Origin of the sequence: Microbacterium sp. SZ1, from assembly GCF_002362255.1 — a bacterium.
Taxonomy (GTDB): domain Bacteria; phylum Actinomycetota; class Actinomycetes; order Actinomycetales; family Microbacteriaceae; genus Microbacterium.
Map to the genome: position 1 here is coordinate 1 of NZ_LPVV01000023.1, position 109,052 is coordinate 109,052.

The window sequence follows — 109,052 nt, forward strand, 5'->3', positions numbered from 1 at the left end:
CACGCGCAGAAGCGTCATGATGCGTTCGCGGCGGCGGTGGGAATCGCGGCCCGGCATGCGGAGATGCCGTCCCTGGGTGGGGCGGCGCCCACCCTGGTCGTGACCGTGGATGCGAAAGACCTGGCCGCGAACACCGGCAGGGCGCGCCTGCCCGGTTCGGACGCGACGATCCCGACCGCCGCGGCGGTGCATACGGCGTGTTCGGGGGTGATCCAGCGGGTGGTGGTCGATGAGGGGCGGATCGTGGGGATCACGGTCGCCGATCGGGTGTTCACGGTGCATCAGCGGAGGGCGATCATCGCCCGCGACACCGAGTGCCTCATCCCCGGCTGTCACGTGCCGGCGGCATGGTGTGAGATCCACCACGTCACCGCACACGCCCAGGGTGGGCCGACCTCCACCGACAACGGGGTGCCGTTGTGCTGGTGGCACCACCGCTCCCTCGACTCCTCCGGGTGGGAGATCCGCATGAACAACGGCACGCCCCAAGTCCGCGGACCCGCCTGGTGGGACCCCACCCACCACTGGCACACACCCACCCACACCACGAAACCCCTCCACAGATCACCGACGAAGCCACCGCACCACAAACCACACGAGCAACCGCAGCTGCTGCCGGTCCGCAAGGACCCGGGCAGAGCGGCCGTCGACGAGGTGCTGTCACGCACCGGGTGAGCGCCGCCCGATTGGTGACCGCGATCAGCTTCCGGAGAGCGAGTCGTTCAGCGCAACGATTCCGGCCTTGAACCCGGGCGGAGTCGCCTCAGCGGAACTCGACGAGACCGGCCTGGGCCGCCGTCACCAGAATCTGCACCCGGTCGCGCACATGCCACTTCGACATGATGCGGCCCAGATGCGCCTTCACGGTGCCCTCCGACACGATCAGCGAGCGGGCGATCTCGGCATTCGACATGCCCTGGGCGAGCCGGTCCAGCACCTCGCGCTCGCGCTCCGTCAGCTCCTCCAGCGTTCCGTCCCCTGCCACCGGTTCCGTGTCGCGCACGTGCTTGATGAGCAGCGACGCGATCCGCGGCGACAGTGAGCTCTGACCGCTGTACACCTCGCGCACGGCCGCGACGATGCTCGCCGCACTCGAATCCTTGAGCATGTAGCCCGACGCCCCTGCGCTCAGCATCGGCAGAACGGTGTCGCTGCCGTCGAGTGTCGTCACCGCGAGGACGCGGATCTCCGGCCAGCGCTCAGCGATCACGGCCGTGGCTTCGATGCCGTTCATCTCCGGCATCTGCACGTCCATCATCACGACGTCGGGGCGCTCGCGCTCTACCGTGTCGATTCCCTCGAGACCTGTCTCGGCTTCGGCGATCACGGTGATCTCGGGGTCGCGAGACACGAAGTGAGAGAGGGCAGAGCGCACGAGTGGATCATCGTCGACGATCACGACACGGATTTCCGGCATGGAGGAAGCCTACCTGTGGCGAGCCGAACCACGAAGGACTAGACGTTCGTCTAGCGAGGTCTAGCCGAAAAGCAGATGTGCCGACTCTGTCTTCACCGAGATGATGAATACATCACTAATCAAAAGTACAACTTAGGAGGTGAATTCAATGGGCTTTTGGAACGCAGTCGGAAAGATGTTTGGCTTCTTTTGATAACTTACCTGGAAAATAGAAGATACTGAAGCATGGCCTTCCGTCTTTCTCGCAACGCTTCTTCCAGCGCTGCTCGCCTCGACAGGGGCGAGAGAGCTACCGTCATCGAACGGATAGCCGTCCTCGGGATCGTCGGGACGATCGTCGTCATCAACGCCGTCGTGGCATTCACATCTCCGGATGTGGAACCGCTCGCGGCTGTGATCGGCGTCGTATCCACGGCAGTGCTCGCACTTTTTCTCTGGTCCCCTCTCATCGCGGTGTGCGGCCTCGTGGCCGTCTTCGCACTCTCCTTCCTCGTGGGAATCGAGTCAGAGAGCCTGATCCTCCTCGCCGTCGCCGCGGGGTTGGTGGTTCGTCTCGGCTGGACGTCCCTCGTCATGGTCTACGCGGGTGTCTTCCTGCTCGCGACCGCTCTCGTAGCGGTGGGTGTGAACGCGGATCCGATCAACGTCGGCGTCTATCTGATCGCCGCCGTGGTCTCCAGCATCATCGGATACGCATTGCGGCTCGCCTTCGCCCGAGGGCGCCGACTCGAGGTGGAACTGGCCGAGAAGGCAGAACAGGAACGACAGGCGGTTCTCGCCGAGCGACGATGGATCGCCGGCGAGTTGCACGACAGCATCGCCCACCACCTCACGGTGGTGTCACTGCACGTGCAGATGCTGGACGACGCGGATGCGAGTCCGGCATCGCAGGAGGCGATCCGCATCGCAGCGCGCAAAGCGATGACGGACCTCCGTTTCGTGATCGATCTCGCCGACGACGGACCCCGAGCGGCGGGGATGCCGGCGGGAGACCTCGCCGCATCGATCGATGAGGCGTCTGAGGAATTCGAGTCCGCAGGGCATACCGTCCTGCTCGAGGGCGACCCCGCGGACGAGCGGATCCCGCGCGCGGCGGAGATCATCTTCGCGCGCATCGTGCGCGAAGCCGCGACCAACGCCCTCAAGTACGCCGGAGCAGGCAGGATCGACATCCGCCTCGACGTGACCGACGACGCCGCGAGCCTCTCCATCAGCAGCCCGCTCGCCGCCACCCCGCGGCGCGAGCTCTCTTCCAGCCGCACCGGCATCGGTCGGATGGCCGAGCGCGTCCTCGGTGCGAGCGGGGAATTCAGCGCGGGCGAGTCCGACGGACGCTGGGTCGTCGCAGCCCGCCTGCCTATCGCACGTCAGGCGCGCGCCGAAGACGAGGCGCTCGCACCAGGCGCAGTCCTCGACTCCGCGAAGCCGATAGAGTCCTCGGAGAGCACTCGTCCCGAGCCCCGGATCCTCCGGAGAACTAGACGAAAGTCCACGTAAGATCTCGACGTTCGACGGTGTTCCATGGTGCATCTGGCCGCCTACCTTGGTAGTACCCCAGAAATAGCGCATCCCCAGCGCTGTGATCGCGAGCGCGATCCTTGGAATCTGATCCCCATCGCGCTCGCGATCAGCTTCTCAGCGAGAAGCCCCGCTTCGACAAGAAGGTCTGCGTCCGCCGAGAAGTGCGACGTCTCGGCCTTCCCGTGTCAGCCTCCCACTGCCCGCATGTAGTGGCCATCCGTCGAAATGCCGGACGCTGCGACGGTGAAGCGCACGACCTCGCTCAGGTACCTGTCCTCCGACGCCTCGAAGATCCGTCCCTCGGCATCGCGTGAGATGCGGCTGAGTCGCAGGATCGGCGACCCCTGTGCCACGCGCAGAAGTGCGGCATCCTGATCGTCGGCCGCCACCGCATCGATCTGATGCTCCAAGCCGACGATGGGATGACCGATCGACGCCAGATATTCCGTGATCGAGATCTCGTCGGTGTTGACCTGGAAGAGGCGTCGGCCCGGGACTTCCGTATAGAAGAGTCGCTCGAGCATGGTCGGACGTCCATTCAGCAGCCGCAGCCGTACGACGCTGACGATGGTGTCGTCGGGTGCGACGCCCAGCAGCTCGGCGCGTTCACCGGCTCGTCGCAGGCTGAGCTCCTGAGTCTCGGCGCCGGGCGTGACGCCGAGATCACGCGCCCAGCGGGTGAAAGGCACCGAGACGTCCACGGCCTGATTCGCTTTGACCGCCACCACACGCGCCGGGCGTCCGCGGCCGGTCTCGATCAGTCCTTCTGCGCGGAGCCGAGCCAGGGCGTTGCGGATCGGCCCACGAGACGTCCGCCACCGCTCGGCCAGTTCCGCCTCGGTCGGAACGTCGTCTCCGGGGCGCAGGGCCCCCGAGGTGATCTGCTCGCGCAGCTCGTCGGCGATCTGGGTGTACACAGCTTCTGCCACATAGGCATACTACTTGGCGACTCCCGTCGACGAGGGCTTGTTCGGCGCGAGTTCATTCGGGCAAACCGCGGGTGAACGACCACTGAACTCTTCCAAGTTAGGTACATACCTCAGGCCCTCCGGTGTCAGAGTTGCTCTTGGATCACTCCCCCTCACACCTCCGAAAGGTCCTCATGAAGCTTCGCGCTCTCTCCGTCCTCGCCGGCGCCGCCGTTCTCGCGCTCGGCCTCGCTGCCTGTTCCGGCAGCGCCGAGGCGACCGGCTCCGACACCGCCGCGTCATCCGGCAGCGGATTCGCAGTCGACGAGAACACGCTCGTCTTCGGCGTCGTTCCCGACTCGGTCGACACCGAGACCAACTATCAGCCGCTCATGGACTACATCTCAGAGATCACCGGCAAGACCGTCGAGTACCACGAGTCGACCGACTACGCCGCGCTCATCGAGGCCGCCGTCGCAGGCAAGGTCGACGTCGCCTCGTTCTCGGGTTTCACCTACGTCACCGCCACGAACAACGGTGCCAAGCTGACCCCGATCTCCTCCATCGTCACCGAGGAGGGTCAGGAGCCCGGCTACTACTCGCAGGCCATCGTGCCGGCGGACAGCGACATCTCCAGCATCGAGGACTTCAAGGGCAAGAAGGTCTGCTTCGTCGACCCGTCGTCGACCTCGGGGTACCTCTTCCCGTCCTACAACCTCATCGAGGCGGGCATCGACCCGAAGACCGACATCACCCCCGTCTTCGCGGGCAAGCACGATGTCAGCGTGCAGAAGGTCGGCGAGGGCGTCGAATGCGAGGTGGGCTTCGCCGAGGACTCCGAGGTCGAGAAGTCCGATGCCGTCAAGGTCATCGACGAGACGATGGTGCCCGGCGCGCCGCTCGTCTACTCGTCGACTCTCCCCGAGGACGTCGCGCAGGAGCTGATCGACGGCCTGGGCGAGATCACGATCGACGACATCATCGCCGCCGGCATCGACGGCGCCGACACCGACTCGTTCCGCAGCGTCTTCTACGGCACGAAGCCTGTCGACGACGCGTACTACGACCTCATCCGCGACATCTGCGAAGAGACCGAAGCCGAGCAGTGCCAGGCCTGATGCCCCTTTCCGCTCGTTGAGCGAGCGCGGCGAGACGAAACGCGTCTGCAGGCACGTTTCGTCTCGTCGCTTCGCTCCTCGCTCGACGACCGGGTTCGATGACCACAGGAGAAACCCATGAACACGGCATCCGATGCCCTGATCCGCCTTGACGGCGTGACCAAGACCTTCGGCTCGACCACCGCTTTACGTGGAGCATCGCTGCAGGTCGCGCGCGGCGAGATCGTCGTCCTCCTCGGCCTCTCCGGCTCCGGCAAGTCGACCCTGCTGCGGCACCTCGACGGCCTCGAGCTCCCCACCTCCGGGACGGTGGAGGTGCTGGGGTCCCAGGTTCCGACGCTGAAGGGCAAGGCACTGCGCGCGCTGCGCCGTCGGGTCGGGTTCATCTTCCAGCAGTTCGAACTCGTGCCCTCGCTCACGGTGCTCGAGAACGTGCTGACCGGGTCGCTCTCCACGGTGCGCGGCCCGCGCCTCGGCCTCTGGGGGTACTCGAAGGCGGCCAAGCTGCGTGCCCTCGAACACCTCGACCGGGTCGGCCTGCTCGACCGCGCCTATCAGCGCAGCGACACCCTGTCTGGCGGACAGCAGCAGCGCGTCGCGATCGCCCGCGCTCTCATGCAGAAGCCCGACATCCTGCTCGCCGATGAGCCCGTCGCCTCGCTGGACCCCGAGTCCAGCGAGCAGGTCATGGCGCTGATCCGCCAGATCGCCGCGGACGAGGGGCTCACGGTCGTCTGCAGCCTGCACCAGGTCGACCTCGCGATCTCCTGGGCCGACCGGATCGTGGGCCTGCGCCACGGCGAGATCGTGCGCGACACCCCCACCACCGCTCTCACGAAGACCGAGGTCATGGAGATCTACGGGCGAGTCGCCACGACCACCGCCGAGCTTCGAGCCGTGCAGGACGAACTGGCGGACGCGGCGCTCGCGGATGCGGCAACGCCGGATGCCGTGAAGGTGACCACGCCGTGACCATGACCGCCCCCGCGACGGCCTCGAGCTCCGCGACCTCCGTCGCCGACCGCGCGCCGCGCCGCCCCGCGTCACCCGAGCGCATCGCCGCGGGGCTCACCCTGCTCGCCCTCCTCGTGCTCGGCATCCTCGCCGTCGACGAGGTCGGCATCTCCATCCCGGCGATGGCGCAGAGCTGGGGCAACGCCGAGAACTTCATGGCTCGCGTGGGCGGGCTGTCCTTCCCCGAGGCCGGTGATCTCGTCTGGCTCATCGCGCTCACGGTCGGGCTCGTGCTCGTCGGCACCCTGCTGGCCGCCGCGCTCTCGGTTCCGATCGCTTATCTCGCCGCGGCGAACACGACGCCCGGGAACGGCTGGCGCGCCGCCGCCCGCTTCCTCGGGGTCCTCACCCGCGCGCTGCCCGACGTCGTGCTCGCCATGGCGTTCGTGCTCATGTTCTCGCTCGGCACCCTGCCCGGCATCCTGGCGATCGGCATCCACTCCATCGGCATGATCTCGAAGATGTTCGCCGACGCGATCGAGCAGATCGACGAGGGTCCGCGGCTCGCGATCCGCGCCGCAGGCGGTTCGCGGATGCAGGAGTTCACGGCGGGCATCCTGCCCCAGGTGCTGCCCAGCTGGGTCGCGACGGTGTTGCACCGCAACGACATCAACCTGCGCGGCAGCGTCGTGCTCGGATACGTCGGCGTGGCCGGTCTCGGCCTCGAGATGTCGTACGCGTTCAAGGCCCTGAACTACGGCAAGGGACTCGGCATCGCCCTCGTCATCTTCGTCCTCTGCATCGTCATGGAGATCGTCTCGAGCATGGTGCGCGGCGCGATGCTCGGGCAGCAGAAGCACACGCGCTCGTGGATCGACCGCATCATCCACCCGCGACTGCGCGACGCGGACGCTGGCGCCGCACCCGCCGGTCGCCCCGCCTGGGCCGCCACGCCGCAGACCGCGGTCCGCCGTCCCTGGACCGCCGAGCGCGTGCGCAACACGATGGGCGTGGCCATCGCCGTGCTCGTCGTCGTCGGCAGCGTCGTCGTCAGCCAGATCAACTGGATGGACTTCTTCACCTTCTGGGCCAAGCTCCCCGAGGTCGCCGCCAGGTTCTGGCCGCCGTCGTTCGGCAACTACGACGCCTCGGCCATGTTCCTCGCGATGCGCGACACCGTGGCGATCGCGCTCGCCGCGACCGTGCTCACCCTCCTCCCGTCGCTGGTGCTCGGCTCCCTCGCCGCGACGAACGTGGCGCCGAACTCCGGCATCCGCGGCGCCGCTCGCCTGCTGCTGGTCGGCATCCGCGGCATCCCGGAGCTCATCCTCGCGATCGTGCTCGTCGTGATCACGGGTCTCGGGGCGCAGGCCGGGGTGATCGCCCTCGCGATCGGCGGGATCGGCCTGCTGGGCAAGCTCATCGCCGACTCGTTCGAGGAGGTCGACCGCGGCCCCGAGCGCGCACTGCGCGCCGTCGGCGCCACGCGTCTGCAGACCTACACGTCGGCCACCGTGCCGCAGGGTGTTCAGGCGCTGATCGGACACAGCTTCTACATGCTCGACACGAACATCCGGGCGGCGACGATCCTCGGCATCGTCGGCGGCGGGGGAGTGGGCTACTACCTGCTCAACGCCAGCCAGGGGTCCCGCTACGAGACGGTGACTGCGATCGTGCTCATGATCCTCGTGACGGTGCTCGTCGTCGAGGGCCTCGCGATGTGGATGCGGAAGGTGTTCCGATGACCCTCTCTCACGACTCCGCCGATCTGGTCGTCATCGGTTCCGGCATCGTCGGCCTCGGCGCCGCGTACGCCGCGGTCCGGCGCGGACTCCGCGTGATCGTCGTCGATCGCACGGACGCTCCGGTCGGCGCGACCATCCGCAACTTCGGGCACCTGTGCATCGGCGCCCAGTCCGGCGAGGCCCGCCGCTACGCGGATGCGTCGCGCGAGCTCTGGCTGCGTCTCGCCCGTGACGCCGGCTTCTGGCTGCGGGAGTCCGGCACGCTCGTCGCCGCGCGGCACCGCGACGAGATCGCCGTGCTGGAGCACGCGGCGCAGGACGGCGGCATCAGGATGCTGGAGACCGACGAGCTGCGGCGACTCGCGCCGCTCCGCGCCGAAGGTCTCGTCGGCGGCGCACACATCGAGCCCGACCTGCAGACCGACCCGCGTGCGGCCGCCCCCGCGATCGTGCGACACCTCGTCGCGCTCGGAGTCGAGTTCCGATTCCGCACGGCGGCGACCGGGGTGGCAGCCGGGCGCGTGCTGACGAGCCGCGGTGCCATCGAGGCGGGGGCGATCGTCGTCGCCGCCAACCACGACATCGACCAGCTGCTGCCGGACGTCGCCGAGAGCCGCGGTGTCGAGCGCTGCGCACTCGACATGATGCGCGCGGCCGTCGATTTCGCGCGTCCGCTCGCCGCACCCCTCCTGACGGGCTGGTCGCTCGTCCGGTACGGGCGCTTCGCCGAGGGACCGGCGGCGACCTCGCTGCGCGAGCGCCTGCACGCCGAGCGGCCGGAGCTCGCCGCACTCGACCTCAATCAGATGTACACGCAGCTGCCGGACGGCACCCTGATCCTCGGAGACTCGCACGCCACGGCGACCGCGCCGGTGCCCTTTCAGCCCGAGGCCGCGTTCACCGCGTTCCTCGCCGAGGCGGAGGTGCTGTTCGACATCCCGGCTCCACGGGTGCTCGAGCGCTGGCAGGGCGTCTACGCGAAGGCGCCGGGCGACTTCCTCGTCGACACCGGCGTCGACGGCGTGCTCGTGCTCGCCGCGACGACGGGGATCGGAATGACGACGGGGCTGGGGCTCGCCGAAGAGAATCTCACCGCCGCCTTCGGGTGGGCACCAGCGATGGAAGGAACACCATGACCACTCCGCTCGAATCCCCGAGGCGCGACGCCGTGCCCGTCGAACTCGTCGTGCTCGACATGGCAGGCACCACGGTTCTCGACGACGGCGTCGTCGAGAACGCGTTCCAGCGCGCCGCCGAGCGCACCGGCGTCGCCGAGCGGATGCCGTGGGGCGTCGCCCTCGCGTACGTCCGCGACACCATGGGCCAGTCGAAGATCGACGTCTTCACGCATCTCGCCGGTGGCGACCGGGCGGCCGCCGAGCGTGCGACCGCGGCCTTCGAGGACGCCTACGCCGAGATCGTCTCCGAGCAGGGCGTCACCCCGATCGCCGGCGCCGCCGACGCCATCCAGGGCCTCAAGGACGCGGGGCTCGCGGTCGTGCTGACGACCGGCTTCGCGCCGGCGACCCGCGACGCGCTGATCGACGGTCTCGGATGGCGCGGCCTGATCGACCTCGCCCTCTCGCCGGTCGACGCAGGCCGAGGGCGGCCGGCGCCGGACCTCGTGCTCACGGCACTGCTGCGCACCGGGGCGTCCTCAGTCTCGGCGGTCGCGGTGGCCGGAGACACCGTCAGCGACGTGGAGTCGGGACGCCGTGCCGGCGCCGGGTTCGTGGCGGGCGTGCTCACGGGAGCCCACGATCGAGAAGCGCTCACCGCCGCCGGCGCGGATGCCGTGCTCCCCGACGTCACGACTCTGCGCGCGTCGCTCGCGGAGCACGACCTGCTGCGCCTCGTCGCCGCCACTCCGTGAGGCGGACGACATGGGCACGCTGCTGATCCGTCCTCCCGGCCACCGCCGCGACGTCGCGCTCCGACCGGCCGCCACGGCCATGGTGTGGATCGGCGAAGGACACCCGCACGAGACCATCGCGGTGCCGGGCGTGGCCCTCGGCGACCACGACGTGCTCGTCGCCGTCGAGCTCTCGACCATCTGCGGCTCCGACGTGCACACCGTGCAGGGGCGCCGATCGGCACCCGTGCCGCTCGTGCTCGGTCACGAGAGCGTGGGCCGGGTGATCGCGACCGGCGACTCCGGCGCGACCACCGTCGACGGTGCACCGCTGCGCATCGGCGACCGCATCGTGTGGTCGGTCACGGTGTCGTGCGGATCGTGCGATCGCTGCGTGCGCGGGCTGACGCAGAAGTGCCGCACCCTCTCGAAGTACGGACACGACCGGGTCGGCGTGCACGGCGACCTCACCGGTGCGTTCGCGAGCCACGTGCAGGTGCGCGGCGGCACGGCGATCGTCCGCGTGCCCGAGTCGCTGCCTGCCTCGGTGCTGGCTCCCGCGTCGTGCGCCACCGCCACCGCCTGGGCGGCCGTCGCGCGAGCCGCCCGCGACCACGACCTCGACGGTGCGGCCGTGCGCATCCACGGTGCGGGTCTCGTCGGCCTGACCGCAGCGGCCATCGCGGTCGAGCACGGAGCTGCCGTCGAGGTGCGCGATCCGAACCCGTCACGCCGAGCGCTCGCCGCGCGTTTCGGCGCGACGTCTCTGGACCGAGAACCGGAGGTCGTCATCGAGGCGTCAGGACATGCCGTCGCGGATGCTCTCGCCGGAGTCGCCACGGGCGGGTCCGTCGTGCTGGTCGGCAGCGTGTTCCCCGCCGACCCCGTCCCTCTTGACGCCGAGAGCATCGTGCGCCGCCTCGTCACCGTCACCGGGGTACACAACTACACCGGCGCCGACCTGGTCGAGGCCGTCGGGTTCCTCGCCGGTCGCGGGCGTGCGTATCCGTTCGCGGATGCCGTGGGCGAGATGCGTCCGCTCACCGCGGTCGACGAGGCGCTCGTCGCGGCGTCCGCATCCGAGGCCCCGCTGCGCATCGGGCTCGTTCCCGGTCGCTGAGAGCGCATGGTCGCTGAGACCGCTCACGAGGCGAGGTCGCTCGCCGGCGGTCGTCGCTCACTCCGCCGCGGCAGCACCGCGACGCGGCCCGGCCGCGCGAAGGCCCTCGGCGTGGAACGCGAGCAGACGCACGGCGGTCTCGACCGTCTCGTCGAGGATCTCCTTCGGTTCGCCGGTGAGCGCCAGCATCCGATGTCCGATGCCCTCGGGCGTCGCCCATCCGAGGTAGACCGTGCCCGCCGGGTGTCCGCCGTCCGGTCCCGGACCGCCGACGCCCGTCGTGGAGACGCTGAGGTCGGCGTCGAACAGCTGCCTGACTCCCTCGGCGAGCTGTTCCGCGCAGGTCGCCGACACGGGGTCGGTACCCGGCGTCATGCCCAGCACCCGCTCCTTGATGTCGGTCAGGTAGGCGACGACTCCACCGGCGAACCACTCGCCTGCGCCCTCCGCGGCACCCACCGTGCCGGCGAGGCGGCCGGAGGTGAGGGATTCGACCACGGCGACGCGGAGCCCTCGTTCGGCGGCGAGCTCGCCCAGTCGCTGCAGCGCCTCGTCGACCGCGCTCACCGGACGCGGTCCTCGGAACGCCGGGTCTCGAGCGTCGGAATGCATCGCGCGGTGGTCATGGTTCTGCTCCTTCTCAGTCGATCGCGCCGCGGGCGCTGAGGCGCCCGGAGCGTGCTCCCGACGTTAGGGGTGCCGTGCGGCGGGGAAGAGGGGGATTGACAACTCGGCCGCCGCTCGTCAAGCCCCTCCACAGGCTCGGCGCGCGATCGAATGGTGGTGACAGGACGAATGGAGGCGATCATGAGCCCTGACGATATGGATCCGCAGCCGGGGGGAACCGCCGGCATGCGCGTGATGTTCTGGACGTGGGCCGGTCTCATCGGTGCGGGACTGGCCGTGATGATCCTTACCCCGCTGGGAGGTCGATGACCATGCGCAGAGCGATCCGCGACAACGGTCTCAGCCTGTTCTTCCTCGCACTCTTCGTGCTCGCTCTGCTCGGTCAGTCGGTGGCCGGCTACCTGCGCAACGACGCGGAGCTGACGGATCACGGGATGCCGCGCATCGGCTTCGGAGAGTTCGTCACCTCGTCCGACTTCCTCGTGGACGTCGCCGAGAACTGGCAGTCGGAGTTCCTCCAGTTCTTCCTCTTCATCGCCGCGACCATCTGGCTCGTGCAGCGGGGGTCACCGGAGTCGAAGCGGCCGGGGGACGAGGGACCGGGCAGCGACGCCGACCAGCTCGTCGGCGATCAGGCCCGCCCGGACTCTCCGACGTGGGCGCGCGCGGGTGGGCTGAGGGCGATGTTCTACGGCAACTCCCTGCTCATCGTCATGGGAGCGGTCTTCGTGCTCTCCTGGCTCGCGCAGTCGCTGACCGGCACTGTGGTCATGAACTCCGAGAACGCCATGCACGGCGCAGCGCCGATCACCTGGTTGGACTACATCGTGTCGTCGGACTTCTGGGATCGCACGCTGCAGAACTGGCAGTCGGAGTTCCTCGCAGTCGGCACGATGGTGGCCTTCTCGATCTACCTGCGGCAGCGCGGGTCGGCCGAGTCGAAGCCGGTCGGCGTCCCGGATCAGGTCTCGTCGACCGAGTCCGAGTGAGTGGGAGCCTCGGACTCGATGGTCGCCTCGTCGGAGTAGTCGGGACGCGGCGGCTGCAGGGGCTGGTCGGAGTACTCCCCGCCGAGGCGCCCGCCGTAGGGGCGTCCGTGGTCGGCGAACTCGTCGCGCGCGTAGACGAGGGTCCACGGGCCGACCGTGAAGCGCGCGCCGGTGCGCAGGGTCTGCTTGTTCTCGCCGGGGTGGGTGGCATCGGCATCCGGGTTCGAGTTCATCTCGCCCGCACCGTGCAGTTCGAGCACGTACTCGTCGCGGTCGTCGTGGGTGATCGTGGCGTGCACGGGATCGGCGTCGGCGAGACGAAGGTCGGCATCGGCGGCCGAGCCGATGCGCACGACGTCGGCCTCCAGCGCGAACTCCGAGCGCTCGTCGTCACGGGTGACGCGGAGGCGGGGGTTCCCGGCGCCGAAGTCGGCGTGCGTGGTGGTGGGCGCGTAGCCCTCGTCGGAGCGGTCGTCGATGTGGCGTGCGTTCATGATCTTGGCCTCCTCGGGTCGAGAATTCGACCCTACGCGGTGCGCCCGTCGCTGTCAGGGGGTTGACTTCCGTCGGCGCCGTCACCCGTCGCTCCTCCCGCGGTCGCGAGCTCCGAGGCGGGCACGAGATCTTCGCTGACGAGCGTGATGCCGCCGCTGCTGTTCGCCGAGTTCGCCATCGCCGTTATCCAGTCCGCGCGCAGTTCGACCCCTTCCGGATCGTCGAACACGAACCGCAGCGGGATCGACGGATGGAGCCAGATGGTGGTGCGCCCTGGGGGCTGCCCCTCGGGGTGAGTCCAGCTGAGCGTGAAGCTCTCGTTGCGGCGCAGCTTCGTGGCGACCACGACCTTGAGATGAGCCAGGGCGCGGTCCTCGATGTGGATCGGGTTGTCCGCTCCGTCGTAGTAGATCAGTCCCATATCCGCACGGTACGCCGAAAGGCTCCTGGACGACAGGCGTATCGTGGAGAGAAGCCGTACCATGCGGACAGGAGAGGGCGGGATGGGAAAGTTCATCTACGAAGGCAGCGTCAAGACGGAGATCGAGGACAGGGCGCTCACGCACCTGCAGCTCGTGATCACTGCGAAGCTGCGTCGCGCGGAGCCGTTCCCGTTCAGCTGGCGTGAGGACGCGAGCGTCGGGGGCGGACGCACGACCGTCTGGATGCAGCCGGGGAGCTCTCTCGTCTTCAAGTACTTCGGCAGCCGCCAGCCCTCTGTCAACCGCGCCTGGATCGAGGCGCTCGCGTTCACCGCGAACTCGCCCGGGGGTCTGTACCTCGTCCCCGAACCGCAGGACGGTGGCGGGTCCGCCGGCTCGACGGGAGAAGTCGCCGCCGCGCCTCCGGTCTGATCGCGGGAAGGCGGGGAATGTTGTCAACCCCCTGCCTCCCGCTCGCGTCGGCCGAGAGTCTCGATGGACACCTATCGAGAGGAGCGACCGCGTCATGGCCGAGAACACCACCGATCCCCGCAGTGAGCACCGCGAGGAAGGATTCCCCGGGCAGCAGCAGGACCAGCCGGGGCTCACCGAGCACACCCGCCCCGATCCCGATCACGGTGAGGACACGTACATCGGACACGGTCGCCTCGCCGGGCGGCGCGCGCTCATCACCGGCGGCGACTCGGGCATCGGCCGCGCCGTCGCGATCGCCTACGCTCGCGAGGGCGCCGATGTGGCGATCGTGCACATGCCAGAGGAGCAGGAGGATGCCGACGACACCCTCGAGCTCGTGCGAGCGGAGGGTCGCCAGGGCCTGAGCCTCGCCGGCGACGTGCGCGACGAGGCGTTCGCCACGGAGATCGTCGGCCGGACCAGGAGTGCCCTGGGCGGTCTCGACATCCTCGTCCTCAACGCGGCGTACCAGCACGACATCGAGAGCTTCGACAGTCTCAGCACCGATCGCTTGCGGCGGGTGTTCGACACGAACCTCCTCGGGATGCTGTTCACCGCCCGCGCCGCCTACCCCGACCTCGCACCGGGGTCGAGCATCATCGTGACGGCATCCGTGCAGGCATACGAGCCGTCGCCCGGACTCATCGACTACGCCATGACGAAGGCTGCCCAGGTCGCGTTCGTGAAGGCGCTCGCGGAAGAGGCGGGTGAGCGCGGCATCCGCGTCAACGCCGTCGCGCCGGGTCCGATCTGGACGCCGCTCATCCCCGCGACCGGATGGGACGAGGAGCGTCTCAACACGTTCGGAGACGACACTCCGCTCGGCCGCGCCGGCCAGCCGGCCGAGCTCGCCGGCGCCTACGTGTACCTCGCGTCGGGCGATGCCTCGTACACCTCGGGAGCAGTGCTCGCCGTGACCGGCGGCAAGCACCTCTGATCCAGACCCCCGGGCCACGGCGGACGGCGCCGTGGCCCGGGTCTCTCTCCGGCACCCGGGCAGCGAGGGGGCAGCCGCGCCCTAGGCTTGTGTGGTGCAGCAGTCAGCGTCGTCGTCCCGCCCGCTGGTCGGCGTCGCCCTCGTCATCGGATCGTGCCTGTCGCTGCCCTTCGGCGCCGCCGTCGCCGCGCAGCTCTTCCCCGTGCTCGGCCCGTGGGGCGTCACCTCGATGCGCGTCGCGATCGCCGCGCTGCTGCTCGTCGTCATCGTGCGACCGCGACCGCGCCGCTGGACGCGGAGCCAGTGGACGGCCGCCGTCCTGTTCGGCTTCTCGCTCGCCGCCATGAACGCGTTCTTCTACGCCGCGATCGACCGGATCCCGCTCGGGCCAGCCGTGGCCATCGAGTTCCTCGGCCCGCTCGTGCTGGCCGCGATCCTCACCCGACGGCTCGCCGATGCCGCCTGGGTCGGGGTCGCCCTGGTCGGCATGGCGCTGCTCGCCGTCGACGGTCTGATCGGCGCCGAACCGCTCGATCCGCTCGGCGTCCTGTTCGTCCTCGTCGCGGCCGGGTTCTGGATCATGTACATCCGCATGAGCGCCAGGGTGGGGGCCGTGATCCCCGGCAGCGGCGGACTCGCCATGGGTCTCGTCGTCGCGGCCATCCTGCTCATCCCTGTCGGCGTGCCGGCGGCCGTCACGGTCGCGGGCGACATGCAGCTGTTGCTGCTGGCCGCGCTCACGGCCGTGCTGTCGTCGGTGATCCCGTACAGCTTCGAGCTCGCGGCGCTGCGCCGGCTGCCGCAGCGGGTGTTCGGTGTGCTGCTGAGCCTGGAGCCCGCGTTCGCGACGCTCGCCGGCTGGCTCGTCCTGGGGCAGTCGGCGACGCCGTTGCGGATGCTCGCCGTCGCCCTGGTGGTGCTCGCCAGCGTCGGCACCACCCTGGGCGTGCGACGTCAGCGGCGGCGGGACGAGGGCGGCCCGTTCACCGCACCCATCCCGCTGCCGGACTGACCGGCGCTCGGGGCGGGCAGCGGATAGCGGCGACGGAGCAGCATCCGCTGCACGAGCGTCCACGCCACCGTGACCGTGAGGTAGAGCGCCGCGGCGAGGGGGACGAACGCCGCGAAGACCGCCGTGAGGTAGTGCAGCGCACCCGCCACGCGCATCATGGCCGGGGAGTTCAGCGGAGACTCCTCCGCGCCCTCGACCGGCGCCGGGCGGAAGACGCGTCGTGAAACCTCGGCGACCGCGACGATGATCGCGAGCAGCACGCCGAACACGAGGAACGTCTCGGGCGTCGCCGTACCTCTGAAGACCGCCGACACGAGGCTCGTGCCCAGCGGGGCGCCGAAGAGTTCGTGGCTGAGGAGGTCGTTCGGATGCCCGGCGATCTCGGGCCGAAGGAACAGCGTGTAGATCAGGCCGACGACGGGCGCCTGCGCGAGCACCGGCAGCATGCCCGCGAACGGCGAGGTGTTCTCGGAGCGGTAGAGCTCCATCATCTCCTTCTGCAGCCGTTCGGGGTTCTTCTTGTGGCGCTTCTGCAGGTCGCGCAGACGAGGGGCCAGCCGCGCCCTGATCTGCTCGGCCTTGGCCTGCGACACTCCGACCGGGATGAGCAGGGCGCGGACGAGCAGGGTGACGAGCACCACCGCGAGCGCGGCGGCCGATGCTCCGGCGAAGGGTTCGACGAGGGCGGCGAGGCCGGCCAGAGCGCCGTAGGCGGCGTCGAGCAGGGCGGCGAGGGGCGGGAAGGCGAAGATGTCCATGGAAGTCCGTTCGTGTGTCGGGAGGGGTCGGCGGAAGCCGCGAAGTCCCGTACAGGAGACGGACTACGCGGCGGCGGCGACTCCCGGCGCACGCGGACGCGGATGCCCCGCGGCATCCGGATCGCTCTGCCCGAGCAGGGTCGACACGTCGATGGCCCGCAGCGGGTGCGGGGCGGTGCGCGGCGTCGGCGGGGCGACGCTCAGCGCGACGGCGATCGTGAGGGTGGTGAGCGCGATCACGGCGATCGCGAGACCGAGCGCAGCGGCGTCGGGCACGGCGATCAGGCCGAGCGCGGACGCGACGAACGACAGCATCTCGCTGAACCACTCGCTCATGCGCGCCTCCCTCAGGGTGAGCGTAGCATCGGCGATCGGACGGATGCCGGGCGTCGGCCGCCCGTCCGCTGCGGGCGTAGCCTCGGAGCATGAGTGATCTGCGCGCCCTGTTCGGGATCCAGCATCCGATCGTCCTCGGTCCGTTCGGCGGACTCTCCTCGGTGGCGCTGACCGCCGCGGTGAGCGAGGCCGGCGGTCTCGGCGGGTTCGGGCTCTACGGCTACGACGGCGACCGGATCCGTGAGACGGTGGCGCAGCTGCGCGCGGCGACGGCACGCCCGTTCGCGGTGAACATCTGGCTGCCTACGGGAGACGAGGCCCTGCCGAACCCGCAGCACACGGTCTTCGCGCAGGCGCTGCAGCCGTTCTTCGAGGCCGTGGGACTCGACGTTCCCGGCCGACCTGACCGCTACCTGCCCCCGCTCGACGAGCAGCTCGAAGCGATCTGGGAGACGGCGCCGCCCGTGCTCAGCGTCGTGTTCGGGGTGCCGTCTGGCGAGATGATCGACGAGGCGCGACGCCGCGGCATCCGCGTCGTCGGCACCGCGACGACGGTCGCCGAGGCGCTCGCGCTCGCGGACGCGGGGGTGGATGCCGTCGTCGCCACGGGCCTCGAGGCCGGAGGCCACCGGGTGTCGTTCCTGAAGCCCGCCGAGGAGTCGCTGGTCGGCACGTTCGCGCTCGTGCCGCAGGTCGTCGACGCGGTGGACGTGCCCGTGATCGCGGCGGGCGGCATCGCCGACCGTCGAGGCGTCGCCGCGGCTTTCGCCCTCGGCGCCGCGGGCGTCCAGGTCGGCACGGCGTTCCTCGCCACGGCGGAATCCGCCACGACCGAGATGCACCGCGACGCGATCCGCCGCGCCGCAGCCGACGGGACCGTGCTCACGCGGGCGATGAGCGGCCGCCTCGCGCGCGGGGCACGCAACCGGGCTGTGCGAGCGATCGAGGCGAGTGGCACGATCGCGCCGTTCCCCATGCAGAACTGGCTGACGGGGAAGTTCCGCGCGGCGGCCGTCGAACAGGGGCTGGGAGAACTCCAGTCCCTGTGGATGGGGCAGGCCGCGTCGCTCGCCCGTGCGCGCACCGCGTCAGAGGCCTTCGCGGAGCTTCTCGCCGGGGTCGCGGAGCAGACCTGAGGTGATGCTGGCTAGGTATCTGGCTAGAATGGGCATATGTCGACCCACAACGTTCTGGACGCCAGGAACAACCTGTCGCGGCTGATCGCGGAATCGGAGAGCGGGGAAGACGTCGTCATCACCCGACGGGGGACTCCCGTGGCCCGCATCGTGCCGGTCGGTCCTGTCGACGTCGTTCAGAGCGGACGACTGCTCGTGGAGTGGATCGACTCCGCGCCCCTCCCGCCCCGGCTCTCGCGCCTCTCCCGAGACATCGACTCGCAGATCGCCGAAAGCCGGGACGCCTGGGAATGATCTACCTCGACTCCTGCATCCTGATCTACGCGCTCGAGGACGCGGGGCCCCGCGGCGACGGCGTCCGTCGCCTGCTCGGAGACACCGAGGAGATCGTGGCGTCGAGTCCGCTCGCGCTGCAGGAGTGCCTCGTCCTGCCCATTCGAGAGCGGAACCTCGAGGTGCGCGACCGGTACCTGGCACTCTTCGACCATCTCCAGAGCATCCCGCTCGACGAGGCGGTCTTCGTTCGTGCGGCGGAGCTCCGGGCGGACTTCGGCATCAAGACCCCGGACGCCCTGCATCTCGCCGCGGCGCAGGTGGCGGGATGCACCGAGCTCTGGACCAACGACCGGAGACTGCTCGCGGCGTCGCGTGGCCTCGCGATCGATGTGGTCGACCGTGCCGCCGAGTCTCCGTGACAGCGCCTGACCGCTAGAGGATGACGGTGGAGCGGCCGTGCACGATCACGCGGTCCTCCGCGTGCCACTGCACGGCCCTGGCGAGCACCAGGCGCTCGACGTCGGCGCCGCGACGCTGCAGCTCGGCCGCGGACTCGGAGTGCGTGACGCGCGTGACGTCCTGCTCGATGATCGGCCCCTCGTCGAGGTCGGCCGTGGCGTAGTGCGCGGTGGCGCCGATGAGCTTGACGCCGCGCTCCTTGGCTCGCGCGTACGGGTTGGCGCCGATGAAGGCGGGCAGGAAGGAGTGGTGGATGTTGATCACCGGCGCCTCGAGCCGCTCGATGAAGTCGTCGGTGAGGATCTGCATGTAGCGGGCGAGGACCACGAGGTCGACGTTGCCGCGCAGCAGCTCCAGCTGACGCTCCTCCATGACCTGCTTGTCGCCGGACGGGATGTGCACGAACGGCACCCCGAACGAGCGCACGGCCTCGGCGAGATCGGGGTGGTTCGACACGACCATGGTGATGTCGATGTCGAGCTGGCCGCGTTGCGTGCGCCACAGCAGCTCCATGAGGCAGTGATCGTACTTCGAGACGAAGATCGCGACGCGCTTGCGACGGGCGGTGTCGTGCAGCGACCACTCCATGCCGAAGCGCTCGGCGACCTCGGCGAGATCTGCTTCGAGGGCTGTGCGCGCAGCGGAGAGGCCCGGCAGGTGGATCACGGTGCGCTGGAAGAAGCGTCCGCCCTCGGAGTCGGTGGAGTGCTGGTCGAGCGAGATGATGTTCGCGCCGTGCCGGGAGAGCACACCGGCGACGGCGGCGACGATGCCGGGCTGGTCGTCGCAGGCGATGAGCAGGCGGGCGGTGTCGGGCTGGGGCATGGGGACTCCTCGGGGTGTGCATCGATTCTGCCGTGCCTGCGGGCCCCCGAGCGAATCGCGGCCCTACCCTGGAGGGATGGACGAGGTCGCGTCGCCCGCATCGCAGCTGCTCGCCGAGGCGCGAGCCGCGCTCGCCGGCGCGCCGCGCGAGGGCCTGGGCGAGGAGCGCGTCTCGCGGTGGCGCGGTCGGCGCATCGTGCGCATCGGCGACGCCTGGCACCTGGGCGTGCTGCTGCTCACCGACACGCACGCGCTCGCGACAGCGGAGGTGCTGCGCGCCGCCGACCCCGGACGCCGCGGCTACACGGCAGAGTCGGCTCGCGAGCGCGCCGAGCGACGCGCCGAGGCGCTCCGCGGCGGATTCGCCGAGGGCGAGGTCGCCCATGTGGGATGGACGGTGATCGACGTGGACGCCGTGGATGCCGGCGGGACGTCAGGTCCGCTCGCCCTGGTCGACGGAGTGCCGTCGGTGCACTGGAGCACGGCCGGTGGCTGGATGCCGCTGGCGGCGTATCTGCGCGAGCGCATCGAGCTCCTGAACCCGGGTCGTTGAGCGAGGAGCACAGCGACGCGACGAAACGCGTTCAGTTCGCGAAGGTCTCCGCGAAGCGGCGGAGCAGGGCCGCGCCCTCGGTGACCGACGCCGAAAGCACCTGTCCCTGCACGAGGTCGAACTCCTCGGGGTCGAAGTACCCGGTCGTGCGGTAGAACGTCATCCGGTCGGCGAAGTCGCGTGGAGTGGGCTCGGGGTGGAACTGCGCCGTGTACAGGTGCGTCCCCACCCGGTAGGCCTGCACCGGGCACGCGTCGTTCGTGGCCAGCAGCACGGCGCCGGAGGGCAGCGCGACCGCGCTCTCCTTGTGCGCCGTGAACACCGTGAGCGCCGGAGCGCTGGGGCCGAACACCGGATCGGAGTCGCCCGCGACGGTCGTGCGGATCACGGTCGCGCTCGCCGCTTCGGGCGTGGAGGTCGTGACCTCGCCGCCGAGCATCCGGGTCACGACGCCGATGCTGAAGCACGTGAAGAACGCGGCGACACTTCCGTCGATCGCCTGTCGCGCGAGGGTTTCGAGGTCGGCCTCGACCCGCCGCTGCTCGGGCGACTTGCTCTCGTCGGTCACGTTGAAGGGGGAACCGCCGACGACGACGCCGCGATACCGGCTCAGATCGACGGTGTCGAGGCGATCCGTGAGGAGGTCGAGGCGGTCGACCACGTCGACGCCGAGCGCCCGCCGGAACGAGGCGTGCTCGGCATCCGCTGCCCCCAGCTCGGGGCGCACGCAGACGTAGAGAAGCGAGACCACCACGAGAGTCTAACGAGCGGTGAGGGCGCGGCCCGACGCGGCCGTCACCGCGAGGAGTTCGCGGTACGACCCCGCACGATGCCGACGAACGCGTCGACGTCGTCGGTGGTGCGGTCGCGCAGCCACGAGAGCGCGACGGTCGAGGTCGGGCCGTCGACGAGCGGTCGATGGTCGACGTCCTTGCGATGGTGCAGGCGCGCGAGCGACATCGGCACGATCGCGATGCCCGTTCCCGTCGCGACGGTGGTGATCGCGTCGCCGGTCGTCATCGCCGAGAAGCGCGGCGCGACGGCGCCCGGCACGTCGAGCGGCCCGAGGACGTCGTCGGAGAGCGGGATGACGACCTCGCCCGCCAGGTCGGCGAGCGTCAGCTCGTCGGCGGCCTGCAGGTGCGAGTCGACCGCCGCGACCACCACGGGCGTCTCCTCGTAGAGGGGGATGACGTGCAGGGCGTCATCGGCGAGAGGCAGTCGCACGATCGCGGCATCCAGGGTCTCGAGGGCCGCACGCTGAGCGGCGACCTCGATCGGCACGAGCTCGAGCGGCACGTGCGGCATCCGCTGCTTCCAGGCGTCGATCCACTTGCCGGGGGTGGCCCCGGGCACCGCGCCGAGACGGAAGAACCGCGGCTCCTCCGGTGCGGCGGGCGGCGCGTCGAACACGACGCTCTCGGTCTTGCGCCGCGGCTTCGGCGGCGGGAAGCGCTGTGCGGGGGCGGCCTTGTTCCGCCGCGCGGGCACGCCCTTGCCGGAGCCGCGCGAGGGTCGTCGTCCCTGGTTCGCCATGCGTTCCAGAGTACTCGCGCCGCGCTCGGCGACGCGGCGGCGAGTTCTGCGGTACGCAGCGACCTCTGCGGCCACGCGCGAGCGGTGAGGCCGCGAGAGTTCGCCAACGCCGCAGAAGTTGACCGCTCAGGCGGCGAGCCAGAGCCCCTTCGGGTTCGTGGCGATGGTCAGCCCTGCGGCCACCGTCTCGTCGTCGCCGATGCGAGCACCGCGGACGATGCGCGCTCCGGCTCCGATCTCGGTGCGGACGCCGATGTGCGCGTGGTCGCCCACGGCCGCGCCCTCTCCGATGTGCGCGTGCGCCTCGATGTGCGCACCCTCGCCGATCACGGCATCCGGTTCGATCCATGCGCCGCGGGCGATGGTCGCCCCCGCGCCCACTCGGGCACCGGGTTCGATGTAGGCGCCCGCTTCGATGTGCGCCTTCGGATGGACCTTCGCGCCGTGCGCGACGAGACCCCGACCGTTCGCGTGCTTGCGGTACCGCAGCGTCGCGCCCTGGTCGTTCTCGATGTCGACGTAGTTCTTGCCCACTGTTCCTCCCGTGTTCCGGAGACCTCCGGATATATCAACAACCACAAGAGGTTCGGATTCATTCCCCGGAATGGATGGGGGGTTGACATCATCTCTGACAGACGGGGCACCAGAAGGTGATGCGCTCGCGGGTGGGATCGGCGCCCAGTTCGCCGCGCCGGATCAGGGTGCCGCACCGTCGGCACGGGCGCCCTGCACGGCCATACACCCAGGTGCCCTGCCCCGGCCGGTCGACGCCCGTGAACGTGCGGTGCCGGCGGTCGCGGTTCGCTCGGATCGTGCGCACACCCAGGGCGATCAACGAGGGCACGTCGACCTCGGCGGCAGGAGTCGTGGGCAGCACTCCTCGGAGGAACAGCAGTTCAGCGGCGTATTCGTTGCCGAAGCCCGCGACGTTGCGCTGGTCGAGCAGGGCCACATGGATGCTGCGGTCGTCGGCGCTCACGCGGCGCGCGGCCTCGACGGCATCCCAGTCCGGACCGAGCGGATCCGGTCCGAGGTAGCCGACGAGCTCCTCCTCGTCCCGCGTCGGGACGACCTCGATCTCCGCGAGGTCGATGCCGACCGCATCGCGCTCGGCGGTGCCGACGATCGCGCGCACCTTGAACGCCGGATGCCGCCACCTCTCGCCGTGGCGATAGACCAGCCAGGCTCCGTCCATGCGCAGATGCGAATGCAGGGTGGTGTCGCCGATGCGCAGCAGCAGATGCTTGCCGCGGGCGACCGATGCCACGACGGGCTGGCCGGTGAGGTCGACGGTCGCGAAACGCGGGACCCGCAGGTCGAAGCGCGTCACCTCGGCGCCGACGATGGCCTCCTCGAGGCGGCGCGCCGTGCGGAAGACGGTATCGCCCTCGGGCATCAGGCGCCCTCGAGCGACGGCGGGGTGGCCGACGGGTGGGAGGCGGGCGGATGGGCGGCCGGTGCGACCGGGGTGCGCTCGAGCATGCTGCGCGCGAGAACCGTCGCCCCGGCCACGGCCGCGGGCATCACCGCGACCGCGCCGCCGGGCACGAGGAAGCACAGCTGCGTCGCCGCGCCGAATCCGAGGACCCTGGCGCGACTGCCCCGGAACAGCGTCGCGCGGTCAGCGGGCGAGAGGTCGCGCGCATCGAACGCACGGCCGGTGAGCTCGCGAGCCAGCACCCGCCCCGAGAGCAGTACGCCGACGACAGGTCCGAGGATGCCGCCCACGAGCGGGATGAGACCGAGCAGCAGCACCACGATCGCGACGAGAACGCCGAGCAGGACCAGGCGGATGCCCTCGCCGAGCGCCGACCAGAAGCCGCCGCCGTCGGAGGCCGGCGCGTCGCCGAGGTCGGACTCGACCGCCCGCCAGATGCGCTGGTAGAACGGATCCCCGATCGCGAGCGCCAGCGCGCTGAACACCGCGCCGGCGAGGGCGAGGGCGGCTGCGAACAGCACGATGCCGACGACGCCGCGGAAGAGGTCGCGCCACGGCTCGGCCCAGCCGTCGGCGAAGGGCGTGGCCCAGTCGGCGATCGTCCAGAGCGAGAACGCGAGGGGGATCAGTGCGGCGAGGAGCAGCAGCCCCGCGATGACCGCCGGCACGAGACCGAGCGCCATCAGTCCTGGTCGCCGCCGCCACGTGCCGAAGCCGCGGAAGAGCATGCGGACGCCTTCGCCGAACTCGCGGATCATGCGTCAAGCCTAGGAGACGGGCGCCCCGACGATCGCGAGCAGGGTCGAGAGGTCGACCTCGCCGAGGGAGACCGCGCGGTGCACGCCGGGCGGAACGGCTCGGCCGGGATCCCCGACGACGAGCGTCGGGCAGCCGGCGGCGACGGCGGCTGAGGCGCCGACCAGGGCGTCCTCGAGCACGAGGCAGCGGTGCGGCGGCATCCCCAGCGCGGCCGCCCCGAGCAGATACGGATCGGGTGCGGGCTTCGTGAGCGGGGTGTCGTCGGCGGTGATCGAGGCGCGGAACGGCGAGAGGTCGACGTGCTGTCCGAAGTGGTCGACCCAGTGCCGCGGCGAGGAGGTCACGAGCGCCAGCGGGACGCCCGCCGCGGCGAGCTCGGCAAGCAGGCGGCGGGCGCCGGGTTGCCAGGAGATCTCGTCGCCGTAGCGTGCCAGCGCGCGGCGGTCGAGCTCTTCTGCGACGGCGTCGACGTCGCGCGGCAGGTCGAGCCGATCGCGCAGGAGCGCTGCGGTGCGGGCGAGGTCGAGCCCTTCGGATGCCGCGACGAGACCCTCGGCATCCGTCCTGCCGCGTCCCGACGGCAGGTGATCGTGCACGAACCGCTCGACCACCCGGAGCCAGGTGGCCTCGGTGTCGAGCAGCGTCCCGTCCATATCGCTCAGCACGGCCCATCCGGGTGACTGCTCGCCCGACATCGTCCTCCTCCGGTCACGTCGATCACGACCAGATCGCCGTGTCCATCCGCTCGCGCAGAGGAGGCCGCGTCGCGGCGCTCCGAGGAACAGCGGGTGAACGGCAGGGGGACGGACGGTGAAACCCCGCGGACACGTGCGTGCACGTGTGCAGGCAACGGCCCCGAGTCACGCGGTGGAGGGCGGATGCAGGGTTACGCTGACGCCTGATGTGCCGGACCCCGAATCCGGCGATGCGAGAGGGGAGCGAGTCATGCACCGATATCGGGAGATCGCGCGCGACCTGACGATCCGGATCGCGGACGGCGACTTCGACGCGACCGGCATGCTCCCCGCAGAGGCGCAGCTCGCCGAGTCCTTCGAGGTCTCGCGAGGCACGGTGCGCAACGCGCTCGTGCTCATGGCGCGACAGGGCGCGATCGCGCCGCGCCGCGGATCGGGGTGGCTGGTGCGCACGACCGCCCTGAGCCAGCGATTCTCGGAGGTGCGGTCGTTCGCGCAGTGGGCGCGCAGCCGGGGGATGGAGCCGGGCGGACAGGTCGTCGCGCAGCAGCGCCGCAGCGCGACGCCGACCGAGCTGCGCACGCTGCGTGGACACGGCGGCGGCGGGACCGGCCCGACGCAGGTGCTGGAGGTCGTGCGGCGGCGGACCCTGAACGGGCGGACGGTCATGCTGGAGCGCACGGCGTATCCACCGTGGATCGCTCCGCTGATCGAGGCGCTGCCCCCGGATGAGCCGTCGGTCGTCGGCGCCCTGGAAGCGCAGCACGGGGTGCGCATGGTGCACGGCGAGCATTCGATCGACGCGATCGCCGCACCCAGCGAGGACGCCCGGCTGCTGGACGTGCGCCGGTCGAGCCCGCTGCTGCGGGTGCGACGGGTGAGCTATGCGGCCGACGGTCGGGCGATTGAAACGGGGGACGACCGGTACCTCCCCGACGTGATGTCTTTCCAGGTGCAGGCATCGCTGCAGGGCACGTCGCTCACGCGGCGCACGGGATGAGGCGGGCTGTCGGGCTGCTGCCGACTGTCGGGCTGTTGGCCCGTCGGGCGGCTGTCGACGCGTGGGCGACTCAGATCGCCTTGCGCAGCGAGTAGCCGCGCGGGGTCGCCACGAAGCCCGCCTCCTGCAGTGCAGTCGCGAGCACGGTGCCGTACACGCCGTCTCCATCGACCTTCTCGACCGTGAGCGTGTCGAGTCGGCGCGCCCGGGAGGTCGCGGCGAGGTCAGCGGCGGCCGCGCGCAGCACGTCGGGATCGTCGCTGAAGGACAGGACCGTCTTGCCGCCGCGTTCGAGGTACAGCACGAGGGAGCCGTCGACGAGGACCACGAGCCCGCCGGCCTTGCGACCCGGACGGTGCGACACGTCGGCTCGTTTCGGCCAGCCGAGCGCGGCACCGTACGGGTTGGCCGGGTCGGTCGCTGCGAGGGTCACGGCGGCGAGCGGAGGCGGGTCGGCGAGACCGGCGAACGTGCGGAGGCGGTCGACGGTGGCGGATGCCGCGAACTGGGCGGCGCCGAGCTTCTCGATCACATAGCCGCGGCGGCAGTGCCCTGCCTCCTCGAATCCTGCGAGCACCCGGTAGGTCTGTGCGAAACCACCGGGCACGCCCTCGCTCTGCACCGCGCCGCGCGTCACGACGCCGTAGCGGTCGAGCAGGAGCCCGGCGGTGACGGTCGCGCGGCGCGCGGCATCCGTCTCGATGGTGGGCAGGAGCGACCATCGCCCGCCGACCGAGGTCGGACGCGGGGTGGAGCGGGCGAGCGACATGCCACGGTAGGCGCGCGTGCGCGGGGCGCGGCGCGTCACCCGGTGGGCCTGCGATCCGCCGGCGAGCAGCGAGCGGATGGGGGCGAATGTGTCGTTGGTGACACGCCCCGACCAGGTGAGCGACCAGAGGGCTTCGAGCACGGACTGCTCGTTCTCGGCGCCCGCCATGTCTCGGAGCTGCGAGGCGAAGTACGCACCGCCTGCCTGCAGGGCGTCGAGCACCCGCGCTTCGAGCGAATCGGCGGCGATCTCGTCGTCGGGCTCGGGGAGCGTGAACGGCGCGAGGTCGGCGGGGTGCAACGACACCCACCCGTCGCGACCCGGGAGAGTGCCGTGGCCCGACCAGATGACCTCGCCCGCCGCGGTGAGTTCGTCGAGCAGAGCGGGGGAGTAGTCGCGCACCCGGGAGGGCAGGACCAGCGACTCCCAGGCGCTCGCCGGCACAGGCACGCCGGCGAACTGCTCGATCACCGTGAGCACGCCGTCGATCCCTTCCAGCGGCCGGTTCAGGTGCTGCCAGTCGGGGAGGAAGCGGGCGTACGCCTCGGGGGAGACCGGTTCGACGCTGCCGCGGATCGCCGCGAGCGAGCGCATGCGCAGCCGTCGCAGCACCTCGGTGTCGCACCACTCGGTCTCGGTGCCGCTGCCGGATGCCTCGGGCAGGAAATATCCGCTCGTCAGACGTCCCGCGTGTTCCAGTCGTTGCAGGGTGTGCCGGGCGACGGCCGCGCCGATGCCGAGGCGGGTGGCGAGAGCATCCGTCGTGAAGGGGCCGTGGGTACGGGCATACCGGGCGACGAGGTCGCCGAGCGGATCGGCGAGAGGTTCGAGGAAGGCGACGGGGATGCCGGTGGGCAGGGCTGCGCCGAGGGCGTCGCGCAGGCGCCCCGCGTCTTCGATCGCGGCGATGCGGGTCGTGCCGGCGATGGTCACGGGGATCGCCCGCCGGGCGGCGACGAGGGCGTCGAGGTGCACTGCGGCTTCGTCCCGGGTCGCGGGCGCGGCGGGTGCGGTCTCTGCGGTGGCGGTCGCTGTCTCGGACCCCGCTTCGAGGCGGAGCGCCACCTCATCGGCATCCATCGGCCCGAGCATGCGCAGCAGGTCGGCGACGCCCTCGAGCCCGCGCACGCGACGCTCGGGGTCGAGGCGCTGGGCCTCGCGCTCGAACTGAGCGATGACCGCGGGGTCGAGGAGCTCACGCAGCTCGACCGTGCCCAGCAGCTCGCCGAGGAGCGCCGGGTCGACCGACAGCGCGGCGGCGCGGCGTTCGGCGAGCGGTGAGTCGCCCTCATACATGAACGCGCCGACGTAGCCGAAGAGCAGGTCGCGGGCGTAGGGCGACGGCTGGCCGGGCTGGGTCTCGACGAGGCGGATGCTGCGGTCGGCGATCGAGGTGGCGAGCCGGCGCAGCGAGGGGAGGTCGTAGACGTCCTGCAATACCTCGCGCAGCGTCTCGAGGATGACGGGGAAGGTCGGATGCCGACGGGCCACCTCGAGCAGCTGGGCCGATCGCTGCCGCTGCTGCCAGAGAGGCGTACGACGATTGGGGTTCGTGCGCGGCATCAGCAGCGCGCGGGCGGCGCACTCGCGGAAGCGCGAGGCGAACAGGGCCGAGCCGCCGACCTCCTGCGTGACGAGCTGCTCGAGCTCGTCGGGGTCGAACACGAACAGCTCAGCGCCCGGCGGCTCGGACTCGGCGTCGGGCAGCCGCACGATGATGCCGTCGTCGCTCGCGACCGCCGACCCTTCGACGCCCAGCCGCTCGCGGACGCGGGCGTTGATCGCGAGCGCCCACGGCGCATGCACCTTCATGCCGTACGGGGAATGGAGGATCACCCGCCAGTCGCCGACCTCGTCATGACCACGTTCGACCGTGAGCGTGCGGTCGGTGGGCAGTGTGCCGGTCGCTTCGCGCTGCTCGGTGAGATGCGCCATGAGGTTGGCGCGCGCCTGCTCGTCGAGTCCGGCGTCGATGAGCCGCTGGGTCGCCTTGTCGGGGCTTGCCGATGACACCTCGCGCGAGAACTTCCCGAGCGCCTCACCGAGTTCGAACGGGCGGCCGATGCCGTCGCCGTGCCAGAAGGGCACCTTGCCCGGCTGCCCGTATGCAGGGATCACATTGACGCGGTCGTGCGTGATCTCGGCGATCCGCCAGCTGGTGGTGCCGAGGGTGAACACATCGCCGACCCGGGATTCGTAGACCATCTCCTCGTCGAGTTCGCCGACCCGCGCGCCGGTGCTCTCGCCTGCGACGAAGACGCCGAAGAGACCGCGGTCGGGAATCGTGCCGCCGCTCGTGACGGCGATGCGCTGCGCGCCGGGGCGACCGGTGAGTGTGCCGGCATCGCGATCCCACACGAGGCGCGGTCGCAGCTCGGCGAACTCGTCGGATGGGAACCGGCCGGCGAGCAGGTCGAGGGTCGCCTCGTACGCCGAGCGGGGCAGCGACTGGAACGGCGCGGAGCGCCTCACGGTCTCGAACCACTCCTCGACGCTGATGGCCCCGAGCGCGCTCGCCGCGACGGTCTGCTGCGCGAGGATGTCGAGCGGGTTGCGCGGCACCTGGATGGCCTCGATCTTGCCCGCCAGCATCCGCTCGGTGACGATCGCGGTGTGCAGCACGTCGCCGCGGTGCTTCGGGAACAGGGCCGCGCGGCTGATCTCGCCGACCTGGTGACCGGCCCGGCCGACGCGCTGCAGGCCGGACGCTGCGGACGGCGGAGCCTCGACCTGGATCACGAGGTCGACCGCGCCCATGTCGATGCCGAGTTCGAGGCTGCTCGTCGCGACGACGCAGCGCAGGACACCGGACTTCAGCTCCTCCTCGACCTGGGCGCGCTGCTCCTTCGACACCGAGCCGTGGTGGGCCTTCGCGAGCACGGGGTCGGCGCCGGCGGTCGCGCCGGCCTGCGCCATCATCCCCGCCGGCACTGTGGCCTCGGGGAGCGGGACGCCGATGCGCTCGGAGTAGATCTCGTTCAGTCTGCCCGTCAGACGCTCGGCGAGGCGCCGCGAGTTCGCGAACACGATCGTGGAGCTGTTCTGCAGGATGCGGTCGACGATCGCCTCTTCGACGTGCGGCCAGATCGACCCCGTGACCTCGGTGTACTCGGCGGAGCCGTCGTCGGCGGCCGCGCCGGCGGCACCGGGCGGCGGAGGCGGGTTGGTCATGTCGTCCATCGGCACGACGACGCCGAGCTCGAAGGTCTTCGATGCCGGCGGAGCGACGATCTCGACGGGTGCTGCGCCGCCGAGGAAGCGCGCGACCTCGTCGATCGGCCGCACCGTCGCCGAGAGTCCGATGCGCTGGGCGGGTTCGTCGTGGCCGTTGGTCTGGCGCAGCGCGTCGAGTCGCTCGAGGCTCACGGCGAGGTGGGCGCCGCGCTTCGTGGCGGCGACCGCGTGCACCTCGTCGATGATCACGGTGTGCACGTCGCGCAGCGTCTCGCCCGCGCGGCTCGTGAGCATGAGGTACAGCGACTCGGGGGTGGTGATGAGGATGTCGGGCGGGTCGGCGACGAGTTTGCGGCGGTCGCTCGACGTGGTGTCGCCGGAGCGAACGCCGACCGTCACTGCGGGCGCCGGCATGTTCAGCCGTCGGGCGGACTGGCCGATGCCGATGAGCGGCGACCGCAGGTTGCGCTCGACGTCGACGCCGAGCGCCTTGAGCGGTGAGATGTAGAGGATGCGGGTGCGCGACGCATCGGCATCCTTCTTGGCCTTCCTCTCCTGCCCCTTCTTCGCGGTGGCAGCCGCCTCGACCGCACCCGCCGCGATGCGCTCGCGGAACACGCTGTCGATCGCCCAGAGGAACGCCGACAGCGTCTTGCCCGAACCGGTCGGAGCGACGACCAGAGCGTGCTTTCCGGCCGAGATGGCCTCCCACGCCCCCGCCTGCGCGGGGGTGGGCGCAGTGAACGCCCTGCGGAACCAGTCCTGGGTCGCGGGGGTGAAACGCTCGAGCACGTCGCTCATCCCTCCATCATCACCCGGACCACCGACATGGGGTTTCGGATTGTCCGACCCCCGGAGCATGCTGTAGGCATGGCGACGCACACCACCGACTACCGCGCCACGTTCATCGAGGTCGCCGAGGACTGCCCGGTCGACCACGCGCAGGAGCCGCCCGCCGGCGAGAGGCCCACGATCGCGGCGCTGCACTACCGACTGATCACCGAGAAGCCGTACGGACGCACGTCGGACGACGTGATCTTCGAGACCCATGCGCTGCGTCAGGGCATCGACCCCGATGACGCCGCGGCCCGCGAGGCGTTCTTCGCGAAGGGCCAGCCGTGCCTGCGCTCCTCGCCGCTCGGCAAGCGCTACGGCTGGGGCATCGACCATGACGCCGAGGGCAGGGTGGCTCTCGTTCCGCGCGAATCCGAGGAGTACGCGGTGCGGGCCTCCGACCCCGCGATCGCCCACACGAAGGCGATGCGGAGCCGGCGGGCGTGACCCAGAGCGCCGCGGACCTCAGTCGACCTGCTGCAGCATCCCGTCGCCGTCGATCTCGAGGGTGAGGTCGAGGTCCAGCCGCGCGAGGAACGCGTCGTCGTGGCTCACGACGAGCACCGCGCCCTGATACGCCTTCAGGGCTTCGACGAGCTGGTCGACGGTGTCGATGTCGAGGTTGTTCGTCGGCTCGTCGAGCAGCACGAGATGCGGCGGGGGATCGGAGAGCAGCAGCTTCGCGAGCGCGACGCGGAACCGCTCCCCGCCCGACAGCGCGGCGACAGCCCGGTCGGCCGTCGCCCCGCGGATCAGGAAGCGCGCCAGTCGGTTGCGCAGCTCCTTCTCCGGAACGTGCGGCGCGGCAGCTGCGATGTTCTCGAAGACCGACCTGGTCTCGTCCAGCCCGTCGACCCGCTGCGGCAGGTACCCGACGCGATCCGTCAGGGGGAGCGCCGTGAGCGGACCGCGGACACGGTGGTGCACCAGGTCCTCGAGCAGAGTCGTCTTGCCGGCGCCGTTGCGCCCGATGAGCGCGACCCGCTCCGGACCCTGCACGACCCACGAGCGCTCGCCGTCGCCGATCTCGGCGATCCGGCGCGTGCGTGAGACCTGCGGATCCGGCAGCTCGATCTTCATCGACGCGTCGGAGCGGATGCGGCGCCCTGCTTCGTCGAGCGATGCCCGCGCGGCATCCTCCTTGGCGCCGACCTCGGTGCGCAGCCGACCGGCCGACACCTCGGCGGCCATCCGACGTCCGTGCGCGATGATCTTCGGCACGCGCTTCTCGATCTCGGCCTTCTTGGCGGTGCGCGCACGGTGCGCGAGCTTGACCTCCGCCTCGATGCGCTGGCGCTTCTCCTTGCGGAACTCCTGCTTCGCCGTCGCCTCGGCCTGCCGGGCGGCATCCTGCTCCGCGTCGAGCCAGGCCCGCCACTCGGAGTACGGGCCGCCGAAGACGCTGAGCGTCTGGGCGTAGAGCTCGGCGGTGTCGTCCATGAGCTCGAGCAGCGAGAGGTCGTGGCTGACGACGATGAGCGTGCCCTTCCAGGCGCGCACCATCGCGGCGAGCTTCGCTCTCGCATCGCGGTCGAGGTTGTTGGTCGGCTCGTCGAGCAGCGTGATCGGCGCGCGTCGCAGGCGGATGCCGGCGATCGCGACGAGTACGGCCTCGCCGCCCGACAGCTCCCCGACGCGCCGGTCGAGGAACTCGGGGGCGAGTCCGGCATCGGCGAGGGCCACCTCGGCGCGCGCCTCGATGTCCCAGTCGTCGCCGACCGCGTCGAAGTGGGCGGGATCGACGTCGCCCCCGCTGATGGCACGCACGGCATCGAGCGCGGCGGCGACGCCGAGCAGGTCGGCCACACGGCGATCCACGTCGAGGGTCAGCTGCTGCGGCAGGTACGCGACCTCGCCCGTCGTCGAGATGGACCCGGACGTGGGGTCGAGCTCCCCGGCCATCAGCCGCAGCAGCGTGGACTTGCCCGCGCCGTTGCGGCCGACGAGGCCGGTGCGGCCGGTGCCGAACGAGCCGGATACGGAGTCGAGTGCCGTCGAGCCGTCGGGCCAGGTGAACGTCACGCGGTCGAGCGTGACGGATGCGTGAAGGGTGGGGGTGGTCATGGGGTCTCCTGTCGAGTGCGGGGTGCACTGACACCGGTCGCCCTGCTCGGGAGTGGACACCCCGGGAGCGGAGCCGCGAGGAGCGGCATCCATCAGAAGGACGGAGGGCGGTGGTCGGCCGTGGAGTCGGCGATCGTCGGGTCAGCGCGCGGATGAGGGAGCGCGAAGGCGACGATTCAGATCAAGGGACTTCCAGACACCGCGGACAGGACTCCACGACGATACCCGGGCGTGTCGCGGATGCGCAACCCCGGGCGTGTCGCGCTCGCCGCGAGCGCGTTCCGAGGCAGGTATGCCGATCGGGGGATGCCGGATCGGCGCGCCGTCCGTACGGTGGAGTCATGGCAGATCGCGAACCCAGCCCCCAGGAGATGCGCACCCGGCTCGGTCTCGGCGCCGGGATCGCGATCGGCATGGGCGTCGGGGTCGCGCTCGGCGTCAGTTTCGACAACTGGATCCTCGGGATCAGCATCGGCATCGTGATCGGCCTGTCGCTCTCGGTCGCGATCGGGCAAGCACCGTGGCGGCGTCGCGACTCCGCGGACCATCGGACGGACGACACCGACGAGCAGACGGACCCGGAGGGACCCGTACCGCGCTGACTATCCGTGGGTCTTCGCGACCCGTTCGACCCATCTGTCGAGGAACGTCCGCACGTCGCCGAGCTCGTCCTCCGAGATGCTGTGCGTGAGGCCGGTGTGTACGCGGCCCGACAGCTCGGAGTGCGCGGGCAGCCACTCCGCCGTGTGCGCCACGAGGGTGGAGGGGATGACGTCGTCGTTCGTCCCCCGTCCCCAGAACACGTGCGGTCGGAGCTCGGCGAGTTCGCTGTCGCGGGGCAGCTCGCCCGGTGCGGCGTAGCCGCTCAACGCCACCACGGCGTCGACGCTCTCGGGCGCGAGGCGCAGTGCCTGCAGGGCGACCGCCGCACCCTGCGAGAATCCGAGGAGGGCGACGGACGCCGCATCCCCGCGCTCCGAGTCGAGCCAGCTCAGGAAGGCGCGCGCGGCCGTGGTGACGGCGATCGAGCTGCGCCCGTCGAGGCCCTCGATGGGGTACCAGGAGCGGCCGGGCATCGGCCACGGCGGCGCCAGCGGCGCGGCGACGGATGCCACGGCGATGCCCTCGGGCAGGTAGGGCACCAGACCGAAGAGATCGTGCTCGTCGGCGCCGTAGCCGTGCAGCAGCACGAGCAACGGCATCCCCGTCCGTTCGGCCGTCGACCAGCGCGTGAGCGCGCCGTCGAGCATCAGTTCCTCGCTCACGCCTCCATCCTGCCAGCCGCGTCCGACATCGGGCACGGGCCGGCATACCGGTCGTCGCTGTCCGGCCGGGGAGGCGGCTGGTAGAAAGGACACATGGCCGTCCGCACACCTGATCCCGAACCAGAACCCGACGACGGCATCGGCGCGTTCGGCGACGCGCAGCCGCCCGCTCCCGACGCGAATCCGGGGTGGCTGAGCGAGTTCGAGCTGGAGGAGGCGCGTCGCCGCCTGCCCATGCTCTACGTCGAGGCGATCCCGGTGCGCACCGACGGCTCTGGTCAGGTCACCGAGATCGGCATCCTGCTGCGCTCGACCCCGCTCGGCGAGATCACGCGCACGATCGTCTCCGGTCGCGTGCGGTTCGGCGAGACCATCCGCGACGCGCTGTTCCGGCACGTCGAGAACGACCTGGGCCCGATGGCGTTCCCGCTGCTGCCACCGCAGCCGCTGCCCTTCACGGTCGCCGAGTACTTCCCGATCCCGGGCGTCAGCGCGTATCACGACGACCGCCAGCACGCGGTGTCGCTGGCTTTCGTGGTGCCCGTCACGGGCACGTGCGAGCCTCGTCAGGACGCTCTCGAGGTCACCTGGTTCTCGCCCGAGGCGGCGGCGTCCGACGCCGTCGCCGCCGAGATGGAGGGCGGACGCGGCACGCTCATCCGCCTGGCGCTCGCGAACCTCGGCCTGCTCCGCTGAGCCCCGACGGAACCCTCGCGCTCAGGCGCGGGTGAGACGCCCGAGCTCGGCGACGAAGGCGTCGACGTCGGACTCCTCGGTGTCGAAGCCGCACATCCACCGGACCTCGCGTCGCGCGGCATCCCAGTCGTAGAACCGGAAGCTCTCGCGCAGGCTGTCGGCGATGCCGTCGGGAAGGGCGGCGAAGACGCCGTTCGACTGGGTCGGCTGCGTGAACGTGACACCCGAGATCGAGCCGTCGGAGATGCCCGCCTCGATCGATCCGCGCAGCCGCTGCGCCATCGCGTTCGCATGCTTCGCGTTGCGCAGCCACAGGTCGCCCTCCAGCAGCGCGATGAGCTGCGCCGACACGAAGCGCATCTTCGACGAGAGCTGCATGTTGAACTTGCGCGAGTAGGTGAGTCCGGTGGACGCCTCGGGGTCGAGCACCACGATCGCCTCGCCGAGCATGGCCCCGTTCTTGGTGCCGCCGAAGCTCAGCACGTCGACGCCGGCATCGCGGGTGAACGCGCGCAGCGGCAGGTCGAGGGCAGCGGCCGCGTTCGAGATGCGCGCTCCGTCGAGATGCAGCCGCATGCCGCGTTCGTGGGCGTGATCGGCCAGCGCGCGGATCTCGTCGACCGTGTACAGCGTGCCGAGCTCGGTCGACTGGGTGATCGAGACGACGAGGGGCTGCGCGCGGTGCTCGTCGCCCCAGCCCCAGGCCTCGCGGTCCACGAGCTCGGGGGTCAGCTTCCCGTCGGCGGTCGGCACGGCGAGGATCTTGAACCCGCCGATGCGCTCGGGGGCGCCGCCCTCGTCGACGTTGATGTGAGCGGAGGATGCCGCGATCACGGCGCCCCACCGGGGGAGCATCGACTGCAGCGCGGTGACGTTGGCCCCGGTGCCGTTGAAGACCGGGTATGCCTCGACTCCCTCGCCGAAGTGGGAGCGGAAGACCTCCTGCAGGCGCTCGGTGTAGGCGTCCTCGCCGTAGGCGATCTGGTGCCCGCCGTTCGCCTCCGCGATGGCCGCGAGGACCTCGGGGTGGACGCCGGAGTAGTTGTCGCTGGCGAAGCCGCGGATCGCGGGGTCATGCTGAATGCTCACCGGACAAGCCTAATCGCCACCGCAGATGGCCCTACCCAATGTCGGAAGGGAGCCCTACCCTCGGAGCCATGGAACGCACAGCCGCGCAGCGGGCCTTCGCGAACGTTCTCGTCAACACGCTGATCGCCAACGTGACGACGAGCTTCCTGTGGTTCGCCCTCACGTTCTGGGTCTACATCGAGACCCAGTCGGTGCTGGCCACGGGCATCATCGGCGGCGCGTACATGCTGTTCATCGCGTTCTTCGCGATGATCTTCGGCACCATCGTCGATCGGCACCGCAAGCACACCGTCATGCTGCTGTCCAGCGTGATCTCGGCCGCGGCGTTCCTCGTCGCCGGCATGCTCTACGTGTGGCAGCCCGAGTCCGCCCTGCTCGACCTCGGTGGGCCGTGGTTCTGGATCTTCTCGCTCGTGATCCTCTTCGGCGGCGTGATCGAGCAGTTGCGCAACATCGCGCTCTCCACGACGGTGACCCTTCTCATCCCGGAGGAGCGGCGGGCGAACGCGAACGGCCTCGTCGGCACCGTGCAGGGGCTGGCGTTCCTCGTGACGAGCGTGTTCTCCGGGCTCTCGATCGGCTTCCTCGGGATGGGGTGGACGCTCGGGATCGCGATCGTGGCCATGGTGCTGACCTTCGTTCACCTGCTCTTCATCCGCATCCCCGAGGGCACGCCGACGCCCGATCCCGATGCGCCCAGCGCGCTCGACTTCCGGGGCAGCGTCGCGGCCATCAGACTCGCCCCCGGCCTGTTCGCGCTGATCGTCTTCTCGACCTTCAACAACCTCATCGGCGGCGTGTACATGGCGCTCATGGACCCGTACGGGCTCACTCTCTTCGACGCGCAGATGTGGGGCTTCGCCCTCGCCTTCTCCTCGACGGGCTTCATCATCGGAGGGGCGCTGGTGGCGAAGTTCGGTCTCGGCGCGAAACCCATGCGCACGCTGCTGCTCGTGGTCATCGCGATGGGACTGCTGGGCTCGATCTTCATGCTTCGCGAGTGGTGGCCGCTGTACGTGCTGGGCATGTGGGTCTACATGGCTCTCGTCCCGCCCGCCGAGGCGGCGGAGCAGACCGTCATCCAGAAGGTCGTCCGCTACGACCGTCAGGGCCGCGTGTTCGGCGTTGCGGCGGCCATGGAGGCGGCAGCGGCTCCCATCACGGCGTTCCTCATCGCTCCGATCGCGGAGTTCCTGATCATCCCGTACATGGACTCCTCGGCAGGCCAGCGGCAGTGGGGCTGGCTGCTCGGCGAGGGCGACGCCCGCGGCATCGCCCTCATCTGCCTGTTCGCCGGGCTCATCATGGTGGTCGTCGGCGGCCTGGCGTTCTTCACGAAGTCGTACCGCAAGCTCACCGATCTGTACGCGAATGCCCCGGAGCAGAATCCGCAGGCGGATGCCGGCGAGGGAGCCGCGGATGCCGGAGCGACAGGAGATGCCGGAGTGACAGGAGATGCCGGAGCGGCTGCGGATGCCGAAAGGGCGGCGCCGGTCGGAGAGGCGCCGGGAGCCGGAACGGCCGGGTCGGCTGGAGAGGCGCTGGTCGACCCGGTGTCGGCGCGCGGCGGCCGAGCGTCGGCGGAGGAGGCGACTTCGGCGGAGCGCGATCGTGCCGCGGAATGAACCGGACGCGGACGAGATGCCTCAACGCCCGACGCACACCATCCCCGACCTCCGGGTCGTGCCCGCGAACGAGGCGCGGTGGGACGACCTGCAGGCGATCCTGACCGGGACCGCAGGGCGATGCCAGTGCGAGCGGCAGCGCCTGGGCGACGGGGACTGGTGGTACATGCCCGTCGAGGAGCGCCGCGACCTGCTGCGAAGCGAGGCGCACTGCGACGACCCCCGGTCGCGGGAGACGATCGGCCTCGTCGCCTACCTCGACGAGGACCCGGTCGCCTGGTGCGCGGTCGACCGGCGCAGCGTCTACGGGCGGCTGCGGGGGTCGTCGGTGCCGTGGAAGGGAAGGCACGAGAAGAAGGACGACGATCGGGTCTGGGCGGTGGCCTGCCTGATCGTCCGGCCGGGATTCCGCGGTCGCGGCCTCACCCATCCCCTCGTCGCCGCGGCCGTCGACCATGCGCGATCGCGGGGTGCGGTCGCGATCGAGGGGTATCCGATGCTCACGGGCGGATCGACCGTGTCGTGGGGCGAGATGAACGTCGGATCGGTCGGGGCGTTCACCGCAGCGGGCTTCGTCGAGGTCAGCCACCCGACGACCCGCCGGGTCGTCATGCGGCGCGAGCTCTGACGGCGCCGACGTCCCGGCGAACCCCGGCTCAGATGTCGAGGATGCGGTCGTTCAGTGCGTCGGCAGAAAGATCCCACAACTCGAGCACTGCCGAGGCGAGCGAGTCCGCGTCGAGCGCTTTCGCCCGGAAGATCACGGAGGCGGCGCGCAGAGGCCCCCCGGCATCGCGCGCCGCCTTCGCGAACCCCTGCGCCGTCGCGCGTCCCCAGGCTTCGCTCGCGGCCTTGACCGCGGCATAGTTCGCTCCTCCGGCGAGCGGCCGAGCCACCGCCGTCGATGACACGAGCGCGAAGCGCCCGGCATCCGACTCCCGCAGCAGCGGGTCGAAGGCCCGGCTCGTCGCCCGCACCGCCTCGAAGGCCGGCAGGAGAGCGTGCAGATCCTCGTCGGACTGCCCGGCGAGCCCGCCACCACCGCGCCATCCGCCGACGAGCGGGATCACGCCGTCCACCGCACTTAGGCCCGACGCGAGTGCGCTCATCTCCGCGAGCGATGTCGCATCGGCCACGGCTGTCTCGGCACCCAGCTCGCGCAGCGGCGTGAGCCCGGCATCCGATCGGCCGGTCGCGATCACCCGGGCACCCGCGGCCACGAGGGCCTGTGCCACACCGAGTCCCGCTGCGCTCGTCGCCCCGGCCAGGACGATGGTGCGTCCGTCGACGCTCATCCGGTCACCTTTCGCGCTGGGTCAGTTCTGCGGTGATGGGCACGTTCTGCGGCCACTGCGGCGCGAGATGGCCGCAGAACCTGCGTCCGGCCGCAGAACGTGCACCGAACTCGGGAGAGTCCGATCAGTCGTCGGAGCCGCGGATGCCGACGGTCGACTCGATGACCGGCTTCATCTTCTTGTCGAGGGTCTCGAAGAACATCGACAGCGGGAACTCGTCGTCCATCACCGCATCCGTGTAGCCCTTGGGCGCGCCGGCGAGGATCTCGTCCGACAGCCCTCGCGCCCACTGCGAGGCGGGGTGCGGGGTGAGGGTTCCGCGCACGAGCTCGTAGGCGGCGAGCCAGTGCGCGACCTTCGGGCGGTCGATCGAGTGCCAGTAGAGGTCGTCGATCGCGTCGCCGAGGGCCACCACGGCGTCGGGCACGTTGTCCCAGTCGAACGCCAGAGCCGTGTCGGTCCAGTGCAGCACGCCGCGCTGGTGCAGCCACGCGAACAGCAGCTGTCCGCCGACCGCGTCGTAGTTGCGGGTGCGCGTGCCCGTGATCGCGAAGCGGAAGATCCGGTCGAAGATCACGGCGTACTGCACGAGTCCTGCGTGATCGAGCATCTCCTGCTCGTCGGCCGTGAGCTGCTCGCCCGCCTCCTGGCGAGCGGTCAGGGCGCGCTCGATCTTCACCGATTCGCGGAACGCCGTCATGTCGCAGCGCATCTCCTCGAGCGAGTACAGGAAGAACGGCATCCGCTGCTTGATCATGAACGGGTCGAACGGCAGGTCGCCGCGCATGTGCGTGCGGTCGTGGATGATGTCCCACATCACGAATGCGCGCTCGGTCTGCGCCTGGTCGTCGAGCATCGCCGCAGCGCGCTCGGGCAGCTCGAGGTTGGTGATCTCGGCGGCAGCGCGCACGACGCGGCGGTATCGTGCGGCTTCGCGGTCCTGGAAGATCGCCCCCCACGTGAACGAGGGGATCTCGCGCATCGCGACCGTCTCGGGGAAGAGCACCGCGGAGTTCGTGTCGTAGCCCGGCGTGAAGTCGACGAGGCGCAGCGAGACGAACAGCTTGTTGCCGTAGTCGCCGGCCTCGAGGGCGGCGATGAACTCCGGCCAGATCGTCTCGACGATGAGCGCCTCGACGAGGCGGTCGCTCGAGCCGTTCTGCGTGTACATCGGGAAGACGACGAGGTGACGGATGCCGTCGACGCGGTGCTGCTGCGGCTGGAAGGCCATGAGCGAGTCGAGGAAGTCGGGGACGCCGAAGTCCGAGGCGGACCAGCGCTCGAAGTCGACGACGGATGCCGCGAGGTACTCGGCGTCGTGCGGGAACGCGGGGGCGAGAGCGCGGATGCCGGCCGTGATCGCGGCGACGAGCTCGCGCGCGGCGGCGTGGTGTCCGGCGTCCGGGATCGACCCGTCCTTGACCTGCATCTCCCGGATGGCGATGGCCGCGTCCTTGAGCTGCGCCCACGCCGCCGACTGCTCGGCGGTCGCCGCGTCCTCCACGACCTCGGGTTCGCCGACGATGGCCTGAGTGCTCAGGGTAGGAGTGGACATGGAACCTCCGATCGGGGCTACAGACGGAAATTTTCCGGTGATTTGGGAATCCTGACGATAATCTTACATCCATGGACGATTCTGTCGATCGCGCGATCCTGGCCGAGATATCCCGCGACGGGCGTGCAACGCTCGCGCACCTGTCGGAGTCGGTCGGCCTCTCCGTGTCGGCGGTGCAGTCCCGACTGCGCCGCCTCGAGACGCGCGGCGTGATCACCGGCTACCGCGCGATCCTCGATCCCGAGCAGGTCGGCGCTCCTCTGTCGGCCTTCATCGAGATCACGCCGCTCGACCCCGCCCAGCCCGACGACGCCCCGGAGCTGCTCGAACACCTGACGGCGATCGAGGCGTGCCACTCGATCGCGGGAGATGCGAGCTACATGCTGTTCGTCCGTGTCGCGACGCCGCGCCACCTCGAGGAGCTCGTCCGCGACATCCGCCTCGCTGCGAACGTCAACACCCGGACGACGGTCGTGCTGCAGACGTACTACGAGCACCGGCCGCTCGTCACGGTCGCCGAGGGATAGCGCGCGCCGAGCGGAGCGCGGTACGGTGACCACAACCGACGCACAGGAGCACCGATGTCCTTCCAGGCATACCTCGACAAGGTCGAGACCCAGACCGGACTCACCCCGCGGCAGTTCATCGAACTCGCGAAAGAGAACGGCTTCGACGAGACGACGAAGTCCACCGTCGTCCTCAACTGGCTCAAGGAGGAGTACTCCCTCGGCCACGGGCACGCTCAGGCCATGGTGCACGTGATTCTCAAGGGGCCGAAGATCGGCGACAAGCACGTCGGCACGGGCGGCGCGCACGGCGACAAGAGCGACACGCTGTGGCTGGACGGCAAGGACTCGAACCCGAACCCCTGACCGGCCGGAAAAGGCGCGGCCAGTAGGATTCCCTCCGTGGCAGCATCGACCCAGCGCAAGAAGAAGAGCCGGCCCTCGTCGCGGAAGCCCGTGCGGGCGAGCGGCAACCCCGCGAAGAAGCCGATCGTCGAAGCGGGCCCCATCACGGCTCGGGACTGGATCGGCGCTGCGCGCCTGCGGACCCTTCCGCTCGCGATCGCCCCGGTGGTCATCGGCACGGGCGCTGCCCGCAGCACCGGACCCGAGTTCCACTGGGTCATCGCCCTCGCCTGTCTCGCCGTCGCCGTGCTGCTGCAGATCGGCGTGAACTTCACGAACGACTACAGTGACGGCATCCGCGGCACGGATGCCGTGCGAGTCGGCCCGGCGCGACTCACCGCCTCCGGGCGTGTGAAGCCGCGCACCGTGCTGGTCATCGGACTGGTCTTCTTCGCTCTCGCTGCGGCCGTCGGCGTCGCGATCGTCGTCCGCACGGAGCAGTGGTGGATGCTGGCGGTCGGCGCCGCGTGTATCGTCGCGGCCTGGTTCTACACCGGCGGCAAGCGCCCCTACGGCTACTTCGGGCTGGGCGAGGTCTTCGTCTTCGTGTTCTTCGGGCTCGTCGCGACGCTCGGAACCACGTGGGTGCAGGTCTTCCAGCTCCCGCAGCAGGCGTGGCTCGGCGCGATCGCGGCCGGACTCTTCGCCTGCGCGGTGCTGCTCGCCAACAACCTTCGTGACATCGATCAGGACCGCCTCGTCGGCAAGCGCACGCTCACGGTGCTGATCGGCCGTCGCCCCACGCAGGTGCTCTTCACGCTCTTCGTGCTGGCGCCCTTCGGCATCCTGGTCTTCCTCGCGCTGCTGTACCCGATCGCGTGGATCGGCGTGCTCGCACTGCTCGCGGGGCTGCCGGCGATCCTCATCGTGTGGACGTATCGCCAGCCGAAGGAGCTCGTGATCGCCCTCGCGCTGACGTCGCTCACGGCGCTGCTCTACGCGGGCGCGCTGTTCTGGGCCTTCGCGGGCTGACGCCGAGACGCGTCAGGGGTGGTCTGACCCGTCGACCGCGGCGTCCTCGACATCCGCGTCGGCCTGACCGGCCACCGGGCGCCCCTCTCGGCGCTCGTGGATGCGCGCCGAGGCGTCGGACAGCGGAGTCCGCAGGAAGATCATCGAGATGCTGGCCCCGATGAGCGCGGCGAAGATCGCGGCGAGCCACCAGAACTCGCGGAAGATCGGGAAGAAGAACCACATCACGGCGAGCGGGACGAGGAACGCCAGCAGCCGCAGCACGGTGTAGACGAGGAGAGGGGCGGGCTTCTTCACCAGGACAGTCTACGTTCGGGTGTCCAGCAGCAGGCTGGGAGTGGGGCCGTCAGAGATCGAGGGACGCGAGGGGGATGCCGCGCACGACGCGCTTCCACGGGTGTTCGCCGAGGGTCCACAGGTAGCCGGCGTCGAGGTCGAGGGCGAGGTCCTCGCACCCGACGGGCAGCGGGACGGCGCTCCGCTTCAGACCGTCGAGGGGTCCGGTCCAGAGCGCGCCGGGGCGGAGCAGATCGGACTGCGAGACGAAGGAGCGCTCGCCCCAGCGCACCGCACCCTGCATACGCGGGATGCCGGGAGCTGCGCGCTCGATCTCGGTGAAGCCGCCGCCGTCTCCTTCGGGCAGCGAGAACTCGCCGATCCTGCCGCTGTCGTCCCTCCGGTACTCGCCGATCAGCACGCGCGGCAGCGGCGACCCGTCGGTGTCGAACACCCGGCCGATGTACGAGCAGCGCAGCGCGACCGGGTGCACGCGGGTGCGCACCGCGACCAGCGCCGTGACGCGCGGACCGCACCGCGTCGACCCGGCCAGCCGCCGAGCGAGGGCTCCGCGTATCCGGCGCACCCGCGCGAGGTCGAACTCCCAGATGCCGTCGCGGGTGGCGGCGACGAACAGTCGGTCGCCGAACCACGCAAGGCCGCCGGCGTGGATCGGCGCGGGCTGCAGTTCGCCGCCCTCCTCGACGGCGAGCAGCACGTCGAGGTGGCGCGAGCGGTCGAGGTCGACGAGTGCGACGCGCGAAGCGAGATGGTGCCCGTCGAGGCGCTGCCGGAACCAGCTGACGGCGAGGGTGCGCCGACCGTGCCACACCCCGAGGTCGACGCCCTGCGGATACCACCGCCTGGTCCACGAGCGGGCGGTCAGCCACCGCAGGTCGATCGCGTCGCGACGCTTCTGCCGCACGGGGCGCCACGTGGTTCCGAACGGCCAGAGCATCTCCCCATCGTCGCCGATCCAGCACTCGGGCGCGAATGCGAGAGGGCGCGTCGCGCCGGGTCACCGCCCGTTCACCTGGGCGTCGCCGTCCGGCAACGAGAGCCTGCGACCATTCCGGGACCGTCCACCCCGGGAGTTCCGTGCGCACACCGCTCGTCACCGTCATCCTTCCTGCGAAGGACGCAGGCGCGTACATCGGCACGACGCTGGAGACGCTGACCCGACAGTTCGACGACCCGGCGGCGCTGCAGCTCGTCGCGATCGATGACGGCTCCCGCGACGACACCGGGGCGATCATGCGCACCTACGCCGAACGGATGCCGCGCGCCACCGTCATCTTCAACCCGCGCCCCCGCGGCCTGGCGAGCGCGCGAAATCAGGGGCTCGCCGAGGTCGAGGGAGACGCGTTCTGCTTCCTCGACGGCGACGACTGGATGCAGCCGCGGCGCCTCGAGGTGCTGGCGCGCCGGCTGCGCGAGCTCGACTGCGATGTCGTGCGCACCGACCACGTGACCGTGCGCGACGGGGTGCGCGCGCTGGTCAGGGCGCCGCACCCGTGGCGGGAGCAGGTCCAGTCGCCGCGCGATGCGATCCTGCCCGAAGACGAGCCGACGATGGTCGACTACCCCTTCGCCTGGGCGGGGATGCTGCACCGCCGCGTGCTCGACGAGGGCCTCGCCGGTTTCACCCCCGGGCTCTTCACGGCAGAGGACCGCCCATGGATCTGGCGTCTCCACCTGCAGGCGAGGTCGTTCGCGGTGGTCGACGCACCTGCGCTGCTCTATCGCCGCGGGGTGTCGACGTCGCTCACCCAGGTGCGCGATCGGCGCCAGCTCGACTTCGTGAGGGCGATGGACGAGGTGCTCGACATCGTGAGCGCGGATGCCGAGGCCGAGCGCTTCCTGCCGAAGGCGGTGTGGACGCTGCTCGCTCTCAGCTCGCGCCACCTCGTCCGCGCACGGCGGATGACGCCGGGGCTGCGCGCGGAGATGCGCTCCGGCATCCGCGGACTGCTCGCGCGACTGCCCTCGGTCGAATCGGATGCCGTGCTCGGCCGCCTCGACGGTCCGCGGCGCCGGGTGCTCGCATCGCTCCTGCGCTCGGTCGAGTCGGCGGCATGACGCAGCTGTTCGCGCTGCACAGCGCCTACGCCCTCTCGACGGCGGTCGCCGCGCTCGACGCGGGTCTGCTCGGCGACGATGACGACCGGGTGCTCGTTCCCTTCGTCTCCGCGCGGGTGCCGGAGACCACCGTCGGCATCCTCGACGACCCGGCGCTCGCGACACTGCGCGCACGGTTCGACCGCATCGAGGATCTCGACGCGCTGCTGGGGCCGCTGCATCCGAGCGCCTGGAAGCCGGAGAAGGCCGAGCTGACGGTGCTCGAACGGCTGCTCACCCGGGCCTGGGGGCTCGACGGCGACGACCTCGAGATCCTCGTGCAGAGCCCCCAGGTCGCGCCCGCGCTGACGCTGATGCGGCTCTTCCCCCGGGCGCGCATCACGATCGTGGGGGACGGGCTGATGACGTACTCGCCGCTGCGAGTGAGGCTGCCCCACACGATCACCGCGCGTATCGGCCGGGTCGTGTACGCCGACGTCGTCCCCGGTGTCACGCCGTTGGCGGCCTCGCCACGTGCGACCGTCGTGCCCGTCTCGGCCGAGGCCTTCCGTCGTGTGCTGCTCGAGGCGGCTCCGGCGGACGCGGGGGCCGATCGAGGCGACGGCGAGACGGTGCTCGTGCTCGGTCAGTACCTCGCCGCCCTGGGGCTCCTCTCCGACGCCGAGGAGGTCGCCCAGCAGCGGCAGATGATCGATCTCGCGGCACGGCGGCGACCGAGCCGGATCGTGTTCAAACCGCATCCCTCCGCTCCGCCCCGGGTGACCGATGCGCTGCGCGAGCACGCGCGGTCGTCGTCCGTGGAGTTCGTCGAGTACCGCGGCGGACTGTCGGCGGAGGTGCTCGCGGAACGGCTCGACGCACGCACCGTGATCGCCGGTTTCTCGACCGCGCTGCCGACCGTGCAGAGCGCCTTCGGTCGCGAGATCGACGCGGTCGGCACCGACGCCCTGCTGCGCCGTCTCACCCCGTTCGAGAACAGCAACCGCGTCCCCGCGACGATCGTCGACGTGCTCACCCGCACGGACTCGGCGTATCGGGAGCCGGCGCAGCTGCAGCTGCTCGTCGACGCGGTGGGCTACGCCATGCAGCCGCTCGTCGCTGCGCACCTGCGCCCGCGGGCGGAAGCGCTGCTGCGCGGCATCCGCCCCGTCGATCGCGATCGCTACTTCTCGCCGCAGCGTCTGGCCGAACTGCGCCTCCCCGGAGCGCCGCCGCCGACCCTGGCGGATCGCGCGCTGCGGCCGGCGGGCGGCGTCGGACGGGTGGAGGAGCTTCGGCTCACCGCACTGGGCGCTCGGCGCCGCATCGGACGCGCCTGGCGCGTCCTGAGAGGACGATGACGATGCCGAATCCTGCGACGACGACCGGGCGCGCGGTCGCGATCATCCCGGCCCGGGGCGGATCCAAGGGCGTGCCACGCAAGAACGTGCAGCGCGTGGGCGGAGTGCCGCTCATCGAGCGCGCGGTGCGCAGCGCGCTCGCCGCCGAGGGCATCGACCTCGTGGTCGTGTCGACCGACGACGCCGAGATCGCGGCGGTCGCGTCGGCCGCGGGAGCGGTCGTCGTGCGGCGACCGGACGAGCTCTCGGGCGACACCGCGTCGTCGGAGAGCGCGATCCTCCACGCTCTCGACGAGATCGAAGCGGCCGGGGAGCGGGTCGAGGTCGTGGCGTTCCTGCAGGCCACGTCGCCGTTCATCTCCTCCCAGGCGCTCGCCGGCGCCGTGCGCGAGGTGCGGGACGACCGCGCCGACAGCGTGTTCTCGGCGTTCGAGACGTACGGGTTCCTCTGGGCACGCACGGGCGACGACGCGGCGGTGGCGATCAACCATGAGGCGGGGCATCGCCCGCGGCGCCAGGACCGCGAGCCGCACTACCTCGAGACCGGGGCGTTCTACGTCTTCCGGGCGGATGGGTTCCGCGAGGCGCGGCACCGGTTCTTCGGTCGCATCCGCATCGCCGAGGTGCCCGAGTGGTCGGCCATCGAGATCGACGACGCGCAGCAGCTCGAGATCGCCCGCGCGCTCGCCGCCCTGCACGAGACGCCGGAGCGGATTCCGGTGCGCGCCGTGGTGACCGACTTCGACGGAGTGCACACCGATGACACCGCGAGCGTGGATGCCGACGGCGTCGAGCGGGTCAGGGTGAGCCGAGAGGACGGCATGGGGGTGTCGCTGCTGCGCAGGGCCGGCATCCCGATGCTCATCCTCTCCACCGAGGTGAACGCGGTGGTGCGGGCCAGGGCCGAGAAGCTCCGGGTCCCGGTGCTGCACGGCATCGAAGACAAGGAGTCGGCGCTGCGCGGGTGGGCCGAGGAGAACGGCATCGCGCTCGACGAGATCGCCTACCTCGGCAACGACGTGAACGATCTCCCCGCGATGCGGATCGTCGGCTGGCCGGTCGCGGTCGCGAACGCGCATCCGCGGGCGCTCGCCGAGGCGCGGGTCGTGCTGACGCGGCGAGGCGGTCGCGGTGCGGTGCGCGAGCTCGTCGAACGGGTGTTGCCCGCCTGACGGGTGCCGGTAACCGTCCTGTCGCGCGGTGTTCACTCTCGGCGCGTACCCAGGAGGGAAGGCCATTCGACGACCGGAGGAACCATGACTGTCAGCATCGGATCGCGCGTCATCGGAGGCGGTCGTCCCGCCTACGTCATCGCCGAGATCGGCCTGAACCACAACGGCGACGTCGACATCGCCAAGCGCCTCATCGACGTCGCGGCGAAGGCCGGCGCGGATGCCGTGAAGTTCCAGAAGCGCACGCCGGAGATCTCGACGCCCGAGCACATGCGCGACGTGATGCGCGAGACGCCGTGGGGCACGATGACCTACTTCGAGTACCGCCATCGCATCGAGTTCGGCCGAGACGAGTACGTCGAGATCGGCGACCATGCCACGATGCTCGGCCTCGACTGGTTCGCCTCGCCGTGGGACGTGCCGAGCGTGGAGTTCCTCGAAGACCTGAACGTCGTCGCGCACAAGGTCGCGTCGGCGAGCCTCACCGACACCGAGCTGCTCGTCGCGCTGCGCGAGACCGGCAAGCCGATCATCCTGTCGACCGGGATGTCGACCATGGAGCAGATCGATCGTGCGCTCGACACCCTGGGCACCGACCGGGTCGTTCTCATGCACGCCACGTCGACCTACCCGCTGGAGCCCGAGGAGGCGAACCTGCGGATGATCGCCACGCTGCGCGACCGGTACGCAGGCGTCCCCGTGGGGTACTCGGGTCACGAGCGCGGTCTGCAGATCTCGCTCGCCGCCGTCGCGCTCGGTGCCGTCGCGGTCGAGCGCCACATCACTCTCGACCGCACGATGTGGGGATCCGACCACGCCGCGTCCCTCGAGCCGACCGGTCTCGAGCACCTCGTGCGCGACATCCGCGTGATCGAGAAGGCGCTCGGCGACGGCGTCAAGCGCGTGTTCGACAGCGAGCGCGCCCCGATGGCCAAGCTGCGCCGCGTCCCGGCATGAGCGGAGCCGCGGGCGTGAGCGTGCGCGGGGCGCTGCGGGTCGTCGCGATCGCCGACGCCGATTCGTTCGTGAAGTGGTCGGCATCTCTGCTGGGCGGCGTGGACGGAATCCATCGCCATCTGCTCGTCGTGCGGACGCCGCTCACCGCCAGCGCCCAGCAGCAGCGCGCAGCACTGGCAGGTACCGGGATGCAGGAGCACGAGGTGACGCGCCTCGGCTTCGCTGCCGTGCAGGCGTGGCTCGATGGGCAGCGGCCGGACGTCGTGCTGCTCGCCGGGCGGGGCCCGTTCGTCCGGCTCCTCGGACGCGTGATCGATCGGCTCTCCCGCCGACCGGTGGTCGTGGCGGGCCTTCCTGGAATGGCCATCCCGGCGCAGCGCGGCGCGCTCGACTACCGCCGTCATGCCGACCTGTTGGTCGTGCACTCCCACCGCGAGGAGCGCGCATTCGCCGAGCTCGGGCGACGCATCGGGGTCGAGATGCCGACGGCGCTCGCGACGCTGCCGTTCGCACGGCCTCGATCACGGATGCTGGCGCACGACCGCGCACGCGTGCTCGCCGCCGGAACGGCCCGGCCCGGGAGCACCCTGCTCGCCGACCGGCCGTCCGGGGTCGAGCCCCGTGCGAAGCGCGAGCCGGCCACCGACATCGTCTTCGCCGCGCAGGCCCTCGTGCCGACCGCACGGGAGGAGCGGGCCGAGATCGTCGCCACCCTCGTTCGGGCCGCAGAGGCCGACCCCGAGCGTCGCGTCGTGGTCAAGCTGCGCTCGCGGCCGGGAGAGTCCGAGACCCACCTCGAGCGCGACCCGTACCTCGACCTGCTGCCTGATCGGCGTCCGGCCAACCTGGTCGTGTCATACGACTCGATGGCGCAGGCGCTGTCGACGGCGGCGGGTCTCGTCACCGTCAGCTCGACCGCCGCCGTCGAGGCGGTGGCCCTCGGCATCCCCGTCATCGCCCTCGACTCCTTCGGGGTCAGCAAGAGCCTGTTGAACACGGTCTTCGTCGGCAGCGGACTGCTGGGCGGACGCAGCGAGGTCGTGGCAGGGCGATTCCGGCATCCGCACCCCGACTGGCTGCGCGACAACTACTTCCACCCGGCGTCGGAGTCCACGTGGTGGAGCCGCGTCGAGGAGCTCGTGGCGCAGCGCCGCGCTGATCGGCTGCCGGCCCGCACGGTGCCTGCACCCCGCGGAGGAGCGCTGCACGAGGCCTGGCATCGCGCGAGCGTGCTCGGCCGGGAGGACCGCTCGGTGAGCGGCACGGCGGCGCTCGCGCTCGGCGTGCCGGCGACCGCCGCGCTCGCCCGCCTACGACGAGGACGCACGCCGTCGGCAGGCGGCACCTGGGCAGACGCCTCGACCGACTTCACGCTCGAACCCAACCCGTTCCACGACTCGATCCGCCGCTGAGTCGGGTTCGGGTGCCCTGAGGCGGAAAACCAAGACAGGCACGGCGCGCCGCCCGGCGTCAGCGACCCGACGCCAGGATCGACGGCGGGTTCGCATCGTTCCACCGCTGAAAGGTCTGCATGAGCCAGAACCACGCGAACAGCAGCAGCGCGACGATCTCGCCGATCAGCACGGCGGGCGTCTCGCCGAACACCTGGCGGAACAGCACCGCCGCCGCGAGGAACAGCAGGTCGACGATGAGCAGACCCGCGATCCAGCGGTAGATCGAGCGCTGGCGGGGCGTGGGCGGGGTCTCGCCGGGTTCGAGCGGCCCTCCCGCGTAGAGGATCGGCACGGCCGAGAACACGCCGAAGAACGCGAGCGTGACCACGAAGTGGATGCTGTGCACGGGCCAGAAGTTGAAGGGGAAGCTCTGGTTCAGGGAGGGGAGGAACGCGAGTGCCGTCACGACGGATGCCGTCGCGAGCGCGATGACCGACACGAGCACCGCCGAGCGGTTCGGCGTGCGCGTGCGGACCCGGATGACCGCCGTCACGATCACCGTCGCGACGACGACGATCGCGTACGCGGCGACACCGGCCTTCGCCGACTCCAGGGCTCCGGCCGGAACGCACTCCGTCGCGGAGGGGCACGGAAGGTGGTCCTGTGCCCGGGTGTCGGCGATCCCCGTCGGGACGATGGCGATCAGCGGTGCGAAGACGGCGCAGATGTCGAGCAGCGTCGTCGCGCGGTTGCGGCCGGACAGTGCGAGGAGCGCGACGGATGCCGCGATGAGCGCGCCCGTGAAGACGTCGCGCACGGGCGTGTGATACGCGTGACTGATCGACGGCAGCGGGTGCCACCCGAACTGGAGCGGCTGCCAGATCACGACGACGCTCTGCAGCGAGACGGCGACCAGCAGGGCGAAGACGACGAGAACGAGGGCGAGGCGCAGGTACCGGTGGGTTCTCTGGCCGGTCGTGGTGGAGACGTCGTCGGCGGCCATGCCCGTGACGCTACACCGAACCCGCCGACGCCGACCGCACCGGTCCGAATGTCTGCGGATGACGGATGCCGTCACGCGGCGACACGCGGAGTAAATCCCGGCAACGATGCTGGTGCCGCCTGCCGCCGCCGGGTAACGTCGACCCCATCGCGGCGATCCGGGCGGTCCCGGGCCTCAGCTCATACCTGACGGCGTTGCGGGTTCGACTCCCGCCGTCGCGTCCACATCTTCAGGATCGGCGAGAAAGCCGCTTCTCGATCGGATCCCACCCGCCCTCGAGCACGGCGAATCCGGCGTCCAGTGTCGCGAGCTGGTCGTCGCTGTCGGTCACGAGCAGCTGCATCTGCAGCACGAAGCGCGCGAACACGCGGATCTCGGCCGTCGGTGCATCGAGGCCCAGCTCATCGGCGATGGCGTCGGCGAGAGCATCCTCGTGGCGCAGCCACATCTTGGCGGCGTAGTCGCGCAGTGCGGGAGTCTCGTTGAGGAAGCGCATGAAGGTGCGCGCCACGTCCTCGCCGTGCTCGTCCAGATTCAGGCCGATCTCGCCGCGGTAGAAATCGTGGATCGCCCGGCTGATCGTCACGCCCTCCGCCCGGTCGCGGACGGCGGCGACGAGGCGGTCGCGCTGCTCGTCGTCCTCGTCGAAGACGAGAGCCTCCTTCTGCGGGAAGTGGGCGAACACGGTCGTGGGGGAGACGTCGGCGGCGTCGGCAACCTCCCGGATGCTGACGTTGTCGAATCCGCGCTCCAGGAACATCATCGTCGCCACGTCGGAGATGGTCTTGCGGGTCGCGGCCTTCTTGCGTTCGCGGCGGCCCACCGGCTCGGCAGTCGTCATGTCATGAGCTTATCGCGAACCCAGTACAAAAGTGGCTTGACACCAAAACTGGTATGGATACAGTTACGGAGTGACTTCACCCAACACGTCTGCGCGCGGCGGAACGCGCGCCTGGATCATGCTCGTCGTCCTGACGATGCTCACCGTAATCGGCATGACCGTCGTCCTCCCCGTGCTGCCCTTCGTCGTGCTGCAGTACGTCACCCACGAGCACGATCTCGCTCTCTGGGTCGGCGTGCTGGAGGCCGTCAACGGGCTCTGCGCGTTCCTCGTCGCCCCGTTCCTCGGTCGCCTCTCCGATCGATTCGGCCGTCGCCCGATCATCATCGCCGCCGCGTTCGGCACCGCCTTCTCGATGGCGCTGTTCGGCATCGGCGGCGCGATCTGGGTGCTCGTGCTCGCCCGCGTCGTCCAGGGCCTCACGGCCGGCGACCTGCCGGCGCTCTTCGCCTACCTCGCCGACATCACGCCGCCGGAGAAGAGGGCTCAGCGCTTCGGGCTGCTCGGAGCGCTGTCCGGCATCGGCACGATGCTCGGCCCGGCGATCGGCGGTCTCCTCGCGGCGGTGAGCCTGCAGCTGCCCGTGTTCCTCACGGCGGCCGTGTCACTCGTGATCGCGATCCTCAGCCTGTTCCTCCTGCCCGAGAGCCTGAAGCCCGAGAACCGCATCTCCACGATCCGCGCGCGGGACGTGCAGCCCTTCGCCGTCTTCAGGAACGCGTTCGCCAGGAAGGAGCTGCGCGCTCTTATGATCGGCTTCGGTCTGCTGGCCCTGCCGTTCGGGTTCTTCGTGAACAACTTCAGCGTGCTCGCGCTCGACTCGATCCAGTGGGGACCGACGCAGATCGGTCTCCTCACCGCCGGCGTCGGCATCATCGACATCCTGATCCAGGGCGTGCTGCTCGGCATCCTGCTCCCGCGCATCGGCGAGAGGGGCGTGATCGTGAGCGGAATCGTCGCGCAGATGGTCGGGCTCGCCGGCCTCGCGATCGTGGCGTCCGTCCTCTATCAGCCCTGGGTGTTCATCGTCGGTGCGCTGCTGCTGGCGGCCGGTCAGGGTGCCTCGCAGGCCGCGATGGACGGCGCGATGTCGAACGCGGTCGGCGACGACGAGCAGGGCTGGCTCGGCGGGGCGACGCAGTCGCTCAACGCCGCCATGAGCACCGTCGCCCCGCTCATCGCCGCCGCGCTCTACACGACCGTCAGCCACGCGGCGCCGTACTGGCTCGGCGTCGGGCTCATGGTCGTCGCGGGGGTCGTCGTCAGCCGCGCGCACATCGCGAACACCGCGAAGAGGGACGCAGGTCCTGTCAATGGCGCCGAGCGCGCCGCCGCGACGGAACCCGCGCCCGCGCAGGTCCGCTGAGGCGCGGGGCGGCGCCTATGCGGTCCGCCAGCTGTGGTCCGTGATCGCCGCCCCCGCCTGCGGGCCCATCTGCAGCATCCCTCCGTCGATCGCGATCGAGGCCCCGGAGATGTACGCCGCCTCCGGTGACGCGAGGAAGGCGATGAGCGCGGCGACCTCGCGGGCGTCGCCCGGACGCCCGAGCGGGATGCCGGGACGATCGACCGTGTGCGGGTCGACGTCCTCGTTGCCGGTCATCGGCGTCGCGATCTCGCCCGGCGCGACGCTCACGGCGCTGATGCCATGTGCGCCGAGCTCGAGGGCGAGATTCTTCATGAGGCCGCCGAGGCCGTGCTTGGCGGCGTCGTAGGCGCTGGCCCCGACCATCGGCTGGTGCTCGTGCACGCTCGTCACCGAGATCAGGCGCCCGCCGTGGCCGGCGGCGACCATCGCCCTCGCCGCACGCTGCAGGCACACGAACGCGCCGGTGAGGTCGGTGTCGAGGACGCGGTTCCAGTCGTCGAGCGACAGGTCGAGGAAGCCGGTGCTCGCGCCGGTGCCCGCGTTGTTCACGAACACGTCGACGCCTCCGAGCTCGGCGATCAGTCCGTCGATCACGTCGCCGCACGCCGGGATGTCGGAGACGTCGAGCTGCGTCACCACCGCCCGTGCCCCATGCGCGCGCACTTCGGCCGCCGTCTCCTCTGCCCCCGCCTGGTCGGAGTGCCAGGTGATGCCGACGTCGATCCCCGCGGCGGCGAGGGCGACCGCTGCCGCCCGTCCGATCCCGGAATCCGCCGCCGTCACGATCGCTCGTCGTGCCTCTGCCTCGATGCCCGTGCTCATGGTCCTGCTCCTTCGCTCGTCGGTGGTTGCGGTCGACGGTACGAGCACCCCGCGCTGTCGCCGAACGGGTTGACCGCCGACGGATGCGGCGCTAGCGGGCGGCGAGCGGGAAGATGGATGCCATGGCCGCACCGCTCCGCCCCGGCCTCCGCGTCACGTCGGGGCTCACGATCCCCGACGCCGAGCTGGCGTGGCGGTTCTCGCGGTCGTCGGGCCCGGGAGGTCAAGGAGTGAACACGGCGGACTCCCGCGTCGAGCTCAGCTGGGACGTCGCGTGCAGCGCGGTGCTCACGCCTGAGCAGCGCGCGCGGCTGCTCGATCGGCTCGCCTCGCGGCTCGTCGGCGGAGTCGTCACGATCGCGGCATCCGAGCACCGTGCACAGCTGCGCAACAGGGATGCCGCGCGTGAGCGTCTCGCGGCCCTCGTCGCCGCCGCGCTCCGTCCTCCGGCTCCGCCGCGGCGCGACACGAAGCCGACCCGCGGCTCGAAGGAGCGCCGTCTGGCGGCGAAGCGCCGGCGCACCGACGTGAAGCAGCTGCGGCAGAGACCCCGCGACGTCTGACTCGCGTCGCAGTCGTGCGCCCGCGTCGCAGGATCAGGCCGAGGACCTGCGACGCACGAGTACATCGGCGACGAGAGGGCCGCGCCGTCAGTCCTTCCGGCCTCCTCGGACGAGTTCGAGACCCGCACCGGCGAACTGCCGCAGCGTGGCGTCGGGGAGGAACGCGCGGGTGAGAGCCGGTCCGATCGCGGCGAGGTCGCTCTCGTCGCGGAACAGCAGGTACATGGTCTCGTAGCGGGGGTGGAACTTCTGCTTGAACCGGTGCAGCGATCCGAAGCCGTACACGGGTTCGAGTGCCTCCGCGAGGCGGTCGCTGAGCGTCGCGATCATCCCGGCGTCCGGTGGGTAGTCATGAGCGAGCGGAGCGCCGGAGAGCGACATGAGCTGCGCCCCCTCGTCGGAGAACTGCCTGGCCGACGATCCGATGAGGAACTCCATGACCGGTCCGAACCCGCCGTCGCGGCGACGCATGAGGTCGAGCGTCCAGCCGCGCACGACTCCACCCTCGCCGTACACCGGCAGCCACGACAGGAATCCGTCGACGTCGCCGTTCGGGGCGAGCGCCAGGGCGAGCCGCACTTCGGGGTCCTCGGCCTCCTCCAGCGTGCCGAGCGTGAAGCGCATCTCCGGCAGGTCCTTGTCGCCGACCCAGGCCTCGGAGATCGCCCGCACCTGCTGCTGCACGCCCCATGGCTCGGCTTTGAGGTGCGTCATCCGGAAGGTCATCTCCTCGCGGCCGGCCCTGTTCAGCGAGCTGCGCACCGAGTTCCAGCGCTTGCCCGTGAACTCCAGGCCCGGCAGGTCGACGATCGTGTCGTCGGCGACCACGAGATCCCGCCATCCGGCCGGCACGGCCGCGCGCGTCGCGTCGTCGGCGCTGAAGAAGCACGGCACGAGTCCGGCCTGCTCGGCGCTGCGGATGAAGTCCGCGACCGCCTCGGGCCGGCTCTCGGCCGGGCCGATCGGATCCGCGAGGGCGAGCGCGACCCCGGCGCGCCGCTGATAGGCGACGATGCCGCCGCCGGCGACCCGGGCGTAGCTGTTGCCCTCCCAGGTCGTCATCCACGAGAGCGTGCCTCCGCCGTGCGCACGCAGTGCGGTCTTCACGTCGTCGACGGTCGGCGCGGGCTGGATGCCGAGCAGCGAGCGGCGCCGCGAGCGGAAGGCCCGCCGCACGCCGATCAGGTACGCCAGCATGATGACCCAGAGGAACCCGTTCGCGAGGGCGAGCTCGGTCTCGCCGTCCCACCGGAAGTCGACCTGAGCCTGACTGAACACCGTGATGAGGGTCAGCACGAGCGCGGCGACGAGCACGTTGAACAGGCCGAGCAGGATCGCGAGCACCCAGGCGAACCGGCGCCCGCGTCGCAGACCGTTCACGAGCACGAGGATCACGACGAGGTCGATCGCGAGGTCGATGAACCCGCCAGAGATGGGTTCAGTCGGCCCGAACGGGCCATCGGTCGCGATCAGCGTCGTGATGATCTCCACCGCGCCCAGCACGAGGATCGCCACGACCGCGATGAGACGCTGCTCGCGCACGGTCGTGCGGGCCACGCGCAGGGAGCGATCGACCACGAGGATCAGGAGCACGGCGAGCAGGTGCTCGAGATCGGCGACCTTGCCCCAGAACAGCATCGCGATGAAGACGAAGCCGAGCAGGATGAGCCAGCCGCGCACTCGCCACGGCGGGCGGAACAGTCCGACGGCCGCCGCGATGCACGCCATCGTGCCACCAGAGGCGCCGACATCGAGAGCCTGAGCCTGGGTGCTCGCCCATGCCCACGGGAACTGCGACAGCACGAACAGCAGCAGCGCGGTGGCGAGGACCGCGAAGAGCTGGCCGATCCAGTAGTAGGCGAGCGCGACCCGGCTGCCTCGGCGGAACTCCAGGTACGCCATGCCCCAGAAGCCGGCGATCGTGAACACGTACACCCACGGCTCATTGACGAAGAACGTGCCCGTCAACGGCGTCCACCACTTGCCCTCGGCGAGGTTCGGCAGACCGTAGGCGACGGTTCCGAACAGGGCGGAGTCCTCGAACGGACGCCACAGCCCCTGCGACACGACTCCTACCGCGAGGATCAGCCCCACCATCGTCAGCGTGGCGGGAATGCGGCGCACGACGGACAGAACGGGATGCAGAGTGCGGCGCGCCTCGGTCATGCGCTCAGCGTAGCGACGGAGGGGCGGCCGGGGGAGGGTGTTCCCGGTCCCTTGTCTGCGAGGACTCCGCCGCGTTGGATGGAGGCATGACCTCCCGCGACCGCGAGCCTCGCCCCACACGACGTCGCGCGCTCGCCGTGGCGGTGACGGCATCCGTGCTTCTGCTGGCCGCCTGCGCAGCCGACCCTCGTCCGGCGTCGACCGCTGCCGCCGACACGGTCGCCGAGGGACTCGACGCCCCCTGGTCCGTCGCGTTCCACGAGGGCATCGCGCTGGTGAGCGAACGCGACAGCGCGCGCATCCTGGAGCTCGGCGACGACGGACCTCGCGAGGTCGGCACGGTCGACGGCGTGGTCGCGGGCGGTGAGGGAGGGCTCCTCGGGCTGGCCGTGCAAGACGGCGACCTTTTCACGTACTTCACGGCCGACGACGGTAACCGGGTCGAGCGGCGCGAGATCCGCGGCAACCCAGGTGCCTTCGAACTCGGTCCCGCCACGACGGTGATCGACGGCATCCCGGCAGCGCGCACCCACAACGGCGGACGCATCGCCGTCGGACCGGACGGGATGCTGTACGTCGCCGTCGGCGACGCCGGCGACCGCGACAGCGCCCAGGGTCCGGATGCCCTGTCGGGGAAGATCCTGCGGCTCACGCCAGAAGGCGACGTGCCGGACGGCAACCCGTTCGACGACTCGCCGGTGTGGAGCCTCGGCCATCGGAACCCGCAGGGCATCGCATGGGATGCCGACGGCACGATGTACGCGAGCGAGTTCGGTCAGGACACGTGGGACGAGCTGAACGTCATCGAACCGGGCGGCAACTACGGGTGGCCCGAGGTCGAGGGCATCACCGAGGACGGCGACTTCATCGACCCGTTGCAGCAGTGGCAGCCGGATACCGCGAGTCCGAGCGGCATCGCGGTGGTCGGCACCGACCTCGTCATCGCGAACCTGCGCGGGGAACGGCTGCGGATCGTGCCGCTCGACGACCTCTCGACGAGCACCGAGCTGCTGCAGGGAGAGCTCGGCCGACTGCGAGACGTCGTACCGGCGCCGGGCGGCGAAGCCTGGGTCGTCACCAACAACACCGACGGGCGCGGGAGCCCCGGCGACGGCGACGACCGGATCGTGCGGATCGATCTCGACTGACTCCCGCAGCGCGCCCCGGTGTCCCCGGCGCGCGCCAAGATGGAAGAGCCCCCTCCGCCCTCTGACAAGGAGCCCGCATGAGCCTCGCCGCATCCTTCGACGCCATCGACGTCGATCACCTCCGACGGATCGGCGGCCTCAAGTGGTCGACGTTCCCCGACGCGGTGGGCGCGTTCGTCGCGGAGATGGACTTCGGGGTCGCCCCGGGCATCTCCCGGGCCGTGCATGCGGCGGTCGACCAGGGCCTGTTCGGGTACCTGCCGTCGTCCGTGTCCGACGAGATGTCGCAGGCGGCCGCCGAGTGGATGCGCGACGTCTACGGGTGGGTCGTCCCGGCATCCGACATCCACCCGATCGCCGACGTGATCCAGGGACTGAAGCTGGCGATGGAGCACTTCTCCCGTCCCGGCGCTCCCGTGATCGTGCCGACGCCCGCATACATGCCCTTCCTCACGGTGCCTCTCGCCGCGGGACGCGAGGTGATCCAGGTCCCGATGATCGTGACGGAGGGGCGGTACACGCTCGACCTCGACGGCATCGACGCAGCCTTCCGCGCCGGCGCCGACCTGCTGGTGCTCTGCAACCCGTACAACCCCGTGGGCCGCGTGTTCGACCGCGACGAGCTCTTGGCGGTCAGCGAGGTCGTCGAGCGCCACGGCGGACGGGTGTTCTCCGATGAGATCCACGCGCCGCTCGTCTACGCGCCGGAGGTGCACACGCCTTACGCCTCTGTTTCCCCGGTCACGGCAGGCCACACCGTGACCGCGACCTCCGCGTCGAAGGCCTGGAACCTCCCCGGCCTGAAGACTGCGCAGCTCATTCTCACCAACGACGCGGACCGCGCGACCTGGGAGCCGATCGGCCCCATGGAGTCCCACGGCGCGAGCAATCTCGGCGTGATCGCGAACACCGCCGCCTACCGCGACGACCGCGCCTGGCTCGCCGACGTCGTGCAGTACCTCGACGGCAACCGCCGCTTCCTCGGCGAGGCGCTCGCCGCACGCATCCCCGAGATCGCATACCGTGCTCCCGAGGGCACGTACATCGGCTGGCTCGACGCCAGGGCCCTGGACCTGGGGCCGAACCCGGCCGACTTCTTCCGCGAGCAGGCCGGCGTCGCGCTCACCGACGGATCGGCGACCGGCACAGCCGGTGTGGGTTTCATGCGGTTCGTGTTCGCGACATCCCGTCCGATCATCGAGCACGCCGTCGACCGCATGGCCGAGGCTCTTGCGAAGCGCTGACCGCCGGGGTCGCTAACGATCCGGCCTCGTTGTGCCCCGGTGCGACCGCGCCAGAGCCTCCGCCTTCTCGCGCGCCTAGACTGGATACGTGGCGAGACTGTTGATCGTAGGCGGCTTCCTGGCCGCCGTGTTCTGGGTGTTCAGCATCGTCGACTGCGCCGTGCAGCCGTCGACGCGGCACCGGGGCGTGCCCAAGGCCGCCTGGATCGCGATCGTCGTGCTCATCCCCGTCATCGGCGGCATCCTCTGGTTCACGATCGGCCGCCGCCGGGCGAACGACGCGGGCAGCATCCGCACGGTCGCGCCCGACGACGACCCGCAGTTCCTGCGCAGCATCAGCAAGAGCGAGCAGGACGCGCGCATCCGCCGTCTCGAGGAGGAGCTCGCGCGCCTCGAGGACGAGACCGACGACGGCGCCGCACCGGATCCGCGTCCGTGACCTCATCGCCGGCGATGGATGCCGCGGCATCCCTCATCGCGGAACTCGTCGGCCTCGGCGTCCGCGACGTCGTGCTCTCGCCCGGCTCCCGATCGCAGGCGCTGGCGCTCGCCGCGATACGCGCCGCCGACGACGGCGCGCTCCGTGTGCACGTGCGGATCGACGAACGCGTCGCAGGCTTCACCGCGCTGGGACTCGCGAGAGAGAGCGGCGTGCCAGCCGCGGTGATCTGCACCTCGGGTACCGCGGTCGCGAACCTGCTTCCGGCGACGCTCGAGGCGTTCCACGCGGGAGTGCCGCTGCTGCTGCTGACCGCCGATCGTCCGCCCGAGCTGCGCGGAGTCGGTGCCAATCAGGCGACGACCCAGCCCGGCATGTTCTCGCCGTGGGTGCGCGACGAGATCGACGCTCCGGTACCCGGAGACGGCGACTGGGCGGGACTCGGTGCCCGCGCGATCGCGATCGCGATGGGTGGGGATACCCCGCGCGCTCTGCCCGGCGTCGCCGGCCCCGTGCACCTGAACCTCCCGTCGCGCGATCCGCTGTCGGGCGAGCCGCCCGCGCTGCCACTGGTCCGGGGCGATGCGCCGCGGCCCACCGTCGGCGAGGTTCTCGTCGTCGAGCGCGGGCCGCGCACGGTCGTGATCGCCGGCGCAGACGCCGGGCCGGACGCCGAGGAGATCGCCCACGCGGGATCCTGGCCCCTCATCGCCGAGATCGTCAGCGGAGCGCGCTTCGGTCGACACCTCGTGCACGGGTACCGCGCGCTGCTCGACGAGCCGGAGCTCGGCGGCAGGATCGAGCGCGCGATCGTGCTCGGGCACCCGACGCTCAGCCGTGAGGTCGCGCGGCTGCTGTCCCGCTCCGACGTCGAGGTCGTGGCCGTGCGACGCGGCGGTGAGGAGCTCGACCTGAACGGTCGCACGATCCCGGTCGCGGCGGTGTCGGTGGCCGCGGGGGAGGCCGACCGCGACTGGCTCGGCGCGTGGCTGACGGCATCCGCGTCGCAGGTGGTCGACCTCAGCGAGAGAGCGCCCGACCAGACCGGTCTGTCCTCGGTCGATCCGTCGGCGCGTCGGGAGGCGATGCAGGCGGAGCTGGCGGCCGTCCGCCGCCCCCTCGACCGGGAGCTGCTCGTCGACGCGGTGTGGCGTGCGACGTGGCCGCACGATCGACTCGTCTTCGGATCTTCGCGTCTGGTGCGCGTCGCCGACTCGGTGCTCGGCGGCAAGAAGGTGCCGGTGCATGCGAACCGCGGACTCGCCGGGATCGACGGGACGATCGCGACCGCGACCGGCGTCGCTCTCGCGAGCCAGGCGGGCGGCGCGCCCGGCGTCACCCGGGTGCTGCTCGGCGACCTCGCCTTCCTGCACGACGTCGGCTCGCTTCTGCTGCCGCCTGACGAGCCCGAGCCGCGGCTGCAGGTGATCGTCGGCAACGACGGCGGCGGCACGATCTTCGACGGTCTCGAGGTCGCCGACACGGCGGGACGCGCTGCGCTCGACCGGGCCTTCTACACGCCGCACACCGTGCGGCTCGAACACCTCGCGCGTGCCTACGGCTGGGAGTACCAGCGCGTCACCACCCGTGCGGTGCTCGATCAGGCGCTCACGACCCCCGCCGGAGGGCGACAGCTGATCGAGGTGCCGCTGAGCCGGTGAGTCGCGACCTGCACAGCGTCCGCGGGCGGTGGCAGGATGAGCCACATGAACGCGCACTCCTGGTCCCGCACCCTGCAGGTGGGCGACGGCTTCCGCCTCGCCGACGTCGACCCCTCCAGCACTCCGGGGTATCACGGTGACAAGGCAGACGGGAGACGCGACCTCGCGGTGGGGCTCGACGAGCTGAACGACCTGCAGGAGCGTCTGTTCGCCGAGAGTCGGGTCGGCGTCGCGACCGACTCGGTGCTCCTGATCCTTCAGGCGATGGACTCGGCGGGCAAGGGCGGCATCGTGCGGCACGTCGTCGGCGGAGTCGACCCGCAGGGCGTCGCGCTCACGGCTTTCAAGGCGCCGACGCCCGACGAGCTCGAGCATGACTTCCTGTGGCGGGTCGAGCGCCGGCTGCCCGAGCCCGGCTTCATCGGGGTGTTCGACCGCTCGCACTACGAAGACGTGCTGATCGGTCGCGTGCGACAGCTCGCGCCGGCCGAGGAGATCGAACGCCGGTACGGCGCCATCAACGAGTTCGAAGCCCGCGTCGCGGCATCCGGAACCCGCATCGTGAAGGTCATGCTGCACATCTCGCCGGAGGAGCAGAAGTCGCGCCTCATGGAGCGGCTCGAGCGGCCAGACAAGCACTGGAAGTACAACCCGGGCGACGTCGACGAGCGGATGCTGTGGCCGCACTACATGGAGGCGTACCAGACCGTCTTCGACCGCACCTCCACGGAGGCCGCGCCCTGGCACGTGATCCCCGCCGACCACAAGTGGTACGCGCGCCTGGCCGTGCAGGAGCTGCTGCTCGACGCGCTGCAGCAGATCGACCCGCAGTGGCCTGCCGCCGACTTCGACGTCGAGGCCGAGAAGAAGCGCCTCGCCGCCAGCTGAGCGGCGATCTCAGGCCAGGGCGTCGACCAGCGGGCGGAACTTCACCCGCGTCTCCAGCAGCTCCGATTCCGGATCCGATCCCGCGACGATCCCCGCCCCGGCATACGCGGTGACGGCGATGCCCTCGTCGTCGGTCGTGAACTGCGCGCAGCGCAGAGCGATGGCCCACTCGCCGTTGCCGTGAGCGTCGACCCAGCCGACCGGACCGGCGTAGCGACCGCGATCGAAGGGCTCGAGCTCGCGGATCGCCGCGATCGCCGCGGGTGTCGGAGTGCCGGCGACCGCAGCCGTCGGGTGCAGAGCGCCGACGAGATCGAGCGACGATCCGCCCTCCGCCAGCTCGCCCTCCACGTCGGTCGCGAGGTGGAACAGGTTCGGCAGCTTCAGCAGGAACGGCTGCTCGCTCGCCGCCAGCGCCCGCATGTGCGGTCGCAGCGACGCGAGCACGCTCTGCACGGCGTACTGGTGCTCGTCGAGATCCTTCGTGCTGGACGCGAGATGAGCGGATGCCGCGGTGTCGGCGTCGGCATCCGCCCCACGTCCGATCGTTCCGGCCAGCACGCGGGCCGTGACGGTGCGCTGCTGCACGGTCACCAGCGTCTCGGGGCTCGCGCCGATCAGGCCGTCGACCGCGAACGCCCAGGTGTCGGGGTAGCCGGTCGAGAGAGCGCGCACCAGACGTCGCAGATCGGAGCCGGCCGGGATGCTGCCGGTGAGGTCGCGGGCGAGCACGACCTTGCTCAGCTCGCCGTCCGCGATGCGCGCGAGCGCGCCCCGCACGGAGTCCTGGTACCCCTGCGGGCTCTGCGCACCGGGCCCGACGGTGCCCGCCCAGTGCGGTCCGTACGGACGCGTGACGGCGTCCGCGGAGCGATCGTCCTCGGACGAGCGGATGCTGGTGAGCCACGTGCGGCCGCGGTGGCGCCCGATCACGAGCGCGGGAACGACGAGCACGCTGTCGGCGGCGGAGTCCTCGTCGAAGGCGAGAGCCCCGAAAGCGACGAGACCCGAACCGGGGAGGGAGAGCGGGTCGTCGACGTCGGCGACTGCGCTGACCTCGCGCCAGGCGTCGGCGATCGCGGCCGAGCGAGCACGACCCGTCCCCCCGGGAACGGTGATGGTCTGCACGACGTCGTCTCCGACCGCGACGATGCCGTCGCCGCGGCGCAGCCAGGCGAGCGGACGGGCGGGGTCGGCGTAGGCGAGGAGGTCTTCGATCGGGTCGATCTCTCGGGTCCGCACGACCAGCCTGCTGCTCACCCTCTCAGCCTAGTTCGGTCCATGGGCCCAGGGTCGCGCCCCTCGGCCTACGCTGAGCACATGAGTGATGCCCGTCCCGACCCCGGTGCCGAGATGATCTTCCAGTGGCGCAAGTGGGATGGGTCGCCGCACTGGCGTCACGACTGCGTGTACCTGGGCGCGGACGAGTGGGGCGACTGGATCGGCCAGCCCACCGGCTGGCCGAGCGTTCGGCCCGGCGCGTCGTTCATCGCGGAGACGCCCAACGTCACCCTTGTCCCGCGGCGCACCGATTTCGCGCTCACGGTGAATCGCGCGCACCCGAGGGGCATGCGCATCTACATCGACCTCGGGTGGGACGTGCGGTGGTCCGACGACCCCCTCCTCGCGACGGGCATCGACATGGACCTCGACGTCGTGCGCGTCGTGGGGGAACGGGGCACGTGGGTCGACGACCGTGACGAGTGGGCCGAGCACAGCGCGCAGTTCGGATATCCCGACGCTGTGCGGGAGCAGCTGGAAGCCCTCGCCCTCGACCTCGAGCAGCGGGTGCGGGCGCAGGTCGCTCCGTTCGACGACGCGACCGCGGATGCCTGGCTCGATCGGCTGGAGGCTCTGGGGCTCGCGCCCAGGCCTCGCGCCTAGACTGGACGCGTGACCCCGAACGATGACAACCGCGCCGACCTCGGCAAGGACCCCTCCCGCGTGAGCGGCATGTTCGATCAGGTCGCAGCGGGCTACGACCGGACGAACACCGCGATGACGATGGGCAACGACGCGCTGTGGCGCGCGGCGACGACGCGGGCCGTCGCGCCCAAGCCGGGAGAGAAGATCCTCGACCTCGGTGCAGGCACGGCGTCGTCCTCCGCCTCTCTCGCCCGCAGCGGTGCCGAGGTGGTGGCCGCGGACTTCTCGCCCGGCATGCTGGCCGAGGGTCAGCGTCGCCACGGACGCATGCGCAACCTCTCCTTCGTGCAGGCCGATGCGACCGACCTCCCTTTCGGCGACGACGAGTTCGACGCTGTGACGATGTCGTATGCCCTGCGCAACGTGAACGACCCGAAGAAGGCGCTGCGCGAGCTGTTCCGCGTCACCAAGCCGGGCGGCCGTCTCGTCATCAACGAGTTCTCGACGCCTCCCCGTCCGCTCTTCCGCTCCGCCTACCGCTTCTACAACGCACAGGTGCTGCCCCGGGTGGCTCGGGTCGCCGGCACGAACGGCGCCGCCTACGACTACCTCAACGAGTCGATCAGGGAGTGGCCCGACCAGAAGACCCTCGCCGCCTGGACCCGGGATGCCGGGTGGACCGATGTCGCGTACCGCAACCTGTCCTTCGGGATCGTCGCCCTGCACCGGGCCCGCAAGCCGAAGTCCGGCGCAGCGGCGTGACCCCGACGGCGAATCCTCTCGGCGGACGACGGTAGGCTGAACCCGTGACTTCGAGCCGCGTAGCCCCGGGTTCGCGACTGGCGAGCCGTCTCGGTTTCAGCGACCGCATCTTCATCGGCACCGCCGGTCGTCGCATCGCGCAGGCCATCGAAGACGGACTGGAGCTCGTCGAGACGGGTCTCGCGGATGACGTGCGGGTCGCCGACCCGCTGGCCGACGCCGCGAGCCGCTACCTCTACGAGGCAGGCGGCAAGCGCATCCGCCCCGTGCTCACGCTCCTCGCCGCGCAGCTCGGCGACGGCAACACCGAGCAGGTCATCGACGTGGCCAAGGCGCTCGAGATCACGCATCTGGGCTCGCTCTACCACGACGACGTCATGGATGGAGCGGACCGCCGCCGCGGCGTCCCGGCCGCGCAGACCGTGTGGGGCAACAACATCGCCATCCTCACCGGTGACATCCTCTTCTCCCGCGCGAGCCAGCTCATGTCGCGGCTCGGGGAGCGCGCGATCCGTCTGCAGGCCGACACGTTCGAGCGTCTCGTGCTCGGTCAGATGCACGAGACGATCGGCGCGCAGCCCGATGACGATCCCATCGACTTCTACATCCAGGTGCTGGCCGACAAGACGGGTTCGCTCATCGCGGCGGCGACGCAGGGCGGCGTGATCTTCTCGAACGCCCCCTCGGAGTACGAGGAGCCCCTGCGCGTCTACGGCGAGAAGATCGGTGTGGCCTTCCAGCTGCTCGACGACGTCATCGACCTGTCGGCGAAGCCGGAGGACACCGGCAAGGTGCCCGGCACGGACCTGCGCGCGGGCGTGCCGACAATGCCCTACCTGCTGCTGAAGGCCGAGACGGATGCCGCCTCGGTCGCCCTCGCCGCGCGCATCGACGACGGCGTGGCACGAATCGCCGCGGGCGAGGACCCGTCGATCCTCGACGACGCTCTCGCCGAGCTGCGCGATCACGCAGGCACCGAGAAGACCCTCGCGCTCGCGCACTCCTGGACGCGCGACGCGATCGACGCGCTCACCCCGCTTCCGCGGGGTACCGTGCGCGAGGCGCTGACCCGTTTCGCAGAGACCCTCGTCGAACGCTCCAGCTGACGATGCGCGGCCGCGTGGCCGCCCGAGCCGGACGTGACGGCAAACGAAAGGATCACCATGACCAAGCTCAGACTGGCCATCGTCGGGGCGGGTCCCGCCGGGATCTACGCCGCAGACATCCTCCTCAAAGCCGAGCGCAAGTTCGACGTGTCCATCGACCTGTTCGAGCAGCTGCCTGCACCCTACGGGCTGGTGCGCTACGGCGTGGCTCCCGACCACCCGCGCATCAAGGGCATCATCACGGCGCTCCGCGACGTGCTCGACCGCGGCGACATCCGCCTCTTCGGCAACGTCAGGTTCGGCGAGGACATCACCCTCGACGACCTGAAGAAGCACTACAACGCGGTGATCTTCGCCACCGGCGCCATCCGCGACACGACGCTCGACATCCCGGGGATCGACGCGGTCGCCTCGTACGGCGCGGCCGACTACGTGAGCTGGTTCGACGGGCATCCCGACGTGCCGCGCGAATGGCCGCTGGATGCGGCATCCGTCGGCGTCCTCGGCAACGGGAACGTGGCGCTCGACGTCGCCCGCATGCTGGCGAAGCACGCCGAGGATCTTCTGGTGACCGAGGTCCCCGAGAACGTCTACCAGGGATTGCAGGCCAGCCAGGTCACGGATGTGCACGTCTTCGGTCGCCGCGGGCCGGCGCAGGTGAAGTTCACTCCGCTCGAGCTGCGCGAGCTCGGCGAGCTCCGCGACGTCGACATGGTGGTCTACGACGAGGACTTCGATTACGACGAGGCGTCGAAGGATGCCGTGGCCAGCAACAAGCAGGTCATGGTGATCGACCGCATCCTGCAGTCCTGGCGCAAGCGTGACTCGGTGAACAACGCCGGCGGTACGGCATCCCGCCGTCTGCACCTGCACTTCTGGGCGCGTCCGGTCGAGGTGCGCACCGACGAGTCGGGCCGGGTGGCCGCGCTCGTCTACGAGCGCACGCAGCCCGACGGCCAGGGCGGAGCGGTCGGCACCGGCGAGATGCGCGAGGTTCCGCTGCAGGCGCTCTACCGTGCGATCGGGTACTTCGGCTCGCCGCTGCCCGGCGTCCCCTTCGACAAGAAGCACGGCGTGATCCCGAACCGGGAGGGGCAGGTGCTGGCGAAGGACTCGAACCAGCAGCTGCCGGGCGTCTACGCCACCGGCTGGATCAAGCGCGGGCCGGTCGGCCTCATCGGCCACACGAAGTCGGATGCCATGGAGACCGTGCGTCACATCATCAACGACCAGGGGTCCTGGTGGCACCCGGAGGACCCGTCCGAGGATGCCGTCGTCGCACTGCTGCAGGAGCGCGGTGTGAAGTGGACGGACCTCGACGGCTGGCACCGCCTCGACGAGCATGAGATCGGCCTTGGCACGCCGCAGGAACGGGCCCGCGTCAAGGTCGTCCCGCGCGAGGAGATGGTGCGCGTCTCCCGCGGGGAGTGACCGTCACCGGATCGTTGCCCGCCGGCCGCGTGTTGCAGTGAGCGCGTCGATAGCCTGAGCGCATGCGACTGCGTCCTCTTCTCGTCCTGGGAGCGGCCGCCGCGTTGCTCGTCTCCGGTTGCGCCCCGGAGCCGACTCCCGAACCGACGCGCACCTCCTCTGCGTCGACGCCGACTCCCACCGCCACACCGATGCCGGACCCCGTCGTCGCACCCGAGACGGCGTTCGACGTGAGCTGCGACGACGTCGCGGCCGAGATGGCCGGGCTCGTCGGAGAGCCGTCGACCGCCGTGCAGCCGGTGATGTCGCTGGTCTCGCAGATGGGATGGGTGCCTGGACCGGGGCAGCACATGTTCCAGCGTGCTGGGGGGATCGCCTGTTCAGCGGGAGACGAGGAGCGCGGCTGGGAGGTGACGATGGTCCCCGATGCGTCCACCGTCATCGCTGGAGCGACGGAGCGAGGCGGGTACTACGGGGAGGTCTCGAACTGCGACGATGGCGGATACTGCTGGTTCGAGTTCGCCGACGGGGAGGCACTGCTGTCGGCGTCGGTGCGAGACCCGGCCATCGGCGCGGCGGATACCGCTCGGATCGATCATGCGCTCCGGCGACTCGTGGCGGCGGCGTCCGCCAGTCTGCGAGAGGTCGAGTATGTCGACAGTGAGATCGTGGGGGCCCCTTGTGAGCGATTCCTCACCGAGGAGGACGTGAACACCCTGCTCGGCGTCGACGACGCTGTGCTCGTCTCGGAGTTCGGCGGATGGGGGATCCCTTCCGAGGTCTACCAGGTGATCAACGGCTCTCGCCTGTGCCATTACTCCCAGTCCGGCGGCGAGTACGGCGCGAGCTACGCGACGATCACGACGCTGCCGGCGGGGGCGTGGGCGTTCATCGGGCAGGGGGGTGCCGACTCCGCGGTGAAGGGAGCGGATGCCGCGAAGACGAGCTCCGGGGATCACGGCGAGAACATCCTCGACCTTCGTGTGGGCCCCGATTGGATCCGCATCACGACCTACGACAACGGGGCGGGTGCTCTCGACCCGCACCCCCTCGCCGAGAAGGTCGCGCGGAACCTGACCGTCGGGCCGACCGCACCGCAGTAGACGAGGCGCCGTCGGCTAGCCTGGCGGCATGGCTGACTGGATCCCGGACGTCCTCGGCGACGAGTTCGAGCAGCTGACCCTCGACCTCGATGCCGACGACGAGGGTCCCGTGGTCGCGACCCTGGTTCGAGCGCTTCCGCCGGAGTCCGCTTGGTGGGGTCGCGTCCTCGGACGCCGGAGAGTACTCCATGACGCCGATGTCCTGTACGTGCACGGCTGGTCCGACTACTTCTTCCAGAAGCGCCTCGCGCGGTTCTGGACGTCGAGGGGAGCGCGGTTCTTCGCGCTGGACCTCCGAAAGTACGGTCGCAGCCTGCGCGACGGCCAGACACCCGGGTACATCACCGACCTGGCGACGTACGACGAAGACATCGCCGCTGCGCTCGACGCGATGGGTCGCGGTCAGGACGGAGCGGCATCCGAGCGGCAGCTGGTGCTGCTCGGGCACTCGACGGGTGGTCTGACCCTCAGTCTCTGGGCGGCACGGCATCCGAAGACGGCGGACGCCGTGATCCTTAACAGCCCGTGGCTGGAATTCCAGGTCGCGTCCGCGCGACCGCTCATCGCTCCGGTCGCCGAGTTGCAGGCGCGCTGGGCGCCCCGAGACGTGGCGCCGCAGGTCGACCTCGGTTTCTACACCCGAGCCCAACAGGAGGTGGCCGACGACACCGACCCGATGGACATCGATCTCGCGTGGCGTCCGGCGCAGACCATGGCCGTGCACGCGGGGTGGTTCCACGCGATCCTCGTCGGGCACGGAGCGGTCGCCGCGGGATTGGCGATCGATGCCCCCGTGTGCGTGCTGCTCTCCGCACGGTCGGCACCGCCGACCAGGTGGTCGGAGGTCCTCACACGGGTCGACTCCGTCCTCGTGGTCGACGACATTGCTCGCGCGTCCCTCAAGCTCGGGCCGTCGGTCACGGTCGAGCGGATCGAGGGCGCTCTGCACGATGTGTTCCTCTCCCGCCATGAAGCGCGCGACGAGGCCTACGAGAGGCTCGAACGGTGGGTGACCGGGTGGTCCGCCACGAGATGAGAGGCGTCTGACGAGCGGCCTCGGATCAGACGTAGTGCATCGCTCGTGCGAGGCGCTCCGCCGCGTCGGCATCGGCGGTCAGCACGGCCTCCCGGAAGTCGCGGTAGATGCCCAGCATCCGCTCGTGGTCGGCAGCCGGCACGCGCCATGCCCGAAGGTTCCTCGCGAGCGCCATGCTCGCGTCGTTCAGGAGGAACTGATGCTGCGCGTTGCGGCTTCGGCCGCTCAGGAACGCGAACACCGCCCAGCGACTCTCGAAGACGTGGTCATGGGGCGAGATTCCTCTCGACATCTCGTCGATCAGCTCGGCGAGGCGGTCGCGGTCCTCGTTGGACATCCTGGCGACTCCCATCCGTGCCGCCATACCCGCCTGATAGCCGGCGAATTCCAGGGTCTGCTCGACGACCTCGGGCGACACGGCGGTCACCTCGGTGTAGCGGCTCGGGTACATCGTGACGAGCCCGAGGCGCTCGAGCCTCTGCAGCGCCTCGCGCACCGGAGTGCGAGAGACGTGGAGTTCTTCGGCCACGTCGACATCGCGGATGCGGTGCCCCGGCGGTAGTTCGCCGTCGACGATCTGCGCACCGATGTGCTGGAAGACCTCCTCGGCCAGGAGCTGCTTTCCTTCCCGCATGGTCTTCATCGAGTTGGTCCTGCTCTTCATGGATTTGTCCCCACCTACGTTCCCGGATCCGAGCCCCATGAAGCGCGCGGACGGGCCGCTAGATCACGAAGTCGTTCGTCGTGCCAATACCCCACAGGCGCTCTCCGTGAGCGCACGAGAATGTGCTCACGGCGGGGCACCATCGTGGAACCACGCCGATGAGTCCGCGGTGGCGAACGCGCCAGGTGCTCGTCAACCGCAGACGATGCCGAGCGCGGAGATGCCTGCACCTCCGCCCACACAGGGGGGTCGGAGGAGCGCGAAGCCATCAAAGGACTCGCAGCGTGTCGTGCCTCGACTCATCGTCGGCCGCATCAGGATGCGACGTTTCAAGTGTCGGGCACGAGAACCCGTATATCGGTATGCGATCGGGATCTGTGGATAATGTGCTACCGCCGCGCAGGAAAAATCCTGATGTGTCGCCGGGGGCGGCCGGTATGGCGAGTGATCGGCCGGCCGGGGGAGAAGGAGGAGGGGACCGCGTCAGCGGTAGTTGATGAACTGCAGGTCGATGTCGAGGTCGGATCCCTTGAGGAGGGCGATCACGGCCTGCAGGTCGTCTCGGCTCTTCGACTGCACGCGCAGCTCGTCGCCCTGGATCTGGCTCTTGACACCTTTCGGGCCCTCATCGCGGATGATCTTGCTGATCTTCTTCGCGTTCTCCGAGGAGATCCCGTCCTTGAGGGACGACACGATGCGGAACTCCTTGCCGCTTGCGAAAGGGTCGCCCGACTCGAGGCTCTTGAGAGAGATGCCGCGCTTGATGAGCTTGGACTGGAAGACGTCGAGGACTGCGTTCGCCCGTTCCTCCGTGTTGGCGGTGATCAGCACCTGCTCGCCGCTCCAGGCGATCGACGCACCGGTGCCTTTGAAGTCGTAGCGCTGCTCGATCTCCTTGCGGGCCTGGTTGAGGGCGTTCTCGGCCTCCTGGTGATCCACTTTCGAGACGATGTCAAAGGAACTGTCAGCCATAGGGAGAGTGTAACGATCGGAGACGCGTGAAGCATGCGTCGGCGTTGCCTCCTCGTTTCCGTGCGCGCCGGTCGTACCGTGGAGGCATGGCACGGGTAGGGGGACGGAATCTGGCGATGAGCTGGATCGCGGGTGTGCTGTGCACGGGCGTGATCCTGGGTCTCCTCTGGCTCGCGATCCCCATAGTGCCCACCCTCGCGACGTTCGCCGGCGACACTCTGCGAACGCTGCTTCCCTGACGGCCGTCGAGCGCCTGAATCCGCGTGCCGACCGGTCGGGCGACACGTCGGCACGCCTCCGGGGGCGCGCCGACGCGCGGCGGTAATCTCGCAGAGCACACATCCGATGAGAGGCGCACCCATGAGTGACCCCGAGGTTCCCCAGCCCGAGCGGCGGAAGGACGTCGATGACGTCGTCGACAGCGCGAACGCTGGTCTCGACGCCGCCGAGGCCGCCCGCGCGGACGTTCCCGGCCGTTCGACGACGGATGCCGCGGAGGGCGACGTCCCCGCACCGCGCACGGATCCGGCCGTCGACCCCGATCTCGCCGCTTTCGAGGCGGCCGAACGCGAGCACCCCGGCACGTTCTCCACGCCGGAGCTGAACGATCTCGCGCGCTCCGAGGAGCGCGACTCCTCCTTCTCCGATCGGGATGCCGACGCCACGGCCGCACACTCCGCTCCGATCGTGCACAGCGAGTCGACCATGGCGTCCGCCGCCTACTCGGCACCCGACGACACCGAGACGCGCGTCGTGCCCTCCGAGCCGGTCGTCGCGGAGCGCACGGCGGTCGCCGAGCCCGTCGTCGCGCCCGCCTTCACGCAGCAGCCCATCTTCGTCCAGGCGCCCGAGCCGCCGCGCGAACGCGGCAACCGCGGGACCGCCGGAGCCATCGGCCTGCTCGCGACCCTCGCGTTCGCGATCCTGTACCTCGGGACGACCCTCGGCCTGGGCGCGTGGACCGGAGACGTCACCGCCGAGAACATCGGCCAGTCCGCCCTCGCGCCGCTGACGACCTGGGGCTTCTGGGTGCCGGTGGTGGTCTTCTTCCTCGGGTTCTGGCTGCTCGGGGCCTTCATCAACCGCGGCCGCTGGGGCCTGTGGGTGGTGTTCGGCATCATCGTCGGGCTCTTCGCCTGGGGCGGCCATCTGCTCGGCCAGCTGTTCGAGGAGCGGTTCTGGCTGCTCACCGCCCGCGAGGGGAGCGAACTGATCGGCGAGCAGCTGTTCGCGCCGCTCGCGATCGCCGCTTTCGTGTTCGGTCGCGAGCTGACCATCTGGTTCGGGGCGTGGGTCGCCCGCAGCGGCGCCCGCAAGACCGAGCTCAACGCCGAGGCCCAGCGCGAGTACGAGCGCACGCTCGAGGCCGGGCCGACCCTCTCGAGGTGATGGCCGATACCTCGTCGCCGAACCCCCGCGGACCCGGGTCCGCGGGGGTTTCGCGCGTCCTGGCGCTCACTCTCGCCACGATCGGGTTCTTCGCGCTGGCGGTGTTCGGGCTCGGTGCGCTCAGCGTCGCGACCGACGCCGACATCATCGCGGTGCGCGGCCTCGGTCAGATCCCCGGGGTGGTCGGGATGCTCGGGGCTCTCGTCGCCTTCGCGCTCATGCTGTGGTCGTCGCTGCGCCGAGAGCATCCATCCTTCCTGTCGGTGCCGGCGACGGCTCTCGCCACCGCGCTGTCGCACCTGATCGTGCTGTGGGCGGCGGTGCTGGTGGCGCGCGGCGATCTCGTGATCGCGACGGCAGTGGCCGGTGATCTCGTGCGTGGCGGAGCGAGTGCCGTGCTCCTCGTGGCGGCGGCGATCGCCGCGTGGGCAGGCGTGGCCCTCCGTCGTACCAGGTCGGGACGGCCGCGGTGGCCTTGGGAGGACGAGGACTCGGAGTGACGCCCCGCCGTCCTGCGCGAAATCGCCGCGCGCGGCGTGCGCGCATCGTACGCTCTACGTGTGGAGCGCTCGCTGGAGACGCAGGTCGACCAGGCCGTCGAGGCCTGGCTGCGCTGGGTGCCGCGCTGGGAGCCGGCCACCCACCGAGGGCGCGTCGCGCCCTGTCGCCGGTGCCTCGGGTCACCGATCCTCTCCGCGGCCGGCATCGGCGCGAACGCCCCGCACGGCGTGCAGCACGGTCTGTCGACGCGCATGAAGACCATCGTCGACCATGCGGTCGCGGAGTACACGGCGCGGAACCTGCCGATGCTGCAACGGGAGCTGGATCAGCAGGCCGCCCGCAATCGCGCGCGCACCTACCGTCCGGCCGACGACTTGGATCCGGAGTTCGACGGGCTGCCGCTCGACCCCGAGCCGGTGCCGGGGGCGCCGTTCCTGTTCACGATCGCGGGTCTCGCCGACGACGAGTCCGCCGCGCTCCCGCCGCTCCCGCCGCTGACCGACGAGGCGAAGGCGGCGCTGCGGCAGGAGGTCGCTCTCGCCGACGAGTACGCGAACATGGTGGGCCGCGAGATCTGCGGCATCCTGCTTCGCCATCGCATCCGCATCCAGGCGGCCATCTCGCAGCACGTCGAGCCGCAGATCGAGGCGATGCTCGCCGAACTCACGCAGTCGCTCGACTCTCCCTTCGACCCGGATGTGCCGTAGCTCCGGAGTCGGCTGCGGTCATTTGACCGCTCAGGTTACGCGGCATTACACTTGATCAGGTGTGTGCACGTCTCGACGTGCGCGCTGGGCGTCGGCTCCATGGCCGGTCCGCCCCCACGGCATACCCACCACCGCAAAAGCTCGCCGGTTCCGGCGTGCCGGTGGGTCATGATGTGAAACCCATCACGCTGTCACCGTGCAGCACTATGAGGAGAGAACGTGCCAACCATTCAGCAGTTGGTTCGCAAGGGTCGCTCGCCCAAGGTCTCGAAGACCAAGGCGCCGGCGCTCAAGTCGAACCCGCAGCAGGCCGGGGTCTGCACCCGCGTCTACACCACCACCCCGAAGAAGCCGAACTCGGCGATGCGCAAGGTCGCTCGTGTGAAGCTCCGCAACGGCACCGAGGTCACCGCGTACATCCCCGGTGAGGGCCACAACCTGCAGGAGCACTCGCTGGTGCTCGTGCGCGGTGGTCGTGTCAAGGACCTCCCCGGTGTCCGTTACAAGATCGTCCGTGGCGCCCTGGACACCCAGGCCGTCAAGAACCGTAAGCAGGCTCGCAGCCGCTACGGCGCGAAGAAGGGCTGAGTCCAATGCCTCGTAAGGGTCCCGCCCCCAAGCGTCCCGTCGTCAACGACCCGGTCTACGGCGCTCCGATCGTCAGCCAGCTGGTCAACAAGATCCTGGTCGACGGCAAGAAGTCGCTCGCCGAGTCGATCGTCTACAACGCCCTCCGCGGCGTCGAGGCGAAGAACGGCCAGGACGCCGTCGCCACGCTGAAGAAGGCGCTCGACAACGTCCGCCCGACTCTCGAGGTCAAGAGCCGCCGCGTCGGTGGTTCGACCTACCAGGTGCCGGTCGAGGTCAAGCCTCACCGCGCCAACACCCTCGCCCTGCGCTGGCTCGTGAGCTACGCCAAGGGTCGTCGTGAGAAGACGATGACCGAGCGTCTGCAGAACGAGATCCTCGACGCGTCGAACGGCCTGGGTGCCGCGGTCAAGCGCCGCGAGGACACCCACAAGATGGCCGAGTCGAACCGCGCGTTCGCTCACTACCGCTGGTGACAGCCTCGTCCGCCCCCGGCCACACGCCGGGGGCGGGCACCCCCTCTTCGCAGTACGACTGCACGAAAAGATAAGGACACTCCTGTGGCACAAGACGTGCTCACCGACCTGAGCAAGGTTCGGAACATCGGCATCATGGCGCACATCGATGCTGGAAAGACCACGACGACCGAGCGCATCCTGTTCTACACGGGCGTCAACCACAAGCTCGGCGAGACGCACGACGGCGCCTCGACCACCGACTGGATGGAGCAGGAGAAGGAGCGCGGCATCACGATCACGTCTGCCGCCGTGACCTGCTTCTGGAACAAGAACCAGATCAACATCATCGACACCCCCGGTCACGTGGACTTCACGGTCGAGGTGGAGCGCTCGCTCCGCGTCCTCGACGGCGCGGTCGCCGTGTTCGACGGCAAGGAGGGCGTCGAGCCCCAGTCCGAGACCGTGTGGCGTCAGGCCGACAAGTACAACGTCCCCCGCATCTGCTTCGTCAACAAGATGGACAAGCTCGGCGCGGACTTCTACTTCACCGTCGACACCATCATCAACCGCCTCGGTGCCAAGCCGCTCGTGCTGCAGCTCCCGATCGGCGCCGAGAACGACTTCGTCGGCGTCATCGACCTCGTCGAGATGCGCGCGCTGGTCTGGCCCGGCGACGCCAAGGGTGACGTGACCATGGGTGCGTCGTACGAGATCCAGGAGATCCCGGCCGACCTCAAGGACAAGGCCGAGGACTACCGCCAGCAGCTGCTGGAGACGGTCGCCGAGACCGACGAGGAGCTTCTCGAGAAGTTCTTCGGCGGCGAGGAGCTCACGGTCGCCGAGATCAAGGGCGCCATCCGCAAGATGGTCGTCGCCTCGGAGATCTACCCCGTGCTCTGCGGCTCGGCGTTCAAGAACCGCGGTGTGCAGCCGATGCTGGACGCCGTCGTCGACTACCTCCCGTCCCCGCTGGACGTGCCCGCCATCGAGGCGCACGACCCGAAGGACGAGGAGAAGATCATCGAGCGTCACCCCGACGCGAAGGACCCGTTCGCAGCCCTGGCCTTCAAGGTCGCGGTGCACCCGTTCTTCGGTCGTCTGACGTACGTGCGCGTCTACTCGGGCGAGCTCGAGTCGGGCGCTCAGGTCATCAACTCGACCAAGGGCAAGAAGGAGCGCATCGGAAAGATCTTCCAGATGCACGCCAACAAGGAGAACCCGGTCGACAAGCTGACCGCCGGCAACATCTACGCCGTGATCGGCCTGAAGGACACCACCACCGGTGACACCCTCGCCGCGATCGACGCGCCGGTCGTCCTCGAGTCGATGACGTTCCCGGAGCCGGTGATCGAGGTCGCCATCGAGCCGAAGACCAAGGCCGACCAGGAGAAGCTGGGTCTCGCGATCCAGAAGCTCGCCGAGGAGGACCCGACCTTCCGCACGGAGCTCAACCCGGAGACCGGTCAGACGACCATCAAGGGCATGGGCGAGCTGCACCTCGACATCCTCGTCGACCGCATGAAGCGCGAGTTCCGCGTCGAGGCGAACGTCGGCAAGCCGCAGGTGGCGTACCGCGAGACGATCCGCAAGGCCGTCGAGAAGCACGACTACACGCACAAGAAGCAGACCGGCGGATCGGGCCAGTTCGCCAAGATCCAGTTCAACATCGAGCCGCTCGAGCTCGACGGTGAGAAGACCTACGAGTTCGTGAACTCGGTCACCGGTGGTCGCATCCCGCGTGAGTACATCGGCTCGATCGACGCCGGTTTCCAGGACGCGATGAACGTCGGCGTGCTCGCCGGCTACCCGATGGTGGGCGTCAAGGCGACCATCGTCGACGGTGCGGCCCACGACGTCGACTCCTCGGAGATGGCGTTCAAGATCGCGGGCTCCATGGGCTTCAAGGAGGCCGCTCGTCGCGCGAACCCCGTGCTGCTCGAGCCGCTGATGGCCGTCGAGGTCCGTACTCCCGAGGAGTACATGGGCGACGTCATCGGCGACCTGAACTCGCGTCGCGGCCAGATCCAGTCGATGGAGGACGCCGCAGGCGTCAAGGTCGTCCGCGCGTCGGTGCCGCTGTCCGAGATGTTCGGCTACATCGGCGACCTGCGCTCGAAGACCTCGGGCCGTGCCGTCTACTCCATGGAGTTCGACAGCTACGCCGAGGTCCCGCGCGCCGTGGCCGACGAGATCGTCCAGAAGGCCAAGGGCGAGTAACCCTTTCTGGGAGCCGGGTTCCGGCCCGGCTCCCAGGTCACCTACAACTTCACATTCCCTCTCTACTAAACTGAGAATCACACCCGTAGAGAACCGGTCGCAATCCAGTGCCCGGCACCTCTACAACGACGTCCTGAGGAGGACCCAGTGGCCAAGGCCAAGTTCGAGCGGACCAAGCCGCACGTCAACATCGGAACGATCGGTCACGTCGACCACGGCAAGACCACGCTCTCCGCAGCGATCTCGAAGGTGCTTGCTGACAAGTACCCCTCCGACACCAACGTGCAGCGCGACTTCGCTTCCATCGACTCGGCGCCGGAAGAGCGCCAGCGTGGTATCACCATCAACATCTCGCACATCGAGTACGAGACCCCGAAGCGTCACTACGCTCACGTCGACGCTCCCGGTCACGCCGACTACGTCAAGAACATGATCACCGGTGCGGCTCAGATGGACGGCGCGATCCTCGTGGTCGCCGCCACCGACGGCCCCATGGCTCAGACGCGTGAGCACGTGCTGCTCGCCAAGCAGGTCGGCGTTCCGTACCTGCTCGTCGCGCTGAACAAGTCCGACATGGTCGACGACGAGGAGATCCTGGAGCTCGTCGAGCTCGAGGTCCGCGAGCTGCTCTCCAGCCAGGGCTTCGACGGCGACAACGCTCCGGTCGTCCAGGTCTCCGCTCTCAAGGCCCTCGAGGGCGACGAGAAGTGGACCGAGAAGATCCTCGAGCTCATGCAGGCCGTCGACGACAGCGTGCCGGACCCCGAGCGTGACCGCGACAAGCCGTTCCTGATGCCCGTCGAGGATGTCTTCACGATCACCGGTCGTGGAACCGTCGTCACGGGTCGCGCCGAGCGTGGCACCCTGGCCATCAACTCCGAGGTCGAGATCGTGGGTCTGCGCCCGACGCAGAAGACGACCGTCACCGGTATCGAGATGTTCCACAAGCAGCTCGACGAGGCATGGGCCGGCGAGAACTGTGGTCTGCTGCTCCGCGGCACCAAGCGTGAGGACGTCGAGCGCGGCCAGGTCATCGTGAAGCCGGGTTCGGTCACGCCGCACACCGACTTCGAGGGCACCGCGTACATCCTGTCCAAGGACGAGGGTGGCCGCCACAACCCCTTCTACACGAACTACCGCCCGCAGTTCTACTTCCGTACCACCGACGTCACCGGCGTCATCTCGCTGCCTGAGGGCACCGAGATGGTCATGCCCGGCGACACCACCGACATGACGGTCGAGCTCATCCAGCCGATCGCCATGGAGGAGGGCCTCGGCTTCGCCATCCGTGAGGGTGGTCGTACGGTCGGCGCCGGTACGGTGACGAAGATCATCAAGTAAGCATCTGCTTCCTGCGAAAGGGGTCGGACCTTCGGGTCCGGCCCCTTTCGTCGTCCCCGGCGGCGCACGTCTGGATATATGAGCTTGAATATAACTTGAAGTGTCATATAAGGTGAGAGTCGCTGCACTTCGTGCAGCCCGTGTGCGTCTCCCGGGGTCAAGGCCGGGATGACGGCTATCGTTGCGTTCCGCTGAAACCCCCGAGGTTCGCGGTCCCGCATCCGTGGTGTGCATGCGCGAGGGGAGTGCCTGCACGCCGGGGAGTGGTGTGCGGGGTCATAGGGGAGTTTCAGCATGCGTTCGACCCTGCGTCGAAAGATGAATCAGCGCGCCCGGAGACTGACGGCCGTCACCGCCGTCGTCTCTCTCATCGCGGGAGCACTGGCTCTCGGGGTGTCGGCGCAGATGGCCACCGCCGCGCCGTGGGCGCCGCGCGTCTCCGCCGAGAACGTCGACCCCGCGTCGGCCGGCAAGGGCTTCGTGCTCGCAGGTGAGAACGTCGGCTTCGACATCGCCGTCACGAACACCGACGGGGGAGCGCAGTTCAACCTGAGCCTCGTCGCCGCGCTTCCGGCATCCGTCTCCTTCGTCTCGGCCGGAGCGTTCGGCGCACCGACCGTCTTCCAGGCCGGAGAGGCGCTGCCGAACCGCTCGCGCACGGTCGACGCCGACTGCCTCGCGAGCGGGCTCGTGCCGTCGGACGAGCCGCCGCTCTGCGCCGTGCCCGAGGGGCAGCAGGTCTGGGTGTGGTCGAACGTCAACGACCTCCCGCAGGGAGGGACCGTCTCGTCGACCGTCATGGTCGCTCCGATCGCCGACCTGTACCCCGTCGGCGGCGAGGTCGGCTTCTCCATCCGCGCCTACACGAGCGACGACCCCTCGCGCCTTCCCACCTTCGACGGCTCGCCGAGCGTCGCGAAGACCACGACCCACACCTCCGGCGCCGGCACCGCGACGGATGACGTGCCCGTGCAGGCGCTGCGCATCGTGAAGAGCGAACCGAGCGTCGAGAGCGAGCTTCTCCGTGGCGTGCACCGCAACGTCACCACCTACACGCTGCGGGTCGAGAACACCACGCGCGGCACGACGTCCGGCGTGACGGTCACCGACTATCTGCCGGCCGGACTCGAGTACCTCGGGCTCGCCACGACCGACAACTCCTCTCGCCCGGAGTATCAGGGTGCCGGTCCTGTTTCCGGCGGCACCACCGCGGGGGAGACCGTCGACACCGTCGCGTTCACGGCGGCGGAGGCCGCTGCGCTGCGGCTCCCTGGTGCAGGCGTCTACACCAAGGTCGTCTGGACGCTGGGCGAGCTGGCGGCCGGCGCGACCGCCGAGATCCGGTATCACGCTGCCGTGCCGCTCCTGGCCAACGCCCTGTGGCCCGCCGGCGCCACCCCATCCGGGGCGGGCACGCAGGCCGCGAACCTCGACAACAACACGGGCGCGTCCACCCGCCACGGCGGCGCCGAGTCCCCCGAGGCTGCGCAGACCTTCCGCAACGTCGCGGTCGTCGCCGGCGCGTACCAGGGCCCGGTGTTCGAGGGAGACCCCGCGCACCGGGCCGCCACCGACGATGATGACGAGGTCATCGAGGCGGTCGACATCCGCGTCGTGAAGGGCGTCGAGTCGGGCGGTCTCTTCGCCACGGGCTCTGTCGCCACCTACTCGGTTCGCGTCGACGTGAGCGAGTACGTGGACGCGCACAACATCGTGCTGACCGACGTCATCCCGAACGGTCTCTGCCCCGCCTTCCCCGTGTCCGGCGGCGACACCGTGCTGAAGATCGACGACCGTACCGTGTCGAAGGAGGGGTGGAACCTCGAGATCCCCGGCGATGCGTGCAACCTCCCGAGCGCGGCCAGCGGCGCCGTGCTCTCGCCCGGGTTGCAGCTGACCGCCCTCGCGTACGACACGACCGACGGCACCTTCACAGCCACCTTCGCCGTCGACGACCTCGCCGCCGGTGCCTCGTTCACGGGGGAGTACTCCGTGATGCAGCGTCCGAACTACACCGGCGCGAACGGCGGCACGAGCTCGGGCGACAGATTCCTCAACACGGTCAGGGTCGCGGCCGAGACCGAGCCGATCGCGGCGATCGCGAACGACCCCGCGCTGAGCCACCTCGTCGGCACTCGTCATGCCCTCGACGACTCATCCGCACTGATCACCTCGAACTACACGGGTCTCGAGAAGGTCGTGCTCGAGCGCGGCGACTCGCCGGCGGATGCCGACGCGACGTGGTCCGCCGAGAGCGCGACGCCGTTCTCGCCCGGCGACGACGTCTGGTACCGCGTGACGGTGCCGTTCGCGAAGGGCATCGACACGCGCAACCCGATCCTCACCGACTACCTTCCCGAGGGCGTCGAGATCGCCGAGATCCGGTACGGGTTCCGGGGGATCCCCGGCTTCAGCAACACGGCCGGCCCCGTGGCCTGGGGCTCCGGCACGTTCCCCACCGACTACATCCCGGACACGGCCGCGAGCGGCACCTCGCTCACCTGGGAGTTCGGCGACCACAACCGCACCGGCAGCGGTGACCGGTTCATGCCGGCCGGCAGCGCGGTGATCGTCTACATCCGCGCCGAGGTGGTCTCGCTGTCGGCATCGCGCGACGACGTCGACAGCCCGCTCAACCACGCCAAGTACCAGCAGGTCAACGTCGACGGCGAGATCTCGTTCCTGCGCGACGACGCGGGCATCGACCTCGACTGGGGAGCGACCCTGACCAAGGGCATCCGATCGGTGAACGGCTCCGTGATCGGGGACGACTTCGGGGCACGGATCCCCACGCGCCAGGTGGTGCAGGGGGATGCCGTCGACTACCGCATCGACGTCACCGCACCGCAGAACGCCACGACCGACTACATGGTCTGGGACGTCCTGCCCGCCGGCGTCACCACGGCCGACGTCGGCTCGTTCACCTCGGAGCTCTACGACGCGGGCACCACCACGTCCATCCCGGCCGGCGACGTCACGGTCGCCGCGTACGACGCCGGAGACGCCCTGCCCGACGGCATCGCGCTGACGAGCGAGTTCGCCGGTCGCTCGGTGATCGCCTGGAAGGTCGGCGCCTCTGTCGCCGGCTCCACGGCGGCGACGGAGACCGCGCCGCAGCAGGTGCGTGGGCTGACGCTGGGTTACACGCTCACCGTGCCGGCAGGCGTCGACGGCGGGGGAGCCGCCGCTCAGCTCACGCAGAGCTACACCAACACCGCGGGCCTCGTCAGCTATGCGGTCGAGAACACCCCGAGCCGCACCACCACGGTCGTGCCCCAGGGCGTCGGGGGAGGGCAGCAGCTCACCACCCGGACTCCGCGAGACGGAGAGGTCACGGCGTCCGACGACGACACCGTCGGCACCGCCGAGGTGCATCTCCCCGATGTCGCGGTCGACAAGAACCTCATCTCGACCGAGGTCGCCCCGGCGGCGAACCCGTCGACCGACACCAGCGACCTCGGCGACGGTCCCCGCAACGGTGCGACCCAGATCGTGCAGGGCGAGAAGGCCACGTTCGAGTACTCCGTGACGATTCCCGCGCGCACCACCGTCAAGGGGGCGGTGCTCTCCGACGACGGCAGGCTCGGCATCACGCCCGGCTCCGGATCCATGTCCTACCAGTACGTCGAGGGCAGCGCGGAGTTCTTCGGGCCGAGCGGAGCATCCCTCACGATCGGCACGACCTCCGCGGACTTCCGGATCTCGGAGCGAGCGGGGGAGTCGCACGGCGTGCTCACCTTCCCCGACGTCTACACCAACGAGACGTCTCAGCCGCAGACCTTCCGCGCCCGCATCACGGTGTGGGTCGCCGACAGGGACGCCTCGACCGCGGGCAGCTCGCGGGCCGACATCGCCCACGGCACGACTCTCACGAACACGGCACGGCTGACGTTCCTCGACCCCAACGCGCAGGGCGGCGCGCGGCTGACGCGCACCGACACCGCATCCGTCGACTTCGTCGAGCCGTCGCCGACGCTCACGAAGACCACCTCCTCGACGACCGTCTCGGCGAACGGCACGGTCACCTACACGCTCACCGCGAGCAACGCGGCGGACCGCCCCGCGCTGTACGACGTGACGGTGATCGACTGCGTCCCGCAGCAGATCACCCCGAGCGACCTCGTGGCCTCAGCCGGCACCGCGCGCCTCCTCGCCGACACCTGCGCCAGCTCGGCGAACGCGGCGATCCAGAAGGGCACCGGCACCGGCACGCTCATCGAATGGACCATCCCGGCCGTCCGCGGCTCGGGTTCAGCCCCCACGCTCACCTACACCGGTACGGTCGAGGCGCTCGCGGGAGGTGGCTCCCAGTTCGTCAACCGCGCCGAGCTGAGCGGGTACACCCTGCCTCTCGCCGTGGGCGCCGATAAGGACACCGCCCAGCGCCGCGGCCTCGCCACGCGCTCGGCGGACGCCACCGTGCGGATGCCCGACGCCTCCGTCGCGAAGACCGCGTCGCCGGCATCCGCAGCAGTGGGCGAGATCGTCACCTACTCGGTCACGACGACGCTGCCGTCGAGCACGAACTTCTACGACGTCGTGCTCAGCGACACCCTGCCGGCCGGTGTGGAGTTCCTCCCCGAAGGCACGCGCACCGAGAGCGTGCAGTGGGCCGACGCGACGGATCAGCCGACCGTCGGCGCCCCGACGCTGCGCGGCAACGTGCTGTCGTGGACCATCGATCGAGATGACATCCTCGCCGCGGGCGACGTCCGCACGATCACCGTCACCTACCAGGCGCGTCTGACGACGGCGGTCAGCTCGGCCGCTCCGGTCAACAGCGCGACCTTCGCCTGGAACCGGATCGACGGCACGACGGATCCCGCCGAGCGCGGTACCGCCACGGCATCCGCTCCGGTGACGATCCTCAACCCGGACGTGACGATCGCGAAGGCGGTCAAGAACGCAGGCGCTCCCGACAGCAGCTACGGCTCGGCGTCCCTCGGCGGTCCCGACCAGACCTTCACCTACCGCGTCAGCGTGACGAACGCGAGCGGCGCCGGCACGGCACCCGCCTACGGCGTGGTCGTGACCGACACGGTGGATGCCGGCATCCGCATCGACACGGACCAGCCCGCGTTCGCGGGGGCGACGTTCTCCGACGCCACGGCGCTGCAGGAAGGGCGAGGCGGTGTGATCACCTGGACGATCGACGGTCCGCTGAGCAACCTCGCCGGGTCGAACACCCGCGACTTCGTCTACGACGGCACGTTCATCGCCGCGCAGTCGCTCGGCACCGGCACGCTCGGCAACAACGTCGTCGCGACGAGCTACGAGTCGGCATCGAGCGGCGGATGGGCCTACCGTCCCGGCACCGGCACTCGCCCCGGTGGAGCCCCGCTGAGGGCCACCGGCACGTCGGGCGCGGCGGACATCACGCCGCGCTTCCCGCAGGTCGCGCTGAGCAAGCGGGCGACCTCGGGCACCGAGGCGTTCGTGGGTGAGTCGTTCTCCTGGACCCTCCAGGCCCAGAACACCGGCACCGGGGTCGCGCAGACCATCACGCTGACGGACACGCTTCCCGCGAACTGGGAGTACGACGCGACCGTGGTACCGCGCCTCACGGTGGGCACGGCGGCGTCCGTCGCCCTCGCCGCTCCCACGCTCGGCGTTCAGAACGGCCGCCAGACGCTGACCTGGACGCTGGGCTCGTCGAGCGGACAGCCTGTCCTGCCCGGTTCGGACGGCGGTGCGACGCTTCCGCAGCGCACGCTGCTCGTGACGTTCTCGGCCGTGCCGCACCCCGGTGCCGTGACCACTCCCGGTGCGGGTCTGTCGATCAACCACCGGAACACGGTCGGCGGGTCGGCCACCGACGCGACCGGGGCGACGCGCAACGCGAGCGGAGCCTACGCGGGACCGGACGCCACGGCCGACGCCCACATCGGACGCGCCGACCTGCGCATCGTCAAGCAGGCGGTGGGCGGTGACGCACAGGGCGCCTGGACCGCGGGCGACACCGCACGGGCCGGGTACACCCAGCCGCAGTGGCGCATCACGGTCACCAACCAGGGACCGGATGCCGCGCGCGGGCCGTTCCGCGTCAGCGATACGACCGACCTCCCGGCGGGCGTGACGACCGGTGCCTTCACGGCGCGGTACCACTCGAACGCGGCGGACACCACGGGCGTCGCTCTGACGCTGTCGGGCTCCGGCACGGCATCCGATCCGTTCGTGGTCGGCGACCGCACCCGCACGCTGAAGGCCGACGGCACCGACCGCATCGTGCTCGTCGCGAACGTGTCGATCCAGGCCCCGGCGACGGGTACCGCGACGAACGCGGCCGATGTCGTCGGTCGCACCTTCGAGCGGCCTGCTGACATCGCCAAGGACAATGCGACCTCCGTCTCGAAGCCGATCTCGAGCGCGGCCGACCTCGCGGTCACGAAGACCGTGAACACGACGGAGGTCACCGCGGGCCGTCCCCTCACGTGGGGCATCAGCGTGCGCAACAACGGCCCGTCCGTCGCGGTCTCGACCGAGGCGGCACGCATCACCGTCACCGATGTGATCCCGGCCGGCGTCAGCGCCGTGCAGGATCCGTCGTCCGCGCTCACGGCATGGACCGTCTCGGCATCGAACGGCTGGCCCGCAACCGCAGGCGACACCGTCACCTGGACGTTCACGGGTGCCCAGCTGCCGGTCGGACCCGCGCAGGGCCTGTCACTCACGGGCACGGTCGACGCCTCGTGGACGGGTGGCGCCGTGCGCAACGTCGCCGTCGTCGCCCCCGGGGCGACGACCGATCCCGTCACCTCGAACAACACCGGCGAGGTGTCGGTCACCCCGGGTGACGACACGACCCTGGCGATCACGAAGACCCGCGTGGTCCGCGACGGCGGGACGTGGAAGGATGCCGCGCAGTTCGGCGGCCCGCTTCCCGCTCTCGTCGCCGGCGAGACGATCAGCTACCGCATCGTCGTGACCAACAACGGTCCGGCGGATGCCCGCGACGTCCGCGTCGTGGACGAGGTGCCGGGTATGCTCGCCTACGCCTCCGTGGACGACGAGAACGGTCGCTGGACGCGCACCGCGGGCCCGGGAACGGACGACACGTTCGCGGTCGCCGGTGCGATCCCAGCCGCGGCCGCCGACAACACCCGGTCGTTCGTCGTCACGTACACCGTCGACTCCGCGCTGACGCCGGGCTCCGACGTCGAGAACCAGGCCAGGGCGGAAGCGACGAACTCCACGAACACCCCTCGGGACGGCGACACCACGGGATCGAACCGCGTGGCGGACCTGTCGATCGTGAAGCAGGCGCTCGGTGCCGACGGTTCGCCCGTCGCGGACGGCGTGGTGCCCGAGGTGACGGCAGGTACGCAGACGCGCTTCCTCCTCACGGTCACCAACGACGGCCCCAGCATCTCGAGCGCGCCGATCGACGTCTCCGACCGTCTGCCCGCCGGGCTGACGTACGTCTCGTCGACCATCGACGTCGCCGGCGCAGGTGCGCGCACCGCCACCGCGACGGTCTCGGACGACGGAAGGTCCCTCTCGTGGGCGGCCCTCACCGGCGTCGACACACTGGCGGCCGGGCAGACGATCGCGATCGTGGTGACGGCCGCCGTCGCCCCGGACGTGCGTCCGCAGCGACTGGTCAACACCGCCGACGTCGACGGACCGGACGACTCCGACCCGAGCGACAACCGCGGCGAGGCGTCGATCGACATCGTCACGCTTGCCGAGCTCACGATCGAGAAGGACGTCACTGCGGGCCCGTGGATCGCGGGCACCGAGGTCGAGTACACGCTCACGGTGCGCAACGACGGACCCTCGGTCGCGGACGCGTTCGTGACCGACATGCTGCCCGAGGGGCTCACGGCCGTCTCGATCGCGGGTGCCGGATGGACGTGCGAGGTCTCGGATCAGACCTGTGAACGAGCGGCTCACCCGCTCGGGGAGAGCACGATCACCGTCGTGGCGCTCCTCGGCTCGAACGTCCTCACCGGCACGTCGCTGACGAACACGGCGACCCTGTCGTGGAACGACAGCCAGGCCACGTCTCCGCACCAGGTGTCGGACACGGCGGTCATCGACGTGACGACGGACGCCGATCTGCGCCTCACGAAGACCGCGATCGACGCCGACGGCGCCGAGGTGGCCACGGCCGTCGCGGGGGAGACCGCCCGCTATCGCCTCGAGGTCGAGAACCTCGGCGCGAGCGACGCGGTCGGCCCGATCACCGTGGTCGACGAGCTGCCGGAGGGCACCGCGTTCACCGCGCTGGCGGGTGCGTCCGCCGACTCCTGGACCGCGACGGTCGATGCCTCCGCTCCGCAGACCGTGACCTTCGCGCTCGTTCCGACCGGTGCGGGTCTCGTGAGCGGGGGCTCTGCCCCGACCATCGAGTTCGACGCGTTCGTCGACCCCGCCGTCGGGCAGGGCGCCGTGCTCACGAATGCCGCCGTGGTCTCCTCGGGGACTCCGGACGCGAACGTCGCGAACAACGGCGACACGGCCGACGTGACCGTCGTCAGGGAGGTCGACCTGTCGATCGCGAAGACGCATGACGCGGATGCCGTGCGCATCGGCGACGAGCTGTCCTTCACCCTGCAGGTCGCGAACGCGGGCCCGTCGGAGGCGACGGACGTCGTCGTGACGGACGTCGTCCCGGCGGGGCTCGAGGTGCTCACGGTCGCGGGCGACGACGTCGGCGCCGACTGGACGATCGAGACCGTCGAGGCCGTCGATCAGGACGACCCGACAGCCGGCACCCGCGTGGTCGCCCGCTACGGTCAGCCTCTCGCTCCGGCGGAGCGGGCCGCACCGCTCATCATCGAGACGCGCGTCCTCGTCGGGTCATACCCCGAGGTCGTCAACACGGCTGCGGTCACCGCCGCGGAGATCAGCGATCAGCATCCCGACCGCACTCCGGACGACAATCGCGCGGAGGATGCCGTCGCCGTGCCGCCGATGGCCGCGCTCACCGTCACCAAGACCGCCGTGGGGACGTTCCAGGCGGGCAAGACGGGACTGTACCGGATCGTGGTCCGCAATGACGGCCCGACAGCCGACCCGGGTGCCGTCGTGGTGACCGACGCTCTCCCCGAGGGGATGTCGTTCGCCGGCTCGCCCGATGCCACGGCGCGCGCGGACGGACGCGTCGTGACCTGGGCGCTCGCCGACGGTCTCGCCGTCGACGAGGAGGTCACGCTCACGCTGCGCGTGAACCTCGCCGAGGCCACCTACCCGGCGGTGACGAACGTCGTGTCGGTCGCCTCCGCGAGCGAGCAGACCGCGGACGCGCGCCTCGTGTCCGCTGCTGACGCCGACGTCGCGGCCGCGGATCCGCTCGCGACGACCGGTGCAGCGCCTGCCTGGGGCCTCGCGTTCCTGGCCGCGCTCATGATGATCGCAGGTGCGCTGTTCCTCGCCCACCGTCGTCGCCGTGCGGCGGGGGAATAGGAGCAGGCGGGATTCCCACGGAGAGTGTGGCGGAGCCGCTCGGTGACGCTCCGTCACACACTTCTTCCGCGTGCCGTGCCCTCCGTGCAGAATGTACGTGACGTGCGAGATCCGTCGCCGTCGACCAGTGAAAAGGGGGCCCGTATGGGTATCGAGGACGCCGTCAACAAGGGCAAGGATCTGTACGAGCAGAACAAGGACAAGATCGCCGAGGCTGTGAAGAGCGAACAGGCCGAGGACATCAGCGACAAGGTGCTCGACGGCGTGGCCGACTTCGCCAAGAAGATCGCACCCGGCGCGGCCGACAAGATCGACGAGATCCGCGACAGCGCCGACAAGGCCGTCGGCAACGAGTAAGCGGCGTCGCACAGACGCTCGGCGGCGGCTCTCCGGGGGGAGGGCCGCCGCCCTGCATCCGGAACCGGGTTTTCCACAGGGCGGTATCGCGTTTCTGCGGACGATGCCTTTAGAATGAAGTCGACCGCCTGGGGAACATGCGGTCGGGGACGTCGAAGGGGTTCGACCTCCCATGTCTACGCGGCTCGTCCGCGTCACAACTGGGGAAACGATTTTGGGGATCATCGTGCGACGCGCGCACTCTGTGCGCCCTGGCGTCTTCCCGCCTGCACGGCGGACGCTCCGCCGTGCCCTCGGTCGAGGACTCCGGCGTCCCTTCACGTCGGGGTTCTCGCGTTCGGTGTGCCCCCTCGCACTGAACGCCCTCCCCAAGCGGGGCGAGGCATGGGGATGCCTCGCCCCGCTCTCCCGCTGAATCGCAGCCGGTCTCCGCGCTGCGGAGGCGCCGAACGGGGTCCCGGCGGACGCGCTCAGCAGATGCTCAGCGACCGCGACACGCCCGGGTTTGCAGAACAGAAATCCGCCGTGGCAGAATAGACAGGTTCGACATTTCGGCGCGCTCAGCGTGCGCCGGATCACCACCAGGGCAGTGCATAGGCGGCGCGACAGCGCAGGGACCTAGGCCGCGGGTGGCAGGACACCCCCGACACCTTCATCACGAGGGCTTCGCCGTGCGCGGTGGAGGTCGGCAATCCGCTCGTCGAGAGGCGTGCGGGCTGACAGCAGAACAGTGGTGCGCAGACCGGTTCCCAGAACCGATCGAGTGCCGAGGCGCGAACAGCGCCGACGTGCGTCCAATGCCCCTGGGTCACCCGGCTCAGGACGGTAAGACGCTTAAAGAGAGAGAGCAGACAATGGCGGGACAGAAGATCCGCATTCGCCTGAAGTCGTACGACCACGAGGTCATCGACACGTCCGCACGCAAGATCGTCGACACCGTGACCCGTGCGGGCGCGACCGTCGTCGGTCCCGTGCCCCTTCCGACCGAGAAGAACGTCGTGTGCGTCATCCGGTCGCCCCACAAGTACAAGGACAGCCGCGAGCACTTCGAGATGCGCACCCACAAGCGTCTGATCGACATCGTCGACCCGACGCCCAAGGCCGTCGACTCGCTGATGCGCCTCGACCTGCCGGCCGACGTCAACATCGAGATCAAGCTCTGAGGTTCGACATGGCTGACATCAACGCAAAGATTTCCAAGGGCATGCTCGGCACCAAGCTCGGCATGACCCAGGTGTGGAACGAGAACGGCAAGCTCGTTCCCGTCACCGTCATCGAGCTCGCCTCGAACGTGGTCACGCAGATCCGTACCCCCGAGAAGGACGGCTACAACGCCGTGCAGATCGCCTACGGCCAGATCGACCCGCGCAAGGTGAACAAGCCCCTGACCGCCCACTTCGAGGCAGCCGGCGTCACGCCGCGCCGTCACGTCACCGAGATCCGCACCGCGGACGCCGGCGACTACACCCTGGGCCAGGAGCTCACGGTCGACGGCACCTTCGAGGCCGGCCAGCTCGTCGACGTCGTCGGCACGAGCAAGGGCAAGGGCACCGCCGGTGTCATGAAGCGCCACAACTTCAAGGGCGTCTCGGCTTCGCACGGTGCGCACCGCAACCACCGCAAGCCCGGCTCCATCGGCGCATCGTCGACCCCGAGCCGCGTCTTCAAGGGCATGCGCATGGCCGGCCGTATGGGTGGCGAGCGCGTGACCGTCCTCAACCTCACGGTGCACGCCGTCGACATCGAGAAGGGTCTGCTGCTCGTCAAGGGCGCCGTCCCCGGTGCTCGTGGCCGCATCGTCTACGTCCGCAACGCAGTGAAGGGTGCCTGATCATGGCTGACTCCACTCTCGCGCTCGACGTCCTCAAGGCAGACGGCAAGAAGGCAGGCTCGGTCGAGCTTCCCGCCGCTCTGTTCGACGTCAAGACGAACATCCCGCTCATCCACCAGGTCGTCGTCGCGCAGCTCGCGGCGGCTCGCCAGGGCACGCACTCGACCAAGCGTCGTGGCGAGGTCTCCGGCGCCGGCCGCAAGCCCTTCAAGCAGAAGGGCACGGGTAACGCCCGTCAGGGCTCGATCCGCGCGCCGCACATGACCGGCGGTGGCATCGTGCACGGCCCGAAGCCGCGCGACTACTCGCAGCGCACCCCCAAGAAGATGATCGCCGCCGCCCTGCTGGGTGCGCTGAGCGACCGCTTCCGCGGTGACCGCCTGCACGCCATCGACACGTTCGGCACCGACGGTGCTCCCTCGACCAAGGCCGCGGCGGGCTTCCTCGCCCAGGTCGCCACGTCGAAGAACGTCCTCGTGGTCATCGAGCGCGGCGACGAGCTCGCGCTGAAGAGCATCCGCAACCTCAGCCACGTCCACGTGCTGTCGTTCGACCAGCTCAACGCCTACGACGTGCTCGTCTCCGACGACATCGTCTTCACCCAGGCCGCTCTCGAGGCGTTCATCTCCTCGAAGTCCGGCGCCAACCAGGAGGTCTCCGCATGAGCGAGCAGGCATCTGTTCTCCAGACGGCCCTGAACAAGGACCCGCGCGACATCATCCTGAAGCCGGTCGTGTCCGAGAAGAGCTACGGTCTGATCGACGAGGGCAAGTACACCTTCCTCGTGGACCCGCGCGCTTCGAAGACCGAGATCAAGCTCGCCATCGAGAAGATCTTCGGCGTCAAGGTCGCAGGGGTCAACACCCTCAACCGCGTCGGCAAGGCTCGTCGCACCCGCTTCGGCACCGGCAAGCGCAAGGACACCAAGCGCGCCATCGTGACCCTGAAGTCGGGCACCATCGACATCTTCACGGCAATCGGCTGATCCGGGGGATAAAGGACAATCATGGCTATTCGCAAGTACAAGCCCACGACCCCGGGCCGCCGCGGCTCGTCGGTGGCTGACTTCGCCGAGATCACCCGATCGACGCCGGAGAAGTCGCTGCTGCGCCCGCTCGCCAAGACCGGTGGTCGCAACAACCAGGGCCGCATCACGACCCGTCACATCGGTGGTGGCCACAAGCGCCAGTACCGCGTCATCGACTTCCGTCGCGACGACAAGGACGGCGTCAACGCCAAGGTCGCTCACATCGAGTACGACCCCAACCGCACGGCTCGCATCGCGCTGCTGCACTACTTCGACGGCGAGAAGCGCTACATCATCGCGCCGAACAAGCTGAAGCAGGGCGACATCGTCGAGTCGGGTGCAGGCGCCGACATCAAGCCGGGCAACAACCTCCCGCTGAAGAACATCCCGACCGGTACGGTGATCCACGCGATCGAGCTCCGTCCGGGCGGCGGTGCGAAGCTCGCGCGTTCGGCCGGTGCATCCGTCCGTCTCGTCGCGAAGGACGGCCCCTACGCTCAGCTGCGTCTCCCCTCGGGCGAGATCCGCAACGTCGATGCGCGCTGCCGCGCGACCATCGGCGAGGTCGGCAACGCCGAGCAGTCGAACATCAACTGGGGCAAGGCCGGCCGCAAGCGCTGGCTCGGCGTCCGTCCCACCGTCCGCGGTGTCGCGATGAACCCGGTCGACCACCCGCACGGTGGTGGTGAGGGCAAGACGTCCGGTGGTCGTCACCCCGTCACCCCCTGGGGCCAGGCTGAGGGTCGTACCCGTCACGCCAACAAGGAAAGCGACAAGTACATCGTGCGTCGCCGTAACGCCGGCAAGAAGCGCAAGTAGGAGTAAGAGAAGATGCCTCGCAGTCTCAAGAAGGGCCCCTTCGTCGACGAGCACCTGCTTCGCAAGGTGATCGGTCAGAACGAAGCCGGCACGAAGAACGTCATCAAGACCTGGTCGCGTCGGTCCATGATCATCCCGGCCATGCTGGGTCACACGATCGCGGTCCACGACGGTCGCAAGCACATCCCCGTGTTTGTCTCCGAGACCATGGTCGGTCACAAGCTGGGCGAGTTCGCGCCCACCCGCACCTTCCGCGGCCACGAGAAGGACGACAAGAAGGGCCGCCGCCGCTGACGCGGGGGCGATAGAGGAGAGAGAAATGGTGGAGTCCATCGCACGCGTGCGACACATCCGCGTGACCCCTCAGAAGGCTCGTCGTGTCGTCGCGCTCATCAAGGGCAAGCAGGCCCAGGAAGCTCTCGCGATCCTGAAGTTCGCACAGCAGAGCGCCAGTGAGCCGATCTACAAGCTTGTCGCGTCGGCCATGGCCAACGCGCAGGTCAAGGCGGATCGTGACGGCGAGTACCTCGACGAGCAGGACCTGTACGTGAAGAACGCGTACGTGGACGAGGGCACGACGCTCAAGCGTTTCCAGCCCCGTGCACAGGGTCGCGCTTTCCAGATCAAGAAGCGCACGAGCCACATCACGGTCGTGCTCTCGACGCCTGAGGCGGCTCCGGCCGCTGCGGGCGACAGCAACAAGAAGGCGAGCAAGTAATGGGACAGAAGGTAAACCCGTACGGCTTCCGCCTCGGCATCACCACGGACCACGTGTCGCGCTGGTTCTCGGACTCGACGAAGCCGGGTCAGCGTTACGCCGACTACGTGGCCGAGGACATCAAGATCCGTCGTCTGCTGCAGACGCAGCTCGACCGCGCCGGCGTCTCGAACATCGAGATCGAGCGCACCCGTGACCGCGTCCGCGTCGACATCCACACCGCCCGTCCGGGCATCGTGATCGGTCGTCGTGGTGCAGAGGCCGAGCGCATCCGCGGCGACCTCGAGAAGCTCACGGGCAAGCAGATCCAGCTGAACATCCTCGAGGTGAAGAACCCCGAGGCCGACGCTCAGCTCGTCGCGCAGGGCATCGCCGAGCAGCTGTCTGCTCGTGTGGCGTTCCGTCGCGCGATGCGCAAGGGTCTCCAGGGCGCGCAGCGCGCTGGCGCCAAGGGCATCCGCATCCAGGTCTCCGGCCGCCTCGGCGGCGCCGAGATGAGCCGCTCGGAGTTCTACCGCGAGGGTCGTGTGCCGCTGCACACGCTGCGCGCGAACATCGACTACGGCTTCTACGAGGCGAAGACCACCTTCGGCCGCATCGGCGTGAAGGTCTGGATCTACAAGGGCGACCTGACCAACAAGGAGCTTGCTCGCGAGCAGGCCAACGCACCGAAGTCCCGTCGTGACGACCGTGGTGGCGACCGCCGCCGCGCGCCGCGCAACGAGGCTCCCGTCGCAGAAGGAGCGTCTGCCTGATGCTTATCCCCCGCAAGGTCAAGTACCGCAAGCAGCACCACCCGAAGCGCGATGGCCAGGCCACCGGCGGCACGAAGGTCTCCTTCGGCGAGTTCGGCATCCAGGCTCTGACCCCGGCGTACGTGACGAACCGTCAGATCGAGTCCGCTCGTATCGCGATGACCCGTCACATCAAGCGTGGTGGAAAGGTGTGGATCAACATCTACCCCGACCGCCCGCTCACCAAGAAGCCGGCTGAGACCCGCATGGGTTCCGGTAAGGGCTCGCCCGAGTGGTGGGTCGCCAACGTCAAGCCGGGTCGCGTCCTCTTCGAGGTCGCCGGTGTCAACGAGGAACTCGCTCGTGAAGCACTGACCCGAGCAATCCACAAGCTGCCGCTCAAGGCACGCATCATCAAGCGCGAGGAGGGCGACGCGTAATGGCGATCGGCACCAAGGAGCTCGCTCCGGCAGAGCTCGACACGTTCGAAGACCAGCGCCTCGTTGAGGAGCTGCGCAAGGCCAAGGAGGAGCTGTTCAACCTCCGTTTCCAGTCGGCCACCGGTCAGCTGGAGAGCCACGGCCGCATCCGCGCCGTCAAGCGCGACATCGCGCGCCTCTACACCGTGATCCGCGAGCGCGAGCTGGGCATCCGTGCGACGCCCGCTCCCGTCGAGGCTCCGGCCAAGAAGGCGTCCAAGTCGAAGGCGAAGAAGGCGGATGCCGCTGACGACGCCGTGAAGGAAGAGGCCGAGTGATGGCTGAGAAGAAGGCTGCAGCCGCTGAGGTCGAGCACGCCGCACACGATGTGCGCGACGCCGAGGCCCGCGGTTACCGCAAGGCCCGTCGTGGCTACGTCGTCAGCGACAAGATGGACAAGACCATCGTGGTCGAGGTCGAGGACCGCGTGAAGCACCCGCTTTACGGCAAGGTCATCCGCCGCACCTCGAAGGTCAAGGCGCACGATGAGGCGAACTCCGCCGGCATCGGCGACCTCGTCCTGATCAACGAGACCCGCCCGCTGAGCGCCACCAAGCGCTGGCGTCTGGTGGAGATTCTGGAGAAGGCCAAGTGATTCAGCAGGAGTCTCGCCTCAAGGTCGCCGACAACACCGGCGCGAAGGAACTGCTCACGATCCGCGTCCTCGGTGGCTCGCGCCGCCGCTACGCCGGTCTGGGCGACACCATCGTCGCGACGGTCAAGGACGCGATCCCGGGTGGAAACGTCAAGAAGGGCGATGTGGTCAAGGCCGTCATCGTCCGCACGGTCAAGTCCACGCGCCGTCCCGACGGCTCGTACATCAAGTTCGACGAGAACGCCGCCGTGATCCTGAAGAACGACGGGGAGCCCCGCGGCACCCGCATCTTCGGCCCGGTCGGCCGTGAGCTTCGCGACAAGAAGTTCATGAAGATCGTCTCGCTGGCGCCGGAGGTTATCTAAGTCATGGCGAAGATCAAGAAGGGTGACCTGGTCCAGGTCATCACCGGACCCAAGGACGAGCGCGGCAAGCAGGGCAAGGTCCTCGAGATCCTGTCCGAGCGCAACCGCGTCGTCGTCGAGGGCGTGAATTACGTCACCAAGCACACGCGCGTCGGTCAGACGCAGCGTGGCACCAAGACGGGCGGCCTCGAGACTGTCGAGGCTCCCATCCACATCTCGAACGTCGCACTCGTCGACCCCTCGACCAAGAAGCCGACCAAGGTCGGTCACCGGGTCGAGGAGCAGACCAAGGACGGCGTCAAGCGCACCGTCCGCGTGCGCTTCGCGAAGAAGAGCGGTAAGGACCTCTGATGGCAACCGAGACTGCCGTGGAGGCTGGCAAGATCCAGCCCCGCCTGAAGCAGAAGTACAACGCTGAGATCAAGAAGGCGCTGCAGGACGAGTTCGGCTACGCGAACGTCATGCAGATCCCCGGCCTGGTCAAGGTCGTCGTGAACACCGGTGTCGGCGAGGCAGCTCGCGACAGCAAGGTGATCGATGGTGCGGTCGACGACCTCACCAAGATCACCGGCCAGAAGCCGATCGTCACGAAGGCCCGCAAGTCCATCGCGCAGTTCAAGCTGCGCGAGGGTCAGGCCATCGGCGCGCACGTCACCCTCCGCGGTGACCGCGCGTGGGAGTTCGTCGACCGCCTGGTCTCGCTCGCACTGCCCCGCATCCGCGACTTCCGCGGACTGTCGGCCAAGCAGTTCGACGGCAACGGCAACTACACCTTCGGTCTCCAGGAGCAGAGCGTGTTCCACGAGATCGACCAGGACAAGATCGACCGGGTTCGCGGTTTCGACATCACCGTCGTCACCACGGCGAAGACGGATGACGAGGGTCGCGCCCTGCTGCGTCACCTCGGCTTCCCGTTCCGGTCGGACGACGCCCAGGCGTAACACCTTCGACGGGCTCAGCGGCCAGTGGTCACTGAGCCCGTCGTAGTGCACGTACAATTGAAGATTGCGTGCTCATCGCAGGCCGTCTGTCGTGTAACGGCAGCCGGAACCTCATGAACAAAGGAAAACACCCATGACAATGACAGACCCGGTCGCAGACATGCTGACCCGTCTGCGCAACGCGAACTCGGCGCACCACGACTCCGTGACGCTGCCGTCGAGCAAGCTCAAGACGCACATCGCCGAGATCCTCCAGCAGGAGGGTTACATCGCCGGTTGGGAGACCGCTCCCGCCCGCGTCGGCACCAACCTCACGCTGCAGCTCAAGTACGGCCCCAACCGTGAGCGTTCGATCGCGGGCATCAAGCGCGTGTCGAAGCCCGGTCTCCGCGTGTACGCGAAGTCGACCGAGCTCCCCAAGGTCCTCGGCGGCCTCGGCGTGGCCATCCTGTCCACCTCCTCCGGTCTCCTCACCGACCGTCAGGCTGAGCAGAAGGGCGTGGGCGGAGAAGTTCTCGCCTACGTGTGGTGATCCCAGATGTCGCGTATCGGACGACTTCCCATCGACGTTCCCGCGGGCGTGACCGTTTCGGTCGACGGCCGTGAGGTCGCGGTGAAGGGCCCCAAGGGTGAGCTCACCCTCACGGTGGCCACCCCCATCGAGGTCGCGGTCGAGGAGAACCAGGTTCTCGTCACCCGTCCCGACGACGAGCGCGAGTCGCGGTCGCTCCACGGCCTGACCCGCACTCTCATCAACAACAACATCATCGGCGTGACCCAGGGCTACTCCAAGGGCCTCGAGGTCGTCGGCACCGGTTACCGCGTGGCGCAGAAGGGCAGCTCGGTCGAGTTCGCCCTCGGCTTCTCGCACCCGGTCCTCATCGACCCGCCCGCCGGCATCACGCTCACGGTCGAGGGCACGAACAAGCTCACCGTCAGCGGGATCGACAAGCAGGCTGTCGGCGAGGCAGCTGCCAACATCCGCAAGATCCGCAAGCCCGAGCCGTACAAGGGCAAGGGCGTGCGCTACGCCGGCGAGAACGTGCGTCGCAAGGCCGGAAAGAGTGGTAAGTAACCATGGCTCTCAAGTCAAAGTCTGACGCCCGCGCGCGTCGTCACGCCCGCCTTCGCAAGAAGGTCGTGGGCACCGAGGTGCGTCCGCGCCTCGTCGTCAACCGTTCGGCTCGCCACGTCTTCGTGCAGCTCGTCGACGACAGCAAGGGTCACACCGTTGCGTCGGCTTCGACGCTCGAGACCGACCTGCGCGGGTTCGAGGGTGACAAGACCGCCAAGGCCCGCAAGGTCGGCGAGCTCGTCGCCGAGCGTGCGAAGGCCGCCGGCGTTTCCGAGGCAGTGTTCGACCGTGGCGGCAACCGCTACGCGGGTCGTGTCGCCGCCATCGCCGAGGGCGCTCGTGAAGGAGGCCTGGCACTGTGAGTGACAACAAGGAGAACGAAGTGACCGAAGCGGCTGCTGCCACTTCCGAGACCGCTGCGGGCACCACGCAGTCCGAGCCGTCTCGCGACCAGCGCGACGGTCGCCGTGGCGGCCGTGGTGACCGCAACCAGGGCGGCCGCGACCGCAACTCGCGCGACCGCGGCGACAACCAGTTCCTGGAGCGCGTCGTCACCATCAACCGCGTCTCGAAGGTCGTGAAGGGTGGTCGTCGCTTCAGCTTCACCGCTCTCGTGGTCGTCGGCGACGGCAACGGTCTGGTGGGCGTCGGCTACGGCAAGGCCCGCGAGGTGCCTCTGGCGATCTCGAAGGGCGTCGAAGAGGCCAAGCGCAACTTCTTCCGCGTGCCGCGCGTCGCGAGCACCATCCCGCACCCCGTGCAGGGTGAGGCCGCAGCCGGCGTCGTGCTGCTGCGTCCGGCCGCTGCCGGTACCGGTGTCATCGCGGGTGGTCCCGTGCGCGCCGTGCTCGAGTGCGCCGGTATCCACGACGTGCTGTCGAAGTCGCTCGGCTCGTCGAACACGATCAACATCGTGCACGCGACGGTGGAGGCCCTGAAGCAGCTCGAGGAGCCCCGTGCGGTCGCCGCTCGTCGTGGTCTCGAGTTCGACCAGGTCGCCCCCGCGCGTCTTGTCCGCGCCGAGGCTGACGCCATCGCCGCACAGAAGGTAGGTGCCTGATGGCCGCCCGGCTCAAGGTCACGCAGATCAAGTCCAAGGTGAGTGAGAAGCAGAACCAGCGCGACACGCTCCGTTCGCTCGGTCTCAAGCGGATCGGTGACAGCACCGTCCGCCCCGACGACGCGCAGACGCGCGGCTACGTCAAGACCGTCGCGCACCTCGTGAAGGTTGAGGAGATCGACTAATGGCTGAGAAGAACGAAGCCGTCGAGGCCGAGAAGGCCCCGAAGAAGGCTGCCGCTCCCAAGGCTGCCGCCGAGAAGAAGCCCGCCGCCAAGAAGTCGTCCGCTGCTGCGGCCGACGCCAAGGCCGAGGCCCCCGCCAAGAAGCCCGCCGCCAAGAAGGCCGCGCCGAAGACGGATGCTCCGGCATCCCGCCCCGGCGTTCTCAAGGTGCACCACCTGCGTCCGGTCCCCGGATCCAACACCGCGAAGACCCGTGTCGGTCGCGGTGAGGGCTCCAAGGGCAAGACCGCCGGTCGCGGTACCAAGGGCACCAAGGCTCGCAACACCGTCCGCGTCGGTTTCGAGGGTGGGCAGATGCCGCTGCACATGCGCACCCCCAAGCTGCGCGGCTTCAAGAACCCGTTCCGCGTCGAGTACCAGGTCGTGAACCTGGAGAAGCTCGCGGAGCTCTACCCCCAGGGCGGAGACGTCACCGTCAGCGACCTGGTCGCCAAGGGTGCGGTTCGCAAGAACGAGAAGGTCAAGGTTCTCGGAAACGGCGACATCGCCGTGAAGCTCACCGTCGCGGTCGACAAGGTCTCGGGTTCTGCCGAGCAGAAGATCGTGGCAGCGGGCGGATCCGTCAAGTAACCACTTCATGAGAGGGGTCGGAGATTCTCCGGCCCCTCTTATGGGTTAGCCTGTTCTTTCAGCCGTCCCTCAGGGATCGGCAACCTTTTCAGGAGGAACGTCCCTTGTTTAGCGCCATCGCGCGGATCTTCCGCACGCCCGACCTGCGTCGGAAGATCGGTTTCACTCTCGCCATCGTCGCGATCTACCGACTCGGCTCCAACGTCCCCGCTCCGTTCGTGAACTTCCCGAACGTCGAGGAGTGCCTCGCTCTCAACTCGGGCACCGAGGGACTGCTGGGTCTGGTCAACCTCTTCTCCGGCGGGGCGCTCCTCCAGCTCTCCATCTTCGCCCTGGGTGTGATGCCGTACATCACGGCGACGATCATCACCCAGCTCCTGCGCGTGGTCATCCCGCACTTCGAGGCCCTTCACAAGGAGGGTCAGGCGGGCCAGTCCAAGCTGACCCAGTACACGCGCTACCTCACGATCGCCCTGGCGCTGCTGCAGTCGACGACGCTCGTGACGGTGGCCCGCAGCGGCCAGCTGTTCGGCACGACCGACGTGGCCGCGTGCCAGAACCTCCTGACGAACGACGTGTGGTGGGCGCAGCTGCTCATCATCATGGCGATGACCGCCGGCACCGGCCTCATCATGTGGTTCGCCGAGCTCGTCACCGAGCGCGGCATCGGCAACGGCATGTCGCTGCTCATCTTCACCTCCATCGCCGCCACCTTCCCCGGCGCCATGTGGCTGATCTGGGAGAGCCGCGGCTTCGAGGTCTTCCTGCTCGTGCTGCTCGTCGGCATCATCGTGATGGGCCTCGTCGTGTTCGTCGAGCAGTCGCAGCGACGCATCCCCGTGCAGTACGCGAAGCGCATGGTCGGTCGCCGCACGTTCGGCGGCACGAACACCTACATCCCGATCAAGGTGAACATGGCGGGCGTGATCCCCGTGATCTTCGCCTCGTCGCTGCTCTACATCCCCGCGCTCATCGCGCAGTTCAACACCCCGCAGGACGGCTCCGAGCCGGCCGCGTGGGTCACCTGGATCAGCACGTACTTCACCACGGGCAACCACCCGATCTACATGGCGGCGTACTTCCTGCTGATCATCGGGTTCACCTACTTCTACGTCGCGATCACGTTCAATCCGGTCGAGGTCGCCGACAACATGAAGAAGTACGGAGGCTTCATCCCCGGCATCCGTGCCGGTCGGCCGACCGCCGAGTACCTCGACTACGTGCTCACGCGCATCACGCTGCCCGGCTCGATCTACCTCGGTCTGATCGCGCTCATCCCGCTCATCGCCCTGGCCACCGTCGGCGCCAACCAGAACTTCCCGTTCGGCGGCGCCTCGATCCTCATCATCGTCGGTGTGGGTCTCGAGACGGTCAAGCAGATCGATGCGCAGCTGCAGCAGCGTCACTACGAAGGGCTCCTCCGATGACAGCATCCGCTCGTCTTCTCATCGTCGGTCCGCAGGGCTCGGGCAAGGGCACGCAGGGCGTCCGCATCGCGGAGTCCTACGGCATTCCCGTGGTCTCGACGGGCGACATGTTCCGCGCGAACATCAAGGAGGGCACGCCCCTCGGCCAGCAGGTCACCGAGATCCTCGACAGGGGCGACCTCGTCCCCGACGAGCTCACGAGCGAGATCGTGCGCGACCGTCTGTCGCAGGACGACGCGGCGAACGGGTTCCTGCTCGACGGCTACCCGCGCAACACGGCGCAGGTCGCGCACCTCGAGGAGTTCCTGGGTTCGCGCGGCGAGTCTCTGGATGCCGTCATTCTGCTCGACGTGCCGCGTGACGAGAGCATCTCCCGGCTGAAGCTCCGCGCAGCGGAGCAGGGGCGCTCCGACGACACGGACGCCGCGATCGCGCACCGACTCGACATCTACGAGCACGAGACCGCCCCGATCCTCGAGGTGTACGGAGAGCGGGGGATCGTCGACCGGATCGACGGCGTCGGCTCGCTCGACGAGATCACCGAGCGCGTGTTCGCGGCGCTGTCCGCACGCGGCCTCCGTCTCGCCGCCTGATCGCACCCCGATGTTCCGCCGGTCGATCTACAAGACCCCCGCTCAGCTCCGCTCGATGGTGGAGCCGGGTCTCATCACGGCCGCGGCGCTGGATGCCGTGCGTCCGCTGATCCGTCCGGGGGTGACGACGCTCGAGCTGGATGCCGAGGCGAACCGCGTGATCCTCGAGCGTGGCGCCGAGTCGAACTTCCAGCTCGTGCGCGGCTACCGTCACACGACCTGCATCTCGGTCAACGAGGAGGTCGTGCACGGCATCCCGGGTGAACGAGTGCTCGAAGCTGGCGACATCGTCTCGATCGACTGCGGTGCGCAGTACCAGGGGTGGAACGGCGACAGCGCGATCACGGTCGTGGTGCCGGACGAGTCGCGGCCCGAACTCGTCGCGCGGCGAGAGGAGCTCTCGCGTGTGACCGAGGGATCGATGTGGGCGGGTATCGCGGCCATGGCCACGGCGCGTCATCTCGGCGACATCGGTGCGGCTATTCAGGGCTACATCGAGGCGCAGGGCGCATCGGAGGTGTCTGGGCGCACCTACGGCATCCTGCGCGAGTACGTCGGCCATGGCATCGGTCGCAAGATGCACGAGGCGCCGAGCGTGTTCAACTACCGCACTCCCGACCCCGGGGCGGAGGTCAAACCAGGACTCGTCCTCGCGATCGAGCCCATGGTGACCGCCGGCGGCGAGGAGACCTTCGTCGAGGACGACGAGTGGACTGTCTCGACCGTCGACGGCTCCGACGGCTCGCACTGGGAGCACAGCGTCGCCCTGCATGCGGACGGCATCTGGGTGCTCACCGCATCCGACGGGGGAGCGGCTGGCCTGGCGCGTTTCGGCGTGAGGCCCGCACCGATCGCGTAACGAGGTCGTATCGGCCGCCAGCGTCACAACCGGCGCATAGGTTTCTGCGGGCACAATAGGTGTGTATGGGTGCGCATGCATCCGCAGACTTCACGCCGGATCCGCCGCGAGCGGACCTCGACAGAAACGGAAACCCCATGGCGGCCGCGAAGAGCAGCAACACCAACTGGTTCGTGATCGGCGTCTCGGCGGCCGTGGTGGTCGTGCTGGCCGTCCTCGCGTTCGTCGTCGTCCTCCTGAACAACCAGGCGAACGATCCCGGAACCGCGCCGTCCAGCGACATCGTCAATCAGGAGACCGGTGCCATCTCGTTCGGGTCGGGCGAGGACGAGATCGACACCTACGTCGACTTCATGTGCCCGATCTGCGGTCAGTTCGAGGATGCTTACGGCGAGCAGCTGCAGACCGCCGCAGCCAACGACGAGATCACTCTGAACATCCACCCCGTCTCCATCCTGAATCGCCTATCCACCACGGGAGAGTTTTCGACACTGGCCGGGGGATCGATGTACTGCGTCGCCGAAGAAGCACCCGACGCCACCCTGGACTACTTCAACCTGCTCTTCACGAATCAGCCCGCCGAGAACTCGGCCGGTCTCAGCGCGGAAGAGATGGGAGCCCTCGCTGAACAGGCCGGCGCAGGCGCCGCGGTCGACTGCATCGCCGACGGAAAGTACAACAAGTTCGTAGACGCGCAGACCAAGTCTCACCAGATCACCGGCACGCCCACTGTCGAGGTCAACGGCGAGCGAATCGAAAACGCCGACATTGCTACGCGTTTCGCCGATATCCTCGGCTGAGCGGTCTCACGCGCAAGAGGGAGTTCCGGCATCCTGCTCAGGTTGCCGGAACTCCCTTCGTCGTCTAACATAGATCTTTGGTGCCTTGCGCCTTGATTCGGCGTGTCCGAGTCGGCGAGACGCCGCAATCCCACTCACAACGCAGATCGACCGGTCTGCAGAAGCGCAAGCGAGGCTATGGCTAAGAAAGACGGTGTCATCGAGATCGAGGGCGTGATCTCCGAGGCTCTGCCCAACGCGATGTTCCGCGTTGAGCTCACCAACGGACACAAGGTCCTGGCGACGATCTCCGGAAAGATGCGGCAGAACTACATCCGCATCATCCCCGAGGACCGTGTGGTCGTGGAGCTCAGCCCCTACGACCTGACCCGAGGCCGCATCGTCTACCGCTACCGCTGATCGGTCGAGAAGTAACACCCCAGGCATCCGTGCCTGCCCGGTGAAGACAGCGAACAGGAATCATCATGAAGGTCAACCCCAGCGTCAAGCCCATCTGCGACCACTGCAAGGTGATCCGCCGTCACGGCCGCGTCATGGTGATCTGCAAGAGCAACCCGCGCCACAAGCAGCGCCAGGGCTGATCGACCGGATCTGACTCACAACTCAATAACCAAGGGCAGGATCAGATCCCACTCCGGTGGGGGACACCTCGGGGCGGAGGCCCGGGCACCGATCCTGCTCCACACCTCCACCACACTCAGGAGAACCGCATGGCACGTCTTGCCGGCGTTGACATCCCGCGCGACAAGCGCGTGGTGATCGCCCTTACCTACATCTACGGCGTCGGCCGTACCCGTTCGGTCGAGATCCTCAAGGCCACCGAGATCGACGAGTCGATCCGCGTGAAGGACCTCTCGGACGACCAGCTCGTCGCACTCCGCGACTACATCGAAGGCAACTACAAGGTGGAGGGTGACCTGCGCCGCGAGGTCGCCGCAGACATCCGCCGCAAGGTCGAGATCGGCTCCTACGAGGGCATCCGCCACCGTCGTGGCCTCCCGGTCCGTGGTCAGCGCACCAAGACCAACGCCCGTACCCGCAAGGGCCCGAAGCGCACCGTCGCCGGCAAGAAGAAGGCCCGCTAAGCGCGGCCCCAGGGACTAGGAGAACACTTTCATGGCTGCACCCAAGGCCGCCGCGCGCAAGCCGCGCCGCAAGGAGAAGAAGAACATCGCGCTGGGCCAGGCCCACATCAAGTCGACGTTCAACAACACCATCGTTTCGATCACCGACCCGTCCGGCGCCGTCATCGCCTGGGCATCGTCGGGTGGCGTGGGCTTCAAGGGCTCGCGCAAGTCGACCCCGTACGCCGCCGGTATGGCTGCCGAGTCCGCCGCCCGTCAGGCCGCGGAGCACGGCGTCAAGAAGGTCGACGTCCTCGTGAAGGGTCCGGGCTCGGGCCGCGAGACCGCGATCCGCTCGCTCCAGGCCGCAGGCCTCGAGGTCGGCTCGATCTCGGACGTCACCCCGCAGGCGCACAACGGCTGCCGCCCGCCGAAGCGTCGCCGCGTCTGACCCGGCTCGTTGAGCCGCTCGCCCTTTCCGGTGAGCGGCTCGACGCCCGTCAGTGGGCATCGCGCCCCGCTTCCCGGGCCACAGGTAACGTCACAACTCAAGACCTCACCCACCACATGTCATATAGCGGGCATGTGATCGAAAGGAACACAGAGTGCTTATTGCACAGCGTCCCACACTCACCGAGGAAAAGATCGTCGAGAACCGGAGCCGGTTCATCATCGAGCCTCTGGAGCCCGGCTTCGGATACACGATCGGCAACGCGCTCCGTCGCAGCCTGCTGTCGTCGATCCCCGGTGCTGCCGTCACGAGCGTTCGCATCGACGGCGTGCTGCACGAGTTCAGCACCATCCCCGGCGTGAAGGAGGATGTCACCGAGATCATCCTCAACATCAAGCAGCTCGTCGTCTCGAGCGAGCGCGACGAGCCCATCACCGCGTACCTGCGCAAGACCGGTGCCGGTGAAGTGACCGCCGCCGACATCTCGGCTCCGGCCGGTGTCGAGGTGCACAACCCCGAGCTCGTCATCGCCACGCTGAACGAGACGGCGAAGTTCGAGCTGGAGCTCACCATCGAGCGAGGCCGCGGCTACGTCTCGGCGACGCAGAACCGCAACGAGTACGCCGAGGCCGGTCAGATCCCGATCGACTCGATCTACTCGCCGGTCCTCAAGGTCAGCTACCGTGTCGACGCCACCCGTGCCGGTGAACGCACCGACTTCGACAAGCTCATCCTGGACGTCGAGACGAAGAACTCGATCAGCCCCCGCGACGCCGTCGCCTCGGCTGCCAAGACGCTCACCGAACTGTTCGGCCTCGCCCGCGAGCTGAACGTCGAGGCCGAGGGCATCGAGATCGGCCCGGCGCCGGTGGAGGCTGTGAACTCCAGCGAGCTGTCGATGCCGATCGAGGACCTCGACCTGTCCGTGCGCTCGTACAACTGCCTGAAGCGCGAAGGCATCAACACCGTTTCGGAGCTCGTCGCCCTCTCGGAGACGCAGCTCATGAACATCCGCAATTTCGGCCAGAAGTCGGTCGACGAGGTGCGCGACAAGCTCATCTCGCTCGGTCTGTCGCTCAAGGATTCGGTGCCCGGTTTCGACGGCGCCCACTTCTACGGCGGCAGCGAAGACGAGTCCTTCTGATACCCGACCCTTCCTGACCAGGAGTTAGACGATTATGCCCAAGCCCACCAAGGGTCCCCGCCTCGGAGGCGGCCCCGCCCACGAGCGCCTGCTGCTTGCCAACCTCGCGGCGGCTCTGTTCACCCACAAGTCGATCAAGACGACCGAGACCAAGGCCAAGCGCCTCCGTCCCCTCGCCGAGCGCCTGATCACGTTCGCCAAGCGCGGAGACCTGCACGCTCGTCGTCGTGTCCTCTCGGTCATCGGTGACAAGGACGTCGTGCACACGCTGTTCGCCGAGATCGCTCCGCTCGTCGCGGACCGCGAGGGCGGCTACACGCGCATCACCAAGGTCGGCAACCGCAAGGGCGACAACGCTCCGATGGCCGTGATCGAGCTCGTCCTCGAGCCCGTCACCCCGAAGGCGAAGTCGACCAAGAAGGCTGCTCCGGCCGCCGCTGCGCCGGCTGCCGACGAGAAGCCCGCCGAGGAGGCTCCCGTCGAGGAGACCACTGAGGACGCTCCGGCCGAGGAGACCGCTGCCGACGCCGGCGCCGAGTCTCAGGCCGAGGGCGAGGCCGCTGAGGCCGCTGCCGAGGACGCCGTCGAGAACAAGTAACCTCTCGAATCACACGAAGCCCGCCATCCCTCCCCGGGGTGGCGGGCTTCGTCGTGTCCGTGTCATGTTCTGCGGCCAGCGGCGACTTCTGCGGCCATGACGACGCGTCGTGGCCGCGGAACGTGACGAAGGCCGCAGAAGTTGTGGGGTCAGGGACGGGCGCGAAGGTCCTTCCGGAGGATCTTGCCCGACGCGGACTTCGGGATCGCGTCGATGAACTCGACCTGACGCACCTTCTCGTGCGGGGCCACGTGGGCTGCGACATGGGCGATGACGGCATCCGCGTCGAGGTCGACGCCCTGCTGACGCACGACGAACGCCTTCGGCACCTCCTGGCCCTCGTCGTCCGGAGCGCCGATCACGGCCGCGTCGGCGATGGACGGATGCTCGAGCAGCACCGCCTCCAGCACGGCCGGCGCGACCTGATAACCCTTGTACTTGATGAGCTCCTTGAGCCGGTCGACGATGCGGAAGACGCCCTCCGACGTGACGGTGGCGACGTCGCCTGTGTGCAGCCAGCCGTCGGCATCCAGCATCTCGGCCGTCGCATCCGGACGATTCAGGTACCCCGCCATGACCTGCGGACCGCGGATGAGGATCTCGCCCGGATCGCTCGCGCCCGAGCTCGGAACCTCGAGGTCGCTGCCGTCATCGGCGAGCAGCCGCGCCTCGGTGTTCGCGAGCAGCAGTCCGACCGAGGAGCGGTCGATCTCGGGGCGGTCGTAGGGGATGGCATGGGTCACCGGGCTCGTCTCGGTCATGCCGTATCCCTGGCAGACGATGCAGTCGAGGCGGGTGGCGACGGCCGTCGCGAGCGCGCCGTCGAGCGGCGCCGCGCCCGAGAAGATCACCTTCACCGACGACATGTCGTACTCGTCGACGAGCGGGTGCTTCGCGAGGGCGACGGCGATGGGAGGGGCGATGAACACCCAGCTCGTCCGATGCTCCTGCACGACCCGGAGGAAGTCCGTGAGGTCGAACTTCGGCATGGTCACGAGCGCAGCCCGCTGCCGCAGCGCGAAGTTCAGCAGCACGGTCATGCCGTAGATGTGGAAGAACGGGAGCACGGCGAGCACGCGGTCGTCGTCGGCGAGCGAGATCGTCGAGCGGCACTGGCTCACGTTCGCGACGAGGTTGCGGTGCGTGAGCATCACGCCCTTCGGCCGCCCCGTCGTGCCGGAGGAGTACGGCAGCACCGCGAGGTGTGTCGCCGGATCGAAAGACACCTCGGGCGCGCTGCGCCCCTCTCCGAGCAGAGCGGGGAGCGACGGATGCCCGTCGGCGCCGTCGAGCACGATGACGTGGTGGGCGTCGATGCCGACGCGCTCGGCGGCGGCCCACGCCCCGGGGAGCAGGGGCGAGACGGTGACGAGCCAGGTGGCTCCGGCATCCGTCAGCTGGTTCGCGATCTCGTCGGGCGTGTAGAGCGAGTTGATCGTCGTCGCCGTGGCGCCTGCGCGCAGGATGCCATGGAACACCGTCGCGAACGCGGGGACGTTCGGGCACAGCACCCCGATGACGGTCCCGACCTCGACCCCGCGATGGGCGAGTGCGCCCGCGAACAGATCGATGTGTCCGACGAGCTGTCGGTAGGTCGTGGTCGTCCCGCTCGTGCCGTCGATGAGAGCGATGGCATCGAGTCGGTCCTCGTCGAGGTCGCCGAACAGGAAGTCGTGGATGGACGTCGCGGGGATCTCGACGTCGGGAAAGGAACTGCGCACCATGAGATCTCCTTCGATCCGGGTCGGACGGCCTCGTCCGGTGCGATCCAGTGTCGCACGAAAGGGCACCCGGTCCCAGGAGGATCTCGCGCGGATGCGGCGAGAGTAGGCTGTTCCGGTGAGTGATGCGCAGACCCTGAACCGAGGGCCCCGCGCCGTCGTCTCCTTCATCGGCATCGGCCTGACCGCCGGCCTGCTCTCGGGGCTCTTCGGAGTCGGCGGCGGCACGGTCATCGTCCCGTTGCTCGTGCTGTTCCTGCACTTCAACCAGCGGCTCGGTGCGGGCACGTCCCTCGCAGCCATCGTGCCCACCGCCACGGTCGGCGTCGTGTCGTACGCAGTGCACGGCTCGGTGGCGTGGATACCCGCGCTCATCCTCGCAGCGGGATCGGTCGTCGGCGCCCAGATCGGGACCCGCCTGCTGCCGAGGATCTCGCAGACGACCCTGCGGTGGTTCTTCGTCGGGTTCCTGATCGTCGTGATCGTCAGCCTCTTCCTCGTCATCCCATCGCGCGATGCGGCTTTCGACCTGACCGTGCTGAGCGGCATCGCGCTCGTCGTGGTGGGCGTCGCCACCGGCATCCTCGCCGGACTCATCGGGGTGGGCGGCGGCGTGATCGTCGTGCCGATCCTCATGCTCGCGTTCGGTACCAGCGACCTCGTCGCGAAGGGCACCTCGTTGCTGATGATGATCCCCACCGCGATCTCGGGCACGATCAGCAACCTCCGCAATCACAACGTCGACCTCGTCGCCGCCGCCGTCGTCGGGATCTCGGCGTGCGCGACCACGGCGCTCGGTGCGTGGCTCGCGACGCTCATCGATCCGATGCTCGGCAACATGCTGTTCGCGGCATACCTCGTCGTCATCGCCGTGCAGATGGCGACGAAAGCGATCAAGGGCCGTCGGAAGGCCTGACCGCGCTCCTTTCCACCGGCCACCCCGGGTCTCGGCCAGAGCCCCGAGAACGTAGGATCGAGGGGTGGCAGTCAATCAAGAGCTGATCGGTCGGGAGTTCCCGCCGACCGCCCCCTATCTCGTCGGTCGTGAGAAGGTTCGCGAGTTCGCTCGCGCGGTCCTCGCCGACGCCCCGCAGCACACCGACGTCGACGCGGCTCGTGCCGCCGGTTTCTCCGACGTCGTCGCGCCCCCGACCTTCGCGATGGTCATCCAGGACCTCACGCTGCAGCAGCTGCTGAGCGAGCCGGACTCGGGCATCGAGCTCGCTCGGACGATCCACGCCGAGCAGCGCTTCGCCTACACGCGCCCGATCGTCGCGGGCGACGAGCTCACCGCGCAGCTGCGCGTCACCGGCATCCGCATGATGGGCGGCAACGCCATGATCACCAGCGAGGCCGAGATCGCGGATGCCGAGGGCGAGCACGTCGTGACCGCCACGAGCGTCCTGCTCGTCGGCGCGGAAGAGGGAGTGCAGTGATGCCGTACGCCGTCGGAGACGTCATCGCCGAGCGCACCGTCCACCTCACCCGCGAGTCCCTCGTGCGCTATGCCGGGGCATCGGGCGACTTCAACCCGATCCATTACCGCGACGACGTCGCCGCGGCCGTCGGGCTCCCCGGTGTGCTGGCGCACGGCATGCTCACCATGGGAATCGCCTCGTCGGTCGTCGTCGCGGCGCTCGAGCCGACCGCCCGCGTCATCGACTACGGCGTGCGGTTCACCAAGCCCGTCGTCGTCAACCCCGAGAACGGTGCCGACCTGCACGTGCTCGCGACCGTGGGCGCCGTCGACGAGAACGCCACACGCATCGACCTCAAGGTCACGTTCGGCGAGACGACCGTGCTCGTCAAGGCGCAGCTGCGCGTCGTCGCGTGATGGGGCAGTTCGTGGTGCGCGAGGTGGAGCCGCTGCAGCTCTCGACGCTGACGACCCTGGGCACCGGCGGCACGCCGGAGCGGATGCTGGAAGCCACCACCCGCGACGAGCTGATCGGCGCGCTCAGGGACGTATGGTCGCGCGGCGAAGACCTGCTCGTGCTCGGCGGAGGGTCGAACCTCTTCGTCGGCGACGAGTCGTTCGAGGGCACCGTCGTCCGCGTCCTGACGCGGGGCATCGAGGAACTGCCGTCGCCGCACCCCGGCCGCGTCCGGCTGCGCGTCGAGGCCGGCCACGGCTGGGACGACCTCGTCGCGTTCGCGGTTGAGCACGGGTACGCCGGCCTCGAGGCGATGAGCGGCATCCCCGGCACCGTCGGCGCCGCGCCCGTTCAGAACATCGGCGCCTACGGCCAGGAGATCCAGGAGACGCTGGTCGAGGTCGACCTCATCGACGAGTCCACCGGCGAGGTGTCGACCGTGCCGGCTGCCGACCTCGGGCTCGGCTTCCGCACATCGGTGTTCAAGCATCACTACGGCAGCGAGCCCGAGCGCCGCGCCGTGATCCTCTCTGTGACGGTCGACCTCCTCGTCGCCGGTGAGCGGGTCGTGCGGGGCGAGCAGCTGCGGCGTGCGCTCGGGCTGAGCTCGGACGAGCCCGTGCCTCTCGCGTGGGTGCGAGACCGCATCCTCGCCACGCGCGCCTCGAAGGGGATGCTGTGGAATGAGGACGACCCCGATACACACGGCGTCGGCTCCTTCTTCCAGAACGCGATCGTGCCCGAGTCCGTCGCCCGGACGCTCCCGCCGGAGTGCCCCCGTTGGCCGGTGGCGCCCGATCTCGACGCGGTGACGGTCATCCCGCTGCACTCGTACGAGGGCCTCGTGCCCGCGGCGAAGACCGAGGCGCCGGACGTCAAGGTCAGCGCCGCCTGGCTCATCGAGCAGGCCGGGATCCGCAAGGGGTTCAAGCTGCCGAGGTCGCGGGCGTCGGTCTCGACCAAGCACGCGCTCGCCCTCACCAATCGTGGAGGTGCCACGGCCGCCGAGGTCTCGGAGCTCGCGCGCTTCATCCAGAGCCGGGTGCACGCCGAGTTCGGACTCGTGCTGCAGCCGGAGCCGGTGCTGCTCGGCGTGGAGCTGTAGGCCCCGACGGAGGTCCGCCGTACACTCGCCGCATGAGCGGACTCATCCCGTACCTGCTGTTCCCCGGTAACGCCGCAGA

The 109,052-nt window shown here is 69.5% G+C and carries 119 protein-coding genes and 1 pseudogene (1 of these 120 running past the window's edge); 90 read left to right on the forward strand and 30 right to left on the reverse strand.

The window, feature by feature from the left end:
• Positions 1-675 (forward strand): HNH endonuclease signature motif containing protein (locus AUC47_RS09775; protein ID WP_143740721.1); only part of this gene is annotated, 675 nt, incomplete at its 5' end.
• Positions 676-763: 88 nt separating this feature from the next.
• Here AUC47_RS09775 and AUC47_RS09780 read toward each other — a convergent pair.
• On the reverse strand, positions 764-1,417 hold the full coding sequence (locus AUC47_RS09780; protein WP_251586668.1) for a response regulator: 654 nt from the start codon (positions 1,415-1,417) through the stop codon (positions 764-766).
• 225 nt (positions 1,418-1,642) lie between these two features.
• Here AUC47_RS09780 and AUC47_RS09785 point away from each other — a divergent pair, with 225 nt between their 5' ends.
• Complete coding sequence (locus tag AUC47_RS09785) at positions 1,643-2,914, forward strand: sensor histidine kinase (protein ID WP_096715027.1); 1,272 nt, start codon at positions 1,643-1,645, stop codon at positions 2,912-2,914.
• 209 nt (positions 2,915-3,123) lie between these two features.
• Here AUC47_RS09785 and AUC47_RS09790 read toward each other — a convergent pair whose 3' ends face one another.
• Complete coding sequence (locus AUC47_RS09790; protein WP_256999508.1) at positions 3,124-3,867, reverse strand: GntR family transcriptional regulator; 744 nt, start codon at positions 3,865-3,867, stop codon at positions 3,124-3,126.
• Positions 3,868-4,040: 173 nt separating this feature from the next.
• Between AUC47_RS09790 and AUC47_RS09795 the strand changes: the two genes are divergently transcribed.
• The 6 genes from AUC47_RS09795 to AUC47_RS09820 all read left to right on the forward strand — a co-directional run bounded on the left by AUC47_RS09795 (position 4,041) and on the right by AUC47_RS09820 (position 10,635).
• Positions 4,041-4,964, forward strand: coding sequence for a phosphate/phosphite/phosphonate ABC transporter substrate-binding protein (locus AUC47_RS09795; RefSeq protein ID WP_096715029.1), 924 nt, complete (start codon positions 4,041-4,043; stop codon positions 4,962-4,964).
• Between the two features lie 117 nt (positions 4,965-5,081).
• Complete coding sequence (gene phnC, locus AUC47_RS09800; protein ID WP_096715030.1) at positions 5,082-5,936, forward strand: phosphonate ABC transporter ATP-binding protein; 855 nt, start codon at positions 5,082-5,084, stop codon at positions 5,934-5,936.
• Positions 5,937-5,938: 2 nt separating this feature from the next.
• Positions 5,939-7,663 (forward strand): phosphonate ABC transporter, permease protein PhnE, encoded by a 1,725-nt coding sequence (gene phnE, locus AUC47_RS09805; RefSeq protein WP_096715031.1) that lies wholly within the window; start codon positions 5,939-5,941, stop codon positions 7,661-7,663.
• Positions 7,660-8,799 carry a TIGR03364 family FAD-dependent oxidoreductase gene (locus AUC47_RS09810; RefSeq protein WP_096715032.1) on the forward strand — a complete coding sequence of 380 codons (1,140 nt, stop codon included), beginning with the start codon at positions 7,660-7,662 and terminating at the stop codon, positions 8,797-8,799. The genes phnE and AUC47_RS09810 overlap by 4 nt, the downstream gene beginning before the upstream one ends.
• The gene (locus tag AUC47_RS09815) at positions 8,796-9,536 is read left to right on the forward strand and encodes an HAD family hydrolase (RefSeq protein WP_096715033.1); all 741 of its coding nucleotides are present in this window, start codon (positions 8,796-8,798) and stop codon (positions 9,534-9,536) included. Before AUC47_RS09810 ends, AUC47_RS09815 begins: the two co-directional genes overlap by 4 nt.
• 10 nt (positions 9,537-9,546) lie before the next feature.
• Positions 9,547-10,635, forward strand: coding sequence for an alcohol dehydrogenase catalytic domain-containing protein (locus AUC47_RS09820; protein WP_096715034.1), 1,089 nt, complete (start codon positions 9,547-9,549; stop codon positions 10,633-10,635).
• 57 nt (positions 10,636-10,692) lie between these two features.
• Here the strand turns inward: AUC47_RS09820 and AUC47_RS09825 are convergent, their stop codons facing one another.
• Positions 10,693-11,202 (reverse strand): CinA family protein, encoded by a 510-nt coding sequence (locus tag AUC47_RS09825; protein ID WP_256999509.1) that lies wholly within the window; start codon positions 11,200-11,202, stop codon positions 10,693-10,695.
• 240 nt (positions 11,203-11,442) lie between these two features.
• Here AUC47_RS09825 and AUC47_RS16925 point away from each other — a divergent pair, with 240 nt between their 5' ends.
• Positions 11,443-11,571 carry a hypothetical protein gene (locus AUC47_RS16925; RefSeq protein ID WP_256999510.1) on the forward strand — a complete coding sequence of 43 codons (129 nt, stop codon included), beginning with the start codon at positions 11,443-11,445 and terminating at the stop codon, positions 11,569-11,571.
• Between the two features lie 2 nt (positions 11,572-11,573).
• A complete protein-coding gene (locus AUC47_RS09830; protein ID WP_096715036.1) occupies positions 11,574-12,251 on the forward strand; it encodes a DUF6766 family protein in 678 nt (225 codons plus the stop codon).
• Here the strand turns inward: AUC47_RS09830 and AUC47_RS09835 are convergent.
• Together AUC47_RS09835 and AUC47_RS09840 are read right to left on the reverse strand one after the other, a co-directional pair.
• Positions 12,224-12,745: an FHA domain-containing protein gene (locus AUC47_RS09835; protein WP_096715037.1), complete on the reverse strand. Its 522-nt coding sequence runs from the start codon at positions 12,743-12,745 to the stop codon at positions 12,224-12,226. The two genes, AUC47_RS09830 and AUC47_RS09835, sit on opposite strands and share 28 nt — an antisense overlap.
• A gap of 32 nt (positions 12,746-12,777) precedes the next feature.
• Positions 12,778-13,167 carry a DUF7882 family protein gene (locus tag AUC47_RS09840; protein ID WP_256999511.1) on the reverse strand — a complete coding sequence of 130 codons (390 nt, stop codon included), beginning with the start codon at positions 13,165-13,167 and terminating at the stop codon, positions 12,778-12,780.
• An 82-nt stretch (positions 13,168-13,249) separates the two neighbouring features.
• Between AUC47_RS09840 and AUC47_RS09845 the strand changes: the two genes are divergently transcribed.
• From AUC47_RS09845 to AUC47_RS09855, 3 genes are all read left to right on the forward strand, one after another.
• The gene (locus tag AUC47_RS09845; RefSeq protein ID WP_096715038.1) at positions 13,250-13,600 is read left to right on the forward strand and encodes a DUF7882 family protein; all 351 of its coding nucleotides are present in this window, start codon (positions 13,250-13,252) and stop codon (positions 13,598-13,600) included.
• 94 nt (positions 13,601-13,694) lie between these two features.
• On the forward strand, positions 13,695-14,579 hold the full coding sequence (locus AUC47_RS09850) for an SDR family oxidoreductase (RefSeq protein ID WP_096715039.1): 885 nt from the start codon (positions 13,695-13,697) through the stop codon (positions 14,577-14,579).
• Positions 14,580-14,673: 94 nt separating this feature from the next.
• Entirely contained in the window at positions 14,674-15,591 is a 918-nt protein-coding gene (locus AUC47_RS09855) for an EamA family transporter (RefSeq protein WP_096715175.1), read from the forward strand.
• On the opposite strand, the gene AUC47_RS09860 is transcribed toward AUC47_RS09855, so the two are convergent.
• Positions 15,534-16,349 (reverse strand): YidC/Oxa1 family membrane protein insertase, encoded by an 816-nt coding sequence (locus AUC47_RS09860; protein WP_096715040.1) that lies wholly within the window; start codon positions 16,347-16,349, stop codon positions 15,534-15,536. The two genes, AUC47_RS09855 and AUC47_RS09860, sit on opposite strands and share 58 nt — an antisense overlap.
• 63 nt (positions 16,350-16,412) lie before the next feature.
• The gene (locus AUC47_RS09865) at positions 16,413-16,685 is read right to left on the reverse strand and encodes a DUF6412 domain-containing protein (RefSeq protein ID WP_096715041.1); all 273 of its coding nucleotides are present in this window, start codon (positions 16,683-16,685) and stop codon (positions 16,413-16,415) included.
• Between the two features lie 89 nt (positions 16,686-16,774).
• Here AUC47_RS09865 and AUC47_RS09870 point away from each other — a divergent pair, with 89 nt between their 5' ends.
• Genes AUC47_RS09870 through AUC47_RS09880 form a run of 3 tightly spaced genes read left to right on the forward strand, consistent with a single transcriptional unit; the run spans position 16,775 to position 18,516 of the window.
• A complete protein-coding gene (locus AUC47_RS09870; RefSeq protein ID WP_096715042.1) occupies positions 16,775-17,821 on the forward strand; it encodes an NAD(P)H-dependent flavin oxidoreductase in 1,047 nt (348 codons plus the stop codon).
• Positions 17,822-17,857: 36 nt separating this feature from the next.
• Positions 17,858-18,115: a type II toxin-antitoxin system Phd/YefM family antitoxin gene (locus AUC47_RS09875; protein WP_096715043.1), complete on the forward strand. Its 258-nt coding sequence runs from the start codon at positions 17,858-17,860 to the stop codon at positions 18,113-18,115.
• A complete protein-coding gene (locus tag AUC47_RS09880; RefSeq protein WP_096715044.1) occupies positions 18,112-18,516 on the forward strand; it encodes a type II toxin-antitoxin system VapC family toxin in 405 nt (134 codons plus the stop codon). Before AUC47_RS09875 ends, AUC47_RS09880 begins: the two co-directional genes overlap by 4 nt.
• Positions 18,517-18,529: 13 nt before the next feature.
• Here AUC47_RS09880 and purU read toward each other — a convergent pair whose 3' ends face one another.
• The gene (purU, locus tag AUC47_RS09885) at positions 18,530-19,381 is read right to left on the reverse strand and encodes a formyltetrahydrofolate deformylase (protein WP_096715045.1); all 852 of its coding nucleotides are present in this window, start codon (positions 19,379-19,381) and stop codon (positions 18,530-18,532) included.
• 76 nt (positions 19,382-19,457) lie between these two features.
• Between purU and AUC47_RS09890 the strand changes: the two genes are divergently transcribed.
• Positions 19,458-19,934: a glutaminase gene (locus AUC47_RS09890; RefSeq protein ID WP_096715046.1), complete on the forward strand. Its 477-nt coding sequence runs from the start codon at positions 19,458-19,460 to the stop codon at positions 19,932-19,934.
• 31 nt (positions 19,935-19,965) lie between these two features.
• Here AUC47_RS09890 and AUC47_RS09895 read toward each other — a convergent pair whose 3' ends face one another.
• The 6 genes from AUC47_RS09895 to AUC47_RS09920 all read right to left on the reverse strand — a co-directional run bounded on the left by AUC47_RS09895 (position 19,966) and on the right by AUC47_RS09920 (position 24,362).
• Positions 19,966-20,685, reverse strand: coding sequence for a glutamine amidotransferase-related protein (locus tag AUC47_RS09895; RefSeq protein WP_096715176.1), 720 nt, complete (start codon positions 20,683-20,685; stop codon positions 19,966-19,968).
• Positions 20,686-20,729: 44 nt separating this feature from the next.
• Entirely contained in the window at positions 20,730-21,470 is a 741-nt protein-coding gene (locus tag AUC47_RS09900; protein WP_096715047.1) for a LysR family substrate-binding domain-containing protein, read from the reverse strand.
• A 126-nt stretch (positions 21,471-21,596) separates the two neighbouring features.
• A complete protein-coding gene (locus AUC47_RS09905) occupies positions 21,597-22,004 on the reverse strand; it encodes a DapH/DapD/GlmU-related protein (protein WP_096715048.1) in 408 nt (135 codons plus the stop codon).
• A gap of 88 nt (positions 22,005-22,092) precedes the next feature.
• Positions 22,093-22,866, reverse strand: coding sequence for a DNA-formamidopyrimidine glycosylase family protein (locus tag AUC47_RS09910; RefSeq protein WP_096715049.1), 774 nt, complete (start codon positions 22,864-22,866; stop codon positions 22,093-22,095).
• Complete coding sequence (locus AUC47_RS09915; protein WP_096715050.1) at positions 22,866-23,666, reverse strand: EI24 domain-containing protein; 801 nt, start codon at positions 23,664-23,666, stop codon at positions 22,866-22,868. The genes AUC47_RS09910 and AUC47_RS09915 overlap by 1 nt, the downstream gene beginning before the upstream one ends.
• 9 nt (positions 23,667-23,675) lie before the next feature.
• Positions 23,676-24,362 (reverse strand): HAD family hydrolase, encoded by a 687-nt coding sequence (locus AUC47_RS09920; RefSeq protein WP_096715051.1) that lies wholly within the window; start codon positions 24,360-24,362, stop codon positions 23,676-23,678.
• 250 nt (positions 24,363-24,612) lie between these two features.
• Here AUC47_RS09920 and AUC47_RS09925 point away from each other — a divergent pair, with 250 nt between their 5' ends.
• Positions 24,613-25,362 carry a GntR family transcriptional regulator gene (locus AUC47_RS09925; protein WP_096715052.1) on the forward strand — a complete coding sequence of 250 codons (750 nt, stop codon included), beginning with the start codon at positions 24,613-24,615 and terminating at the stop codon, positions 25,360-25,362.
• A 70-nt stretch (positions 25,363-25,432) separates the two neighbouring features.
• Here the strand turns inward: AUC47_RS09925 and AUC47_RS09930 are convergent, their stop codons facing one another.
• A complete protein-coding gene (locus AUC47_RS09930; protein ID WP_096715053.1) occupies positions 25,433-30,106 on the reverse strand; it encodes an ATP-dependent helicase in 4,674 nt (1,557 codons plus the stop codon).
• A 69-nt stretch (positions 30,107-30,175) separates the two neighbouring features.
• Between AUC47_RS09930 and AUC47_RS09935 the strand changes: the two genes are divergently transcribed.
• On the forward strand, positions 30,176-30,586 hold the full coding sequence (locus AUC47_RS09935) for a DUF6157 family protein (protein ID WP_096715054.1): 411 nt from the start codon (positions 30,176-30,178) through the stop codon (positions 30,584-30,586).
• 18 nt (positions 30,587-30,604) lie between these two features.
• On the opposite strand, the gene AUC47_RS09940 is transcribed toward AUC47_RS09935, so the two are convergent.
• Entirely contained in the window at positions 30,605-32,203 is a 1,599-nt protein-coding gene (locus AUC47_RS09940; protein ID WP_096715055.1) for an ABC-F family ATP-binding cassette domain-containing protein, read from the reverse strand.
• Positions 32,204-32,544: 341 nt separating this feature from the next.
• Between AUC47_RS09940 and AUC47_RS09945 the strand changes: the two genes are divergently transcribed.
• A complete protein-coding gene (locus AUC47_RS09945) occupies positions 32,545-32,805 on the forward strand; it encodes a hypothetical protein (RefSeq protein WP_096715056.1) in 261 nt (86 codons plus the stop codon).
• Here the strand turns inward: AUC47_RS09945 and AUC47_RS09950 are convergent, their stop codons facing one another.
• Positions 32,806-33,468, reverse strand: a complete 663-nt coding sequence (locus AUC47_RS09950; protein WP_256999514.1) for an alpha/beta hydrolase — start codon at positions 33,466-33,468, stop codon at positions 32,806-32,808.
• A gap of 93 nt (positions 33,469-33,561) precedes the next feature.
• Between AUC47_RS09950 and AUC47_RS09955 the strand changes: the two genes are divergently transcribed.
• Positions 33,562-34,164, forward strand: a complete 603-nt coding sequence (locus AUC47_RS09955) for a DUF4916 domain-containing protein (RefSeq protein ID WP_096715057.1) — start codon at positions 33,562-33,564, stop codon at positions 34,162-34,164.
• Positions 34,165-34,185: 21 nt separating this feature from the next.
• Here the strand turns inward: AUC47_RS09955 and AUC47_RS09960 are convergent, their stop codons facing one another.
• A complete protein-coding gene (locus AUC47_RS09960; protein ID WP_096715058.1) occupies positions 34,186-35,253 on the reverse strand; it encodes a threonine aldolase family protein in 1,068 nt (355 codons plus the stop codon).
• Between the two features lie 68 nt (positions 35,254-35,321).
• On the opposite strand from AUC47_RS09960, the gene AUC47_RS09965 reads away from it, so the two are divergent.
• Together AUC47_RS09965 and AUC47_RS09970 are read left to right on the forward strand one after the other, a co-directional pair.
• Positions 35,322-36,878: an MFS transporter gene (locus AUC47_RS09965; protein WP_256999515.1), complete on the forward strand. Its 1,557-nt coding sequence runs from the start codon at positions 35,322-35,324 to the stop codon at positions 36,876-36,878.
• A 16-nt stretch (positions 36,879-36,894) separates the two neighbouring features.
• Positions 36,895-37,506, forward strand: coding sequence for a GNAT family N-acetyltransferase (locus AUC47_RS09970; RefSeq protein WP_096715178.1), 612 nt, complete (start codon positions 36,895-36,897; stop codon positions 37,504-37,506).
• A gap of 28 nt (positions 37,507-37,534) precedes the next feature.
• Here the strand turns inward: AUC47_RS09970 and AUC47_RS09975 are convergent, their stop codons facing one another.
• A complete protein-coding gene (locus AUC47_RS09975) occupies positions 37,535-38,173 on the reverse strand; it encodes an SDR family NAD(P)-dependent oxidoreductase (protein WP_096715059.1) in 639 nt (212 codons plus the stop codon).
• A gap of 124 nt (positions 38,174-38,297) precedes the next feature.
• Positions 38,298-39,728 (reverse strand): DUF6421 family protein, encoded by a 1,431-nt coding sequence (locus AUC47_RS09980; protein ID WP_096715060.1) that lies wholly within the window; start codon positions 39,726-39,728, stop codon positions 38,298-38,300.
• 71 nt (positions 39,729-39,799) lie between these two features.
• Here AUC47_RS09980 and AUC47_RS09985 point away from each other — a divergent pair, with 71 nt between their 5' ends.
• The 3 genes from AUC47_RS09985 to AUC47_RS09995 are packed head-to-tail and all read left to right on the forward strand — an operon-like array spanning position 39,800 to position 41,611.
• Positions 39,800-40,255 (forward strand): Lrp/AsnC family transcriptional regulator, encoded by a 456-nt coding sequence (locus AUC47_RS09985; RefSeq protein ID WP_096715061.1) that lies wholly within the window; start codon positions 39,800-39,802, stop codon positions 40,253-40,255.
• Between the two features lie 54 nt (positions 40,256-40,309).
• Complete coding sequence (locus AUC47_RS09990) at positions 40,310-40,600, forward strand: DUF4287 domain-containing protein (protein ID WP_096715062.1); 291 nt, start codon at positions 40,310-40,312, stop codon at positions 40,598-40,600.
• 36 nt (positions 40,601-40,636) lie between these two features.
• Positions 40,637-41,611: a 1,4-dihydroxy-2-naphthoate polyprenyltransferase gene (locus AUC47_RS09995; RefSeq protein ID WP_096715063.1), complete on the forward strand. Its 975-nt coding sequence runs from the start codon at positions 40,637-40,639 to the stop codon at positions 41,609-41,611.
• Positions 41,612-41,623: 12 nt separating this feature from the next.
• Here AUC47_RS09995 and AUC47_RS10000 read toward each other — a convergent pair whose 3' ends face one another.
• Both AUC47_RS10000 and AUC47_RS10005 read right to left on the reverse strand, forming a co-directional pair.
• Positions 41,624-41,908, reverse strand: coding sequence for a DUF4229 domain-containing protein (locus AUC47_RS10000; RefSeq protein ID WP_096715064.1), 285 nt, complete (start codon positions 41,906-41,908; stop codon positions 41,624-41,626).
• Positions 41,909-41,957: 49 nt separating this feature from the next.
• The gene (locus tag AUC47_RS10005; protein ID WP_096715065.1) at positions 41,958-42,845 is read right to left on the reverse strand and encodes a hypothetical protein; all 888 of its coding nucleotides are present in this window, start codon (positions 42,843-42,845) and stop codon (positions 41,958-41,960) included.
• 140 nt (positions 42,846-42,985) lie between these two features.
• Here AUC47_RS10005 and AUC47_RS10010 point away from each other — a divergent pair, with 140 nt between their 5' ends.
• The 5 genes from AUC47_RS10010 to AUC47_RS10030 all read left to right on the forward strand — a co-directional run bounded on the left by AUC47_RS10010 (position 42,986) and on the right by AUC47_RS10030 (position 48,847).
• Positions 42,986-43,966, forward strand: a complete 981-nt coding sequence (locus AUC47_RS10010) for a glycosyltransferase family 2 protein (RefSeq protein WP_179297578.1) — start codon at positions 42,986-42,988, stop codon at positions 43,964-43,966.
• A complete protein-coding gene (locus tag AUC47_RS10015) occupies positions 43,963-45,306 on the forward strand; it encodes a polysialyltransferase family glycosyltransferase (protein ID WP_096715067.1) in 1,344 nt (447 codons plus the stop codon). Before AUC47_RS10010 ends, AUC47_RS10015 begins: the two co-directional genes overlap by 4 nt.
• Before the next feature lie 2 nt (positions 45,307-45,308).
• Positions 45,309-46,478, forward strand: a complete 1,170-nt coding sequence (locus AUC47_RS10020) for an acylneuraminate cytidylyltransferase (RefSeq protein ID WP_096715068.1) — start codon at positions 45,309-45,311, stop codon at positions 46,476-46,478.
• An 84-nt stretch (positions 46,479-46,562) separates the two neighbouring features.
• Positions 46,563-47,435 (forward strand): N-acetylneuraminate synthase family protein, encoded by an 873-nt coding sequence (locus AUC47_RS10025; protein WP_096715069.1) that lies wholly within the window; start codon positions 46,563-46,565, stop codon positions 47,433-47,435.
• Positions 47,432-48,847, forward strand: a complete 1,416-nt coding sequence (locus tag AUC47_RS10030; protein WP_096715070.1) for a DUF6716 putative glycosyltransferase — start codon at positions 47,432-47,434, stop codon at positions 48,845-48,847. The genes AUC47_RS10025 and AUC47_RS10030 overlap by 4 nt, the downstream gene beginning before the upstream one ends.
• A gap of 58 nt (positions 48,848-48,905) precedes the next feature.
• On the opposite strand, the gene AUC47_RS10035 is transcribed toward AUC47_RS10030, so the two are convergent.
• Entirely contained in the window at positions 48,906-49,832 is a 927-nt protein-coding gene (locus AUC47_RS10035) for a hypothetical protein (RefSeq protein WP_096715071.1), read from the reverse strand.
• A 148-nt stretch (positions 49,833-49,980) separates the two neighbouring features.
• Here AUC47_RS10035 and AUC47_RS16750 point away from each other — a divergent pair.
• Positions 49,981-50,056 (forward strand): annotated as a pseudogene (locus AUC47_RS16750).
• Positions 50,057-50,061: 5 nt separating this feature from the next.
• On the opposite strand, the gene AUC47_RS10040 reads toward AUC47_RS16750, so the two are convergent.
• Positions 50,062-50,673, reverse strand: coding sequence for a TetR/AcrR family transcriptional regulator (locus AUC47_RS10040; protein WP_096715072.1), 612 nt, complete (start codon positions 50,671-50,673; stop codon positions 50,062-50,064).
• Positions 50,674-50,743: 70 nt separating this feature from the next.
• Between AUC47_RS10040 and AUC47_RS10045 the strand changes: the two genes are divergently transcribed.
• Positions 50,744-52,039, forward strand: a complete 1,296-nt coding sequence (locus AUC47_RS10045; protein WP_256999519.1) for an MFS transporter — start codon at positions 50,744-50,746, stop codon at positions 52,037-52,039.
• Between the two features lie 15 nt (positions 52,040-52,054).
• Here AUC47_RS10045 and AUC47_RS10050 read toward each other — a convergent pair whose 3' ends face one another.
• On the reverse strand, positions 52,055-52,864 hold the full coding sequence (locus AUC47_RS10050) for an SDR family oxidoreductase (protein WP_096715073.1): 810 nt from the start codon (positions 52,862-52,864) through the stop codon (positions 52,055-52,057).
• A 122-nt stretch (positions 52,865-52,986) separates the two neighbouring features.
• Between AUC47_RS10050 and arfB the strand changes: the two genes are divergently transcribed.
• A complete protein-coding gene (gene arfB / locus AUC47_RS10055; protein ID WP_096715074.1) occupies positions 52,987-53,427 on the forward strand; it encodes an alternative ribosome rescue aminoacyl-tRNA hydrolase ArfB in 441 nt (146 codons plus the stop codon).
• Positions 53,428-53,514: 87 nt separating this feature from the next.
• Here arfB and AUC47_RS10060 read toward each other — a convergent pair whose 3' ends face one another.
• Positions 53,515-55,593 (reverse strand): bifunctional lysylphosphatidylglycerol flippase/synthetase MprF, encoded by a 2,079-nt coding sequence (locus AUC47_RS10060; RefSeq protein WP_096715075.1) that lies wholly within the window; start codon positions 55,591-55,593, stop codon positions 53,515-53,517.
• Between the two features lie 86 nt (positions 55,594-55,679).
• On the opposite strand from AUC47_RS10060, the gene AUC47_RS10065 reads away from it, so the two are divergent.
• The 5 genes from AUC47_RS10065 (at position 55,680) to AUC47_RS10085 (ending at position 60,973) form a co-directional block, all read left to right on the forward strand.
• The gene (locus AUC47_RS10065; RefSeq protein WP_096715076.1) at positions 55,680-56,741 is read left to right on the forward strand and encodes a PQQ-dependent sugar dehydrogenase; all 1,062 of its coding nucleotides are present in this window, start codon (positions 55,680-55,682) and stop codon (positions 56,739-56,741) included.
• A gap of 77 nt (positions 56,742-56,818) precedes the next feature.
• Entirely contained in the window at positions 56,819-57,985 is a 1,167-nt protein-coding gene (locus AUC47_RS10070; protein WP_096715077.1) for a MalY/PatB family protein, read from the forward strand.
• A gap of 88 nt (positions 57,986-58,073) precedes the next feature.
• Positions 58,074-58,424 carry a PLD nuclease N-terminal domain-containing protein gene (locus AUC47_RS10075; RefSeq protein ID WP_096715078.1) on the forward strand — a complete coding sequence of 117 codons (351 nt, stop codon included), beginning with the start codon at positions 58,074-58,076 and terminating at the stop codon, positions 58,422-58,424.
• Positions 58,425-58,438: 14 nt separating this feature from the next.
• On the forward strand, positions 58,439-60,085 hold the full coding sequence (gene menD, locus AUC47_RS10080; RefSeq protein WP_096715180.1) for a 2-succinyl-5-enolpyruvyl-6-hydroxy-3-cyclohexene-1-carboxylic-acid synthase: 1,647 nt from the start codon (positions 58,439-58,441) through the stop codon (positions 60,083-60,085).
• A gap of 45 nt (positions 60,086-60,130) precedes the next feature.
• Positions 60,131-60,973 (forward strand): polyphosphate kinase 2 family protein, encoded by an 843-nt coding sequence (locus AUC47_RS10085; RefSeq protein WP_096715079.1) that lies wholly within the window; start codon positions 60,131-60,133, stop codon positions 60,971-60,973.
• A gap of 9 nt (positions 60,974-60,982) precedes the next feature.
• Here the strand turns inward: AUC47_RS10085 and AUC47_RS10090 are convergent, their stop codons facing one another.
• Complete coding sequence (locus AUC47_RS10090; protein WP_096715080.1) at positions 60,983-62,233, reverse strand: isochorismate synthase; 1,251 nt, start codon at positions 62,231-62,233, stop codon at positions 60,983-60,985.
• A gap of 60 nt (positions 62,234-62,293) precedes the next feature.
• On the opposite strand from AUC47_RS10090, the gene AUC47_RS10095 reads away from it, so the two are divergent.
• From AUC47_RS10095 to AUC47_RS10120, 6 genes are all read left to right on the forward strand, one after another.
• Positions 62,294-62,857: a hypothetical protein gene (locus tag AUC47_RS10095; RefSeq protein ID WP_096715081.1), complete on the forward strand. Its 564-nt coding sequence runs from the start codon at positions 62,294-62,296 to the stop codon at positions 62,855-62,857.
• Positions 62,858-62,926: 69 nt separating this feature from the next.
• Entirely contained in the window at positions 62,927-63,601 is a 675-nt protein-coding gene (locus tag AUC47_RS10100; protein WP_373557859.1) for a ubiquinone/menaquinone biosynthesis methyltransferase, read from the forward strand.
• A 44-nt stretch (positions 63,602-63,645) separates the two neighbouring features.
• Positions 63,646-64,707: a polyprenyl synthetase family protein gene (locus AUC47_RS10105; RefSeq protein ID WP_096715083.1), complete on the forward strand. Its 1,062-nt coding sequence runs from the start codon at positions 63,646-63,648 to the stop codon at positions 64,705-64,707.
• Positions 64,708-64,764: 57 nt separating this feature from the next.
• Positions 64,765-66,138 (forward strand): FAD-dependent oxidoreductase, encoded by a 1,374-nt coding sequence (locus AUC47_RS10110; protein WP_096715084.1) that lies wholly within the window; start codon positions 64,765-64,767, stop codon positions 66,136-66,138.
• Positions 66,139-66,200: 62 nt separating this feature from the next.
• On the forward strand, positions 66,201-67,241 hold the full coding sequence (locus AUC47_RS10115) for a hypothetical protein (protein WP_096715085.1): 1,041 nt from the start codon (positions 66,201-66,203) through the stop codon (positions 67,239-67,241).
• Between the two features lie 28 nt (positions 67,242-67,269).
• Positions 67,270-68,277, forward strand: a complete 1,008-nt coding sequence (locus AUC47_RS10120) for an alpha/beta hydrolase (RefSeq protein WP_096715086.1) — start codon at positions 67,270-67,272, stop codon at positions 68,275-68,277.
• 25 nt (positions 68,278-68,302) lie between these two features.
• Here the strand turns inward: AUC47_RS10120 and AUC47_RS10125 are convergent, their stop codons facing one another.
• Complete coding sequence (locus AUC47_RS10125; protein ID WP_256999521.1) at positions 68,303-68,941, reverse strand: GntR family transcriptional regulator; 639 nt, start codon at positions 68,939-68,941, stop codon at positions 68,303-68,305.
• Between the two features lie 483 nt (positions 68,942-69,424).
• Positions 69,425-69,913, reverse strand: a complete 489-nt coding sequence (locus tag AUC47_RS10130) for a YajQ family cyclic di-GMP-binding protein (protein WP_096715087.1) — start codon at positions 69,911-69,913, stop codon at positions 69,425-69,427.
• 86 nt (positions 69,914-69,999) lie between these two features.
• Here AUC47_RS10130 and AUC47_RS16755 point away from each other — a divergent pair, with 86 nt between their 5' ends.
• The 40 genes from AUC47_RS16755 to rplQ all read left to right on the forward strand — a co-directional run bounded on the left by AUC47_RS16755 (position 70,000) and on the right by rplQ (position 104,273).
• Positions 70,000-70,152, forward strand: coding sequence for a hypothetical protein (locus AUC47_RS16755; protein ID WP_179297579.1), 153 nt, complete (start codon positions 70,000-70,002; stop codon positions 70,150-70,152).
• Positions 70,153-70,273: 121 nt separating this feature from the next.
• Positions 70,274-71,302 (forward strand): ABC transporter, encoded by a 1,029-nt coding sequence (locus tag AUC47_RS10135; protein ID WP_096715088.1) that lies wholly within the window; start codon positions 70,274-70,276, stop codon positions 71,300-71,302.
• Positions 71,302-71,802, forward strand: coding sequence for a hypothetical protein (locus tag AUC47_RS10140; RefSeq protein ID WP_256999522.1), 501 nt, complete (start codon positions 71,302-71,304; stop codon positions 71,800-71,802). The genes AUC47_RS10135 and AUC47_RS10140 overlap by 1 nt, the downstream gene beginning before the upstream one ends.
• Before the next feature lie 60 nt (positions 71,803-71,862).
• Positions 71,863-72,510, forward strand: coding sequence for a spermidine/putrescine ABC transporter substrate-binding protein (locus AUC47_RS10145; protein WP_179297580.1), 648 nt, complete (start codon positions 71,863-71,865; stop codon positions 72,508-72,510).
• A gap of 219 nt (positions 72,511-72,729) precedes the next feature.
• Positions 72,730-73,098 carry a 30S ribosomal protein S12 gene (gene rpsL, locus AUC47_RS10150; RefSeq protein ID WP_013584051.1) on the forward strand — a complete coding sequence of 123 codons (369 nt, stop codon included), beginning with the start codon at positions 72,730-72,732 and terminating at the stop codon, positions 73,096-73,098.
• A 5-nt stretch (positions 73,099-73,103) separates the two neighbouring features.
• A complete protein-coding gene (gene rpsG / locus AUC47_RS10155) occupies positions 73,104-73,574 on the forward strand; it encodes a 30S ribosomal protein S7 (protein WP_050722490.1) in 471 nt (156 codons plus the stop codon).
• Positions 73,575-73,658: 84 nt separating this feature from the next.
• Positions 73,659-75,773: an elongation factor G gene (fusA, locus tag AUC47_RS10160; RefSeq protein ID WP_096715089.1), complete on the forward strand. Its 2,115-nt coding sequence runs from the start codon at positions 73,659-73,661 to the stop codon at positions 75,771-75,773.
• Between the two features lie 147 nt (positions 75,774-75,920).
• Complete coding sequence (gene tuf, locus AUC47_RS10165) at positions 75,921-77,114, forward strand: elongation factor Tu (protein WP_096715090.1); 1,194 nt, start codon at positions 75,921-75,923, stop codon at positions 77,112-77,114.
• Between the two features lie 318 nt (positions 77,115-77,432).
• Positions 77,433-86,522, forward strand: a complete 9,090-nt coding sequence (locus tag AUC47_RS10170) for an isopeptide-forming domain-containing fimbrial protein (protein ID WP_143740722.1) — start codon at positions 77,433-77,435, stop codon at positions 86,520-86,522.
• 144 nt (positions 86,523-86,666) lie between these two features.
• Entirely contained in the window at positions 86,667-86,879 is a 213-nt protein-coding gene (locus AUC47_RS10175; RefSeq protein WP_045264638.1) for a hypothetical protein, read from the forward strand.
• Positions 86,880-87,733: 854 nt separating this feature from the next.
• Entirely contained in the window at positions 87,734-88,042 is a 309-nt protein-coding gene (rpsJ, locus tag AUC47_RS10180) for a 30S ribosomal protein S10 (RefSeq protein WP_017201594.1), read from the forward strand.
• A gap of 8 nt (positions 88,043-88,050) precedes the next feature.
• A complete protein-coding gene (gene rplC / locus AUC47_RS10185) occupies positions 88,051-88,710 on the forward strand; it encodes a 50S ribosomal protein L3 (RefSeq protein WP_096715092.1) in 660 nt (219 codons plus the stop codon).
• Positions 88,711-88,712: 2 nt separating this feature from the next.
• A complete protein-coding gene (gene rplD, locus AUC47_RS10190; protein WP_096715093.1) occupies positions 88,713-89,375 on the forward strand; it encodes a 50S ribosomal protein L4 in 663 nt (220 codons plus the stop codon).
• Entirely contained in the window at positions 89,372-89,695 is a 324-nt protein-coding gene (gene rplW / locus AUC47_RS10195) for a 50S ribosomal protein L23 (RefSeq protein ID WP_017829206.1), read from the forward strand. Before rplD ends, rplW begins: the two co-directional genes overlap by 4 nt.
• 21 nt (positions 89,696-89,716) lie before the next feature.
• Positions 89,717-90,556 carry a 50S ribosomal protein L2 gene (gene rplB / locus AUC47_RS10200; protein ID WP_096715094.1) on the forward strand — a complete coding sequence of 280 codons (840 nt, stop codon included), beginning with the start codon at positions 89,717-89,719 and terminating at the stop codon, positions 90,554-90,556.
• Between the two features lie 12 nt (positions 90,557-90,568).
• Positions 90,569-90,850 carry a 30S ribosomal protein S19 gene (rpsS, locus tag AUC47_RS10205; protein WP_045249922.1) on the forward strand — a complete coding sequence of 94 codons (282 nt, stop codon included), beginning with the start codon at positions 90,569-90,571 and terminating at the stop codon, positions 90,848-90,850.
• Positions 90,851-90,875: 25 nt separating this feature from the next.
• On the forward strand, positions 90,876-91,274 hold the full coding sequence (gene rplV, locus AUC47_RS10210) for a 50S ribosomal protein L22 (protein ID WP_025102404.1): 399 nt from the start codon (positions 90,876-90,878) through the stop codon (positions 91,272-91,274).
• Positions 91,274-92,029 carry a 30S ribosomal protein S3 gene (rpsC, locus tag AUC47_RS10215; protein ID WP_050722499.1) on the forward strand — a complete coding sequence of 252 codons (756 nt, stop codon included), beginning with the start codon at positions 91,274-91,276 and terminating at the stop codon, positions 92,027-92,029. The genes rplV and rpsC overlap by 1 nt, the downstream gene beginning before the upstream one ends.
• Complete coding sequence (gene rplP, locus AUC47_RS10220) at positions 92,029-92,448, forward strand: 50S ribosomal protein L16 (protein ID WP_045275476.1); 420 nt, start codon at positions 92,029-92,031, stop codon at positions 92,446-92,448. The genes rpsC and rplP overlap by 1 nt, the downstream gene beginning before the upstream one ends.
• A complete protein-coding gene (gene rpmC, locus AUC47_RS10225) occupies positions 92,448-92,765 on the forward strand; it encodes a 50S ribosomal protein L29 (protein ID WP_050722500.1) in 318 nt (105 codons plus the stop codon). The genes rplP and rpmC overlap by 1 nt, the downstream gene beginning before the upstream one ends.
• Positions 92,765-93,082, forward strand: coding sequence for a 30S ribosomal protein S17 (gene rpsQ / locus AUC47_RS10230; RefSeq protein WP_096715095.1), 318 nt, complete (start codon positions 92,765-92,767; stop codon positions 93,080-93,082). The genes rpmC and rpsQ overlap by 1 nt, the downstream gene beginning before the upstream one ends.
• Positions 93,079-93,447: a 50S ribosomal protein L14 gene (gene rplN / locus AUC47_RS10235; protein WP_053097479.1), complete on the forward strand. Its 369-nt coding sequence runs from the start codon at positions 93,079-93,081 to the stop codon at positions 93,445-93,447. The genes rpsQ and rplN overlap by 4 nt, the downstream gene beginning before the upstream one ends.
• Before the next feature lie 3 nt (positions 93,448-93,450).
• Positions 93,451-93,798: a 50S ribosomal protein L24 gene (gene rplX, locus AUC47_RS10240; protein ID WP_050722503.1), complete on the forward strand. Its 348-nt coding sequence runs from the start codon at positions 93,451-93,453 to the stop codon at positions 93,796-93,798.
• Positions 93,798-94,388 carry a 50S ribosomal protein L5 gene (gene rplE, locus AUC47_RS10245; protein WP_096715096.1) on the forward strand — a complete coding sequence of 197 codons (591 nt, stop codon included), beginning with the start codon at positions 93,798-93,800 and terminating at the stop codon, positions 94,386-94,388. Before rplX ends, rplE begins: the two co-directional genes overlap by 1 nt.
• Before the next feature lie 133 nt (positions 94,389-94,521).
• A complete protein-coding gene (gene rpsH, locus AUC47_RS10250) occupies positions 94,522-94,920 on the forward strand; it encodes a 30S ribosomal protein S8 (protein WP_096715097.1) in 399 nt (132 codons plus the stop codon).
• 6 nt (positions 94,921-94,926) lie between these two features.
• A complete protein-coding gene (rplF, locus tag AUC47_RS10255) occupies positions 94,927-95,463 on the forward strand; it encodes a 50S ribosomal protein L6 (RefSeq protein ID WP_096715098.1) in 537 nt (178 codons plus the stop codon).
• Between the two features lie 2 nt (positions 95,464-95,465).
• Positions 95,466-95,825 (forward strand): 50S ribosomal protein L18, encoded by a 360-nt coding sequence (rplR, locus tag AUC47_RS10260; RefSeq protein ID WP_096715099.1) that lies wholly within the window; start codon positions 95,466-95,468, stop codon positions 95,823-95,825.
• Entirely contained in the window at positions 95,822-96,523 is a 702-nt protein-coding gene (rpsE, locus tag AUC47_RS10265; protein ID WP_096715100.1) for a 30S ribosomal protein S5, read from the forward strand. Before rplR ends, rpsE begins: the two co-directional genes overlap by 4 nt.
• Entirely contained in the window at positions 96,523-96,708 is a 186-nt protein-coding gene (gene rpmD / locus AUC47_RS10270; RefSeq protein WP_067121122.1) for a 50S ribosomal protein L30, read from the forward strand. The genes rpsE and rpmD overlap by 1 nt, the downstream gene beginning before the upstream one ends.
• Entirely contained in the window at positions 96,708-97,337 is a 630-nt protein-coding gene (rplO, locus tag AUC47_RS10275) for a 50S ribosomal protein L15 (RefSeq protein WP_096715101.1), read from the forward strand. The genes rpmD and rplO overlap by 1 nt, the downstream gene beginning before the upstream one ends.
• 104 nt (positions 97,338-97,441) lie before the next feature.
• Positions 97,442-98,764, forward strand: a complete 1,323-nt coding sequence (gene secY, locus AUC47_RS10280) for a preprotein translocase subunit SecY (protein WP_096715102.1) — start codon at positions 97,442-97,444, stop codon at positions 98,762-98,764.
• The gene (locus tag AUC47_RS10285) at positions 98,761-99,357 is read left to right on the forward strand and encodes an adenylate kinase (protein WP_096715103.1); all 597 of its coding nucleotides are present in this window, start codon (positions 98,761-98,763) and stop codon (positions 99,355-99,357) included. The genes secY and AUC47_RS10285 overlap by 4 nt, the downstream gene beginning before the upstream one ends.
• 10 nt (positions 99,358-99,367) lie before the next feature.
• Positions 99,368-100,216, forward strand: coding sequence for a type I methionyl aminopeptidase (gene map, locus AUC47_RS10290; protein WP_096715104.1), 849 nt, complete (start codon positions 99,368-99,370; stop codon positions 100,214-100,216).
• A 137-nt stretch (positions 100,217-100,353) separates the two neighbouring features.
• Positions 100,354-101,016: a DsbA family protein gene (locus AUC47_RS10295; protein WP_096715105.1), complete on the forward strand. Its 663-nt coding sequence runs from the start codon at positions 100,354-100,356 to the stop codon at positions 101,014-101,016.
• Between the two features lie 177 nt (positions 101,017-101,193).
• On the forward strand, positions 101,194-101,415 hold the full coding sequence (gene infA / locus AUC47_RS10300) for a translation initiation factor IF-1 (protein WP_028496510.1): 222 nt from the start codon (positions 101,194-101,196) through the stop codon (positions 101,413-101,415).
• Positions 101,416-101,480: 65 nt separating this feature from the next.
• Positions 101,481-101,597: a 50S ribosomal protein L36 gene (gene rpmJ / locus AUC47_RS10305; protein WP_005050492.1), complete on the forward strand. Its 117-nt coding sequence runs from the start codon at positions 101,481-101,483 to the stop codon at positions 101,595-101,597.
• Between the two features lie 129 nt (positions 101,598-101,726).
• Positions 101,727-102,101 carry a 30S ribosomal protein S13 gene (rpsM, locus tag AUC47_RS10310; protein WP_050722514.1) on the forward strand — a complete coding sequence of 125 codons (375 nt, stop codon included), beginning with the start codon at positions 101,727-101,729 and terminating at the stop codon, positions 102,099-102,101.
• A gap of 31 nt (positions 102,102-102,132) precedes the next feature.
• A complete protein-coding gene (gene rpsK, locus AUC47_RS10315; RefSeq protein ID WP_050722515.1) occupies positions 102,133-102,531 on the forward strand; it encodes a 30S ribosomal protein S11 in 399 nt (132 codons plus the stop codon).
• A gap of 154 nt (positions 102,532-102,685) precedes the next feature.
• Positions 102,686-103,675 carry a DNA-directed RNA polymerase subunit alpha gene (locus AUC47_RS10320; protein ID WP_096715106.1) on the forward strand — a complete coding sequence of 330 codons (990 nt, stop codon included), beginning with the start codon at positions 102,686-102,688 and terminating at the stop codon, positions 103,673-103,675.
• Between the two features lie 34 nt (positions 103,676-103,709).
• Positions 103,710-104,273, forward strand: coding sequence for a 50S ribosomal protein L17 (gene rplQ, locus AUC47_RS10325; RefSeq protein WP_096715107.1), 564 nt, complete (start codon positions 103,710-103,712; stop codon positions 104,271-104,273).
• A 149-nt stretch (positions 104,274-104,422) separates the two neighbouring features.
• Here the strand turns inward: rplQ and AUC47_RS10330 are convergent, their stop codons facing one another.
• Positions 104,423-105,997, reverse strand: a complete 1,575-nt coding sequence (locus tag AUC47_RS10330; protein WP_096715108.1) for an AMP-binding protein — start codon at positions 105,995-105,997, stop codon at positions 104,423-104,425.
• 115 nt (positions 105,998-106,112) lie between these two features.
• On the opposite strand from AUC47_RS10330, the gene AUC47_RS10335 reads away from it, so the two are divergent.
• The 5 genes from AUC47_RS10335 to AUC47_RS10355 form a co-directional block, all read left to right on the forward strand.
• On the forward strand, positions 106,113-106,910 hold the full coding sequence (locus AUC47_RS10335) for a sulfite exporter TauE/SafE family protein (RefSeq protein WP_096715109.1): 798 nt from the start codon (positions 106,113-106,115) through the stop codon (positions 106,908-106,910).
• Between the two features lie 64 nt (positions 106,911-106,974).
• The gene (locus AUC47_RS10340; protein WP_096715110.1) at positions 106,975-107,430 is read left to right on the forward strand and encodes an FAS1-like dehydratase domain-containing protein; all 456 of its coding nucleotides are present in this window, start codon (positions 106,975-106,977) and stop codon (positions 107,428-107,430) included.
• Positions 107,430-107,828, forward strand: a complete 399-nt coding sequence (locus tag AUC47_RS10345; RefSeq protein ID WP_096715111.1) for a MaoC/PaaZ C-terminal domain-containing protein — start codon at positions 107,430-107,432, stop codon at positions 107,826-107,828. Before AUC47_RS10340 ends, AUC47_RS10345 begins: the two co-directional genes overlap by 1 nt.
• Before the next feature lie 14 nt (positions 107,829-107,842).
• Positions 107,843-108,973: a UDP-N-acetylmuramate dehydrogenase gene (locus AUC47_RS10350; protein ID WP_096715184.1), complete on the forward strand. Its 1,131-nt coding sequence runs from the start codon at positions 107,843-107,845 to the stop codon at positions 108,971-108,973.
• A gap of 32 nt (positions 108,974-109,005) precedes the next feature.
• Positions 109,006-109,052, forward strand: partial view of a VOC family protein gene (locus AUC47_RS10355; protein ID WP_096715112.1) — the 5' portion only. The gene runs 352 nt beyond the window's last position; only the first 47 of its 399 coding nucleotides appear in the window; the start codon lies at positions 109,006-109,008; its stop codon lies off the right edge, out of view.

What these genes read in the sequence shown, in the direction of transcription:
- AUC47_RS09970 (WP_096715178.1), top strand. Translation starts at nt 36,895, where the DNA reads ATGCCTCAACGCCCGACGCACACCATCCCCGACCTCCGGGTCGTGCCC.
- rpsG (WP_050722490.1), top strand. Translation starts at nt 73,104, where the DNA reads ATGCCTCGTAAGGGTCCCGCCCCCAAGCGTCCCGTCGTCAACGACCCG.
- AUC47_RS16925 (WP_256999510.1), top strand. Translation starts at nt 11,443, where the DNA reads ATGAGCCCTGACGATATGGATCCGCAGCCGGGGGGAACCGCCGGCATG.
- rpsM (WP_050722514.1), top strand. Translation starts at nt 101,727, where the DNA reads ATGGCACGTCTTGCCGGCGTTGACATCCCGCGCGACAAGCGCGTGGTG.
- AUC47_RS09920 (WP_096715051.1), bottom strand. Translation starts at nt 24,362, where the DNA reads ATGTCGGGCGAGCAGTCACCCGGATGGGCCGTGCTGAGCGATATGGAC.
- AUC47_RS10295 (WP_096715105.1), top strand. Translation starts at nt 100,354, where the DNA reads ATGGCGGCCGCGAAGAGCAGCAACACCAACTGGTTCGTGATCGGCGTC.
- AUC47_RS10035 (WP_096715071.1), bottom strand. Translation starts at nt 49,832, where the DNA reads ATGGCCGCCGACGACGTCTCCACCACGACCGGCCAGAGAACCCACCGG.
- rplF (WP_096715098.1), top strand. Translation starts at nt 94,927, where the DNA reads ATGTCGCGTATCGGACGACTTCCCATCGACGTTCCCGCGGGCGTGACC.
- AUC47_RS10065 (WP_096715076.1), top strand. Translation starts at nt 55,680, where the DNA reads ATGACCTCCCGCGACCGCGAGCCTCGCCCCACACGACGTCGCGCGCTC.
- rplX (WP_050722503.1), top strand. Translation starts at nt 93,451, where the DNA reads ATGGCGAAGATCAAGAAGGGTGACCTGGTCCAGGTCATCACCGGACCC.
- rpmC (WP_050722500.1), top strand. Translation starts at nt 92,448, where the DNA reads ATGGCGATCGGCACCAAGGAGCTCGCTCCGGCAGAGCTCGACACGTTC.
- AUC47_RS10130 (WP_096715087.1), bottom strand. Translation starts at nt 69,913, where the DNA reads ATGGCTGACAGTTCCTTTGACATCGTCTCGAAAGTGGATCACCAGGAG.
- AUC47_RS09940 (WP_096715055.1), bottom strand. Translation starts at nt 32,203, where the DNA reads ATGACCACCCCCACCCTTCACGCATCCGTCACGCTCGACCGCGTGACG.
- AUC47_RS10140 (WP_256999522.1), top strand. Translation starts at nt 71,302, where the DNA reads ATGGCCGATACCTCGTCGCCGAACCCCCGCGGACCCGGGTCCGCGGGG.
- AUC47_RS09935 (WP_096715054.1), top strand. Translation starts at nt 30,176, where the DNA reads ATGGCGACGCACACCACCGACTACCGCGCCACGTTCATCGAGGTCGCC.
- AUC47_RS10085 (WP_096715079.1), top strand. Translation starts at nt 60,131, where the DNA reads ATGAACGCGCACTCCTGGTCCCGCACCCTGCAGGTGGGCGACGGCTTC.
- AUC47_RS09930 (WP_096715053.1), bottom strand. Translation starts at nt 30,106, where the DNA reads ATGAGCGACGTGCTCGAGCGTTTCACCCCCGCGACCCAGGACTGGTTC.
- AUC47_RS09845 (WP_096715038.1), top strand. Translation starts at nt 13,250, where the DNA reads ATGGGAAAGTTCATCTACGAAGGCAGCGTCAAGACGGAGATCGAGGAC.
- AUC47_RS09955 (WP_096715057.1), top strand. Translation starts at nt 33,562, where the DNA reads ATGGCCGTCCGCACACCTGATCCCGAACCAGAACCCGACGACGGCATC.
- AUC47_RS10115 (WP_096715085.1), top strand. Translation starts at nt 66,201, where the DNA reads ATGCGACTGCGTCCTCTTCTCGTCCTGGGAGCGGCCGCCGCGTTGCTC.
- AUC47_RS09900 (WP_096715047.1), bottom strand. Translation starts at nt 21,470, where the DNA reads ATGGCGAACCAGGGACGACGACCCTCGCGCGGCTCCGGCAAGGGCGTG.
- AUC47_RS09945 (WP_096715056.1), top strand. Translation starts at nt 32,545, where the DNA reads ATGGCAGATCGCGAACCCAGCCCCCAGGAGATGCGCACCCGGCTCGGT.
- AUC47_RS09830 (WP_096715036.1), top strand. Translation starts at nt 11,574, where the DNA reads ATGCGCAGAGCGATCCGCGACAACGGTCTCAGCCTGTTCTTCCTCGCA.
- rplP (WP_045275476.1), top strand. Translation starts at nt 92,029, where the DNA reads ATGCTTATCCCCCGCAAGGTCAAGTACCGCAAGCAGCACCACCCGAAG.
- AUC47_RS09795 (WP_096715029.1), top strand. Translation starts at nt 4,041, where the DNA reads ATGAAGCTTCGCGCTCTCTCCGTCCTCGCCGGCGCCGCCGTTCTCGCG.
- rplD (WP_096715093.1), top strand. Translation starts at nt 88,713, where the DNA reads ATGGCTGACTCCACTCTCGCGCTCGACGTCCTCAAGGCAGACGGCAAG.
- AUC47_RS10285 (WP_096715103.1), top strand. Translation starts at nt 98,761, where the DNA reads ATGACAGCATCCGCTCGTCTTCTCATCGTCGGTCCGCAGGGCTCGGGC.
- rplQ (WP_096715107.1), top strand. Translation starts at nt 103,710, where the DNA reads ATGCCCAAGCCCACCAAGGGTCCCCGCCTCGGAGGCGGCCCCGCCCAC.
- AUC47_RS10060 (WP_096715075.1), bottom strand. Translation starts at nt 55,593, where the DNA reads ATGACCGAGGCGCGCCGCACTCTGCATCCCGTTCTGTCCGTCGTGCGC.
- rplC (WP_096715092.1), top strand. Translation starts at nt 88,051, where the DNA reads ATGGCTGACATCAACGCAAAGATTTCCAAGGGCATGCTCGGCACCAAG.
- AUC47_RS09965 (WP_256999515.1), top strand. Translation starts at nt 35,322, where the DNA reads ATGGAACGCACAGCCGCGCAGCGGGCCTTCGCGAACGTTCTCGTCAAC.
- AUC47_RS09870 (WP_096715042.1), top strand. Translation starts at nt 16,775, where the DNA reads ATGAGTGATCTGCGCGCCCTGTTCGGGATCCAGCATCCGATCGTCCTC.
- AUC47_RS10345 (WP_096715111.1), top strand. Translation starts at nt 107,430, where the DNA reads ATGCCGTACGCCGTCGGAGACGTCATCGCCGAGCGCACCGTCCACCTC.
- AUC47_RS09980 (WP_096715060.1), bottom strand. Translation starts at nt 39,728, where the DNA reads ATGTCCACTCCTACCCTGAGCACTCAGGCCATCGTCGGCGAACCCGAG.
- AUC47_RS10175 (WP_045264638.1), top strand. Translation starts at nt 86,667, where the DNA reads ATGGGTATCGAGGACGCCGTCAACAAGGGCAAGGATCTGTACGAGCAG.
- rpmD (WP_067121122.1), top strand. Translation starts at nt 96,523, where the DNA reads ATGGCCGCCCGGCTCAAGGTCACGCAGATCAAGTCCAAGGTGAGTGAG.
- AUC47_RS09815 (WP_096715033.1), top strand. Translation starts at nt 8,796, where the DNA reads ATGACCACTCCGCTCGAATCCCCGAGGCGCGACGCCGTGCCCGTCGAA.
- AUC47_RS09915 (WP_096715050.1), bottom strand. Translation starts at nt 23,666, where the DNA reads ATGATCCGCGAGTTCGGCGAAGGCGTCCGCATGCTCTTCCGCGGCTTC.
- rpsJ (WP_017201594.1), top strand. Translation starts at nt 87,734, where the DNA reads ATGGCGGGACAGAAGATCCGCATTCGCCTGAAGTCGTACGACCACGAG.
- rplW (WP_017829206.1), top strand. Translation starts at nt 89,372, where the DNA reads ATGAGCGAGCAGGCATCTGTTCTCCAGACGGCCCTGAACAAGGACCCG.
- infA (WP_028496510.1), top strand. Translation starts at nt 101,194, where the DNA reads ATGGCTAAGAAAGACGGTGTCATCGAGATCGAGGGCGTGATCTCCGAG.
- AUC47_RS10125 (WP_256999521.1), bottom strand. Translation starts at nt 68,941, where the DNA reads ATGAAGAGCAGGACCAACTCGATGAAGACCATGCGGGAAGGAAAGCAG.
- AUC47_RS09910 (WP_096715049.1), bottom strand. Translation starts at nt 22,866, where the DNA reads ATGCCCGAGGGCGATACCGTCTTCCGCACGGCGCGCCGCCTCGAGGAG.
- AUC47_RS09975 (WP_096715059.1), bottom strand. Translation starts at nt 38,173, where the DNA reads ATGAGCGTCGACGGACGCACCATCGTCCTGGCCGGGGCGACGAGCGCA.
- map (WP_096715104.1), top strand. Translation starts at nt 99,368, where the DNA reads ATGTTCCGCCGGTCGATCTACAAGACCCCCGCTCAGCTCCGCTCGATG.
- rplE (WP_096715096.1), top strand. Translation starts at nt 93,798, where the DNA reads ATGGCAACCGAGACTGCCGTGGAGGCTGGCAAGATCCAGCCCCGCCTG.
- AUC47_RS10330 (WP_096715108.1), bottom strand. Translation starts at nt 105,997, where the DNA reads ATGGTGCGCAGTTCCTTTCCCGACGTCGAGATCCCCGCGACGTCCATC.
- AUC47_RS10110 (WP_096715084.1), top strand. Translation starts at nt 64,765, where the DNA reads ATGACCAAGCTCAGACTGGCCATCGTCGGGGCGGGTCCCGCCGGGATC.
- AUC47_RS09840 (WP_256999511.1), bottom strand. Translation starts at nt 13,167, where the DNA reads ATGGGACTGATCTACTACGACGGAGCGGACAACCCGATCCACATCGAG.
- AUC47_RS16755 (WP_179297579.1), top strand. Translation starts at nt 70,000, where the DNA reads ATGGCACGGGTAGGGGGACGGAATCTGGCGATGAGCTGGATCGCGGGT.
- rplO (WP_096715101.1), top strand. Translation starts at nt 96,708, where the DNA reads ATGGCTGAGAAGAACGAAGCCGTCGAGGCCGAGAAGGCCCCGAAGAAG.
- AUC47_RS10170 (WP_143740722.1), top strand. Translation starts at nt 77,433, where the DNA reads ATGAATCAGCGCGCCCGGAGACTGACGGCCGTCACCGCCGTCGTCTCT.
- rpsC (WP_050722499.1), top strand. Translation starts at nt 91,274, where the DNA reads ATGGGACAGAAGGTAAACCCGTACGGCTTCCGCCTCGGCATCACCACG.
- rplV (WP_025102404.1), top strand. Translation starts at nt 90,876, where the DNA reads ATGGTGGAGTCCATCGCACGCGTGCGACACATCCGCGTGACCCCTCAG.
- rpmJ (WP_005050492.1), top strand. Translation starts at nt 101,481, where the DNA reads ATGAAGGTCAACCCCAGCGTCAAGCCCATCTGCGACCACTGCAAGGTG.
- AUC47_RS10030 (WP_096715070.1), top strand. Translation starts at nt 47,432, where the DNA reads ATGAGCGGAGCCGCGGGCGTGAGCGTGCGCGGGGCGCTGCGGGTCGTC.
- rpsH (WP_096715097.1), top strand. Translation starts at nt 94,522, where the DNA reads ATGACAATGACAGACCCGGTCGCAGACATGCTGACCCGTCTGCGCAAC.
- AUC47_RS09985 (WP_096715061.1), top strand. Translation starts at nt 39,800, where the DNA reads ATGGACGATTCTGTCGATCGCGCGATCCTGGCCGAGATATCCCGCGAC.
- AUC47_RS10100 (WP_373557859.1), top strand. Translation starts at nt 62,927, where the DNA reads ATGTTCGATCAGGTCGCAGCGGGCTACGACCGGACGAACACCGCGATG.
- AUC47_RS10005 (WP_096715065.1), bottom strand. Translation starts at nt 42,845, where the DNA reads ATGCTCTGGCCGTTCGGAACCACGTGGCGCCCCGTGCGGCAGAAGCGT.
- AUC47_RS09810 (WP_096715032.1), top strand. Translation starts at nt 7,660, where the DNA reads ATGACCCTCTCTCACGACTCCGCCGATCTGGTCGTCATCGGTTCCGGC.
- phnE (WP_096715031.1), top strand. Translation starts at nt 5,939, where the DNA reads ATGACCGCCCCCGCGACGGCCTCGAGCTCCGCGACCTCCGTCGCCGAC.
- AUC47_RS10020 (WP_096715068.1), top strand. Translation starts at nt 45,309, where the DNA reads ATGCCGAATCCTGCGACGACGACCGGGCGCGCGGTCGCGATCATCCCG.
- AUC47_RS10120 (WP_096715086.1), top strand. Translation starts at nt 67,270, where the DNA reads ATGGCTGACTGGATCCCGGACGTCCTCGGCGACGAGTTCGAGCAGCTG.
- AUC47_RS09890 (WP_096715046.1), top strand. Translation starts at nt 19,458, where the DNA reads ATGGACGAGGTCGCGTCGCCCGCATCGCAGCTGCTCGCCGAGGCGCGA.
- menD (WP_096715180.1), top strand. Translation starts at nt 58,439, where the DNA reads ATGGATGCCGCGGCATCCCTCATCGCGGAACTCGTCGGCCTCGGCGTC.
- purU (WP_096715045.1), bottom strand. Translation starts at nt 19,381, where the DNA reads ATGCCCCAGCCCGACACCGCCCGCCTGCTCATCGCCTGCGACGACCAG.
- rpsQ (WP_096715095.1), top strand. Translation starts at nt 92,765, where the DNA reads ATGGCTGAGAAGAAGGCTGCAGCCGCTGAGGTCGAGCACGCCGCACAC.
- arfB (WP_096715074.1), top strand. Translation starts at nt 52,987, where the DNA reads ATGGCCGCACCGCTCCGCCCCGGCCTCCGCGTCACGTCGGGGCTCACG.
- AUC47_RS09865 (WP_096715041.1), bottom strand. Translation starts at nt 16,685, where the DNA reads ATGAGCGAGTGGTTCAGCGAGATGCTGTCGTTCGTCGCGTCCGCGCTC.
- rpsS (WP_045249922.1), top strand. Translation starts at nt 90,569, where the DNA reads ATGCCTCGCAGTCTCAAGAAGGGCCCCTTCGTCGACGAGCACCTGCTT.
- AUC47_RS10025 (WP_096715069.1), top strand. Translation starts at nt 46,563, where the DNA reads ATGACTGTCAGCATCGGATCGCGCGTCATCGGAGGCGGTCGTCCCGCC.
- phnC (WP_096715030.1), top strand. Translation starts at nt 5,082, where the DNA reads ATGAACACGGCATCCGATGCCCTGATCCGCCTTGACGGCGTGACCAAG.
- AUC47_RS10040 (WP_096715072.1), bottom strand. Translation starts at nt 50,673, where the DNA reads ATGACGACTGCCGAGCCGGTGGGCCGCCGCGAACGCAAGAAGGCCGCG.
- AUC47_RS10095 (WP_096715081.1), top strand. Translation starts at nt 62,294, where the DNA reads ATGAGTGATGCCCGTCCCGACCCCGGTGCCGAGATGATCTTCCAGTGG.
- AUC47_RS10050 (WP_096715073.1), bottom strand. Translation starts at nt 52,864, where the DNA reads ATGAGCACGGGCATCGAGGCAGAGGCACGACGAGCGATCGTGACGGCG.
- AUC47_RS09925 (WP_096715052.1), top strand. Translation starts at nt 24,613, where the DNA reads ATGCACCGATATCGGGAGATCGCGCGCGACCTGACGATCCGGATCGCG.
- rpsK (WP_050722515.1), top strand. Translation starts at nt 102,133, where the DNA reads ATGGCTGCACCCAAGGCCGCCGCGCGCAAGCCGCGCCGCAAGGAGAAG.
- rplB (WP_096715094.1), top strand. Translation starts at nt 89,717, where the DNA reads ATGGCTATTCGCAAGTACAAGCCCACGACCCCGGGCCGCCGCGGCTCG.
- AUC47_RS09820 (WP_096715034.1), top strand. Translation starts at nt 9,547, where the DNA reads ATGGGCACGCTGCTGATCCGTCCTCCCGGCCACCGCCGCGACGTCGCG.
- AUC47_RS09850 (WP_096715039.1), top strand. Translation starts at nt 13,695, where the DNA reads ATGGCCGAGAACACCACCGATCCCCGCAGTGAGCACCGCGAGGAAGGA.
- AUC47_RS09990 (WP_096715062.1), top strand. Translation starts at nt 40,310, where the DNA reads ATGTCCTTCCAGGCATACCTCGACAAGGTCGAGACCCAGACCGGACTC.
- AUC47_RS09780 (WP_251586668.1), bottom strand. Translation starts at nt 1,417, where the DNA reads ATGCCGGAAATCCGTGTCGTGATCGTCGACGATGATCCACTCGTGCGC.
- AUC47_RS10135 (WP_096715088.1), top strand. Translation starts at nt 70,274, where the DNA reads ATGAGTGACCCCGAGGTTCCCCAGCCCGAGCGGCGGAAGGACGTCGAT.
- AUC47_RS10070 (WP_096715077.1), top strand. Translation starts at nt 56,819, where the DNA reads ATGAGCCTCGCCGCATCCTTCGACGCCATCGACGTCGATCACCTCCGA.
- AUC47_RS09880 (WP_096715044.1), top strand. Translation starts at nt 18,112, where the DNA reads ATGATCTACCTCGACTCCTGCATCCTGATCTACGCGCTCGAGGACGCG.
- AUC47_RS09860 (WP_096715040.1), bottom strand. Translation starts at nt 16,349, where the DNA reads ATGGACATCTTCGCCTTCCCGCCCCTCGCCGCCCTGCTCGACGCCGCC.
- AUC47_RS09835 (WP_096715037.1), bottom strand. Translation starts at nt 12,745, where the DNA reads ATGAACGCACGCCACATCGACGACCGCTCCGACGAGGGCTACGCGCCC.
- AUC47_RS09875 (WP_096715043.1), top strand. Translation starts at nt 17,858, where the DNA reads ATGTCGACCCACAACGTTCTGGACGCCAGGAACAACCTGTCGCGGCTG.
- rplR (WP_096715099.1), top strand. Translation starts at nt 95,466, where the DNA reads ATGGCTCTCAAGTCAAAGTCTGACGCCCGCGCGCGTCGTCACGCCCGC.
- AUC47_RS10015 (WP_096715067.1), top strand. Translation starts at nt 43,963, where the DNA reads ATGACGCAGCTGTTCGCGCTGCACAGCGCCTACGCCCTCTCGACGGCG.
- AUC47_RS09785 (WP_096715027.1), top strand. Translation starts at nt 1,643, where the DNA reads ATGGCCTTCCGTCTTTCTCGCAACGCTTCTTCCAGCGCTGCTCGCCTC.